The following is a 115,343-nucleotide window of genomic DNA, read 5'->3' as shown; positions in this document are numbered from 1 at the left end:
GGGAGTGGAAAAATGAAAACGTATGAATTGTATTTAATTCAAGAGGATATTGCGAAAGCTTATTTTGGTCGTGAATATTTGTTTTTTGATTTATTTGCTCGATTTTCAGAATCTGGGTCCCTTTCGGAGAAAAAAGTGTTATATAAGCAAATGATGTATATAACGATGCCATTGCAAGTAATGAAAATTCATCATAAATTAGAACAAGCTTTGCGCGTTCTTGGTAAATATGATAGAACACATCATACACATACACTTTATACGGGAGCGGAGTACGGCGAAATAATGGTGAAACCGCACTATATTCGTATGAATACCTCTGGAAATGTCTCTATGGAAACGACATTCTTTGAGGTGTTAAGAAAGTGTGAATTAACATTTTTAGCTATGGATTATGAAAATACAAAGTACGGATGGCTGAATCCTCTAAAACAAGTACGAACATATGTGTAAAAAATGTCGAATTGTATCTTGTCTTATTGAAAAGGTTTTAGTACACTGTAAGGTAGACAACATGAAGGAGGAAAATATATGCCAATTTGGTTAGGTATTCTAGTGGGCGTAGTAGCACTAGTAGCAGGCGTGGCGTTAGGATTTTTCATTGCCCGCAAATATATGATGAATTACTTACAAAAAAATCCACCAATTAACGAACAAATGTTAAAAATGATGATGATGCAAATGGGACAAAAACCTTCCCAAAAGAAAATCAATCAAATGATGAGCGCAATGAACAAGCAACAAATGAAATAAGCGCTAAAAGACACTCGCTAAGAGTGTCTTTCTTTTTGTTAGTTATAGTTTTTAAAACTTTTAAAAATTCTGTATTTTTGGTAAACTGAAAACATCGCTCATTTTAAGGGAGGAGGAAAAAAATGAAAGTGTTTATGAATTTAGCGTGGTTTTTTAAACAAGAAAAACGAGCGTACATAACTGGAATTATTTTATTGTTTGGCGTTGCACTTTTAGAACTTGTAGCACCAAAAGTAATTGGAATCGTTGTAGATGAAATTAATGATGGAACATTGACGACCGATAAGTTACTAAAATGGGTTGTACTATTAGTAATTGTAGGTATTACGATGTACATATTACGTTACATATGGCGTATTATGATTTTCGGGTCTTCATTAAAATTAGCTCGCCAATTACGAAAAAATTTATATGAACATTTTACAAAGATGAGTCCATCTTTCTATCAGTCAAATCGAACAGGTGATTTAATGGCACATGCGACCAATGATATTCAAGCGATCCAGCAAACTGCTGGAGCAGGTGTTTTGACGCTTGTTGACTCATTAGCTGTCGGAGGATGTGTACTCGTAGCGATGGGTTTTACAATTAGTTGGAAGTTAACATTATTAAGTTTAATTCCAATGCCGATTGTAGCTATTTCGACAAATTATTATGGAACTTTATTACATAAAAGGTTTCATAAAGCACAGCAATCGTTTTCGGAAATCAATGATAAAGTGCAAGAGAGTATGAGTGGAATGAAAGTGATTCGCTCGCTTGGACAAGAGAAAGAAGATTTGCAGGCGTTTCGAAGAAAATCAGAAGATGTTGTACATAAAAATGTGTTAGTTGCACGTATTGATTCGTTATTTGATCCGACAATCTCTCTTATCGTTGGATTTTCTTTTTTAATCGCAGTATGTTATGGATCGGTATTAGTTGTAAGAGGTGAATTAACAGTAGGTGATCTCGTTACATTTACGACATATTTAGGTACCCTTGTTTGGCCAATGTTAGCGTTTGGATGGTTATTCAATATTATGGAGCGTGGGCGTGCTTCATATGACCGTGTAGAAAAAATTCTTTCACAAAAATCAGATGTAGTAAATAGCGAAAATGCTGTACATACAATAGCGAGCGGTAATGTTTCGTTTGCCGTTGATTCATTTTCGTATAAGAAAAATGAATTGTTACATTTAAACGATATTCACTTTGATTTGAAGAAGGGTGAAACGCTAGGAGTTGTAGGACGTACAGGCGCAGGGAAAACGACTTTATTAAAATGTTTAATCCGTGAGTATGATCATTTTAATGGTGAATTAAAAATTGGGGAGCGAGATATTCGAGATATAACACTTCATGGTGTCCGTTCTGCCATTTCATACGTGCCGCAAGATCATTTTTTATTTTCAGCAAGTATTGGTGAGAATATTGCCTTTGGAAAGGCGGATGCTACATATAATGAAATTACCCAAGCTGCAGAGATTGCTTGTATTCATAATGACATCCTCCAATTTTCAGAAGGATATGAAACAGTAGTAGGGGAAAGAGGTGTTTCGTTATCTGGTGGTCAAAAACAGCGAATCTCTATTGCTCGTGCTTTATTAACAAATGCTGAAATATTAATTTTGGATGATTGTTTATCAGCAGTAGATGCAAAAACAGAAGAGACGATTTTAAGTGCCTTAAAGAGGGAAAGAGCAGGGAAAACGACGATTATTACTGCACACCGATTAAGTGCAATTCAGCATGCCAATCTTATTCTTGTTGTTGATGAAGGTAGAATTGTACAAAGAGGTACACATGAGGAATTAATGAAGGAAAACGGCTGGTATAAGGAAATGTATGAAAGCCAGCAATTAGAAGCTTTAGTCGAGAAAGGAGGCGTATGATGGTAGAGAAGAAGCGAAGTGATTTAAGTAGATTGCTTTCTTATATGAAGCCATATAAAGGGTTGCTATCTTTAGCATTTATCTTTTTAGTTGGTGCGACAGTAACGGAAATGATGGGGCCTTTTTTAATTAAACAATTCCTCGATGAACACCTAGTACCGCGGGATTTTGAACGATCAGCGCTCGTTACTTTATTTGTAATTTACATAGTTGCTCATTTATTAAAAGTATTATTTACGTATTTAAATCTATTGTACTTTCAGAACATTGCTTTTAAGATTGTTCAAGATATGCGAGTCGAAGTATATGAACATGTTCAAAAGCTGTCATTAAGTTTCTTTGATCGTACGCCAATTGGTACGCTCGTATCTCGTATAACGAATGATACGGAAGCGATTAAAGATTTTTATGTTAGTGTATTATCAACATTTGTGAAAAATGTAGTCTTTTTAGTAGGTATTTTAATAGCGATGTTTTTATTAGATGTAAAATTAGCGCTATTTTCTCTCGTATTAATTCCGATCATGTTTGCGATTATGGTATTATATCGCCGGAAAAGTGCAGCTTTTTATTTAGAAGTACGTAATCAATTAAGCGTGTTAAATGCAAAATTGAACGAGTCCATACAAGGAATGAATATTGTTCAAGTGTTCAGACAAGAAAAACGTATGAGAAAAGAGTTTGAAGAAGTGAATAATAAACATTATAGTGCAGGGCGACGTACTTTGAAGTTAGACGCATTACTTTTACGACCGGCTACGGATTTAGTGCATATTGTAGCTATTGCGTTAGTACTAGGTTTATTTGGGATTGATGCTTTAAAGAGCCCTGTTGAAGTAGGAGTTTTATATGCTTTTGTTAACTATATACATCGTTTTTTCCAACCTGTAAATGAGATGATGATGAAATTGTCCTTTTTCCAACAGGCACTTGTTTCGTCATCACGTGTATTTCATTTAATGGACGAGAAAGATTTAGCACCGGTTCAAAAAGGCAATGAGAATCCTCAAGTTGTGGATGGGGATATTGAATTTAAAAATGTTACTTTTTCATATGATGGAAAGCGTGACGTTTTAAAAAATGTATCATTTCACGTGAAACAAGGGCAAACGGTTGCTTTTGTTGGGCATACTGGTAGCGGAAAAAGTACGATTATGAATTTGTTAATGCGATTTTATAATATTAAGTCAGGAAATATTGTAATAGACGGTGTAGATTTAGAAAAATTTGAAGAACGAGAAATTAGAAAGAAAATAGGACTCGTATTGCAAGATGCATTTTTATTTGCTGGAAATGTAAAGCAAAATATTCGTATGTATAATGAAGAAATTACGGATGAAGAAGTAAAAGAAGCTGCTCGATTTGTGCAAGCGAATACGTTTATTGAAAAGTTACCAAAACAGTATGAAACAGAAGTAGTAGAAAGAGGTGCAGCATTTTCAAGCGGTCAACGACAATTAATTGCTTTTGCTAGAACGATAGCAACGAATCCGAAAGTATTAGTATTAGATGAAGCAACAGCTAATATCGATACAGAAACAGAAGAGGCTATTCAAACAGCGTTGCAACAAATGCGAAAAGGTAGAACGACGATAGCCATTGCGCATAGGTTATCTACAATTCAAGATGCAGATCAAATTTTTGTGATGCATGATGGAGAGATAGTAGAAAGAGGAACACATCAAGAATTACTAAGTGAGCAAGGTTTGTATTATAATATGTACTTGCTACAAAATAAAGTGAGTTTGCAAAAGGCCTTGTAATACAAGGTCTTTTTTATTTTGTATACAAAATATGTTTACTCTTTGTTTCTATAGCATAAATGTTGTGTCCTCTTATGAAACTTGTACATATTGTATGTATACGAAGTAAAAAAATTGATAGGAGATTTTATATGCAAAACAGATCAGGTTCAAATGTTACGTTTATTGATGTGTCTCATTGGGAAGGGAATATTGATTGGAATGCAGTGAAGGCATCTGGAATTCCAGCAGCGTATGCAAAAGCGACAGAAGGTGTAAACTACATTGATCCTACTTTTACTAAGAATGTACAAGCAGCACGAAATGCGAATGTATTAATTGGTGCATACCATTTTGCACGCCCAGAACAAAATGATGCAATTTCAGAGGCGAAATATTTTGTGAGTATATTACAAAATAACCAGACAGACTTAATGCCAGTTCTGGATTTAGAATCACCAACAGATCCGAGCAACAGTAATTTAACTGGTAACGCTATATCGAATTGGGCAAGAAGCTTCATAAATTATGTGAAACAGGCTACTGGAAAAGATGTAATGTTATATACAGGAGTTTGGTATATTAATGAGTTCGGAATTAGCGGATTAAGTGATATACCGCTTTGGATTGCTAAATACTCGAGTACACCGCCTGCTGATGCGGGTGGATGGACAGCGTGGACAGCGTGGCAGTACACAGATTCTGGACAAATTTCAGGCGTAGGAAATTGTGATGTATCAGCTGCAGTTTCATTAGAAGCTTTAAAAGGGAATGGAGCAAGTGGTGGAGGTAATGTTTCCCCGCCTAATAATGCAACTCCAGTGTACGGGGTTGCTATAATTAATGGAGATAATGTGAATTTGAGAAGTGGACCATCTTTGCAGTCTAGTGTAATTCGCCAATTGAATCGTGGCGAAACATATGAAGTTTGGGGAGAACAAGATGGATGGCTTTGTTTAGGGACAAATCAGTGGGTATATAATGATCCGAGTTATATTCAGTATAAACATTATGTGGCGACTATTACTGGTGATAATGTAAATTTGCGTGATGCTCCATCATTAAATGGAAATGTTATAAGACAGTTACATCATGGTGAATCGTATCGAGTATGGAGTAAGCAAGATGGATGGCTTTGCTTAGGGACAAATCAATGGATATACTACGATCCGAGTTATATTCAGTATGGTGTACAATAGAGTGAAAATAAAAGGTGCCCCGTCAGAGGTGCCTTTTATTAAAAATATACAACTTTTACAAAGTCTATATCGAAACCATAGTATACTATAGTAGATATATTTATAAAAAATAATCGAAAATGAAATAAAGGGGTAAAAATATGAATTATGTGCTAATAGGTGCGGTTTTAATATTATTAGCTGTAGTATTTGTGCTGTTTTATAAAAATAAACAGTTAGAATCAGAGAGTCAGCAAGTAGAATTTGAAAAGAAACAAGCGATTGAAACGTATAAAAATGAAATTGCAGCTACGGTGATAGAGCATAAAGAACAACAAAATAATTTAAAAAATATGGAACAGAAAAAATACAATGATTTACAAGTAAGTGCAAATAGAGAAATTGAAAATATGCGTATGATGAAAAATCAATTAGCTGTGCAGCATAGTAAAGAACGTAGTGAAATGCAAAATAAACATAATAACGAAATACATATGTTTCAAAAATTAATTGCAAATTTACGAGAATATACTAAAAACGGTGCTGAAATGAATACGTACGAAACATTACATTATATGAAGCGAGGATTCATAGAGCAAGGCATCATATTAGATGCTGAATTTCAAGTCATGCCGAATGTTTTTATTAAAAATAATAGTGAAATAAACGATAATCGAATCCATCATCTTATCTTGTGCAAAACTGGTATTTATCTACTGGAGACGAAAGAATGGAACGAGAAATTAATTCATGGTTTAACGAAAGAAAATGCTGGTATATATTCATTTATGATTGATGAAATGGGTAAGTATCAACAAGAAGTTGATAAAGAAGAAACATTTGAATATATAGTAGGTAAAGATTCATCAACTATACAAGTGAAAAATGAAGGGAATCCAGTATATAAGGCGAAGAAACTATCTCAAATTTTATACAATTGTTTGAATGAAATGCAGGCTAATAGTATAAAAGAAAAGGTAAAACCAGTTGTATATTTTTATAATAAAAATGGAAAAGCAATAGTAGACCTTTCTAGTGAGGAAACACCTAGATTAAAAGATCGGGAGCAAATTGTAATGTTCTTTAGAAATGAAATCTTAACAGGGAAAGTAGTATATACAGAGCAAGAATTAGAACAGATTCGAGAAATGATTAGCCTGATGAATTATATTGTGAGTTAAAAGGGGAGATCTTTCTGAACGCTATGCTACGTGGCATTTTATATGTCTATTTTTGTTTGTATATAGTAATGTACATTGTATTTATATTCGTCATTGATAGGGTCCATATACCCTTAAGTGTAAGGAGCATTTTTGTAGTATTCATACCATTTGTTTTATTAGTTATGATTCAAAGGGTTATTTTATATGTTTCTAAAAATCGTAATGAAGAAAAGAAGCAAATGTTGGGGGTTTTAATAGTAGCACTCATACCATTAATAGTGTGCACTGTACAACTAAGTGTAAATGAATATACATCAAAGTTTAATCAAAATAGATGGTTAAATCATGCAGATAAGCGGGTACATATGGTAGATGATCTATTACAAAAATATAAATTAATAGGGAAATCAAATGAAGAAATTACACAATTGTTAGGAGCCCCAACGGAAACGAGAAGTGGGGAAGAAGGAGTTATCACTTTGTATTATCTTGGGACTGAACGTGGCTTTATTCCAATAGATAGCGAACAGCTTATTTTACAATTTGATAGAGATGGTAAAGTCATGGAATATACGGTGCATAAAGATTAAAGAAACGTAGAGGGAAGCTATATGTTATAGCTTCTTTTTTATTTTTCAATATGTCACGGAAGGGGGAGAAGGTTTTTGAGTGGAATAAGGAATGAAAGCGGAGGTGATGCATATATATAGATGCATTGGGTGATTATTCGCCCGATTGGTGAGCGTTAATAATCAATAAGTACGGACAAAAACCCAATGATGAAAGTTTCACTTTATCATATTGTATAAATGAAAAGGAGGTAAGACGGTGAAAGCAATCCCGACTGATGTCCTGAGTAAAGAATTGATGGAAAGAGAAGGAGTTATATCTATTACAGTAAAGGAATTTGAAAAAATAGAAGTAGCTGGAGTAGTAGTAGCTGGTCCAGCGGTTATTTTGATTAATCAAGATTAAGTACATATTTTTGAAATGAAAAGCATCCGTCTAGGATGCTTTTTATTTGTATGTAAGGATAAATATGATGGATAATTGTGTTACTGGAGGGAAAGTCTGTGGCAATTATTATAACAATGTTAGTAATGGGTATTTTATTAGGATTTGTTGGAGCTGGAGGAGCTGGGTTTATTATCGCGATACTCACTTTAGTATTTCATATTCCTATTCATGTTGCTCTTGCAACATCTTTAACTGCAATGGCATTTACGACATTATCAGGTGTTGTCAGTCATTACCGTGAAGGCAATGTTGCATTTATTATAGGCGGGATTGTTGGGGGATTTGGCGCAATTGGCTCTTATATTGGTTCTAAATTTGGTTCACTTATACCAGCACATCTTCTTCATTGGTTTACAGCTGGGATGTTATTTTTATCGGCAATTTTTATGTTTATTAAATTAATTATGTTCCAAAACAAAGAACAGTCATCTTTATATAAGCATAAAGAGTTTTCCATGAACTACTTGTTGAAATGTATATGCCTTGGATTAGTTACTGGAATGATGGCTGGTTCATTTGGGATTGGTTCTGCACCGTTTATTCAGCTTGGATTAATGGTTCTATTTGGACTAACGATTCAGCAATCTGTAGGGACAACAATGCTTGTTATATTACCGATTGCAATTGGAGGAGGGCTAGGATATAGTTCGGAAGGATATTTAGATTATATATTGTTATTGCAAGTATTAATTGGGACCATGTTAGGGGCATACATTGGCGCGAAGTTTACAAATTATGCACCGCGAATGCTTTTGAGGTTTTCGATGATTATGACACCGGTTTTAGCTGGATGTATGCTATTGATGGAATAAAGTGAAATTATAATAAGTAGGGGGTTACTGCTTACAAATAGCAGGATAAAATTAATATAGCAAACTATTAATATATTTTACGAATGAATTATGTAGGTAATTCATATTTCCCATATAAAAGGATTTGTTTTAATATTATGAGTGTAAAGTTCGAGTATTCGAAGTACTACTTGAATTATATCCCTATCCCTTTTCTAAAAATGCGAACAAGTTTTGCCCTATTCTATTCAATAGTTAATTGTATAGAAATATATTGTTCGATGACCATTATGGAACGTACATAATGGGAAAATCCCGATCCTTAAAGAGGATGCCCCTAATCTTCATGTGAAAATATGATCGGATATGAAAGCTGACCAATTTATGGTCAGCTTTCTTTTTGTTCGAAAATTATTTCTTCTTTAATTTCTGTTTGCAATAATACAGTTTTTCCGAAGCGACGTTTGCATTCCGCGCGCACTTTTTCAAGGGCTAGTAGCTGAGTAGTCGCGGGAACTGTGACAATAGCTTGGCGAGGCTTTCGATTTTCTTCACAAAAGACACATTCCACAACATAATTAGAAATCATATTTTCATCCTTCCAGTTTTAATTTCTAAGAAGGGATTGCCTATGAAGTTGATGTAATCTTTCGTCATTGTTTTATTTTTTTCCTCTTTTTTTCAAGGGGAAAATAAAAAAGAGGGCGAATTTTAGTAGGGGAGGGATGTTTATGGAGAGATGGATAGGTAGTGCAGCGGTATGTGTAAATGAAAGAAAGGAAGTTTTAATGGTACTGCAGGGCAAAGAGGGAGAAGAAAAAAGGTGGTCTGTCCCAAGTGGAGGACTTGAAAAGGGAGAGACACTAGAAGAATGTTGTATCAGGGAAGTTTGGGAAGAAACAGGTTACAATGTGGAAGTTGTAAATAAAATATATGAAAAAGAGGGTATTACATACGGTGTTCCAGTGTATGTCCATTATTATTTTGTTAAACAAATAGGCGGTAATATGAAAATCCAAGATCCTGATGAGTTAATACATGAAATTGCTTGGAAAGGGATACATGAAGTTGAACAATTGTGTTTAGCTTTTCCAGAGGATTATGAATTGCTGTGCCGATATATAGATAAAGAAGCAAGTATGTAAATACTTGCTTCTTTAATGTATCCAAGACAAGAAAAGCGGAACGATAACTAAACTAGCGCCTGCTGTTAAAAGCATGGATAAACTTGCGATTGTTCCTTCCACAGGACCGATTTCGAATGCTTTTGATGTACCGGTTCCATTTGCGCTCGTTCCTAACATAATACCTTTTGCGATTGCTGTTTTAATACGGCAAATACGTATGAGAGAAGGACCGAGCAATGCTCCTGTTAAGGCAGTTAAAACGACAAATACAGCAGTTAATTGTGACATACCACCAATCATTTCTGAAATAGCCATTGCGATTGGTGTTGTTACGATATGTGGCGCTAAACTATGTTCTAGTGATGAATCAATTTGAAAATAATTTGCTAGTAGTGCTGAAGTAATGACTGATAAAAACGAACCGACAATGACATTAAGTAAGATAGCCATTCCATGTTTCTTTAATAAATCAAAGTATTTATAGATTGGCCATGCAAAAGCAACTGTTGCGGGTTTTAATAATTCAGTTAACCAATGACCACCAGATTCATATGTTTCATAAGGTGTATCTAATCCGAGCAATAAAGCAATTAAAATAATGGGACAGACGAGAAGAGGAGAAAGTAGACTCCAATTCCAGCGTTGATACATTTTTTTTGATAGCCAATATGTGAATAGTGTTAATAGTAAACAAAGAAATCCGATCATTGCGTTGATCCTTTCCGCTTTAGTAGCAATTCTGTTAAAAGTCCTGTAACTAAGGTAACGCAAAGAGTGCTAATCATAATAATTAAAATGAGATCGATTCCATATTGTGTTAGTGTATCTCTGTAACGTATGACAGCGACTGCAGAAGGGATGAAAAATAAAATAAGTTCTTTTAATAAAAAATCTGCTCCGTCCTGTATCCATTCTTTTTTAACTAGGTTAAATTTTAATGAAATTAATAATAAGAAAATACCGATTATACTTCCTGGAACTGGGAGGTGTGCCTGTTTTGCAATCCATTCACCTGTCCAAGCGAAACAAAATAGTAATAAAATTTGTCCGCTTAACTTCCACCATTTCATACAGTAACCACCTCTTTCTTTTGTTACATAAAAATTGTAAAAAAGAATTAACAATTTCTACTATACGTTCATTCAAAATATTTGTCTAATATATAAATTATATGTTATTAATATATAAGACATATTAATCGAAAGTGAAAAGGGTGTCCAAAAATGGAATTACGGCATTTGCAATATTTTGTTGTTGTGGCAGAAGAGTTACACTTTGGACGGGCGGCTGCTCGTTTACAAATGACACAACCACCACTTAGTCAACAAATACAGCAATTAGAAAAAGAAATGGGAGTTACATTATTTTCAAGAACGAAAAGAAAGGTTGAACTAACAGAAGCAGGAGAAATGTTTTTAAAAGAAGTAAAAAAGGCGTTTGAACAAATTGAAAAAGCAGTAGAAGTTGCACAAAGTGCGCAAAGGGGAGAAGTAGGATCACTTTCAATTGGTTTTGTAGGTGCGGCGATATATGATATTTTACCATCAATTGTTAGGGAATATAGAAAGAAATTTCCGAGAGTGTCTGTTGCATTACATGAATTGTCAACACCAGATCAAGTTCATGCACTTCATGATAACCGTATCGATATTGGCTTTTTACGTCCACCAATTCCAACGCAATTATTAGAATTAGAGCCAATTCAAAGGTTATCTTGCACCTTATGTTTACCAAAGGCACATCCACTTGCAGAGAAAGATGAAATACATATAGAAGATTTACGAGATGAGCCGTTTGTATTTATTACGAGACCAGTATGGCCAGCTTTGTATGATACAATTTTATCTCTTTGCAGAGAAGTTGGATTTAGTCCGCGTATTGTACAAGAAGCAACAGAGTATCAAACAGTTATGGGGCTTGTAGCAGCAGGGATTGGAATTACAGTAATACCCGTGTCGGCAAATAAGTTATATAAAACAGAAGTTGTATATAAAGAGTTATATGATTCTAATTTTGTTGCAGAAATGTCAGTGGCTTATAAAAAAATGAATAGTAATCCAGAGTTGCTAGAGTTTTTAAAAATTGCAAGAGAGAAGAAAAGAATAGAAGTAGAAGATGAATAATAGTAGTAGCAGAAAATGGATTTAATTCAAATCCATAAAAGTACACCTTATTAAACAATAAAGCGGAAATGCAACTTAAGTTGCATTTCCGCTTTATTGTTCTTTTTTTAGCTCGATACTAAATAGATAAACGTGTTCATTTTCTTTTAAGAGTAGATCAATACCTGTTTCTTCATCAATGGTAGGAACGCTTACAGTTTCTTTACTTGTTTGGATTACAGCAGCTAAAGTTGTTTTTTGATTGTATTTTAAATTTTTTATAGATGGGATTGTAGTAGTTGCGGAGCTATTTACGCTTGGTGGTGCTTCTTCATGAACAAGCGTTGAACCACCATCAATATTCATATACCACTGCCTTTTTTCTTGTATATCTTTATCGAATTGGAAATGTGGTGGTAAAAAAGAAAGCTTTACTTTCTTTTTTGAAAAATGTGATGTAGCTATATTAGCAATTTCTTTTGTTTTTTTACCATTGTTATAATAATCAATCGTAGCATTTATTTCATCTTTCCCATTTTTTAGCGTAACGTTATAAAATATGCTATTTCCTTCTTGAAAAGGAGTCATTTGTAAAATAGAAGCCTGCTCTGTTGTTAATTTGTATGGCTCAACAATGGCAACTTCATTGTTTTTTAGTTGGCTACAACTTGTGAATAATAATAAAGACAAGATTAATAGTAATTTTATACGCATGCAATCTCCTCCTTTTTACAATTATATTCTAAATGTGATTTTTATCATTTCGTTTTCTAGGACTAAAGACTTAGAAGAAATTCCGATTGTAGTGCGATGTTTAAAATGTCATATTTTTATACACTAGTAGTATAGAATGCGTATGTAATAAGGTAGGGGAAGAATTTTATGTCTTTATGTCGGTTAGCGAGAAAAAATATTAGAACATTTGCTACCAAAAGGATGAAGCAATTTATGTGGATTGCTATGAGTACTATGATTTTGTTTTTTATGATATCGTTACAATTTAATGAAGGAGCTATTTTGAAAGTAGGGGATGCATTTGTATTTCAAATGTATTTTTACACACTTTTTATTGTACTAATTTTCATATGTATTTTTACTACATATAAAATGATGTACTCCCTTTTGCATGTGAGGAGGGAGGAGTTTATATCTTATGTAGCAGAAAATATGAAAAGAAAAGAGGTACTATGTGTATTATGTCAGGAGCAATTATTCATTTATGGAGCAGCATTTGTTTTTGGATTAATTAATGGGATGCTATTTTTGAAATTATTCACGGTTATCTTTATGAAAGTCGCAGGGATACAAGGAATAAATAGTGCGCCAATTACAATATATGCAGTTGTAATTATTAGTATAATTATGATGACTGTCGTTTTAATATCGATGATGCAATGTTATCGATTTGTTCGAAGTTTAAAAGATGAAAATTCGTTGCGGTTTAAAGAAAGGGCATGAGAAATCATGCTTTTTTCTATTTTACACATAAAAATAATCATGTTACAGTGAAAAGACCTGACAAAGAATGGGAAGGAAAGGTTGTATAGAATGACAAATGAACAATCAATTGTAAAAGTCGATCGGTTAACGAAGCGAATCGGATCAAAGACACTTGTACAAAATATTAGTTTTGAAGTGAAAAAAGGCGAGGTTGTCGGTTTACTCGGACCAAACGGTGCTGGAAAAACGACTTTAATGAGAATGATGGTTGGTATGATCCGTATGACCGAAGGTGAAGTATGGATTGATGGTCAATCTGTGAAACAGCAATTCGAAAAAACCGCTGCGAAAATTGGAGCGGTAATTGAGACACCTGAATTTTATCCTTTTTTAAGCGGCTATGAAAATTTAACATATTTCGGACGAATGAATGGTAATGTGACCGAAGAACGTATCGATGAAGTAGTGAAATTGTTAGGGATGGGACAAGTAATTGATCGTAAAGTAAAAGCATATTCACTCGGCATGAGACAACGTTTAGGAATCGCTCAGGCGCTTATTCACGATCCAGATGTGCTGATACTAGATGAACCGACAAATGGATTAGACCCTAGTGGAATACATGAAATGAGAATGTACATAAAAAAAATTGCACATGAACAAGGAAAAGCTGTACTTGTATCAAGTCACTTACTTTCAGAAGTTGAATTAATGTGTGACAGAGTTATCATTATTCAGCACGGGCAATATGTGGCTACGCAAAATATTCAGCATAGCCAAAGCGAAGAGATGGAGACGATCCGTATACGTGTAGATGATGCGAATAAAGCAGCAGAAATATTAGGGCATGATGTTTTAGTAAAAGATAATGAATTACTTATTAATGTAAAAGATGAAGAAATCCCAAATGTTATTCGTACATTGCTTGAGAAAAATATTCAAGTGTATCGTGTATATGAAGAAAGAAAAACGTTAGAAGAGCAATTTTTAGAATTAACAGGGGGAAAAGATATTGTTTAATTTAGTATATAACGAACTGTATAAAATATTTAAGCGGAAGCGAACGATTATTCCATTTGCAGTTATTGCAGTATTAATAATCGGATTAGGATGGGTTACGGTAAAGTATTTTGAACCGGAAACAAAAGGATGGAAAGTAGATTATACAGAACGAACTGTAGAAATTGAGAAAAAGCTTGGCATGAAAAAAGAAGCTATTTTAGCAGAAAAATCAGGGGATGAGCTTGTAAAAGAATACCAGCTTAAGATGAAGCATTTAGATACGGATACAGCACCGGCAAGCAGTTCTCCACTTTCTTTCATGAGAGATACAGGTTTTATCGTATTTCCAATTTTGCTCCCATTTATCCTCGTGTATGCAAGTACAATTTTTGCGAATGAATATAGCTGGGGAACATATAAATTTTTAACGATACGACCAGCGAGTCGCTTTAAAATTTTAACAGCAAAATTTTTAGCAATCGTTATATTTGCAGCTTTATTATTTATATTTAATATGATCTTCTCCGCTTTATGTGGACTTGTTATTTATAAATTCCAACAGCCTGCATGGAGTGAGTTTATTTTCCAAGATGGAAATATAATAAAACAAAACATTTTTGTAGAAGCAAGTAAATATTATGTTTTATCGTGGTTACCAACGGTTGTGTACGCATCGTTTGCATTTATGATTTCTGTGTTAACGAGATCTAGTGGAGGTGCAATTGGTATTTCACTATTCCTTGCTTTATCAGGCAATATTGCGCTATTAGCAGCCACTAGATATAACTGGGCGAAATATTTATTGCCAGCAAACACAGATTTATATAGTATTTCAAAGAATGGAAGTTTTATTGATGGAGTAACATTCCCGTTTGCATCATGTATGTTGTTACTTTATTTGTTCGTATTTTTATGTATTTCATATACTGTGTTTTTAAAACGTGATTTAACTTAATAAGAAAAGCCGTTCAGGGTGCTGAGATGCACTTTGAACGGCTTTTTTTATGAGAATTGTTTAAGTGCTCTTTCGGCTAGTAAAGCAAAGTATTCTGCACTTATAGGCAGTGCCTCTTCATTAATTGTAAAAGCAGGATGATGCCATTCATGTGTACCACTCGTTCCCATAAAGACGAATGAACCTGGTATTTCCTGTTGGTAAAATGAGAAATCTTCTCCAGCCATTGACGGACTAGGCGAGATGATATTAAGATTCATCTTTGTGGCAACTTGAGTAGATAAGTCTGTAAGAGCTTTATCGTTGTGAACAGCAGGAGGACCTGAATAAAAACGGAATTTCGTTTTTACACCTAATGCATCAGATACACCTTTAATAATACGCTCCATGAGTGCTGGAATCTTTTCACGTGTTTCAGCTTGGAATGTGCGAATCGTTCCTTCTAACGTAGCTTTTTCAGGAATCACGTTCCACGTATTTCCTGCATGAATATTTGTAACACTAACAACTACATTTTGAGATGAACTTATATTTCGGCTTACAATTGTTTGCAGTGCCATCACAATTTGAGAGGATGCGACAATAGGATCTACTCCAGCATCTGGTACAGCCGCGTGTGTACCAACTCCGTGAATTTCAATTTCAAATCGATCAACTCCGGCCATCAGTGGACCATCTTTAATGCCAATTGTACCTACTGGTAAATCAGGTTTATTATGCATGCCGAAAATCGCTTGCACATTACGTAAATGTCCAGCATCAATAACTTTGCAAGCGCCATTACTACTTTCTTCAGCTGGTTGGAATATGAAGCGAACCGTTCCATTTAGGGAAGATTCTCTTTCTTTTAATAAGAAAGCAGTACCTAAAATAGCAGCTGTATGAAAATCGTGTCCACAAGCATGCATTTTCCCTCGTACTTTAGATGCATAGGACAAATGTGTTTCTTCTTGAATAGGAAGGGCATCAATATCAGCACGAACTGCTACAATTGGTCCGTTTTTATTACCAGACACTTCAGCGATAATTCCTGTTTCTAAATTGGAATCAATGATAGTAATGTTTTTTTCTTCTAACCAATTTTTTATTGCTTTTGTTGTTTCGAACTCTTCATATGATAGTTCTGGATACTCATGTAAATGTCGACGGATGGAAATAAGTTTTTCTTTTAGTTGATTTGAAATAGATACCATGTAGTATGCCTTCTTTCTTCAGCAAAATATTTATCATAAGTATACAACAATAAAAGAGAGGATTCTCAAATGAAAATCCTCTCTCGTTTATCCTGTATTAATGGGCAGTCCGATTGGTTCAACTAATTAAAGTTTCACTTTATGCTGCGACTTTTTTATGCGTATGATGTTTACGATAACGTCCACGCATTGCGTATGCAATTTGCGGGATTGCAATCCCAATTAAAATAAGTGATACACCGAACCATTGTGAAGATAGTACAGCCTCTTTTAAAACGAATACTGACATAATTGTTGTAACTGGTAGTTCCGCTGCACCAAGAATAGTCGCTAAGCCAGAACCGATTTTTGGAATCCCGATTGTAAAGGCAATAGATGGAATAACGATACTAAATGTTCCTAATCCTAAACCGTATTTCCAAAGACCTTGAGAAATGGCACCATTAAAAATAAATGTTGGTGGGAATACAATCATGACTAAAGTTAAAGCACCAGTCATTAAGAGAACACCGCGCGGTAATGAAGGTACTTCAACAGCAACTTTTCCACTTACGAAAATGTATGTTGCGAATGTAACAGCAGATAATAAACCTAAAATGACCCCAGTCGTATCGAAAGCACCTACTGATTGTTCAAGTAAACCACTTGATAAAAATGTCCCTACAAGTAAGAAAATAACAGAAATAACTTTTTCTCTTGAAGGTAATGTTTTTGTTGCGACTGCTTCAATGATAATTCCGACCCAAACGAATTGGAATAAAAGAATAATTGCAATAGAAGCTGGTACAGTTTTTAATGAAGCATAATAAAAAATTCCGGTAAAACTTGCAGATGTTCCTGCAACGAATAAAAGTAATGCTTGCTTTAAAGGAACGCGATGTCTAGAAAATAGAAGTGTAATAGCAAGCAAAATAATCCAACCGAACAAATATTGGCTGCCAATTACCTCTCCAAGTGAAAATCCTTCTGCATATGCAAGCTTAACAAAAATAGCTAAAATTCCATAACTACACGCTCCTAATAAAACTAAAAGAGAATAACGAAGCATGAAAAATTCCTCCCATCTATATGAAGTTATTCCGTATCGAAAATATATAACTAGAGGGAAGTATACAAAATTAGAAATAAAGGGTCAAATGAAAGAAAAGTATGACATTTTATAGAATAATAATAAAAGTATGATATTTATGCATAATCTTGAAATTTTTAATAGTAGAAGTATTATAAAATAAACTTTGCATTGTATAGAGATAGCATTTGAAAAAAATATTTTTTAAACCAATATGTATATAGACGTACTAGTAACGTGCTAATTATTTGAGAAACTATGTTACCTTTGTTATGGTAATAACAATTAAAGGAGTTTTATAATCCATTTGGTTTTTTTCTATATAATAGAAGGAAATGAAAACGTTTTATTAGAAACTGTGAGGAAGTGCGGTTTTTCTTATTGCCACGTTGTAAAAGTGATTTCACGAATTGTTCATAGTATTTTTATGTGTTTTTGTTACAATATTTAGGGAGAGGAGTGGAATGATGCAAGATATTAGTATTTTTTTAGCGTTTGGCGCCGGGTTCTTATCATTTATTTCCCCATGTTGCTTACCGCTTTACCCGGCATTTTTATCGTACATAACAGGTATGTCGGTTTCTGAATTGAAAGAAGAAAATGCAATGCTTCGCAAAAGAAGTATGATACATACAGCGTTTTTCTTACTTGGATTTTCAATTATATTTATTGCAATTGGATTTGGTACAAGTTTTATTGGAGGAATCTTTACTGACTATAAAGATTTAATCAGACAGTTAGGTGGTATATTTATCATCGTGTTCGGCTTAATTATTGTCGGGGTGTTTAAGCCGAAATTTTTAATGCAAGACCGTAAATTTACATTTAAAAATCGTCCAAGTGGCTATTTTGGATCAGTACTAATAGGATTAGCTTTTGCAGCAGGATGGACGCCATGTACCGGACCAATTCTAGTGTCTGTAATTGGATTAGCAGCAACAAATCCAGAATCAGCAATGATATATATGATTGCTTACATACTTGGATTTGCAATCCCGTTTTTCGTACTGTCATTCTTTATTACGAAAATGTCTTGGATTAAAAGAAATAGTATGGCCTTCATGAAAGTCGGAGGATATATTATGATTGTTATGGGTGTCTTCCTATACTTTAACTGGATGACGAAAATTATCGTATATTTCTCAAGTTTATTTGGTGGTTTTACTGGTTTTTAGTATTATTCTGCGAAAATGTTGGAAATACTAACGGAAAAGCATATAATGAAAGTATATTTTGCATATAGCCACAAAAAAGGATGAGAAAATATGAACATAGTTCTTTTATCAAGTATCGTTGCTGTTTGTATGGCTGTCGGTGCGATGTTTATTCGTTTAAAAGCAGCTAAGAAACCTGCAACATTGAAAAAAATTATACTTCCACCATTTTTTATGAGTACGGGTGCATTGATGTATGTTTTTCCTGAATTTCGATTAACTCCAGCAGAAATGTTAGAAGCAATTGGTGTCGGTTTGATTTTCTCTATTTTTCTTATTAAAACATCTAAATTTGAAATTAGAGGACAAGAGATTTATTTGAAGCGTTCAAAAGCCTTTGTTTTCATATTAATTGGATTACTTGTAGTGCGGATTGTATTTAAAACCTACTTAAGTCAATCTCTTGATTTAGGACAACTTAGTGGCATGTTCTTCTTACTTGCGTTTGCGATGATTGTGTCATGGAGAATTGCAATGTATCGTTCCTTTACGAAATTACAGAAGGAAATGGAAAAAGAAGATGGTTTTTATAATGAAAAAGATATGAAGCTAACTTAAAAACTGTATATGTACCAAATAAAAAGACAGCGTTTTTGACGCTGTCTTTTTATTTATAGTGCTAACACTCACTGTCCCAGCCTCGGCGTATAAACCGTGTGCCATCAAAAAAACAATTTAAATTTGGTGATACGAATGGACCGATAAACGTAATGATGTTTGGGTCTGAAGTTTCGTCAACGGAAATTGGTGGTTTAGTAGGGTCAGGTCGTAGTGTATAGCGAATGCGAGCGGTATTGCGAATGAGACCGTCTCGTGGCTCTGCTGTTACTTGAACGATAAACCGAACAACAACGGATTCACCTGGATTAACAGTTCCAATAATAATACCGATAGTTGGGTTAGTTCCAGGACGTATTACTCCGTTTACTGTTACTGAATTCGGATAGAAAGTAACTTCGGGAGGCAGTGAATCAGTAATGAGTACATTATTTGCATGAGTAGCGCCATTGTTAGTAAAGGTAAGTGTATATGTGATGAAGTCACCGAGTTCTACACGATTTACATTTGCGGTCTTAATAAATGTGTTTGGCTCATTAGGGTTTACTTCTATCGTAATTGGTGGTGTTGTTGTCGTTGTTGTGATAGGTGGTCTAGTAGGATCAGGTTGAGAAGTATACGTAATGGACGCGATATTTGTAATTATTCTATTAGCTGGAAGTGTAACAACCTGTGCTTGGAATGAAATAGTTACGGATTCTGTTGGATTAAGAGTTCCGACTAAAATGCCTGTGGATGGATTTGCGTTTGGAACGGGAATGTTATTAATTGTGACACTATTTGGAATGAATGATGTGCCGACAGGAAGTGAGTCTGTAACAGAAATGTCAGTGACAGGAATCGTACCTTCATTTTGGAATGTGATAGTAAATGTAATCGTATCACCTACTGAAACGATGGATTTATCAGCGGTTTTTATCGGATTGATAGTCCCAACGTTTACAGGGGTAATTGTAGTAGGAGTAGGTGTAGTAACGGATACAGGTGGCTTAGTAGGATCAGGTTGATACTGGAAGGAAACGTTACCTTGGTTTTGAATTTCTCCGCTTGGTGGAATTGAAGTAACTAGGACACGGAAAGAAATCGTTGCGGATTCAGAAGGAGCAAGTGTTGAAATAGGAATGCCTGTGGATGGATTTGCGGTTGGTTGCGGCACATTGTTAATAGTAACACTATCTTCAATGAACGAAGTACCGACAGGAATTGTATCAGTTACAACAATATTATTAGCAGGAATGGTACCTGTATTTTGGAGTGAAATCGTATACGTAATAATATCACCTAGTGTAACTGTTTCCGGCGTAGCTCTTTTTTGTGGATTTAATATAGCTGTATTTACATTCGTTGTGTTAATTGGAGTAGGGTCTGTAATGGTAATAGGAGGTTCACCAGGAACTGGTTCATATGTGAAAGTAACAGTTGCTTGATTTCGAATGATACCACCAGGTGGTACACTTGTTACTCTTGCTTGGAATTGAACCGTAATTGTATCGTTCGGATTGACTGTACCTACAGGTATACCCGCTACAGGATTTGCTCCAAGATCCAGAATACCATTTATTATAACGGTACCTGGAACAAATGTTAGCCCATTTACTAATGGATCGGTAATTATAACGGAAGTTGCAGGGACTGATCCACGATTTTGGAAGGTTACGGTATACGTTATGATTTCATTTATATCTACAATTTGTTTGTCTGCTAGTTTATTTGGGTTAGGTGTAGGTGTAATAACGGATACTTCAACAGTTGGAGTAGGATCTGTAATGGTAATAGGGGGTTCGCTAGGGTTTGGCTGGAATGTGTAAGTGACAGTTGCAGTGTTTTTAATAATACCGTCTGGCGGGAGTGTAGTTACAGTAACCTGATAAGTTAATGTAACAATTTGCCCTGGAGTTACAGTACCGATATTTACACCACTATTTGGATTTGCTCCAGGTGAAGAAATACCATTTATCGTAACGCTGTTGGGAATAAAAGTAGTACCACTTGGAGTAGGGTCTGTAATAATCACATCTGTCGCATTTATATTTCCGACATTTTGGAACGTAACTGTATAAGTGACAGTATCACCAAGATTAATAACTTGAGGGGATGCTTGTTTGTTAGGGTTAGTAGTCACTTCACTTACTTGGGTCTTTGTAGTAGGTGTAGGCGTAGTAATAGATATAGGTGGTCTAGTAGGATCTGGCTGGTATTGGAATGAAACTGTCCCTTGATTTTCAATAAAACCTGTCGGCGGTATCGATGTTACTTGTACTTGGAAAGTTACGACGGCCGAGGTGTTAGGTTCTAATGTACCGATAAGAATTCCAGAACTAGGGACGGTACCTGGTTGTGGCACGTCATTAATCATTACACTATTTGGAATGAAAGTAGTACCAGCTGGAATAGGATCGGTTACAAGTACATTCGTGGCAGGGACAGTTCCTGTATTTTGTAAGGAGATTGTATAAGTGATTGTGTCACCTAATAAAGCAAATACTTTATCAGCGGATTTTGTAGGATTCGTTGTTGCTGTGTTGACATTTGTAGTAGTAGGAGGCGTTGGAGTAGTTACTGTTACTGGTGGTTCTCCAGGATTAGGTTGGAATGTGTAGGTGATAGTAGCTTCATTTACAATAATTCCGTTAGGTGGTATGGAAACAACGCGAACTTGGAATGTTAAAACAACTGATTGACTAGGGTTTAATGTGCCCAGAGGGATGCCAAGAGCTGGGTCAAGATTACTAGTTGGTACACCATTAATTGTAACGCTATTTGGAATGAAAGTAGTTCCTGTTGGGATGGGGTCTGTAAAAACGATGTCTGTCAGTTGTACAGTTTGTAAGTTTTGGAAGGTAACGGTGTACGTAATAATATCACCTATATCAACGTTGTTTCGATCAGCTGTTTTCGATGGATTAATAATACTATTAATGATTTCAGTATTAACTGGTGGTGTTGTCTCTGTTTCTGTAATAGGAGGTTCATTTGGATTAGGCTGAGATGTAAAGTTGACTGAACCAACATTTGTAACAACCCCGTTAGGCGGTATATTTGTAATCGTTACTTGGAATGTGATGGTTACTATTTGATTCGGTTGTATTGTACCGATAGATATTCCAATACTTGGATCAATACCTGGTTGTGAAATACCATTTACTGTAACGGAATCCACAATAAATTGTGTACCTACTGGTGGTGGATCAATGACAGATACATTTGTCATAGGAATATTTCCGATGTTTTCAAGAGTGATTGTATACGTGAGTGCATCTCCAATGTTAGCAACTGATAAATCTACTGTTTTAGTTGACTCTAACTCTGCATTTTGTACAATTGTTTCTGCAATTGGAGTAGGTGTGGTTGTTGTAATAGGCGGAAGAGTAGGGTCTGGTTGAGATGTGTAAGTGACATTTGCTTCATTTGAGATAATACCATTTGGTGGTAGAGCAGTTACTTGTACTTCTAAAGTAACAGCTACTATTTGTCTAGGGTTTAGTGTGCCAACTGGAATTCCTGTTTCAGGGGTCAAGTCAGGTTGTGAAATACTGTTAATCGTAATGCTTCCAGGAATAAATGTAGTTCCAGTAGGGATAGAATCTGTAATAATGACATCAGTTGCAGGTATATTACCAGAATTTTGAAGGGTGATTGTGTAAGTGAGTGTATCACCAATACTTGCAAACTCACGGTCTACTGTTTTTTGCGGATTCGGGTTAGCGGTATGAACCGGTAAAGTAACAGTAGGAGTTGTTTCCGTCGTTGTAATAGGTGGTTCACTAGGATTAGGTTGAGAAATATAGGTTACAACTGCCGTATTTTCTATTTTCCCGTTAGGTGGAATAGCATTTATTTGTACTTGGAACGTAACTGTGACGGTTTCCCCAGGGTTAACAGTACCGACAGAAATGCCTGTAAGGGGGCTTACACCAGGTTGAGGGATAGTATTTACTGTAACACTATCAGTAATAAAAGTTGTACCAGGTGGCAAAGAGTCTGTAACTGTTACACCTGTAGCAGGTATAGTTCCTTGGTTTGTAAAAGTGACAGTATAAGTTACGATATCACCAATTTCTGCAAACGTAAGATTTGCGGTTTTAGTAGGGCTTATGACTACAGTTTGAATAGGAGTCGTTGTTTCGGGAGTCGTTTCTGTTTTTGTGACTGGAGGTAAGTTTGGATCTGGTTGATAATTAAATGTTGCACTTCCTTGATTGCGTATTTCTCCACTAGCAGGGATGTTTACTACTCGTACTTGGAAAGTAATGGTCGCTCGTTCGGATGGTGCTAAAGTTCCAAGTGAAATTCCAGATGCTGGATTCGATCCTGGTTGAGGAATACCATTAATCGTAACACTGTCTGGAACTAATATAGTACCAGTAGGGATAGAATCCACTACTGTTATATTCGTAGCAGGGACAGTACCGGTGTTTTGAAATGAGAGCGTATAGGTAATGATATCATTTAATGCAACAAAGGAAAGATCTGCTGTTTTTTGTGGATTTAGTGTTGCAGTATTAACTGCCGTTTCTGTTTCAGAAGTTGTAATAGTTGTCGTAACAGGAGGTTCATTCGGATTTGGCTCATATGTGAATGTTATATTTGCTTGATTTCTAATGATTCCCCCGGGCGGGATGCTATTTACTACACCTTGGAACGTAATTGTAATACTTTGACCAGGATTTACAGTGCCAACTGGTATACCAATTTCGGAATTTTCTCCAAGTTCTGATGTTCCATTCACAACAACGCTACCTGGAACGAATGAAACACCAGATGGAAGTGTATCTTTTACGATAACGTTTGTAGCGGGTACAGTTCCTCTATTTTGGAATGTTACAGTAAAAGTAATCGTATCTCCTATATCGGCAATTTGTCGATTGGCAGATTTTGTAGTCGTCGGATTTGGATTGTTAATTGGGATGTTCACACTTGGAGTCGTAGTAGTTGTTGTAACGGGAGGCTCACTCGGATTCGGTTGATATTGATAAGTGAAGGATGCTTGGTTTCTAATTATCCCGTCAGGTGGTAAATTTGTAACGACAACTTGGTAGGTGATTGTTTTTGTTTCCCCGACAGAAATAGTACCAAGTTGTATTCCGAGTTCTGGATCGGAGCCAGGATTTGAAACGCCATCAATCGTAACGCTATTTGGAACGAAAATAGTCCCGTTAGGTGTAGGGTCTGTAACGACTACATTTGTAGCTGGAACTGTCCCATTATTTGTAAAAGTTACCGTATAGGTAATTGTATCTCCTATATCAGCAACTTGTTTGTCTGCAGATTTTGTAGGCGTAGTAACAACAGTGCCAACTTGAGTTTCTGTTTTAGGAGTTGGGGTCGTTTTTGTAACAGGAGGTTCATTTGGATTAACAATATGATTAAATGATACAATACCCTGATTTTCTATAAGGCCATTTGGTGGCACACTTGTAACTTGAACTTGGAATGTAATTGTTTTTGCCTGATTTGGAATTAAAGTGCCGATTGATATACCGTTTTCAGGATTACTGTTAGGTTGTGAGACACCATCAATCGTGACGCTATTTGGAATAAATGTTGTACCGTTTGGAATAGGATCGGTTAGTACAATATTCGTTGAGGAAACAGTGCCGTTATTTTGTAAACTAATTGTATACGTAATAATATCACCAATGTCAACAAAAGTACGATTAGCAGATTTTGTAGGATTAACCGTAGCGGTATTAACAGTGACTGTAGTAGGTGCTGTCGGTTCAGTTGTTGTAACAGGAGGCCTTGTTGGATCTGGCTGATACGTATATGTCGTTGAAGCTTCGTTTGTAATAACACCGCCAGCAGGTACTTGTGTAACAAGAACTTGGAACGAGAGTGTTTTCGTTTCACCAGGATTAATTGTTCCAACTGGAATTCCTAGTGCTGGATTTGAATTTGGAACGGGAGCATTATTTAAGACTACGCTATTTGGAATGAATGTTGTCCCAGCAGGAATTGTATCATTAAAAACTACATTCGTAGCAGGGATTGTACCATCATTAGTAAATGTAATCGTATACGTAATAATATCACCGATATCAACAGCAGTTTTATCCACCGTTTTAACAGGATTTGTAATAGCGGTATTAACAGGAGTAGTAGTAGGTGGTGTAGGGGTTGTTGTTGTAATAGGTGGTTTTGTTGGATCGGGTTGATACGTAAATGTTGTGGTTCCGATATTTCGGATTAAGCCATTCTCTGGGAGAGAGGTAACTTGAACTTGGAATGTAACTATAGCATTTGCACCAGCAGCGATTGTTCCGATTTGTATACCGCCAGCAGGATTTACACCTGGTTGTGAAGTGCCGTTAATTGTGACGCTATTCGGAATAAATGTAGTGCCATTTGGAATTGGATCAGTTACAATAACGTTCGTCGCAGCGATGTTTCCTGTATTCGGTACAGTAATTGTATACGTAATAATATCACCAATATCAGCAATTTGTGGACTAGCAGTTTTTGTTGGATTTACAATTGCAGTTTGTACAGAAGTAGTTGTTGGAGGTGGTGTTGTCGTAGTTGTCGTTGGGGGTTCAGACGGGTTTGGTTGCGATGTAAATGTTATATTTGCTTCGTTAGTAATCGTTCCGTTAGCCGGAAGAGAAGTGACTTGAACTTGAAATGTGACAGTTGTAGTTTGACCAGCAGGAATCGTACCTAGCGGAATATTTGTTGGTGTTACACCAGATTGTGTCGCTCCATTAACTGTAACACTGTTTGGAATAAAAGTGGTGCCAGTAGGGATAGGATCGGTGATAGAAACATTTGTTGCTGAAATATTACCGTTATTTGGGACAGTAATCGTATACGTAATGATGTCACCGATATTCACAATTTGTTGGTTTGCACTTTTAGCCGGATTAATGATAGGAGCATTAATTTGTGTTTCGACTATATTACTTGTAGAGTTTCTGTTAATTGGTGGTTGGTTTGGTGGATTATATTGAAAGCTTGAAGTTGCACTATTTGGAATAGGGTTTGGTGTAGGGAGAGTATTAACTCGAACTTGAAACGTAATTGTAGCATTCCCGTTTGCAGCAATCGTTCCTACATTTATTCCAGTAGCAGGATTATCCGTAGTAGGAGTACCATTCACTGTAACGCTACCCGGTACGAACGATGTGCCGGCAGGAGGTGTGTCTGTAATGATAACATTATTAGCGGCTAATGGAGCCTCATTTGTAGCAGTAATTGTATACGTAATCGTATCACCGATCGTAGCAATTGTTTTATCTACTGCTTTTGTTAATGCGACATTAGCTGTGAAAATATCTGTATCAACTATATTGCTTGTTGTTGTACGTGTGATAGTGGGTGCGTTAGGTGCAGGTTGAAATTCGTATCCAAATGATGCTACGTTACTGGCGACAGGTGGGGTAGGAATACTTGTTACATCTACTTGAAAAGTAATTGTAACAGAACCACCAGCAGGAATATTATTAATAGGAATTCCAGTTGAAGGATCGCCGGCTGTTGGAGTACCATTAACAGTTACACTGTTTGGAACAAAAGTGGTGCCAGCAGGTATAGGGTCTGTAAATGTAACGTTTTGGGCAGGAAGTGTTCCGGTATTTTGGACAACGATTGTATAGGTTAAACGACTTCCTATTGTTGCTATTGCCATTCGATTCGTCCTTTCTGTATAAATTTCAATCCGGTCAAGGAATAGAATATTTACAAACAGTATTATTTTAATCATCCAGAAACAATACTATGTGAAAATATTAGTATAAAATAAATTCGTCATTGCATCCTATTCAAATTTATATGGATAGGAATAGGCAAAGGCTTTTTTTTTGCCTAAATTATTCTTTGCGTTACGTATACAAATGTAACTTTTTTTCCTTGTTCGCATTAAATGAAATAGCGAATAAATATTTATTTTATATGGAAGGGAAGTGGAATTATTGGCTTTTGTACAAACATATACGAAAACGGACTCTTTATTTATGGCACACACAGGGAATACAGTTGGTATGCGTGGTATTACAACAGCGACGGCTTATCAGTACAATGCATTAATAACAAGAGATACAAGTTTAAGTTTTGCAGGAGTTCCTTCTTCGGCAGATCCATTAACTTTTGCAGGAACGACAAATGATTGGACATTAAATGGTTCTTGGGCAAGGCTTAATCCTTCATTAACAGATGTACCAGCAACAGCAACTGTAGACTTTGCAATGCTAGTATGGCAAGGAACATTGAGTGCAACTGTGACAGAGACAGTGGTAAATAATAATATGCCTACTCTTCAAACGCCAGATGGAGTTATCCATACAATTACGAGTGTTCCAACATGGGGAGAGACTAGATCGAGCGGCACATTTCAAGGTACCATTTATACACGTGCTGCAAATGTAACAAGTATTTTACAGGGACTTTCGAACCGAGCAACAGGAGATTATTTTGTAGAGAGAATACCAACGGCAAATCCACCAGCGCAAGGGACAGGAGTAGGATGGGCATTAGTTGTTGTGTATCGTGATAATTTATATCCTGTCAGGAATGTTAGTTTATATACTGGTTTACTTATTTCTACATTGGGTGAGACAGCGACGATTTCAAATTTCATCACTCCAGCTGTATCGCCGGTTACTGCTCGTGTATTTACAATGGCAATTAATGGTGATACAGATGCGACAGGTGATAGATTTAACTTAAATGGTACTGGACTTTCAGGACCTAATAATTTAATAAACAACTTTTTTGCTTCACAGGTAAATAATTATTTAGGAAATTTAGATACAGTTGGAAGTTTTGGGGATAGAAATATGCCAATTGGTACTTCTGCGACTAACCGTCGTGCGGAATTTGATGTGACAAATGTACCTGCAAATGGCGTATTAACAGCTGCATCCACTTCTACTACGGTTAATATCCCAAATACATTCGATTATATTTACGCTGGTGCTGTTGGTTTGCAAATAGATTTAGCAGAGGCACGTTTAACAGCTACAAAATCAGTAACTGTAAGTTGAAATAATAGGAAAAGTTAATGAAAATTTTTATCCTAATAGGAGTGAGTTCTATTGGCTTTTGTTCAAGCTTACGGTAAAAATGATAACTTATTTATGATGCACACAGGCAATACGATAGGAATGCGTGGTACTGCAAATACAAATTTTGCTTACAATGCACTTATTACATTAAATACTGACTTAACTTTTGGAGGAGTACCCTCATCAACTGATCCAAATACATTTGGAGGTACGACAAATGATTGGACATTAGATGGATCATGGGCTGAATTAAATCCGTCAACTACTATTGTTCCAGCTACGGCGGTTGTGGATTTTGCATTACTTGTTTGGTCAGGTGGATTGGATACGGCTGTTACAACTGCTGTTGTTGATGCGAATCCTCCAAATCCTCCAAATCTAGTTACGCCTGATGGAACGAGTACACAAGTGACAATTAATTCGGCATGGTCATCAGAAGGGACGAATTTACCTTTTATAGCCAATGTATATAACAGAGCGGCAGACGTTACATCTTTACTACAAGGGTTACCTAATCGAGCAGCAGGTAGATATAGCGTAACAAGATTACCTACGCGTCAGCCATTTGGTTATGGTGCAGGATGGTCGTTGATTGTTGTATATCGTGATTCCTCATACCCGATGAGAAATGTGAGTTTATTCCCAGGTTTTTTATTATCAGGTACACCACAAATACTTTCTGGATTTTTCACACCGGCTACAGGGACGGTGACAGCAAGAGCTTTTGTAATGGCGGTGAATGGTGATCCAAATTTTACAGGTGATAACTTTCAATTGAACTCTGTGACATTAACGGGACCGAATAATCCATCGGGGAACTTTTTTAGAGGGCAAGTGAATGATATTAACGGGAATTTAAATACAATTGGTAGTTTTGCAGATCGGAATTTTTCGGGGACAACTACAAATGCAAATGCGAGAGCTGAATTTGATATTACAAATGTAAATGCAACAGGATCAATTGCACCAAATACGACATCTACACAAGTCAACATTACAGGTACAGGCGATACGATTTATACGAGTGCGGTCGGTTTGCAAATAGATTTAGCAGAAGCTAGATTAACAGCCGTAAAATCTGTAACTGTAAGTTAAAAAAGATTGCTATAAGTTAGCAATCTTTTTTTCATGAGGGGTATTTTGTTAGTAAAGATTGATAGTTAGAATAATCAATCTTTTTTTCTTGTAGTTTTTTTATTAAAAATTTATGATCACGCTTTGGTGTGGCAATGATATATCCCTTAATAATTAAGTCTTGTGTAATTTGAGAGGCATTTTCTTGTAATGCAAGTTCCCCGATTTTTCCAGCAATCTTTGATTTTGCAACATCACGAAATAGTTCTGGAACAGGACTTACAAGCTCTTCTAACAATTGTTTTTGTTCATCAGCCCATAAATGTCTCGTTTTATTTATGTAGTGTTCTTCCCAATCCAAAATGGACATGCCGTCTTCTTTTGGTAATCGTTTCAGGAATTTTCTGAACATAAAGTATCCACCGATAGACATAAGCCCTAACAAAATAACCGTCCATAATACAATGAACCAACTGAACCATCCTTCGAGCAAGCATATCCCCCCTTAATGATAGCGGTTTTCTTTTATTCATATTATATACAGTGAGATTCATAGAAAGCAAGAACGCTTGGTCATTTTGACCAAGCGTTATAGTTTAAACGAAGTATAGTTGTTCAACACATAAATTATTATTATCGTCTTCAACATACTCAATAATAAGTGTGCCAACTTTACGATCTTTATCTTCAGTTGTGAAAATAGAGTAAGAAGTAAAACGTGTTTTTGATAGGCCGCTTATATGTGTAGGTAAAGAAATGTAGTCGTTATCGCGGAAGAATTCCATCAGTTCAATATCCTCAAATTCTTTTCGGTCAACTTGTTTGTGTGTATAGCGGCGTTGAAGTTGTTTTAAAGATTCATTCCAAGAAATTGCTTTTGTGTCGTATACCATTGTTCTATCTCCTTACTGTATGTAATTATTAAGAACATACGTTCTAATCTAGTATACTCTTTTTATTAGAAAAGAGAAAGCAAAAAATAATGTAAGCTTGGATTTCCAAGCTTACATTATTGATGCGTCCGTCATAATCTCTATTTTTCATTATAAGTTAGATATGAATAAGAAACAAGATGATATATATAATGTTGAGAGTTTTCAAGATTCTGTATATTATAGGTGTACTAAAGTGTAAGGGAATGAGAGGTGTGGCATACGTAATTTCACTGCAAGGGCCGATGGCTAGCGGAAAAACAACATTAGCAAAAAGGTTAGAAAAGAGAGGGTTTCGAGTTATATATGAAAATCCATATCCAATTGTAGAGAAGCGAAAAAAATTGAATTTAGATATGAATTCAAAAGTAGGGTTTATTATGAATCAAAAAATGTTTATGGAAGCAAAAATAAAGGAGTTTCAAAATGTGAAAGATTCAGTCGTAATTTTTGATCGCGGACCAGAAGACATTGAGTTTTTTACACTCTTTTATCCAACGATTATAGGAGAAGAGTGGGATATAGAAACTGAATTGAAAGATGAATTATATAAATTAAGAGCATGCCGTTCGGATGTGATTTTTTACTTAGATGTTACGAAAAAGAATGTATATGATAGAAAAAATAATGATAGAACAAGAAACAGAAGTACGTTTGCGGAGCAATTTAAATTAGTAGAAACTGAAAAAGACTGGTATAAACAATTTCCTGTAACTTATGTGGACACGAATAGATTAACAGTGGACGATTTAGAGGTATATTTTATGGACTGGTTAAAGGAGAGAGAGCTATGAAAAAAATACTTTTATTTGTATACCCAACATTTGCAGAGTTTGAAATAACAGTAGCAACGGCATTGCTGAAAAATAAATATGAAATCATTACAGCGGGCTTAACTAAAGAATTGGTTATAAGTGAAACTGGATTGCAAGTGCAGCCGCATATAGAAGTAAGTGAAGCACGTGTAGATGAGTATGAGGGGATACTTATTCCAGGTGGAGAAGAAGGACAGTTGGAAGATGCAAAACCTCTTTTTTCAATCATTCGTCAATTTCATGAACAAGAAAAATTAGTGGCGGCAATTTGTGCTGGACCGTATGCACTAGCAAAAGCAGGGTTATTTAAAGGGATTTCTTATACTGCGACTATAGATTATCAAAAATTTGATTGTTTTCCAGTAGAAAATTTCGTGTATGAAGAAGTTGTGCAACACTCAAATATCATTACAGCACAAGGGCATGCATTTGTACCATTTGGAATAGCAATTGCCTCTTATTTTGGAGTGGCAGACGAACATAATACAGATTTTTATTGTGGTAAAGGTAATGTAGTAATGGAGAAACTTTTACGAGAAAACGTGTAAAAGCTAGCAAATGCTAGCTTTTTTCTTTTTGACATCGATAAATGGCTAACGTTTTTGGGTCACGCCATATACCGTTATGAAGTGATAATTCATTTTCTACTTCTTCTTTTAGCCATACCTTCATTTCCGCGTGAAGGTATGTATTATCAGGTATATTTAGCGACGGAAACATGCTAGAAATATAGTTTACAATCGGAGTAGCATGATGAAAAACGAGAGCATTATGAATAACTGTTTCTTCAACAGTTGGAAAAACAGATTGTAATATCTCTTTACCGTTTTCTAAACAAAATGGAGTGACTGATGATGTTGTTTTCGGTAAATCAAATGCGTCTAACATACGGTTACACATTTCAACTATACGAGGTAGTGTAACGCTAGAATTTGTTGTAGCTAAAAGTGTTCCGCTAGGACGAATTACTTTATGGAATCCTTGAATTGTTTTTTCAACATCTTTCACATGGTATAACATATGTCTTGCAATTATTAGGTCATAACAATTTGTTTCGAAAGGAAGTTTACTAGCATCCCCTTGTTTCCATTCTATTAAGTTATTTGTTTTAGCAGCTTCAGCAAGCATAGCTTCGGATTGATCAAACCCGGTTAATGTGCCTTTATGACCATTTGTTTGTAAAAGGGAAAGGAATTTTCCACTAGCGCACCCAACCTCTAATATATTTTCTTCCCCTTGAAGTTGTAAATGTTCAATGACGATCTTATCTAAATCTACGTGTTTTTCTTCGTAATGTGTATGTGTGTCGATGCGTGTTTGTAAATGGTTGCTAACGTTATACTGACGTTTTACATCATTCATTTTGTCACATTCCACCTTTGTGCAAAATTGTTGGATTGCATGTGTTAATACGTCGGTTTTCTTTAAACCTTCGTAATGGAGTGCTGATTCAAACCTTTTAAGTAATTTCTCTTCAATTCGAAAATGAATATCTTTTCGTTTTGTCACTGAAATTTCGCCCCTTTGCATCTGTTAGTGAGACTATAGCATGCTTGGAAATTTTGTGTAAATCATTTGTGTACACAAAAATAGGGGGATGAAAAAAATGTTTGAATATGATTTTAAACTATTGACGATTTAAACGTTTTCATATATTCTTAAATTAAGTAATATTCAAATAATTCAAAAGAAATGAGAGAGTCACATGCTTCTTCAAGGAACACATCGAATTGGTCGTATGGCCATGCTGTTGGCACTTGCGGATGAGAATGAAAGTCCTGTATTATCCATTCCAAAAGGTTGGAAGTATTGTACGGGGAAAGTGGGTTCGATGAATTCGCAAAAGGTTGTCGCAGCAATGGAAACAGCGGCTAAAAGCAACCAAGTTATTGAAACAGACGTTTACAGAGAAACACATGCACTTTATCATGCAATTATGGAAGCTTTGTACGGAGTGACGAGAGGTCAAATTCAGTTAGCAGACGTTCTTCGTACAGTAGGACTTCGTTTTGCGATTGTGCGCGGTACACCATACGACGGAAAAAAAGAAGGCGAATGGGTTGCTGTTGCATTATATGGAACGATTGGTGCACCTGTAAAAGGATCTGAGCATGAGGCGATTGGTTTAGGAATTAATCACATATGATTTGCCCATAGTCTATTAGTTAGAAGGGGGCCTTACTTTTTTAGGACAGAAGTCTGTCTTAAAAAGATAAGGTCCCCTTTTGCCTTTTTAAGGAGGAAAAATGATGATTACGTTAACAGGACATACATTGACAGTTGAAGAAATGAAGAAGTTATTAATGGAAGGAGAAGGTGTAACAGCTTGTCCAACTAGTATGCAAAAGGTAGCGGAGTGCCGCGAAGTAGTTGAGAAAATTGTAGAGGACGGAAAAGTCGTTTACGGTATTACAACTGGATTTGGAAAGTTTAGTGATGTGCTTATCCAAAAAGATGATGTAAAGGCACTTCAACATAATTTAATTCAGTCACATGCATGCGGGATTGGTGATCCATTCCCGGAAGAAGTATCACGCGGAATGTTAATTTTACGAGCGAACACGATGCTTAAAGGAGTATCAGGCGTAAGGCCGCTCGTTGTAAATATGCTTCTTGAGTTTGTAAACCGTAAAATTCATCCAGTCGTTCCGCAACAAGGCTCACTTGGTGCGAGTGGAGATTTAGCACCTTTATCTCATCTTGCGCTCGTATTATTAGGCGAAGGTGAAGTGTTCTATAAAGGGAAACGCGTTCATGCAATGGTTGCTCTTACAGAAGAAGGGCTTGAGCCAATTGAACTTGAAGCGAAAGAAGGTCTTGCGTTAATTAATGGTACGCAGGCGATGACAGCACAAGGAGTTCTTTCTTATATAGAAGCAGAAGCAACGGCGTATCAAGCTGAACTAATTGCTTCGATGACAATTGAAGGGTTACAAGGCATTATTGATGCATTTGATGAAAATGTTCATAAAGCACGTGGTTATAAAGAGCAAGTGGAAGTAGCGAGCAGAATTCGTGACATCCTTCACGATAGTAAATTAACAACAAAACAAGGAGAATTACGAGTGCAGGATGCCTATTCACTTCGTTGTATCCCGCAAGTACACGGTGCTTCTTGGCAAGTTTTAAATTATGTAAAAGAAAAATTAGAAATTGAAATGAATGCAGCAACAGATAATCCGCTAATTTTTGATGGCGGAGAAAAAGTAATTTCAGGTGGTAACTTCCATGGTCAACCGATTGCGTTTGCGATGGACTTCTTAAAAGTAGGAATGGCGGAACTTGCAAATATTTCGGAGCGCCGTATTGAGCGTTTAGTAAACCCGCAATTAAATGATTTACCACCATTTTTAAGTCCAGAACCAGGACTACAGTCAGGTGCAATGATTATGCAATATGCTGCAGCGTCGCTTGTTTCTGAAAATAAAACGTTAGCACATCCGGCGAGTGTAGATTCAATTCCGTCTTCTGCTAACCAAGAAGATCATGTAAGTATGGGAACAATTGCTTCACGCCATGCACATCAAATTATTCAAAATGCAAGACGTGTTCTTTCTATTGAGATGATTTGTGCAATGCAAGCAGCAGAATATCGCGGGATTGAAAACATGAGTACAGTGACGAAGAGCTTCTACCACCAAGGTCGTCAGCAGGTGCCATCTATTAAAAATGACCGTATATTCTCAACAGATATTGAAAATATTGCGCATTGGTTAAAAACGAATTATTCGATAAAAGAAAGATTAGATGTAAACGCAGCACTATAAAATGAGAAAAGGGAGAGATTGAAATGGAAAAAGTACAACAAACAATTCGCGCGCCAAGAGGTACAGAGTTACAAACGAAAGGATGGGTGCAAGAAGCTGCACTTCGTATGTTAATGAACAATTTAGATCCTGAAGTTGCTGAAAAACCAGAAGAATTAGTTGTATATGGCGGAATTGGCCGTGCAGCTCGTAACTGGGAAAGCTATCAGGCGATTGTAGATTCATTAAAAACGTTAGAAAGTGATGAAACGTTACTTGTTCAATCAGGAAAACCAGTTGCCATTTTTAAATCACATGAAGATGCACCTCGCGTTCTGTTAGCGAACTCAAACTTAGTACCGAAATGGGCAAACTGGGATCACTTCCGAGAACTAGAGAAAAAAGGTCTTATGATGTACGGACAAATGACAGCTGGTAGCTGGATTTACATTGGAACGCAAGGGATTCTACAAGGAACATATGAAACATTTGGTGAAGCGGCTCGTCAACATTTCGATGGTTCATTAAAAGGTACATTAACACTTACTGCTGGCTTAGGTGGTATGGGTGGTGCACAACCTCTTGCTGTAACGATGAATGGCGGTGTTGTCATTGCTATTGATGTAGATAAGCGTAGTATCGATCGTCGTATTGAAAAGAGATATTGTGACATGTACACAGAATCATTAGAAGAAGCATTAACTGTTGCGAACGAGTATAAAGAGAAGAAAGAACCAATTTCAATTGGCTTGTTAGGAAATGCGGCAGAGATTTTACCAGAACTAGTGAAGCGTAATATTACGCCAGATTTAGTTACGGATCAAACATCTGCTCATGATCCATTAAACGGTTATATTCCAGTAGGTTACACGTTAGAAGAAGCAGCGAAACTTCGTGAAGAAAATCCAGAACGTTACGTACAATTATCAAAAGAAAGTATGACAAAACATGTGGAAGCAATGCTTGCGATGCAAGAAAAAGGCGCAATTACATTTGATTATGGAAATAATATTCGCCAAGTTGCTTTCGATGAAGGTTTGAAAAATGCTTTCGATTTCCCAGGATTCGTTCCTGCATTTATTCGTCCATTATTCTGTGAAGGAAAAGGACCATTCCGCTGGGTGGCACTTTCTGGTGATCCAGAAGATATTTATAAAACAGACGAAGTAATTTTACGTGAGTTCGCTGATAATGAACATTTATGTAACTGGATTCGTATGGCTCGTGAGCAAGTTGAGTTCCAAGGACTTCCATCACGTATTTGTTGGTTAGGTTACGGTGAGCGTGCGAAATTTGGTCGCATCATTAATGAAATGGTTGCAAATGGTGAATTATCAGCACCAATCGTTATCGGTCGTGACCATTTAGATTGTGGATCAGTAGCATCTCCAAACCGTGAAACAGAAGCGATGAAAGACGGTAGTGATGCAGTAGCAGATTGGCCAATTTTAAATGCATTAATTAATAGTGTAAACGGTGCAAGCTGGGTGTCTGTTCACCACGGTGGCGGCGTTGGTATGGGATATTCACTTCACGCTGGAATGGTTATCGTTGCAGATGGAACAGAAGCAGCAGCAAAACGTATTGAGCGTGTATTAACTTCTGACCCTGGTATGGGTGTTGTTCGTCACGTGGATGCAGGATATGACTTGGCAGTGGAAACTGCGAAAGAAAAAGGCGTTAACATTCCAATGATGAAATAAGGAGGAGAAAACATGCTGGACACTTTACTAATAAATATCGGTCAATTACTAACAATGGATCAAGAAGATGGCTTGTTAAGACGGGAAGCGATGAACACGCTTCCTGTTATCGAAAACGGTGCGGTTGGAATTGAAAATGGTGTAATCACTTTCGTTGGAACAGTGGAAGAAGCGAAAGGACTTCAGGCGAAAGAAGTTATTGATTGCGGCGGGAAAATGGTTTCTCCTGGTCTTGTTGATCCGCATACTCATCTTGTATTTGGTGGATCTCGTGAAAATGAAATCGCACTAAAATTACAAGGAGTTCCGTACTTAGAAATTTTGGAAAAAGGCGGCGGTATTCTTTCAACTGTAAATGCAACGAAACAGGCGTCGAAAGAAGAACTTGTTCAAAAAGCGAAATTCCATTTAGACCGTATGCTATCTTTCGGAGTTACTACTGTAGAAGCGAAGAGTGGTTACGGATTAGATGATGAGACGGAATGGAAACAATTAGAGGCAACAGCACAATTACAAAAAGAGCATCCGATCGATTTAGTTTCAACATTTTTAGGTGCTCATGCAGTTCCGAAAGAGTATAAAGGTAAATCGAAAGAATTTTTACAATGGATGTTAGACCTACTACCAGAAATGAAAGAGAAGCAATTAGCGGAGTTCGTTGATATTTTCTGTGAAACAGGTGTGTTCTCTGTCGAAGAGTCAAAAGAGTTTTTATTAAAAGCGAAAGAGCTTGGCTTTGATGTGAAAATTCATGCAGATGAAATCGACCCTCTTGGTGGTGCGGAAGCAGCGGCAGAAATCGGTGCAGCATCAGCAGACCATTTAGTTGGCGCTTCTGATAAAGGAATTGAAATGCTTGCAAACTCGAGTACAGTAGCCACTTTATTACCAGGAACAACTTTCTATTTAAATAAAGAAAGTTTTGCTCGCGGTCGTAAAATGATTGATGAAGGTGTTGCAGTTGCGTTAGCTACAGACTTTAACCCAGGTAGCTGTCCAACTGAAAATATTCAGCTTATTATGAGCATTGCGATGCTAAAACTGAAAATGACACCAGAAGAAGTTTGGAATGCCGTAACAGTTAACTCATCATATGCCATTAACCGCGATGATGTAGCTGGGAAAATTAGAGTTGGTCGTAAGGCAGATTTAGTTTTATGGGATGCTTACAATTATGCTTACGTACCGTATCATTACGGCGTAAGTCATGTGAATACAGTATGGAAGAATGGTAATATTGCATATACAAGAGGTGAACAATCGTGGAGCACGGCCACTATTTAAAGAAAAATGCAAAGTTTATTGATCGTGAAGTGACAAAATGGAGTGAGATGATTAAAGATTGGGAGGAAGGCGTAGAAATATTCGGTGCTGCCTTAATTGGAGCACCCCTTTCTAAACCATCTATTAGTCATTCAGGAGCAAGTTTTGCTCCAAAGACAATTCGTGCGATGTTAGATGCATATAGCACATATGCAATTACAGAAGAACACGATATGAAAGAAAGTGTCTTATATGATTGCGGCGATATTACGATGCATGTGACGGATATAAAAGAAAGTCATAAACGAATTGCGAAAACAGTTGGGCATGTAACGAAAGTAAACCCGAACATGATACCAATCGTTCTTGGCGGTGACCACTCGATTAGTTTTCCGAGTATAACAGGTTTTGCAAACAGTAAAGGAAAGGTCGGAATTATTCAATTTGATGCTCATCATGATTTACGTAATTTAGATGATGGAGGCCCGTCAAATGGTACACCATTCCGTAGTTTACTAGAAAATGATGTCATTGCAGGGAAACAACTTGTTCAAATTGGAATTCGTAATTTTTCTAATGCACGTGCGTACCATGAATATGCAATAGAGCATGGTGTAACAGTGTATACAATGAAAGACGTACGAGAGCGAGAAATAAAAGATATTATCACGGAAAGTATTGAAGTATTAAGAAATCAAGGTGTGACTTCTATTTATATTTCTCTTGATATGGATGTGCTAGACCAAGCGTTTGCACCAGGTTGTCCAGCAATTGGGCCTGGTGGAATGGATAGTACGACTTTACTAGATGCGATTGAATTCCTTGGTAAAGAACCGCTCGTTCAAGGGATGGATATAGTAGAGATTGATCCAACTCTTGATTTCAGAGATATGACGAGTAGAGTAGCAGCGCAAGTGATTATGAGTTTTCTTTTAGCGAGGGAAACGGTTAGTAAGCAGGTTAGTATATAGACGGAAAAGTAGATATTTATTTATGCCTTATCAAAAACACATTACTACTGAAATGTAGTGATGTGTTTTTGTGTTAAAGGAGAATGAATGTGTGTGGAACCGTTAATGGAATTGCGATTTTTATAGTGTATTGTGTAAATTTAATTTCTTGCTTCTGAAGTGTTGACGCGTAAAATGATTTTATGATAAAATAAAAATTTTGCCAAAAAACTAAAAGTGTGTTAAACTTGATAAGGTTACCATATATGGAGGTGGATTATTTGTTTCAAATTGGCGATAACATTGTTTATCCAATGCAGGGAGCAGGTATAATTAAAGCCATAGAAGAGAAGGAAATCTCAGGAGAAAAACAACAGTATTATGTTATAAAAATGTCGGCTAGTAATATGGAACTAATGATTCCAACAGGGAGAATATTGAATTCGAATATACGACCAGTTACGGATATAACCGCATTAGCACACATAATGGATATTTTTCAACATGGGGAATCAGATAGATTACTTACGTGGAAACAAAGGTATAAATTGAACACTGATAAAATAAAGACGGGTAAAATGCAAGAAGGTGCTGAAGTTGTGCGTGATTTAATGCGTATACAGAAAGAAAAAGCACTTAATGCAAGCGAAAAGAAGATGTTAGATAACGCATATGAATTTTTGATTAGTGAACTGGGATTAATTGAAGGTATCACAGAAAATCAGATAAAAAGCTTTTGTTAAGGTTCATTACAAATAATGTATTATATCCCAAAAAAGATCTTGAATTTTTTGGGAACATAATTATAGAAAATTTATCATTTCAAAGACATTCAACTCTTTCAAACCACTTTTAGAGCATTACCTCTATTGTTATTACTACAATCAAATCCATTTTTATTTTTTAATTTCATTTATGAATGTTCGAAGTTTAATTGAATACTTCGATAAAATAGTTACTTGATTTTTGCAATCCTGATTCACACTGGCACGGACGAGGAGCCGTAAGGATGAAAGAGAGGTAGGGCTTTCATTGTTTTAGGTATATAAGTTATTATTTTTAGAAGAATACTGAACCATTTTCACTTCTATTGATAAGGTGTTTTTTACTAAAGAGATAAACGAATTGACAGCCATATATGGTCAACAAAAAAAGGTTTCCTCCTAAGGAAACCTTTTTAATATTATTTACAGCATTTTATTTTTTGGATATTCGAATTTTTTATTGTAAATTCGTAAAAATTGACGTTACTATCTAAAAGTAAGTATGATGCGATTATAGTAAGATTTTTTAGGGGGGAAGAAAAATGACAAGTTCAAGTAATAAAGCAGCGAGTATTTATGAAGGAACAAATGTAAATGCTGGGGGATTTTTTGAAAACGTTGAAGAAACAAAGTTGTTTGATCCAATTCAAGTTGGAGCTTGGTCTCTTCGTAATCGTATAGTGATGGCGCCGATGACAAGATGCTTTGCAGATAATGAGACTGGAGTAGTTGGTGCTGATGTAGTGGAGTACTACAGAAAACGTGCTGCGGATGGAATTGGACTAATTATTACAGAAGGAATTGTCATTAGTCCGAGAGCAAAAGGAAACCCAGGAGTACCAGGTATTTATACACAAGAACAAATCGATTCTTGGAAACCTGTTACAGAGGCAGTACATAAAGAAGGCGGGACGATTATTGCTCAAATATGGCATGTTGGGCGTATGAGTCATCATGAAATAATTGGTGGTCAAATGCCACAAGCACCATCGGCTATCGCTGCAGAGGGAAATGTTCCACGCTTTCGTAAACCGTTTGATACGCCAGCAGCAATGACGTTAGAAGAAATACAAGAAGTGATCGGTCAATACGCACAAGCTGCGAAAAATGCGATCGAAGCTGGATTTGATGGAGTAGAAATTCACGGTGCACACGGATATTTAATCGATCAATTTACGTATGAGTTTGCGAATAAGCGAACAGATAAATATGGCGGTGATTTAAAACAAAGGTTAACGTTTATGAAAGAAGTAACGGCGGCTGTAATAGAAGCTGTTGGAGCTAATAAAACACTTCTTCGTTTCTCTGCTTTCAAAGGTGATAATCCTACTTATATGTGGGAAGATCCTGAGTTTGCAATTGAAACGTTCATAAATATGTTTAAAGAGGTTGGGTTAACGATGATCCATCCTTCAACGATGAATTATACGCAAGAGATTGCTGATGGAAAGAATTTTCATCAACTAGTAAGAAAATATTGGGATGGTACGATTGTTGGGGTTGGTAATTTAAATCCGAAAGAGGCCGAAGAAGCGTTGCAAGAAGGAACGATTGATGTAGCGGCATTCGGAAGACCGTTAATTGCTAATCCAGACTTTGTTCATCGAATTAAACACGCTGAAAGTTTAGTTGAATATGACGTGAAAGAGCATCTTGCTACGTTAGTATGAATAAAGATAAAAGGAGAGCACATCGAGTGTTCTCCTTTTATTATGGAATTTCATAGGGGGAAGCGGGATGAGTGAAACGCTACTCGTTATTATTAGTATATTACTATTTTTAATGTTGCTTTTAATCGTCTTTTTTATCATTACATTTTTTATAAAAAAACGAACACACCATTCTATTTTAAAATTACATCCATACTTAGGAAGAATGCGCTACTTACTGGAAAAGATAGGGCCTGAATTTCGACAATATTGGTTTGATCATGATACGGATGGAAAGCCTTTCTCACGTTATGATTTTCAAAGTGTTATGTTTTTAGCGAAATATCGCTCTGAAATACTTGGTTTTGGATCAAAACGAGATTTTGAAGCTTCTGGATATTATATTGCTAATACATTATTTCCGATATTAACTGAGGAATTAAGTGTGAATCTCACGCAAGAGCGGGAAGGTAAAAAGTACGTGATTCATAAAGAAGGGTTATTTTCAAGAAGAGAAAAATTAACAGCGGATACAACGAATCTTTGGCTGTACGAAGAAGATGATGCAATTATAGTCGGTGAGAACCGTAAATATCCGTGGAAGCTACATGGCATGTTTGGTGCATCTGCGACTTCTTACGGTGCGATTGGAGAAAATTATATTTTAGCGAGTGGTTTTGGAGCAAAAATGGCAGGCGGATCGTGGATTAATACGGGTGAAGGTGGCGTTATTCCAGAACATTTACATACAGGAGCGAATATCGTTGCGCAAATTGGTCCAGGGTTATTTGGATACCGTGATGAAGACGGTAATTTTTCAATGGGAAAATTCATGGAGAAAGCGAAAGAAAGTAATATTAGAGCATTCGAATTGAAATTTGGGCAAGGTGCGAAAATACGTGGTGGTCATCTAGAAGGACAAAAAGTAAATGCAAAGATTGCTTTTGTCCGGAATGTACGAGAAGGCAAGACAATTAATTCACCGAATCGATTTTCATTTTTAAATAATGCAGCAGATACACTTTATTTTATTCAGCGTTTGCAAGAAAACGGCGGTAAACCAGTCGGTATGAAAATTGTAATAGGACAGCAAAAGCCGCTAGAAGACTTATTCAAAACGATGCAAGAGTTAAACATCTATCCAGATTTCATTACAATTGATGGTTCAGAAGGTGGATCAGGAGCAACGTATAAATCGATGGCAGATAGTATGGGGATGCCGCTTATTCCAGCGTTACTAACTTGTATTGATACAGCGAATCATTATGGTGTTCGGGACAAATTCAAAGTGTTTGCCTCAGGGAAATTAATTACACCAGATAAGGTGGCGATTGCTTTAGCAATTGGAGCAGATGCCGTAAATTCAGCACGCGGATTTATGATGGCAAGTGGCTGTATTATGGCGCTTCAATGTAATTCGGGGCAATGTCCATCTGGAGTTGCGACGACAAATCCGCATTATCAAAAAGCGCTAGATCCGTATGAGAAGAAATGGCGCGTAATGAATTATGTTGTTAGTATGAGGTACAGTTTATTCTCACTTGCAGCAGCAGCGGGGGTAAAGAGTCCGCGCCATTTCACGAGAGAGCATATTGTGTTTAAAGATGAGGTGGGACGGATCGTTCCTCTTTCACAATTGTTTCCTACTAGTAAATAGAAAATAAGCTATGTTTAATAGATTAAAAGTCATACATTCGTATGGCTTTTTTCTTTAAAAAATTTTTCTGATAAAAGAATGAAAACAAGGTATGAAAAAATGACGTTTTATTTCCTGAATATTTTTACTTTAATTTATTTTAAAACCCGGGTAATCCACTGGGATAAAGGCGTTTATAGAGGTTTTCACATGTAGTGAAAAGGGCTTGTTCACTTGAAAGAACAAAAAATGTTTGGTAAGGTAGGGAACCATAAGCGAAAACAAGAAAATAGAAAAAGTCATTTTTCGAAATTTTGAATGGCTTATGTAACTAAGGGAGAGATTCGGTGAAGATTGAGATTATGGTTTCGCTTGCTATTTATATGGCAGGTATGTTGTATATCGGTTATTGGTCTTATAAGAAGACATCCGATTTATCAGATTATATGTTAGGCGGGAGGGGACTCGGTCCAGCAGTTACAGCTTTATCAGCTGGTGCTTCTGACATGAGTGGTTGGATGTTAATGGGATTACCTGGTGCGATGTATGCAACAGGATTATCAAGTGTATGGATTGCGATAGGTTTATTAATAGGTGCGTATGCAAACTATTTAATCATTGCCCCGCGTTTACGAACGTATACAGAAGTGGCAAATGATTCAATTACGATTCCAGACTTTTTAGAGAATCGGTTTAAAGATCGTACGAAAATACTTCGTTTTGTCTCCGCTGTCGTCATTTTAGTATTTTTCACATTTTATGCGTCGGCTGGTTTAGTTTCGGGTGGACGTTTGTTTGAAAATTCTTTTAACCTTGATTATAAAATTGGTTTATTTGTAACTGTCGGTGTCGTTGTTGCGTATACACTATTTGGTGGCTTTCTAGCCGTAAGTTGGACGGACTTTGTGCAAGGTTGTATTATGTTTATTGCGCTTGTACTAGTGCCAATTGTTTCCTTTACGGATGTCGGTGGTATAACAGAAACATTTAATACCATTAAGCAAGTCGATGCATCGCATTTAGATATGTTTAAAGGAACCACAATACTTGGTATTATTTCATTTTTAGCATGGGGCCTTGGATATTTTGGTCAACCACATATTATTGTCCGCTTTATGGCAATTACCTCTATTAAAGATTTAAAAACTTCTCGTAGAATCGGTATCGGTTGGATGACGATTTCAATTATAGGTGCAATGCTTACTGGTCTAATTGGTATCGCCTATTATGCTAAAAATAATACGACATTACAAGACCCAGAAATGGTCTTTGTAACATTCTCAAATATTTTATTCCATCCGTATATTACAGGATTTTTATTATCAGCTATTTTGGCTTCGATTATGAGTAGTATTTCCTCACAATTACTTGTTATTTCAAGTGCAGTAACGGAAGACTTTTATAAAACATTTTTCCGTCGTAACGCAAGTGACAAAGAACTTGTATTTATCGGTAGATTATCAGTATTAGTAGTAGCTATGATCGCAGTTGTTTTAGCGTATCATCCAAGTGATACAATTTTAACACTTGTCGGTTATGCTTGGGCTGGATTTGGTTCAGCATTCGGACCAGCCATTTTATTAAGTTTATATTGGAAAAGGACAAACAAATGGGGTGTTCTTGCAGGGATGATTGTTGGTGCAGTAGTTGTTATAGCATGGGTACAAATTCCAAGTTTAAAAGCAATTATGTATGAAATGGTGCCTGGATTCTTCTGTAGTTTATTAACTGTTATCGTTGTAAGTTTATTAACGAAAGAACCCGTTAAGGCAGTTCATCGTGAATTTAATGAGATGGAAGCAGTACTGGAAGAAGAAAAGAAATGATTTGCAAAAAGAGTAAACGGTGAATAGCGTTTACTCTTTTTACATGTAAAATGAAAGTAAGGACTTATTGACAATGAAAAATAAGTAACTTATAATAAATCTTAAGTTCGAGATAAAGAATGTTCATAATAAAAATTTATTATGGTTATAAATCGAACAAATATTTTTTACGAATTATCTTGAATTCAAGATAATTCAATAGATTAGACACCGATACGTAATTTTGTAATTAATATCTCGAATTCGAGATAAAATTATAATGACGGATTTTACTTTGTAGCATGGACAAAATTAATAATGAATTTAAATGTAAAAGAATTTTTATAATGAAATAAAAAAGGAGTGGAAGAAATGGAAAAGAAAACAATGGGAATCCATCATATTACAGCGATTGTAGGGCATCCACAAGAAAATGTAGATTTTTATGCTGGTGTATTGGGGTTACGTTTAGTGAAACAAACAGTGAATTTTGATGATCCAGGTACGTACCATCTTTATTTTGGAAATGAAGGAGGAAAGCCTGGAACAATTATTACGTTTTTCCCATGGGCAGGTGCTCGTCAAGGTATTATTGGAGATGGTCAAGTAGGAATTACGTCTTACGTTGTACCAAAAGGTGCAATGGAGTTTTGGGAAAATAGATTAGAAAAGTTCGATGTTTCGTATACAAAAATGACTCGTTTTGGAGAGCAGTATTTAGAATTTGATGATCCGCATGGTTTGCATATAGAATTAGTTGAAAGAGAAAAAGGCGAATTAAATAATTGGAGTTTTGGAGAAGTTACACCAGAAGTAGCAATTAAAGGGTTTGGAGGTGCTGTTCTTTTATCTACACAGCCTCAAAAAACAGCTGAATTGTTAGAACATATTATGGGTCTTGAGAAAATTGGAGAAGAGGGTGAATTTGTTCGATTCCGTTCTTCTGCTGACATTGGAAATATTATTGATTTGAAATTATCAACAATCGGTCGTGGCCAAATGGGCGTTGGCACAGTTCATCATATTGCCTGGAGAGCGAGTGACGATGCTGATCAGCTAGACTGGAAAGAGCATGTGTCGCGTTTTGGATATCACGTAACTCCTGTACAAGATCGAAATTATTTTAACGCGATTTATTTTAGAGAACATGGTGAAATCTTATTTGAAATTGCAACAGATCCTCCTGGTTTCGCTCATGATGAATCGTTAGAGACGATGGGTGAGGAATTAAAGTTACCGGAACAATATGAACAACATAGAAAACAGATTGAACAAACGCTTTTACCATTTGAAGTGAGAAATTTAGATTAAAGTGATTGAAGGGGGAACAGGATTATGATGAAACATGTTTTTCAAAAAGGAAAAGATACGTCAAAACCAGTGTTGTTATTACTTCATGGTACAGGTGGTAATGAATTAGATTTACTACCACTTGCAGAAATAGTTGATCCGGAAGCGTCGGTATTAAGCGTTAGGGGAAATGTGTTAGAGAATGGGATGCCGCGTTTCTTCCGCCGATTAGCAGAGGGCATTTTTGATGAAGAGGATTTAATTTTCCGTACGAAGGAATTAAATGAATTTTTAGATGAAGCGGCTAAAGAATATAAATTCGATAGAAATAACATTGTAGCTATCGGTTATTCGAATGGGGCAAATATCGCAGCAAGCTTATTATTCCATTACGAAAATGCATTGAAAGGTGCTGTACTTCATCACCCAATGGTACCAAGAAGAGGAATGCAATTAGCAAATTTAGCAGGTAAATTTGTGTTTATTGCTGCTGGGACAAATGATCCAATTTGTTCATCAGCAGAGTCAGAGGAATTGAAGATACTATTAGAAAATGCAAACGCGAATGTAACAATGCATTGGGAAAATCGAGGGCATCAATTAACGATGGGTGAAGTAGAAAAAGCAAAAGAGTGGTATGACAAAGTATTTTAAAAAAGAAGCATCTGCTAACGATTAGCAGATGCTTCTTTTTTATTTAAGACTGGATTGCAAGATGGGATGAAGAAAGTGGTAGCTCAATATCAACAATTGTACCTTTATTTAATTCGCTTGAAATGTGTAATTTACCATGATGTTCTTCAATTATTTTGTAACACATCATTAATCCTAGTCCTGTGCCTTTTTCTTTTAAACTATAAAAAGGTTCGCCTAGACGGGAGATACGATCTTCTGGAATGCCACAACCTTCATCGATAATTCGTATTAAGATGAAATTATCCTCTAATGGTTTTGTTTGGATGAAAATATTTCCGCCATTTGGCATCGCTTCTATCGCATTTTTTAATATGTTTATAAAAACTTGTTTTAATTGGTTGCCGTCACATTGAATATCATATACGTAATCAAAATGATCCATGATGATATGAACGCTATGCATAATTGCAGTCGGTAAAATAAATGTAACTACCTCTTCAATTAAAGTTTGTATGTTACAAGTTTGGATAGATAATACTTGTGGCTTAGACATCGCCATAAATTGACTCGTGATGGATTCCATTTGTGAAATCTCACTTAACATAACATCGATATACCATTTTTGCTCCTCATTTATTTCAGGGAGGAGCAATGTTAGAAAACCCTTTAGGGAAGTGAGTGGATTTCGAATTTCATGGGCAATTCCAGCTGTCAGTTGTCCAACTACTGCGAGTTTCTCAGATTTTCGTAGTAACTTTTCAGTTTCTTTTAGCTCAGTAACATCTCTCCCCATCACGATAAGACCTTTGCGAGAACCATCAGGATGATAAAGCGGAACTTTTGATATACTTAAGATTAGATCGAAATCATCTCTATGTATAATAAATTCCTCGCCATGAAGAATTTGTCTTTGTTGCCATGCTAGTTCATCGATTTCTTCACAATGTAAAAAAGCTTCTCGGTATGCTTCATTATATTGAATGAGTTCGCTATCTTTTTTCCCGTGGTAAGGTACATGATGGAAGTTGAAGCAAGAAAGTGCGTAGTCATTTGCCTCAAGCCAGCGCCCTTCATGATCTTTAAATATAACAAACGCAGGCATGGAGTTTACTAATGTACGTAATCTCTTCTCACTTTCTTTTAGCATATTCTCAATTCTTTCTGATTTTTCAAGTGGCTTCATAATAGCGTATACACCAGTAAGACGATTTTGAACAAAAATAGGAACTAGTTTTGTCACAACATCTAATAAGAATCCATTTTTATGATAAATAGATAAGATATACTCTTGTTGATTATCCGCTTCAGTATTCTTTATATTTTGTAATACTTGCTCAGAAATATGGGCTCCTAAAATAGAGGTAATATTTTTCTGTTCTAATTCTAAAGAAGTGTAACCTAATATTCTTTCGGCAGAAGGATTTATATGTAGAATAACTCCTTCTAAATTTAATGAAATAATACTATCAGGATTATGTTCGAACAGAGATGCGTACATTTCTGTTAATGAACGATCTTGTATATGGTTTCGCAAACGTCTAGAAATGTTCGGATGACGTTTTTTTTGAGTTGGTGAATATTTTTTACGACTCATAATAGTTCCTCCGTACAAATAGCATCTAAAAAGATTTGTCTATTCATAACTATAATATAGATGTGATGTGTATTTCTATAAAAAATGGAAGTTATAGAATAAATTTTGTTTTTTTATTTTTTTTGCAAAGTGAATGCAGGATGGTAATAAGGGGAGCTTATATTGTTTTATAACCCTTTTGTAAGTTACAGACGGCTGTTTTCCGTATAACATTAGGGTAGAGGAGGGGAAGAGAAAATGAAAAATTATATTCAAGGGATTGATCACGTGCAAGTAGCTGCACCTGTAGGGTGTGAAGAAGAGGCGCGTGATTTTTATGGGAATAAGGTTGGTATGGTAGAAATTCCAAAGCCAGAAGAGTTGAAAAAACGAGGTGGATGTTGGTTTAAATGTGGAAATCAAGAAATCCATATTGGTGTCGAGCGGAACTTTACACCAGCTAAAAAGGCTCATCCAGCTTTTTATGTGAATGAAATTAATGAATTTAAGCAAACACTTATAGAGCAAGGTGTAAAAGTGATTGATGATTATGCACGACCAGATGTAATTCGATTTTACGTATCAGATCCGTTTGGAAACAGAATTGAATTTATGCAAAATAAAGACTAGGTGTATTCCCACCTAGTCTTTAACTTCTTCTGAAAAGTCCTAACACTTCTACAGTTTCTGTAATATTAACGAATGCATTCGGGTCAATTTCAGAAATTGTAAGTTTCATACTTGCTAATTCTTCACGAGAAACGACCGTCATAAGTACACGCTTTTTCTCGCTTGAATAAGCGCCTTCGCCATCAAGTAACGTTATTCCACGTACAACAGTTGAAAGAAGCTGTTTTTTCATTTTTTCTGCTTCATTTGTTACAATCATAAGTGTAACTTTACGATGTTTTGTATGAACAGCATCAATTACTTTACCAGTTACATAAATTGAAAGTAAGCTTGTAAGTGCAACATCCCAAGTGAAGAAGAATCCTGCGATTATTACAACGACTGCATTTAAAACAATAAGGAATCCGCCAAGTTTAATGTCTCGCTTGCGGGATAAAAGCATACCGATAATATCAAATCCACCAGTGGATCCATTACAGTTAAAAACAAGACCAATACCAGCTCCGGCGATGACACCTCCGAAGATAGAAGATAACAATGGATCTGTTGCTACGACTTTTACTGGAACGTAGTATAATGCAACAGATAATACAACTACAGAGACAACTGTGTTAAAAATTACTTTTTTTCCAAGGCCTATGTACCCTAAAATAAGGATAGGTAAGTTTAATACAAAGTTAATAATACCTGTGTTTACAGGGGTTACAATCCCTAAAATAATAGCAATTCCGCCAATTCCACTACTTAAAATTTTGTGGGGGATAAGGAAAAGATTAAAGGCAACCGCAATAATAATAGAACCGATAATAACACCAAGGAATCTGACCATTTCTTTCCCGTCCTTCACTGAAAAATTCATATTATTTCAAGATTATATATGATATTGAAAGTTTTGGGTAAAAACAGTTTATTTTGGTAAATTAGATTAATCAAAAGAATTTGAGTATTTTATCATTTGAAAGGGGATACAGTTGTGAAGATAAAAACCTATCAACAGAAAAGCCCGTTGAAGCAAGAATGTGAGGATTCTTATTTTTGTAATAAAGAAAAAAAGATTTATGGTGTATGTGACGGTGCAACACCACTTGTCCCGTTTCGTGATGAAAAGGGACATAATGGAGCATACATCGCTTCGCATTTATTTGCAAGTTATTTTACTGCATTACGAGAGAATCATAGTTTACAATTTGCAGTTGCCAAAGCAAATGAAGCATTGCAAAGCAAAATGTTAGAATATGAAGTAGACACGGGAAAAAAAGAGCATTTGTGGTGCACATGTATCGCGGCAGTTCAAATAGTTGGTGAGAAAATTGAATATGCACAATTAGGGGACTGTATGATTGTCGCAACTTTTCAAAATGGAACGATGCAAGTATTAACGAAAGACACAGTTGAAGGAATTAGTAAACGAGCAAAAAGGAAGAGGGAAGAAGATCGTAAAAAAGGGTTATCTGTACCAGAAGAATATGTTTTTCAAGATGTGCGAGAACAGTTAAAATACAATCGTTATCTTGCAAATATGCCAAATGGTTATTCAGTTGCAAATGGAATGAAAGAAGCGATACATTATTTACAACATGGTGAATTACATATAGATGAAGTGAGTGGAATTTTTATTTGTTCAGACGGGTTATTCCACCCAGATTGGTCATTAGAACAAACTGTTGCATATATAAGAAAGAATAGTATAAACGAATATGTAGCAATCATTGAAGAGCTAGAAGCGGAAAAGAGAATAAGGCCAGATGATAAAACGATTATTATGATTGATTTTTAAGAGGAGGCAGTTCAAATGGAAATTAAATGTGTCAATCTAACATTTCAAGATGAATTAGTTCCTTTAGAAAAAGTAAATCAACTGATTATTCACCATACAGCTGAAGATGGATGGGACGTGTATAAAACGCATGAATTTCATCAAAAAGTACGGGGGTGGAGCGGGATTGGTTACAATTATTTTATTGAAGAAGATGGAACTGTAGTGGAAGGACGAGGTTTACATATTGGAGCGCATGCGAAAGACCATAACCGTTATACAATTGGAATATGTATGACGGGAAATTTCGATAAATACGATCCAACTCCTGCACAAGTGAATGCATTATATTCTTTATGCAAAATGTTTATGAAGCAATTTGCTATAAAGGAAAAAAATATACTAGGTCATAGGGAGTTAGAAGGAGTTACAAAAAGCTGTCCTGGTAATCGTTTTTCTATGGTAGAGTTAAGGAAGATATTATCTTAAATATAGAGGAGTAACAACGATGATGAATATAAAAATACCAAATGATAAAAAAGAAGAGCTTGTAGCGCAAATTCAGCAATTTTTCATGGAAGAAGATCTAGATGAAATTGGACGTTTCCAAGCAGAGCGTTTAATAGAAGAAATGATTAAATTAGTTGGACCATTTGCATACAATCAAGCAATTGGAGATGCAAGAAAGCTTGTAAGTGAGAAATTAACGAATATCGAAGAAGATTTATACGTGTTAGAGAAGAATGAAGGGAAATAAAAAAAGAGCCGATGGGCTCTTTTTTATTTTTCTTTCTTATGTTCCTTATATTCATGTACTTTTTCTTTCACATTACCAACTGTATCTTTGGAGGTGCCTTTCACCTTATCCCATTTTCCTTCAGCTTGTAATTTCTTATTGTCAGTTACTTTCCCGACAACTTCTTTTACTTCACCTTTTACCTTATCAATGGCACCTTCTACTTTTTCTTTTAAACCATGATCATGTTTAGTCATACATTTCTCCTCCTTGTAGTTTGATTAGAATTCTCTTTTCATATTGCAAGTTGAATGATGTATCTAGTAATAGCGTAACAAATCTAGTTGGAATATTCAAATGATTAATAGGATAGAAAAGGAATTGTCATAAAATGTTTAAAAATGTAACGGAAGGAGAAAGAAAGTAAATTATAATATGTCTTTTGCGGTCCATATTGATTTTGTATAAGCAATTTTCATATGGGCCCGTTCCATGTTATTTTGACTGCGGCTACCAAAGCGGGCTTGGCCAACTATTAAATGACAATTTGTCGCTATAGCTTTTTCTATTCTTTTTTGAATTAATGCAGTATGACAGCCGTTACGTTGAAATTCTGGCAAAGTAGCAGAAGCAGCTAATGATGCGACACCCTTATTTATATACAGGACACCAATACCGGCAGGGATATTTTGAACTTCAGCTATGAAAAAATGCCATCCTGGTTCATTGTAAAGAATTTCATTATTTTGGCGCACACCATCTGTTGTAAAGGATGGCATATTAAATCCACGTACATAAATGTCTGCAAAAATATCAAAATCATTTTCTTTTAGTTTTCGTATTGTAATATTAGAAGGAAGAAGTGATGAACCCTCTCTCGGTATACTATACAAAGCAGTATGGAAGCTAGATTGATAAAACCCTTTTTGAGATAAGTATTGAAATAATTCAGTTGTACCTTGTGCTGGGGTAATTTCAAAACGACAAGTGATTTGTAGTGATTGATAATAAGAGATAATTTCATCTAACTCATCTGTATTTGTAAATGTAATACCTTTTACCGTATTAAAAGCAGGACCAGCAATTATTTTTGATGAAAAGGCAGTGGCACTACCGAATTTTTTCATTTGCACTTGCATTGGGTTTCCGCTCATTGTTTGTAGTCTCTCTAATTTAGAAGAGAGCATATCAATTTCTGCATTTTCAATTTCTGTTGCCATATCGAGTGTCATAACAGTAGTCATAAAATTCCTCCGTTAATAAATATATTTCATAGTACATATACGATTTTTGTTTTGAGATTCCTGTTGAAATGTGAGAGAATAAGAGGTTTTTTGGAAGGGAAATGGAAGTGAACTGTCGAAGGGAGTAGAAACAGATTAAAGGTGGTGCTCTCATGAAACAAAAAGCCGTGCAGACATGCTCTAATTGTGGTTCTCAAAATATAGGAGAAGGTGAGTTTGTCGGATATGCACAAATACGGAAAAAGGAAACGATGTTCACATCTTCGCCGGTGGATGCTTATATTTGTACAGATTGTGGGAATATCCTTTTATTAAAGGTAAGGAATTATGAAAGGTTTAAACAGAAACCGTTATGATTATTGAGAAGTGGTCATATCCAACTTTGTATACGAAACGACTTATGTTAAGGAAAATGAATATGAGTGATAGTTTACATATATATGAGTATGCTACAGATAAAGAGATGACAACTTTTACTGTATGGGATGCTCATCGATCGTTATGTGACACATATAACTATATAGAAGAAATTGTGGGTCAGTACAATGGAGGGCAAGTAGCACCTCTTGGAATTGTATTAAAAGAGGAAAAAAAACTTATAGGCACGTGTGGATTTATAAAATATGATTTGGTCACACATACAGCAGAAATTGCATACGCCTTATCTCGAAAATATTGGGGAAGAGGATTAGCTACGGAGGCTGTGTTAGCTTTTTTCTACTATGGTTTTCATGAATTGCATCTTAATAGTATTGAAGCGGGATGTGATTCAGAAAATGAAGCATCTGAAAAATTAATGAAACGTTTGAATATGGAGTACAAATATACAATTCAGAAGGATATGTTTATTAAAGGTAAGAATCGTGATACAAAAAGGTATTTTATATCTAGAGAAAGATATATGAATCAATGAAATATCTTACATTGAAAACTCCTTTAAATGAATTAAGGAGTTTTTTTATTTTGATAACAACAAATGGACTATTAGGAAGCGCTATTTTTATTAACGTTCTAAGTATAGAAAAAAAACGCTATATAACACAATCGCAACCGCAAGTTGACAAAGTGCAACCGCAGGAAGATAGAGATAAGGGCAATGTTTACATACAATTTAGGTAAGAAAACAAAGGGGGACACACATATGGGATTTGGTGAAAAGCTTTTTAGATTAAGAAAGGAAAAGGGCCTTTCTCAAGAAGCATTAGCTGAAAAATTAAATACCACAAGGCAAGCAGTTAGTAAATGGGAAAACGGTCAAGGTTTTCCTGAAACTGAAAAATTAATAATGATTGGAAATGTATTTGAAGTATCACTCGACTATTTATTAAAAGAAACTGCAGAGCAAAGTAACGAAAAGGAAAATGGTTACTATGTAAGTAAGGAAATGGCAGAAGGGTATGTAGTGTATGGACAAAAAATTTCTAAATATATTGCGTTAGGATTTAGTTTGCTTATTTTATCTACAATACCGTACTTATTATTTAAAGAAAATGCGACAATGTCTACGTTTCTTGTCATTATCATTGCAGTGCTTGGGATTGGAGCAATGATGGCATCTGTAACGATAGAAGAGAGTCGATACAATGTATTGAAAAAGGAAGAACTACTATTTGATCAAAACTTTCTAAAAGAATTGACCAAAAGATATGCGACTATTAAGAAGAAGTATACGGCAGTAGTGATCGTTGGATTTTGTTTTATTGCAGCAGGAGCGATACCGTTTTTATTTGAGAAAAAACGAATTACCTCAGGAGAACTCGTACAGTATTATCCTTATTGTGTTGTACTTATTGCTATCGGAGTTTATCTTTTTGTTCGTGTGTTAGGGGTGTTAGAGACGTATCGGATTTTAGTAGAAAATAAGGAATACAGTAATCGTTTTATTTTTAAATTGAAAAAGAAAGTAAGGAAAAAGGTAGATAGTTTATAAAAAATAAAAAACATGTTTCGAATCAATGTATTCAAAACATGTTTTTTATCGTTCTGAATTATTTCCAAAGAAATAATTCAGAAAATACAGAAAAATATCGTAATCATTTGTAGAAGTCTGTTATAATAAACGGAAAATGAAAACGTTTTAAAGGGGGACATAACCAATATGATGATGAATGTACCGCTAACAATTAGTTCTATGATGGAAAGAGCAGAGAAACTGTTTTCGAAGAAAGAAATTGTTTCACGGACGCATGATACAGTTACAACGTTAACGTATAAGCAATTAGGGGAAAGGACGAGAAGACTTTCCAGTGCGTTGAAAAGGCTTGGAATTAAAGTAGGTGAACGTGTAGGAACATTAGCGTGGAACCATCATCGGCATGTGGAAGCGTATTTTGCTATTCCAGGTATTGCTTCTGTTTTGCACACAATTAACATTCGTTTATCTCCTCAACATATTTCATACATTATTCAGCACGCAGAAGACCGAATTCTACTTATAGATGAAGATCTCGTACCGCTTGTTGAAAATATTCAATCACAATTATCAACTGTACAAGCTTACATTATTATGACTGATAAAGATGAACTCCCAAATACTACGCTGAAGCCTGTATATCATTATGAAAAGCTATTAGAAGAAGGCGATCCAAATTTCCAATTTGTAAAAGATATTGATGAAAATACACCAGCTGGTATGTGTTATACGTCAGCGACTACAGGAAATCCGAAAGGTGTTGTATATACGCATCGTAGTACTGTATTACACTGTATGGCACTCGGTTTAGCTGATACAGCTGCTTTATCGGAAAGTGATGCAGCAATGGCAATCGTCCCGATGTTTCATGTGAACGCTTGGGGACTTCCTTTTGCGGCTACTTGGTTTGGATCAAAACAAGTTCTTCCTGGACCGATGTTTACTCCGAAAATTTTATTAGAAATGATTCAATCAGAAAAAGTGACGTTAGCTGCGGGTGTGCCGACAATTTGGCTCGGCGTATTACAAGAGTTAGAAAATAATAGTTACGATTTATCTAGTATGACGAGAATACTATGCGGAGGTGCAGCGGCGCCGAAAAGTGTTATTAAAGCATTTGAACAGAAACATAATGTTCCGTTCATACATGCATATGGTATGACTGAAACGAGTCCACTCGTAACACTTGCACGTTTAAAAAGTTATGAAACGGAATTATCGTATGAAGAGCAACTAGAAATTCGCTCCAAACAAGGATATCTTGTACCTGGTGTCGAGATGAAAGTAGTCGGTACAAATGGTGAAGTGAAGTGGGATGGTACTGAGATGGGAGAATTATGTTTACGAGCACCTTGGATCGCTGAAAGCTATTATAACGATGATCGTACTGTTGAAGGTTTTCGCGATGGATGGTTATATACTGGTGATGTTGTCACAGTGGATGAGGAAGGTTGCGTGAAAATTGTTGACCGTACGAAGGATGTTATTAAAAGCGGGGGAGAATGGATTTCTTCGGTCGATCTTGAAAATGCTTTAATGGCACATGATGCTATATTTGAAGCGGCTGTCGTTGCAGTTCCTCACCCTCAGTGGCAAGAGCGACCAATTGCCTGCGTTGTTCAAAAGAAAAATAGTACGGTTACAAAAGAAGAAATATATGAGTTTTTAAAACCACAGTTTGCGAAGTGGTGGTTGCCAGACGATATTGTCTTTATGGAAGAAATACCGAAAACATCTGTTGGGAAGTTTTTAAAACAGGCGCTTCGGAAAGAACTGGAGCATTTGCATAGAGAGAAATAAGTGAACTCCTATTTGTAAACTATAATACGTTAACGGTTGACAAAAGAGGAGTGGAAAGATAATATAATTTTTATGATATGTTATCTAAAAACAATTTTAAGTTTACAAATAGGAGAAGCAAATATGAATACAAAAAATTTAGTTTTCGTCGCTTTATTTAGTTCTATTATGGGAGTGTTAGGGTTAATACCTCCGATTGCTCTTTCTATTACACCAGTTCCGATTACATTGCAATCACTCGGTGTTATGCTTGCGGGTGGGTTGTTAGGGTCACGCCTTGGTGCATTAAGTCAGCTTATTTTCTTACTTATTGTAGGAGTTGGAGCACCATTACTTGCTGGTGGCCGCGGTGGCCTTGGTGTATTTGTTGGGCCAAGTGCAGGATATTTACTTGGTTACATCATTGGAGCGTTTGTTATTGGTTATTTAATTGAGCGTTTACGTGAAGTTTCTATTATAAAAGTATTATGTATTAATATAATTGGTGGTATTTTCGTAGTTTATGTATTTGGTATTATTGTACAAGCGTTTTTAATGGATGTTTCTGTATGGGAGACAATGAAAGTGAGTGCTGTGTTTTTACCAGGGGATTGTATAAAAGCAATTATTGCGGCAGTTCTCGTAACAAAATTACATCGTTCATTGAAACATATTATTACACCCGCTTTAAAGAATGGAAAATATACAAATGCGGGATGATAAAGGGAAGAAACACGTACATTGCGTGTTTCTTTTTATTATTTTTGTAAAGAAAGGACGTCTCATATGGGTGTTACAAAAAAATACAAAAAGCAAGCCTCTTTACAACCAAATAAAATAGCGATAAAGGAAAATGATAGAGTTTTAACATATAAAGAGTGGTTCGAATCAGTTTGTAAAGTAGCCAACTGGTTGCATGCAACAGAATCAAAAAATAAAACAATAGCAATCCTATTAGAAAATCATATAGAGTTTTTACAACTATTTGCTGGTGCTGCTATGGCCGGGTGGGTTTGTGTTCCGTTAGATATAAAGTGGAAACAAGATGAGCTCAGAGAAAGAATTGAAATCAGTAATCCGGATATGATTGTGACAGAAAGATATAAGGTAAATGATTTACCGCATGAAGAAGGAAGAGTAATTGAAATTGATGAGTGGAAAAGAATGATGGAGAAATATCTTCCTACACATTCCACTGTAGAAAGTTTACGAAATGCTCCCTTTTATATGGGATTTACATCAGGATCAACTGGAAAAGCAAAAGCATTTTTACGCGCACAGCAATCGTGGGTTCATAGTTTTGATTGTAATGTACATGATTTTCATATGAAAATGGAGGATTCAATTTTAATAGCTGGGACGCTCGTTCATTCTCTTTTCTTATACGGGGCAATAAGTGCATTATATGTAGGACAAACGGTGCACATTATGAGAAAGTTCATTCCGAATCAAGTATTAGATAAGTTAGAAACTGAAAATATATCGGTTATGTATACAGTTCCGACAATGCTTGAATCTTTATATAAAGAAAATAGATTAATAGAAAATAAAATGAAAATTATTTCATCAGGAGCGAAATGGGAAGCTGAAGCGAAAGAAAAAATAAAGAATATATTTCCTTATGCGAAAAGATATGAATTTTATGGTGCATCAGAGTTAAGTTTTGTAACAGCACTAGTCGATGCAGAAAGCGAAAGAAGGCTAAATTCAGTAGGAAAACCTTGTCATAATGTGCAAGTTCGAATATGTAATGAAGCAGGCGAAGAAGTACAAAAAGGCGAGATAGGAACTGTTTATGTGAAAAGTGATCAGTTTTTTATGGGATACATAATAGATGGGGTTTTAACACAGGAGTTGAATGCAGAAGGCTGGATGACAGTGCGAGATGTAGGCTATGAAGATGAAGAAGGCTTTATATATATTGTTGGTAGAGAGAAGAATATGATTTTATTTGGAGGAATCAATATTTATCCAGAAGAAATAGAAAGTGTATTACATGAACACCCAGCTGTTGATGAAATAGTTGTAATTGGTGTGAAAGATAGTTACTGGGGTGAAAAGCCCGTCGCGATCGTAAAAGGAAGTGCTACGAAACAACAATTAAAGAGTTTTTGCTTACAACGATTATCCTCGTTTAAAATACCGAAAGAATGGCATTTTGTAGATAGAATACCTTATACAAATAGTGGGAAAATCGCTCGTATGGAAGCAAAAAGTATGATTGAAAACAGGGAGAAAATATATGAATAGAGCAGTTATTGTAGAGGCGAAAAGAACACCTATCGGTAAGAAGAATGGGATGTTAAAAGAGTATGAAGTTCAGCAATTAGCAACGCCGCTTCTTACGTTTTTAAGTAGAGGAATTGAGAGAGAGATAGACGATGTTATATTAGGTAATGTTGTTGGGCCAGGAGGGAATGTTGCGAGACTATCTGCTTTAGCGGCAGGACTTGGCTATCATATTCCTGGTGTAACGATTGATCGGCAATGTGGTGCTGGTTTAGAAGCAATTCGAACTGCGTGTCATCTCATTCAAGGAGGGGCAGGTAAGTGCTATATCGCCGGAGGAGTAGAGAGTACAAGTACGTCACCTTTTCAAAAAAGAGCACGATTTTCACCTGAAACAATTGGTGATCCTGACATGGGAGTAGCGGCTGAATATGTTGCGGAGCGTTATAACATAACGAGAGAAATGCAAGACGAGTACGCTTGTCTTAGTTATAAGCGGACACTGCAAGCGTTAGAAAAAGGCTATATACATGATGAAATATTTTCTTTTAATGGATTATTAGATGAATCTATAAAGCTAGAAATGAATTATGAACGAATCATTAAAAGAACAAAACCCGCATTTTTACAAAATGGAACAGTGACGGCAGGTAATTCATGTGGTGTAAATGATGGGGCATGTGCTGTTCTTGTAATGGAAGAGGGACAAGCCCTAAAGTTAGGTTATAAACCTGTCCTTCGTTTCGTTCGTAGTGCTGTAGTGGGAGTGAATCCAAATCTTCCAGGAACTGGTCCGATATTTGCGGTGAACAAATTATTAAATGAAATGAATGTAAAAATAGAGGACATCGATTATTTTGAAATAAATGAAGCATTCGCCTCAAAAGTTGTTGCTTGCGCAAAAGAGTTACAAATTCCGTATGAAAAATTAAATGTAAATGGTGGGGCAATTGCGCTCGGTCATCCGTACGGTGCATCTGGGGCTATGCTTGTAACACGTTTGTTTTATCAGGCACAAAGAGAGTCTATGAAATATGGAATTGCTACATTAGGAATTGGAGGCGGGATAGGGATTGCGCTATTATTTGAGAAAGTAGAAAATTAGAATGTTTGAAGTGTAGGGCAGGCGTATTCATTTATATCTATCTTATTTTAATTCTCATTGAAAGCCTCTTATCAAATATAGAGAATAATAGGAGGTTTGGATGTTTTATTGTCTACAATTGATATGAAACTGTGATGCAAAATTCACCTTGATGTAGACCAGATCCAGTTGTTATTTGGATACTAGTAAAATTTTTTATTGTAAAATTACTAGTACTTCCAGGTTGAATTATGATTGAGTTTAAGACATTTGTATCTTGAAAGAAAGTAACACCTATTTCTTGAACACCTGTCTCGTATTTGATATATCCAGTTGAAGAAATATGATTTAACAAATTGTTAGTATATATAGTCTGTATTCCCATCTCTCCACCTGTGATAGACCAAGGAATGCAAATTTTATCTTTTATTATTGCTGATGGAGTGCAACAAATAACTTTATTCATGGTATATCCCAGCCTTTCATATAAAGGTATATTTAAATATATGTTGTTGTTTATGAGTATGCTTGTATGTTTTTGCTATATAGGATTATGTCCTTAATTTTAGAAGCTGTATTTGCTAATAAGGAGCATACAAATGGAGAATAAATACTTCTCTTCGTCATTGGAGGAGAAAAAGTTTGGAGAAGATAAAGGACTTAAGGTATTAGAGAAGATATGTGATGAGAAAATGAAGAAAGGGAAGGATAGTGCACCGGATAAATCGATTTGTATGATTAGTTATATTGTATATTCACTCCTAAAACATATATATAATGTCCTAGGAGTAAATTTAAAATTTGTTTTAGAATTTGATTTTTAATGAATTCACTCTAGTTTTCTACTTTTTGAGGAACATAAGCATTGCTACCAGGTTTTGTTTTTATTTCATTCCAAGCAGCAATCGCATCAGCTTTTGCTTTTCCTTTATTATTTGGATCTTCGAAAAAGTCCCGAGTAAAGCGATTGTATTCAAATTGCGCGCTGATCGTTGTTTTATAAGTAGGATCTTTTTTTCGTTCGTTTTCTTCATACCAAAATGTTATCGCATCTTCATATGTTTTTCCAACATTCTCTTTAAAAAACTTTTGAAGAGCTACTGTAAAGCGGAAGTTTGTTCCGATTTTTTCTTTGAAAAAAGCACGAACACCTTCGCTACAGCGGTGATTTTTAGTAATAATCGTTTGAAGAGAAAGGTCTTTATAAGAGAGGGGAGCTTTGCTCACTTTTTGCACAGAGCTGTTTTTTAAGACTTTCCCCGTAGTTAAATAATGTGAGATACGCTCGGTTATTTCGGTCTTAGAGCCACTAGCTGGCAAACCATGCTCGCGACAAAATGTTTGCAGTTCTGCTTTTAACCAATAATAGTTTTGAAAATCTTCAAGTGATATAGATTTTGTTAAAGGTGGACGCATGAATATAACAACTTCTTTCTTCCATAATTTTCTTTAATTATAAAACGTATGTTCTCTTTGTGGAAGGATTAATTTGTAAATATAACAGGAAGAGGAGATTACATATGGAAAATGTAATGCAAGTTCGTGTTACGGGAATTTTAATTGAAGATGAAAAAGTATTGCTAGTAAAGCAAAAAGTGGCTAATCGCGATTGGTCTTTACCTGGAGGAAGGGTAGAGAATGGTGAAACGTTAGAAGAAGCGATGATTCGAGAAATGAGAGAAGAAACGGGATTAGAAGTTAAAATTAAGAAGCTACTCTATGTTTGTGATAAACCAGATGCTAGTCCATCTTTGTTACATATTACGTTTCTGCTTGAAAGGATTGAAGGTGAAATTACACTACCTTCTAACGAGTTCGATCATAATCCGATTCATGATGTGCAAATGGTACCGATTAACGAATTAAGTTATTATGGTTTTTCGGAAACTTTTATCAATCTTATAAGTGGCGGTTTTGCAAATGCAGGAAGTTATCAAGGGTTGAAACAACATATAGGCCTGTAAATATAGTTGAAGGATAGCCGTTAGCTATCCTTCATAAACATGTTTTACACTGCTGACTGTAAAGAAGAGACAAGCTGATTTAAAAACTCGTCCCCGTTCATCACCGCTTTTCCGCCGCCGCGTGCACTCTTTTTATTTCCGCCACCTTTTCCTTCAATTGCAGGAAGAGCATCTTTTAAAAGAGCATTCATATCGAGCGTTACTGTTTTTCCGCAAGCGAGAATACATTGTAGTTTGTCATCATTTTCGATGACGAAATACGTAATTGCATGCTCTTGTTGTTCTGTAATGATAGCTGATAGTTTTGCAATTTCTTGCATAGAACGATCTGTAAATGCTTTAGAAATAAGTAACCCAGCATGTATTTCGGTGGGCTGTTGCAGTAATTCATTTGCCTCTGCAAATAATAATTTTTCATTCATTGTTTGTATTGTTTTTTCGTTTTCCTTTTGAGAGGTAAGAAGCTGTGCTACTTTTGCTGGGATATCAGTTTCGCTACTGTTTAATTGTTTGGAAACATCTTTCATAATTTGTTGCTGTTGCCCCATTAATTTAAGTGTACGCCAACCAGCGATAAAGGTTAAGCGTATACCACCTTTATTGCGCTCCCATCCTAGTACTTGAATAGGACCAACTTCACCAGTGCATTTCGGATGGGTTCCACCACAGCCATTGTAGTCGTAATTTTCGATAATAACAACACGTATATTCTCTGTCATAGTTGGTTCTTTACGAAGAGGTAATGTTTTTGCTTCTTCTAAGTTCATCCACTCTATACGGATTGGGTGGTTTTCAAAAACGATTTTATTGGCAATTTGTACTGCCTTTTCAACCGTTTCTGCATGCAGATTTTCTGTTTCTAAATCAATTGTTATCGTTTCTTTTCCAAGATGGAATCCAATCGTAGGTATGTTGAAATAGTCCCAAAAAGCAGCAGATAAAATGTGCTGAGCTGCATGTTGCTGCATATGATCAAACCGGCGCTCCCAATTGATTTTACCTTCTACGTCTTCTGTGTGTAATTGTTCTGCAATGAAGTGGCGGATTTCTTCGTCGACTTCTTCAACATCAAGTACAGCAATACCATTTAAAGTTCCAGTGTCATGTGGTTGTCCGCCACCAGTCGGATAAAATGCGGTTTCGTTTAAAACAACGTATAAGTTACCGTCTTTATCATAATCTTGCTTTATAATTTTAGTAGTAAATTCTTGCTTATAAGCGTCAGTGTAATATAATTTGTGCTCCAATTTTCTTTCTCCTCTCGCATTAACTAGTTTCATTGTAAAGCAATTGAAATTAGTTTCCTAATATTTCAGAAGAAAGAAACTATTTTTAGAATTTTCTTGCTATAATAAGAAGAAAATGCGGGGGTGGAATAAATATGTTATATGAAAATGGCGTAGATAAACTGCTTAGTTTAAGCAAAAATATTTCTGAATTGTATCGAGAATTAAATGAAATGACCCGGATTTTAACGGATTGTAATCGAGAAAGTGTGAAGTTTGATCGGTTATATGTAAAAGAGTTACTTTGGAAGAAAGAAGATGTAATAGAGAAATATGACCAGCTACTTGTACAACTTTGTATTAACGAATGCTTTGATCTAAAAAGTGTCATTACAGGCGAATATAAGTATACATATGAAGAAGTGGAGAACATCGTTTTACAATTTAATGAGAAATATAATGTTGCAATATTAATTAAAGATGTTTGTAAAGAATTACAGTTTACATATGGCATAGATATGGATATAACGAGAACAGCGCGGGTATCAACAGCGCAAGTATAAAAAGGGAAAAGAAAGCAGATCCTTTGCTTTCTTTTTTTATGTAAGAACAGGGAGAGTAGGTTTTTAAGATGAAGGGGAAGTTGCAAAATATTCATCCGTTAGGAATGACAATTATAATAGGGACTTTATTTGCGAGGTTCGCCACGTCAATGAGTATTCCTTTTTTAGCAATTTATTTAACGACTGTGAAAGGTGTATCAGCTGGAATGACAGGTGCTATTATCGGAACGAGTGCACTTGTTGGAGTGTTTGCTAGTTTTATCGGAGGGAATTTATCAGATCGATTCGGTCGAAATATGATTATAATATGGTCCATGATCGTTTGGGTCTTTGTATTCATTGGTTTTTCACTTGCAGATCATGTTTTAAGTTTCTTTTTATTAAATGCTTTGAATGGATTATGTAGGTCATTTTTTGAGCCAACATCAAGAGCGTTATTATCAGATTTAACGAAACCTGAGTATCGTTTACTCGTATATAATTTGCGTTACGGTGCAATCAATGTTGGAGTAGCGATTGGCCCACTTGTCGGGTTACAGATTGGAAGCGCAAAATCAACAATTCCATTTTTAGTAGCAGCTGGAGTATACATTTTATATACAGCTATATTAGCGTTCCAATTTAAGAAGTATCCGATTGAAAAAAAGAAAGTAAATACAGAAAAGCCTGTCACAATGTTAAAGGCAATTCGTATTTTGCGAAAGGATGTCGTATTTTTAGTTGCACTAGTTGGTATTATTTTGAGTAATTGTGGTTTTTCTCATTTAACGACAACAGTATCTCAATATTTTGCAAATGCACATATATTTCAGGATGGAGTGAAATTATTTTCATATATGCTAGCTTTAAATGCGATTGTTGTAGTCGTAATTCAATACCCTGTTATTCAAATTTGTAAAAAGTATACACCGTTAGTATCCATTATGGTGGGAACTTTATTTGTGAGCGGAGGATTATTTGGATTTGGAGTAGTAGAATCTCTGCTAGGTGCTGCCGTTTGTACAATTATTTTTACAATTGGAGAAGTCTTAATGTTTTCAATGACGGATGTATTTATTGATGATATTGCTGTTGCGCATCTAAAAGGAACATACTTCGGTGCGATGGGTTTTTCGGGAATTGGAGCAGTAATAGGTCCGTGGTTTGGAGGAGTACTTCTCGATTACTACGGGTACCAAAATGGGTTTGCAGTATTTTCAGCACTAGCTATATTTTCAACTGTGGCATTTCCTGTGCTTTTAGTTACAAAAGGTTTATCGAAAAAAAGATATGATAGAAATTCTAATATAGAGATGCATGCGAAATAACATAAGCCCCAGTAACCAACTGGGGCTTATGTTTGTATTATATTAACTCTTAATTTGAAAAAAGAACTTTCTTTTCATGTTTATCAGCAACTTCATTTTTGGAAATATGAATGGCCAAAAAACCATTCTCTAAGCAGGCTAGCATCTTCTTATAAATAACATTAGCGGGTAAAGGAATAGTTCGCTGCAAAGAAATGTTTTTATGAAGTATGCAAATGTTTAGGCCTGTCTCCATCTTTTTAATGACTACATTTTGTTCATTGGCATTTGGTACATCTGTTTCCAAAATGTATTCTTGTTCAGTTTCGCAAAGGTCAATATGAATTTGATTTGGGAAACTAAAGTTACTACAAGAGTCAGAACAAAACTGATCCATCCATTCTTCGAAACCATCAACATGAAAAAGACAATCCTTCTTTTTCTTGCCCATGTAAGACACCCTCCGTAAAATCTCAATTCATACTATGTTATGCATGAATGAAGTAGGGGTGAAGAATAAATGGAAAAATATAAACATTGTATGTGGTAAAGGCAGCTATTGTGAACCTTTTGTTTTACATATCATGATGTGCATGATGTTTTTGGCGTGAATGGTTACGGTTTTTTACTTTATGAGATCCGCTTAATGGTTCAGGTTGTCCCTTTTTTTCTTTTGCTTCACGATTGTTTTTGCTCATTGTATGTGACACCTCCTCTTTCTCTTTAGAATGAGAGAAGTTTGCAAATTTATACGAGAATGTTTTTAGAAAAAAAGGTAAAGATAATTGGGACTAACTATTATGGAAAGGGGATTATATAATGCCATATCATAAAGATAAACAGCAAGCTTTTCAAGCAGCGCAGCAAGGAGTTACACAAGCAGAACATGCATATAACAACATTGTGAAAAATGATCCAAACTACGGTCATGATTTAAAAGAGTTACGCCAAGAGGTTCAGGAGGCGTATGAACAGATTCAAAATGCGTTAGAAGTAGCTTCTGAAACACAACGCCCACAACTTGAGCAATACGAAAATAATCTCCAAAATATTATGCAACATGTAGATCAATTAGAAAAGTAAATGAGGTTGTTGTGTATTTGACAACCTCTTACTTTAATGAACATTATGCGAAAACAGAAAATTTTTCTATTCGTTTTTTCTTTATTATGCGCAGTACATATATTTCAAGTTGAAAAAGTGGAAGCGAAAATGTTGCTCAGAAAAGAGCTAGAACCAACTGGCTATGTAACGTGGGAAGTACCTAATAATGAAAAGATTATTGCCATTACATTTGATGATGGCCCAGATCCAACTTATACACCGCAAGTTTTACATTTATTACGTCAATATAAAGCAGAAGCAACATTTTTTATGATTGGATTTCGAGTGCAGCGCAATCCATATTTAGTGAAACAGGTGTTAAAAGAGGGACATGAAATTGGAAATCATACGATGAATCATTTGTATGCGAGTAATTCATCAGATGAAAAATTAGAAAATGATATTTTAGATGGAAAGAAATTTTTCGAAAAATGGGTGAAAGAACCTTTGCTATTCCGTCCTCCTGGCGGATATATTAACGATGCTGTATTTAAAACAGCGAAAGAAGCTGGTTATCAAACCGTTCTATGGTCGTGGCATCAAGACCCGCGTGATTGGGCAAATCCAGGGGTTGAATCTATCGTAAATCATGTAGTAAAAAATGCTAAAAGTGGCGATATCGTATTGTTACATGATGGAGGAAATGATCGTAGTCAAACAGTAGCAGCGCTAGCAAAAATTTTACCTGAGCTAAAAAAACAAGGATATCGATTTGTAACGGTTTCGGAATTACTACGTTATAAACATTAGAAAAAATCCCAAAAGGAAAATGAACCTTTTGGGATTTTTCGTTACTGATTCTTTTTGCGTTTCTTATTATTTTGTCGTTCTGCAGCAGTTAAGTTTTCATTTGCAAACTCTTCGTTATAACCAGCGCCTTGTCCTTGTGCAGATGCCGCATTCATTCCTGAAATAGTATGATTTGCTTTTCTTTTACCCATTTTATTTCACCTCTATAACTTTTTTTTATAAGTTGCATGATGAGCAGTTCATAGTATGTATGAACTGTAAAGAAAGCGCTAATAGAGCACTTTACTTTATGGTAATAGTATTCATAAGGAACATGAACACTATTCAAATTTAGAAACATAAAGAAAACTTATGATAATCTATAAGTTTCTTATTATTTACTTATTTAGAAAGTTGTAATAAGATATTATCGTAAGGTATTGAAAAGTTTGTCTACATTTTATATTCAGACAACTTAGTCACGTTTAACAGGGGGGAAACATAATGGTCAAACATAATCCATTTCAATCACGCGCAACTTTTGAAGTAGATGGAAAAACGTATCATTATTATGATTTGAAAGCGCTTGAAAACGCAGGGGTTGGCAACGTATCTCAATTACCATATTCCGTGAAAGTTTTACTTGAATCAGTACTTCGTCAAGTAGACGGACGTGTAATCACAGAAGAGCATGTTACAAATTTAGCGAAATGGGGAACGAAAGATGTGCAAGATATCGATGTTCCATTTAAACCATCTCGTGTAATTTTACAAGATTTCACTGGTGTTCCAGCTGTTGTTGATTTGGCTTCGCTTCGTAAAGCAATGGCAGACATGGGTGGGGATCCTGATAAAATTAATCCGGAAATTACTGTAGATCTTGTAATTGATCACTCTGTACAGGTTGATAGAGCGGGTACGGCAGACGCGCTTGCATTCAACATGGACTTAGAGTTTAAACGTAATGAAGAACGTTATAAATTTTTAAGCTGGGCACAAAAATCATTTGATAACTATCGTGCAGTTCCACCAGCTACAGGTATTGTACACCAAGTAAACCTTGAATATTTAGCACCAGTTGTTCATGCTGTGAAAAATGCTGAAGGTGACTTAGTTGCATACCCAGATTCATTAGTTGGAACAGACTCACATACAACAATGATTAATGGTATCGGTGTTCTTGGATGGGGCGTTGGTGGTATTGAAGCAGAAGCAGGGATGCTTGGACAGCCTTCATACTTCCCAGTACCTGAAGTAATCGGTGTGAAATTAACCGGTACACTTCCAAGTGGTACTACAGCAACTGACGTTGCATTAAAAGTAACGCAAGTATTACGTCAAAAAGGTGTAGTTGGTAAATTCGTTGAGTTCTTCGGTAACGGACTAAAGAGTATGCCTTTAGCTGACCGTGCAACAATTTCAAACATGGCACCAGAATACGGCGCAACTTGTGGATTCTTCCCAATCGACGATATTTCATTAGAATACTTACGTTTAACAGGTAGAGATGAAGAGCAAATTCGCGTTGTTGAAGAATACTGTAAAGCGAACGGTTTATTCTATACAGCAGACAGCAAAGATCCAATTTACACTGATCTTGTTGAAATTGATTTAAATACAATTGAATCTAACCTTTCTGGACCGAAACGCCCACAAGATTTAATTCCACTTTCAGATATGAAAGATGCGTTCCACAAAGCTGTTGTAGCACCAGTTGGAACACAAGGACTTGGATTTAATGAGCAAGAGTTCGATAAAGAAGTGAAGGTTACATTAGAAGATAAAGAAGTAACGATGAAAACAGGTGCAATTGCAATTGCTGCAATTACAAGTTGTACAAATACATCAAACCCATACGTATTAATTGGGGCAGGTTTAGTTGCGAAGAAAGCAATTGAAAAAGGACTTAAAGTACCTGAGTACGTAAAAACATCATTAGCACCAGGATCTAAAGTTGTTACTGAGTACTTAGATAAATCAGGCTTAACAACATATTTAGATCAATTAGGTTTCCAAACAGTTGGTTACGGCTGTACGACTTGTATCGGTAACTCTGGCCCATTAGCGCCAGAATTAGAAGAAGCAATCGCAGCAAACGATTTACTAGTAACATCTGTTTTATCTGGTAACCGTAACTTTGAAGGTCGTATTCACCCGCTTGTAAAAGCGAACTACTTAGCATCACCACCACTTGTTGTGGCATATGCACTTGCAGGTACTGTTGATATTGACCTGAAAAATGATGAAATTGGTAAAGATGCAAATGGCAATGCTGTTTACTTCAACGATATTTGGCCATCAGCTAAAGAAATTGAAGATGTAGTTCAAAGCGTTGTTACATCTGAACTGTTCAAGAAAGAATATGCACAAGTATTTAATAGCAATGAGCGTTGGAATGAAATCCAAACTTCAAATGAAGCTTTATATACTTGGGATAATGATTCAACATACATTCAAAACCCACCATTCTTTGAAGGATTATCTAAAGAGCCAGGTGAAGTTGAAACGTTATCAGGCTTACGCGTAGTTGGTAAATTTGGTGACTCTGTAACGACAGACCACATTTCACCAGCAGGTTCAATCGGTAAGCACACACCAGCTGGACGCTACTTATTAGAAAACGGCGTACAACCAGTTGACTTCAACTCTTACGGTTCTCGTCGTGGTAACCATGAAGTTATGATGCGTGGTACATTCGCGAACATCCGTATTAAAAACCAAATCGCACCAGGAACAGAAGGCGGATATACAACATATTGGCCAACTGGTGAAGTAACATCTATCTATGATGCTGCTATGAAATATAAAGAAGATGGCACAGGCCTTTTAGTTGTTGCTGGTAAAGATTACGGTATGGGAAGTTCTCGTGACTGGGCTGCAAAAGGTACAAATTTATTAGGTATTAAAGCAGTAATCGCAGAAAGCTTCGAGCGTATTCACCGCAGTAACTTAGTGTTAATGGGTGTGTTACCACTTCAATTTAAAGATGGCGAAAGCGCTGAAACGTTAGGTCTTGTTGGTAACGAGTCATTTGAAATTCAAATTGACAAAACAGTTAGACCACGCGATCTTGTAAAAGTAGTTGCAACTGATCTAGATGGCAACGAAAAACAATTTGAAGTAGTAGCTCGTTTCGATAGTGAAGTTGAAATTGACTACTACCGTCACGGTGGTATTCTGCAAATGGTTCTTCGTGAGAAAATTGAAGAGTCTAAAGTGTCGAACTAAATAATTGAAATGAATGATAAGGAAGCTAACAATTGTTAGCTTCCTTATTTTATGGAAAGGGATGAAACCATTTGGTTTCATCCCTTTCTTTTTACTATAAACAATGGAGGAAACGTCATGAAAGAATATAAAAGAATTTTGTTACCGTTACAGAAAGAAAAAATATTAGTAATAGCAGCTGTATGCAGTGGGCTTTTTGCAGCTATTTTAAATCTCTCCCGTCCACTATTCATGGGACTAATTGTAGATAACCTGATTCAACGAGAGCTGAAAGGAGCGTATCTTTACATTACTTTGTTTACAGCTAGCCGTTTGTTGATGTGGGTGAACAATCTTTCATTTGATTATGTAAGCTCAAAAGCGAGTCAGCGAATATTACGAGAGAAGCGTATAGATGTATTGCGCCAATTTTTCCTATTACCGTTTGAAGAGAGTGAGAAAATCAAACAAGGAGAGTTAGAAACTTTGGTCGTGTCTGATATTCCGAACTGGGTCAGATTATATGGCTCTATATTAATAGAATATATACACGCTATTGCCCAATTTATTGGAGCTTTCATAGCACTACAACATATAGATATACAGTTTATATTGTGGGTAACTCCGTTTTTATTTTTAAGTACAATTGTTCCAATACTGATGGGAGAAAAGGTAAGAGATATTGCAAGCGTTTCTCAAAAAAATCACTCAAGTGTTGTAGAGATGGTGTCACAGTTTGTAAAGGGGATACAAGATTTGCGGAGTTTACAAAAAGAAAAATGGGCAATTCGCTTATTTAAAAGAGTAACGGCACAATCGTATAAATCAGAAGTAAAGAAGACGATGATGCAACATTGCATTGGAGTAGTTGGAACGGTGATTGAAACAGGAGCATATATTGTTGTTCTCATTATAGGTGCACAAAAAATAATGAGGGGAGAAATAGAAGTTGGTTCACTCATTGCAGTGTTAGCGACAATTGAGATGCTCTTTTTCCCTGTCCGTTATGTGGGCGATTTATTAATAATGACACAAGTTGCAGTCGCTTCGGCAAATAGAGCTTTTTGCTTTTTAAATAAACGAGCAGTAGATAGCAATGTAGAAAGAGCGATGGGGATCAGGATAACAAATGTTTCATTTCAGGAGAATGACGAAGAGAAATGCAGAATTCATAATATTAATTTGCAAATTCGTCCTGGTGAACTCGTTATGATTGTGGGAGAAAGCGGTGCAGGAAAAACAACGCTTTTAAAGTTAATAACGGGCTTGTATAAACCATCTAACGGTAGCATTGCTTATTATGGTAATGAAGCTCGTATGACTACAGTGTGGCAAGAACCACGTTTTTTCCGAACGACGGTAACAGAGAATATGTATTTCGGGGAAGAGGGTTTAGAAAATCAGTTAGAAAAAAATAGTGAACTTATAAATGTAACGCCGATTATTAGAGGGTTACCTGAAGGGAGTCAAACTGTGCTACATAAAAGCGGTGAAGAGTTTTCGGGAGGCGAAAGAAAACGTCTTGCATTATTGCGCGCGATTGTATCAAATCCAACTCTTATTATTTTAGATGAACCGACGGCTGGGTTAGATCCGGGCAATCAAGAACTGGTTTGGAATATGATTGAAGGGATAGGAAGAGATGTAACGAGAATTGTGGCAACACATGATGTAGAGAGGGTGGTACTAGCAGATCGTATTGTCATAATGAAAGAAGGAAATATTGTTGCATGTGAGGGTCCAGAAAAATTAATACATAGTCATTCATTTTTTAAGAGATGTGAATAAAGATAAGAGCAATGCTCTAATCTTTATTCAGTGTCATTTAGTTGATACTCGATAGATTCGGAGTGATTTAGATCAACGTTAAAAGTAGCAGTCATAAGGAAAGTGGCAATTCCAAGAATTAAGAAAAGGACGAATGAGACTAGAGAGACGTAGAGACAAATACGTCCTATTTTCTTTTTTTCAAGATCTTTACTAAAGAGTGAAATGATCCATGTAATAATACCGACTGGGTATAAAAGAAAACTAAGAATATATAATGTTGTTTTTTCGAATGAATTCATAAACAATCCCCTTTTGTTGTAGGTTTATAACTATGAGAGGAAAAAGGTGAATGGGTCCATAATTAGATAAGCAACACTTCATCTGCTTTTCTAATTATATGATAAAATTGCACTTTTAATAAGAATATTCTAATTATTTCGATTGTGAATATTTCCAAGCTTGTCCGTATAAGCTAAAATAAGGTATATAGTATTTTGATGAATGTGTTAAAAGAAGATAATACGTTAGGGTGATATAAAATGTGGCGGAAGCTTACGATTATTGTAGTGTTACTTTGTTTAGCGGGATATGCAGCTTATGAACAGTTTGGTCATAAAGAGCAGGCGGTAAAAGTGAAGCAAGAAAAAAGTGAAGCTGCTATGAAAGAGATGATTGCAAGTAATGGTATTGAAATAGGGAAGAGTGCACCAGACTTTACATTAACGAATTTAGATGGAACGAATGTAAAGTTATCAGATTTAAAAGGAAAGAAAGTGATTGTAAACTTTTGGGCAACGTGGTGTGGACCATGTCAGCAAGAAATGCCGGATATGGAAGCTTTCTATAAAGAACATAAAGAGAACGTAGAAATTTTAGCAATAAATTATACGCCTTCAGAAAAAGGTGGGGGAGTAGAAAAGGTAAGCAATTTTGCTAAAGAAAAAGGAATTACTTTTCCTATTTTATTGGACAAGAACATTGATGTGACAACAGCGTATAAAGTAATTACGATTCCAACTTCGTATTTTATAGATACAAAAGGTGTCATTCAAGATAAGTTTATTGGGCCGATGACGCAAAAAGAGATGGAGAAAAGAGTTGCTAAATTAAAATAATGGTGAAAAGGTAGAGGTGGAGAGTTCCCATTTCTGCCTTTTCTTTTTCAAGTAGTAATAACTTCATGATATGATGTAAGAAATATAAACGTTTAGAGATAAAGGAGTGTATGGAGTGGGGAATGTATCCTTACCGTTAGATTATGTTGTAATTGATTTTGAAACAACAGGATTTAACCCTTATAATGATAAAATTATTCAAGTTGCAGCAGTGAAATATCGTAATCATGAATTAGTAGATCAATTTGTTTCATACGTGAATCCAGAGCGGCCAATTCCGGACCGAATAACGAGTTTAACAGGTATTACTAATTATCGCGTTTCAGATGCACCGACGATTGAAGAAGTGTTACCTTTATTTTTAGCATTTTTACATACAAATGTTATTGTGGCCCATAATGCTTCTTTTGATATGCGCTTTTTGAAAAGTAATGTAAATATGCTTGGGTTGCCTGAACCTAAAAATAAAGTAATTGATACTGTATTTTTAGCAAAGAAATACATGAAGCATGCGCCTAATCATAAACTTGAAACGTTAAAACGAATGCTGGGAATTCGTTTAAGCTCTCATAATGCATTTGACGATTGCATTACGTGTGCTGCTGTTTATCAAAAGTGTGCAGCTATTGAAGAAGAAGGGAAACGAAAAGTAAATAAGGCTATGCTTGATGAAACTGCGGTATATGAAGCGGTCAAAGAAATACTTGCATGTAATAAACGTAATGTAGAATGGCTACGTTGTATGAACGTAGGAAGTTATTTAGATATAAAAGCTTTTTATCCAGTTATGAGATTAAAGGTAAAAGGGCGAAAGAAATATGTATTAACAGAGATATTAGAAGAAGATGTGAAAGAAATATGTACAAGTTTAAAATGTGAACCGGCGTTAAAAAGTGAAGTTGGTAATACGAGAATTATGCTTAATAGCTTAGAGGATGTTATGAAATTAGAAAGTTATATTTTAGAGCAGTATGATTTTGTATTACAGGCGCTTCATGATTATAAAGAAAATGAAATGAATGCAGATGAAAAGTTGAAAGAGTATTTAAATATTATGGTATAAAAAACTCCGTGTGCAATATATTGTACACGGAGTTTTTTTAGGAGTACTAAAACATAAAATTTTCTTGCAAATCTGATTAAAGAGTTTTTTGTTTGCTCATACTATGTAATAAGAAAGCGAAGGAGAGAGGGTGAACAACATGAGAAGAAGTCGCCGTAAATCGTTTGAAGAACTTGTAAATGAAAATAAACAACAATTATTAAGCGATCGTGAGGCAATTGATCGCATTGAAGAGCGCATTGAAAAACGTTATGAAATGAAACTTTTTAAGCAAGCTGAATAATTCTTAACACTAGTACGATACTAGTGTTAAGGAGGCGATAGTAATGGGTAATCCGAAAAAAAATTCAAAAGACTTTGCACCGAATCATATTGGAACACAATCAAAAAAAGCTGGTGGAAATAAAGGAAAGCAAATGCAAGATCAAACAGGTAAACAACCGATTGTTGATAATGGTTAAAGAAAAGGAGAATATTACATTCTCCTTTTTTATGTATAAATTTGAGGAAAGATAGGTAATTTAAGATGGTGTGTATATACAATATTAGGAGGGAAGTACATGCCAAATCCAGATAATCGAAGTGACAACGCTGAAAAGTTACAAGAAATGGTGCAAAATACAGTTGATAACTTTAATGAAGCAAAAGAAACAGCGGAACTTTCTAATGAAAAAGATCGTGCTGCTATTGAAGCAAAAAATCAAAGACGTTTAGAAAGTATTGACTCATTAAAAAGTGAAATCAAAGATGAATCTTAACAAAATGTACAAAAAGGGCTGACTTTTGTCAGCCCTTTTTCGTAATCGTAAAGTTTTCAACAAGTAAACGCCAATTTTGTGGAAATGGCAAGCCAATCTTCCAATAACTAATACCGCCAATGCCCTGCTCTTTCATTAAATTGAATTTACTTTGAATAGACCTCGCATCTTCAAACCAAACTTCATGTTGTACGCCATTTTCGTCAAAGTAATTAAAATGTGGAGCTTGAGCTGTGAAATCATAGCGGATAGGAACATTATATTTACGAGCAAGTGCAACAGCTGCGACAGAGCTAACTGCTTTTGCTGGTGGATTCCCTTGTTTGAACGGAAGTTTCCAATCGAATCCGTATAAGTTTTGCCCCATCATAATTTTTTGGGGAGGCATTTGAGATTTTGCGTATTGAAGTACTTCTTTTACAGGACCGATAGGAGAGATTGCCATTGGTGGCCCGCCCTGCCAACCCCAGTCATATGTCATAATGACGACGAAATCAACAATTTGCCCTTGCGCTTTATAATCATGGGCTTCGAAAAACTTTCCCTTTTGATTTGAACTTGTTTTCGGTACGAGAGTTGTGCTTAATGTGTACCCGCTAGGTAAGCGAATTTTTACATTTCGTAAAAAGCGATTATACGCCTCGCGGTCTTCGGGTGCTACACTCTCGAAATCGAAATGAATGTCTCGCATGCCATATTTTTCAGCTGTTTGCAAAATGTTAGTAATAAATTTGTTTTGAATCGTTGCGTCGCGTAAAATAACCGATGTTAGATCGGCACTGAAATTACCATTTTCAATATTTGTAATAACGAGCATAGGGATTGTTTGCCCTTGCGTTGCAATATTAGCAATTTTAGCTGTTTCAGTAGGTTCTTTTAATGTGCCATCTCTTTTTGCCTCAAAACTAAAATAAGCTAAATATGTTAAAAATGGATTGATGGCACGTGTAGCATTAACTAAACTTTCTTTAATCGGTATAGTGGAAGGTTGTAAATAAGCGATGGATTCTACAGATCGTTTTGTGCCTTTTGGTACATATAATTGTTGTCCGACATGGAGAATAGATTTTAAAGATAAATTATTAACTTTAGCTAAACTAGCGAGGGGGACATTATATGTTTGAGAAATCCGATAGAGGCTGTCACCAGGCTGTACATAATAATTATTTCCTTTCGTATTAACGATAAGTGCCTGACCAACAACGAGCGTTTCAGCGGGATTTAGTCCATTGTCTTTTACTATTTCGTCAGGTGTTGATCCATATTTTGATGCCAAGCTATATACGCTATCACCGCTACGAACCGTTACAATTTGAATCATATGCTTGCTCCTTTCGGGAAAAGATTCACTATTTTTATTTTATTTTTGATGTCACTGTATTATGATTAAATGTATGCAAGGTAGCAGAAGTGAAAGAAGGCGAATATACATATGTTTGTAGCAGAACATGAAGTTGAAATCCGTTATGCGGAAACAGATCAAATGGGTGTTGTTTACCATTCAAACTACTTAGTGTGGCTTGAGTTAGGTCGCACGAAACTTATACAAGATTTAGGTTTTTCATATGTTGAAATGGAGAAAGAAGGAATTATTTCTCCTGTGTTAGATTTACAAATTTCATACCGTAAAGCGATGCGTTACGGAGAAAAAGCAATCGTAAAAACATGGGTAGATACTGTGAGCCCACTTCGCGTTGTATATGGATATGAAATATATAATGGTGATGGTGAACTTTGTATTACTGCAAGTACGACGAATATTTGTGCGAAAAAAGAAGGGTTCCGCCCTGTATCATTTAAAAAGTTATATCCTGAGTGGTATACGAAATATGAGGAAATTAAGAAAAAATAAAAAAGCGTGGCAGAAGCCACGTTTTTTTATTTTTCATAATTAAATTGTGGGAAGTCGTCACCTTCGTTAAGTGTAACAGATAAATTATGTCCATCGAAGAACCATTCATCATCGCCTTCAATAAAGAAGTTAATACCTTCTTCTTGAATTTGAACAGCAGGATGTGCAGGATCATCTTTACGAATCCCTAAAGAAAGTCCTTTTTGCACAGTACTGCAACCACCGTATTGTACGAAAAAGCGTAGTGTTTCATTTGATTGTAAGTTTAATTCATTTTTATACCATTGTGCTGCTTCTTTTGTTACGGAAAGATTCATGTATAGTTCCTCCAAATTATGTTGCTTTTTCTTTAGTATAAAAAATAACGCAAAAAGACGCTATTAATATGCTTCACGTTTTCTTTTTGCGTTATTTGGGTTACGATCTTATTTTTGCTTTTTTGAAAAGTTTGCTTTTGGTTCAGTTTTATTTATAATTCGTCCGATATTTGCACGGTGTTTATAAATAACCATACCTGCTAATAAACACATCGCAATAATGAAGATTTTATCCCCGCTAACAATGGATGCAATAACAGCAACAACTGCTGTTACCATAGAAGAAAGTGATACGTATCTTGTTGTAAATAAAAGGGTGAAAAATACAACAGCCAATATTGCAAAAACAACTGGTGAATAGCATAATAGCACCCCAGCAGAAGTTGCAACTGCTTTACCACCGCGGAATTTCGCGAAGATTGGATAGACATGTCCAAGAACAGCCGCTAACCCGAACCATAGTGGATGAATATCTAATCCGAAAATCATTGGTAGACTTGTTGCTAATGTCCCTTTTAAAATGTCAGCAATTGTAACGGTAAAACCTGCTTTTTTCCCTAATGTGCGGAATGTGTTTGTTCCGCCTAGATTACCGCTCCCGTGCTCACGAATATCGATTCCGTAGCCGATTTTTCCAACAACTAGTGCAAATGGAATCGAGCCAAGTAAGTAGGCAACGATAAATAAAAGATATGTAGTAACCATAAGTTCAGTCTCCTTTATTCAAATGTGTTGATAAAGGGTAAAAAGAGTTTTTCCCGTATATTGTACCATACATTTGTAAAGAGCACATTTCTTTTTTGTAAATGAAAAATTCATTATTTCGTGAAAAAAATTTCACAGTAATGTTACATTTCTCACAGAAACAGTAAGACTATATGTAGTAACATTTTAATCAAAAGATAACAACATATTGGTGGAGGGTTATAAATGTTACAAAATAATACACGTGGAGAAGAAGAATTAATGAAAGTGTTCGAGACAATAGTCCACGGCAATGAACAAGATTTAATGCAAGAAAATGCAAATGTAGACGGCCGCTCTCCAATGGGCGTAATGGGAACATTTGCATCTGAGAGTGCAAAATATTATGCTGTTGAGAATTTATTGTCAGATCAAGTGAAAAAAGCGATAAATGAAAATATATTATATCCACATGATTTAGATTTTTATGCGACAGGAACGACGACTTGTTCACAAATTCCGTTAGCGCAAATGCTTGCTAACGGTTTTCATACTGGACATGGACATATGAGACAACCGCAAGACATTAAAAGTGCATTGGCTCTTTCGTCTATTATTTTTCAAGCGAATCAAAATATGCAGCATGGTGGTCAATCGTTTGCACTCTTTGATATTGATTTAGCACCTTATGTACGAAAAACAATTGAGAGACATAAAAAACGATTACAATCATATCCGCTTACGAAAGAACAAATAGAAGAATTCGCATGGAAAGAAACGGAAAATGATACGTATCAAGCGTGTGAGGCTTTCGTTCATAATTCGAATAGTATGCATAGTAGGGGCGGAGGACAAGTACCGTTTATTTCTATTAATTATGGAACAGATACATCAAAAGAAGGAAGAATGTTAATTAAACAACTTTTAAAAGCGACACAAGCTGGACTTGGTAAAGGAGAGACACCGATTTTTCCGATTCAAATTTTCAAGATGAAAAAAGGTGTGAATTTTGAAGAAAGTGATCCGAACTACGATTTATTTGAATTAGCATTAGAGACAACGGCTGAACGATTGTTCCCTAACTTTTCATTTTTAGATGCTCCGTTTAATGCAGTGCATTATGATGGAAGACCGGAAAGTGAAGTATGTTACATGGGATGTCGTACCCGTGTTATGTCTAATATACATGGAGAAGAAACAGCGATTGGTAGAGGGAATTTATCATTTACGTCTATTAATTTAGTGAAATTAGCGTTAATTAGTGGTTCAAAAGAAGCGTTTTTTGAAGCGCTAAACTATTATTTAGATTTAGGAATTAAGCAGCTATTAGAAAGATATGCGTATCAATGTACGAAGCGAGCAAGAGATTTTCAGTTTTTATATTCACAAGGTGTATGGCGTGGTGGAGAAACGTTGCAGCCTGAAGACTTCGTAGCCTCGATTTTAAAACAAGGGACGTTAAGTATTGGTTTTATCGGTCTTGCGGAATGTTTAGTAGCTTTAACAGGAAAGCATCATGGGGAAGATGGAGAATCATGGAAACTTGGGTATGAAATTATTTCCTTTATGAGAGATAGAATGGATAAAGCGACAGAAGAACATCAACTGAATTTCTCAGTAATTGCAACTCCAGCAGAAGGATTATCAGGAAAGTTTGTGAAAAAAGATAGAGAAGAATTTGGTGGAATTAACGGTATAACGAACCATAATTACTATACGAATTCATTCCATATTCCAGTTTATTATAACATTCAAGCGATAAATAAAATCCGTTTAGAAGGCCCGTTCCATGCTCTCTGTAATGGAGGACACATTACTTATATTGAACTAGATGGAGCAGCAATGCATAACAAAAAGGCATTAAAACAAATTGTACAAGCCATGGCAGAACATGGCGTTGGATACGGTTCAATTAATCATCCTGTTGACCGTTGTAAGTGCTGTAGTTATCACGGGGTTATTGGGAATGAATGTCCAAGTTGCGGGAATAAAGATGAGGCTAATATAGAAAGAATTCGCCGTATAACAGGCTATCTTGTAGGAGATATGTCGAAGTGGAATAGTGCGAAACGTAGTGAAGAGATAGATCGGGTGAAACATAAATGAAAGTGATGAATATTATTCATGATAGTGTAGTAGATGGAGAAGGATTGCGGACAGTCGTGTTTTTTGCGGGCTGTCCGCATCGTTGCGTTGGTTGCCATAATCCGAAATCGTGGAATATTTGCAATGGAACGGAAATGACAGTAGAAGAAATTGTGAAAGAGATTGCAAGTAATCCATTAACTGATGTAACATTTTCAGGTGGAGATCCATTTTTTCAAGCTGCTGAAGTGAAAAAGGTAGCAAAAATCGTGAAAGATTTGAAAAAAAACCTATGGATGTATACAGGTTATACGTTAGAAGAGATACAGAGTTCTCAAAATAATGATATGATAGAGTTGTTACATTATGGGGATGTTTTAGTCGATGGAAGGTTTGAAATTGAGAAAAAAGATTTAACACTTCCATTTCGCGGAAGCTCCAATCAACGTATTATTCGATTGAAAGAGTAAAAAGGCGGGATAGATTATATGAATAAAACAGTATTGCTTGTTGAAGATGAAAGAAGATTACGTGAAATTGTTAGTGATTATTTTCGTAATGAAGGCTTTGAAGTAATCGAAGCAGAAGATGGAAAAAAAGCGTTAGAGTTATTTGCAGAGCATGAAATTGATTTAATTATGTTAGATATTATGTTACCGGAAATAGATGGATGGTCTGTTTGTAGAAGAATTAGAAAAGAATCAGCAGTACCAATTATTATGTTGACAGCACGTTCGGATGAGGATGATACATTGCTAGGTTTCGAATTAGGTGCAGACGAGTATGTAACGAAACCATTTAGCCCGAAAGTATTAGTAGCTCGCGCAAAGACGTTATTGAAACGTGCGGATGGTGCGGTAGGAGTAGCGGAAGAAAATGCTATGTCTTTAGCTGGAATAGAAGTAAATCGTCTATCTAGAACTGTTTTAGTAGATGGAGAAGAAATTATATTGACACATAAAGAATTTGAACTTCTTGTGTATTTAATGGAGAACAAAGGAATCGTGTTATCACGTCAACATTTATTAGATCAGTTATGGGGATATGACTATTACGGTGATGACAGAACGGTTGATACCCATATTAAAAAACTTCGAAATAAGCTAGGAGATAAAGCAAAGCATATCGGTACTGTTATTCGAGTTGGTTATAAATTTGAAGAATAATCTAGAACGATTTGTGTAATTTAGCCTAGGGAAATGGCGATTTTATACTCTCTTTTGAAGGTAGAATGTACAAAAAATACTTTTTTTGTCTACAATGTTAGATAGGAGTATTTTTTTAATTAGATTTCACGATGAGTTCACAAGAAGGACACAAAACGTGACTATACTGAAAATACGAATTCACCAGAGAGGGGAAATAAAACATGGGATATTACGACGGACCAAATTTAAATGAAGAGCATAGTGAAACGAGAGAAGTGAGAAAATCAGGTAGTAAAAAAGGCTATTTCTTCACAGGTTTAGTGGGGGCTGTAGTCGGAGCGGTTTCGATTAGTTTTGCAGCACCATATATGCCATGGGCTCAAAATAATGGAGCGCCAGTATCATCATTTAGTTCGGATTCAAAAGTAGAAGGTACTGTAGTTCCTGTTGTAAATAAAGCGAAAAATGAAACTGATTTACCTGGTATGATTGAAGGGGCGAAAGATGTTGTTGTAGGTGTTATTAATATGCAACAAAGTGTTGATCCATTTGCAATGCAACCGACAGGTCAAGAACAACAAGCTGGTTCAGGATCAGGTGTTATTTATAAAAAAGCAGGGAATAAAGCATATATCGTAACAAACAACCACGTAGTAGATGGTGCAAATAAACTTGCTGTAAAACTAAGTGATGGTAAAAAGGTAGATGCAAAGTTAGTAGGGAAAGATCCTTGGTTAGACTTAGCTGTTGTTGAAATTGACGGGGCTAATGTGAATAAAGTTGCAACTTTAGGTGACTCAAGTAAAATCCGCGCGGGTGAAAAAGCAATTGCAATCGGTAACCCACTAGGTTTTGATGGAAGTGTAACGGAAGGTATAATCAGTAGTAAAGAACGTGAAATTCCAGTTGATATTGATGGCGATAAACGACCAGATTGGCAAGCACAAGTTATTCAAACAGATGCAGCGATTAACCCTGGTAACAGTGGTGGTGCATTATTTAACCAAAATGGTGAAATAATTGGGATTAACTCAAGTAAAATTGCACAACAAGAAGTTGAAGGAATTGGATTTGCTATTCCAATTAATATCGCAAAGCCAGTTATTGAATCACTTGAAAAAGACGGAGTAGTGAAACGTCCAGCGCTTGGAGTAGGTGTCGTTTCATTAGAAGATGTGCAAGCTTATGCAGTCAATCAATTGAAAGTACCGAAAGAAGTAACTAATGGTGTTGTATTAGGTAAAATTTACCCAATATCACCGGCTGAAAAAGCTGGTTTAGAGCAATATGATATCGTAGTAGCATTAGATAATCAAAAAGTAGAGAATGCGCTTCAATTCCGTAAATATTTATATGAAAAGAAAAAAGTAGGCGAGAAAGTAGAAGTTACATTCTACCGTAACGGTCAAAAAATGACGAAATCGGCTACTTTAGCAGATAATTCAGCTACAAAGAATCAATAATTGAAATAAAAGAAAGTCTCTTTCATATTGAAAGAGACTTTCTTTATCGGCTATACTAAAGGAATAGGAGGGATTAATTATGACAATTGAAAACCCAACTCGTACGGAAATTGGTGAAGTGTTAAAGAAAAGCAAAACAATTGCGGTTGTTGGATTATCAGATAAGCCAGAACGTACATCGTATATGGTTTCAAAAGCAATGCAAGATGCTGGATACCGCATTATTCCAGTTAATCCAACAGTAGATGAGGTGCTTGGAGAAAAGGCAGTTTCTTCACTAAAGGATATTAAGGAACACGTTGACATAGTAAATGTATTTCGTCGCTCAGAGTTTTTAATGGATGTTGCAAAAGAATTCGTAGAGATTGATGCAGATGTTTTTTGGGCACAATTAGGAGTACAAGATGAGGATACATATAAATTTTTAAAAGAAAAAGACTATACTGTAATAATGGATCGTTGTATTAAAGTAGAACATGCGATGACAAAATAGTATAGATTTAAAGGTAGAAAGATTGATTCAGCCCTCATTATAGATAAGTAGGGCCGATGAACGAGGTGTTCATCATGAGATTTTTTAAAGGCTGTTTTTGGGGGTTGTTATTTGTAATCCCATTTTGGATCTTGATCATTTGGATCATAATAAAGGTTTGGAATGTGTAATCTTGGAATACATATCCATTTCTCGTTGACAAACGATTATTTTTCTGAAATAGTAGCCTAGAGGAATCCTTGTGAGAAAACAAGGATTTTTCTATTGAAAATGGTATATAAAAGAGATAAGATAACTTGCCAAAACTATAGTCGAGGCGTTATTCTATAATAGAAACATATGTTCTGATTTTGGATTAGGAAAGGGGCAAGGAGTTTGGCGAAGCATCAGTTCCAATATAATGAAGATGCGATTCAAGTGTTAGAAGGACTTGAAGCCGTTCGAAAACGCCCGGGTATGTATATCGGGAGCACGGACAGCCGTGGATTGCATCATTTAGTATATGAAATAGTAGATAACTCCGTTGACGAAGCGTTAGCGGGATTTGGCGACGAAATTTCAGTCGTAATACATAAAGATAATAGTATTAGCGTTATAGATAAAGGGCGAGGAATGCCTACGGGAATGCATAAACTTGGGAAACCTACACCTGAAGTTATTTTAACTGTACTTCATGCCGGTGGTAAGTTTGGTCAAGGTGGTTACAAAACGAGTGGTGGTTTGCACGGTGTTGGGGCATCGGTTGTAAATGCCTTATCAGAATGGTTAGTCGTAACGATTAAGCGTGACGGAAATATTTACGAACAACGCTTTGAAAATGGCGGTGTTCCTGTAACGACGCTTGAGAAAATCGGGAAGACGAAAGAGTCTGGTACTACGATGCATTTCAAACCAGATACAACGATTTTCAGCACAACAAATTATAATTATGAAACATTATGTGAGAGATTACGTGAATCTGCATTCTTATTAAAAGGAATGAAAATCTCGATAAAAGATGAGCGAAATGATTTAGAGGATGTATTTCATTATGAAACGGGAATTGAAGCTTTCGTTTCATATTTAAACGAAGAAAAAGATTCCATTCATCCAGTTGTATATTTCACTGGTGAACAAAATGGAATTGAAGCAGAACTAGCATTTCAATTTAACGATGGCTACTCAGAAAACATTTTATCGTTTGTAAATAACGTACGTACAAAAGATGGTGGAACACACGAAGCTGGATTTAAAACAGCGATGACGCGTGTGTTTAACGAGTATGCTCGTAAAGTAGCACTATTAAAAGAAAAAGATAAAAACTTAGAAGGCACAGATATTCGTGAAGGTGTAGCGGCTATCGTTTCGGTACGTGTACCAGAAGAAGTGCTTCAGTTTGAAGGGCAAACGAAAGGGAAACTAGGTACAAGTGAAGCGCGTTCTTCAATTGATGCCATTGTATCTGAGCATTTAGCATACTTTTTAGAAGAAAATCCTGATGTAGCTACACTTCTTGTGAGAAAAGCAATTAAAGCAGCACAAGCCCGTGAAGCAGCCCGTAAAGCAAGAGAAGAAGCGCGTAGTGGTAAGAAAAAGAAAAAATCAGAAGGTACGTTAAGCGGGAAATTAACACCTGCACAATCACGTAACCCGCAAAAAAATGAACTGTACCTAGTAGAGGGTGACTCTGCCGGTGGTTCTGCGAAACAAGGACGAGACCGACGTTTCCAGGCCGTATTACCGTTACGTGGTAAAGTAATTAATACAGAAAAAGCAAAGCTTGCTGATATCTTTAAAAATGAAGAGATTAATACAATCATTTATGCGATTGGCGGCGGTGTAGGAAATGAATTTGATGTTGAAGATATTAACTACGATAAAGTTGTAATTATGACCGATGCCGATACGGATGGGGCTCATATTCAAGTATTGTTATTAACGTTCTTCTACAGATATATGAAGCCACTTATCGAAGCTGGTAAAGTGTTTATCGCACTTCCTCCTTTATACAAAGTAAGTAAAGGAAAAGGTAAGAGTGAGGTAATTGAATACGCTTGGTCAGATGAGGAATTAGACGGTGTAACGAAAAAAGTTGGAAAAGGCTATATGTTACAACGTTATAAAGGACTTGGTGAAATGAATGCGGATCAATTATGGGAAACAACAATGAATCCTGAAACGCGTACATTAATTCGCGTGAAAATTGATGATGCAGCAAGAGCAGAGCGTCGCGTTACAACATTAATGGGCGATAAAGTAGAACCGCGCCGTAAATGGATTGAACGTAATGTACAGTTTGGTATGCAAGAAGAAGGAAATATTTTAGAAAATGAAATGATTATGGAGACGGAGGTGGAATAACATGCAAGCAGAGAAGTTTCATGACCTCCCGCTTGAAGACGTGTTAGGTGATCGCTTTGCACGTTATAGTAAATATATTATTCAAGATCGTGCACTTCCAGATGCACGTGATGGCTTAAAGCCAGTACAAAGACGTATTTTATATTCTATGTATGTAGAAGGTAATGTACATGATAAAGCGTTTCGTAAATCAGCTAAAACAGTAGGTAATGTTATCGGTAATTATCATCCACATGGAGATTCCTCTGTATATGAAGCAATGGTACGCTTAAGCCAAACTTGGAAAGTACGTAATGTTTTAGTTGAAATGCATGGTAATAACGGTAGTGTTGATGGGGACCCAGCGGCAGCGATGCGTTATACGGAAGCTCGTTTATCACCAATCGCATCTGAATTATTACGTGATCTTGATAAAGAAACAGTTGAATTCGTGTCAAACTTTGATGATACGAGTGAAGAACCGGTTGTATTACCAGCAGCGTTCCCGAATTTATTAGTGAACGGATCTACAGGGATTTCCGCTGGTTATGCAACAGAAATTCCTCCGCATCATCTTGGAGAAGTTATTGATGCTACAATGATGCGTATTGATAAGCCAAATAGTACTGTTGATGATTTATTAACAGTTATGAAAGGACCAGATTTCCCAACAGGCGGTATTATTCAGGGGATTGATGGTATTAAAAAGGCGTATGAAACAGGTAAAGGTAAAATTATTATTCGCGGAAAAGCAGAAGTTGAAACAGTGCGCGGTGGGAAACAACAAATTGTAATCACTGAAATTCCTTACGAAGTGAATAAGGCAAATCTTGTAAAGAAAATGGATGAATTACGTCTAGATAAAAAGTTAGATGGTATTGCTGAAGTGCGTGATGAGACAGATCGTACTGGTTTACGAATTGTTGTTGAATTAAAGAAAGAAGCAAACGCCGAAGGTATTTTAAATTATTTATATAAAAATACAGATTTGCAAATTCCATATAACTTTAATATGGTAGCGATCAATAATCGTCGTCCAACACTTATGACATTACCGAAAATTTTAGATGCTTATATTGGACATCAAAAAGAGGTTATTACGAGACGTTCGCAATATGAATTAAGAAAAGCAGAAAATCGTCAACATATTGTAGAAGGTTTAAAGAAAGCATTATCGATTTTAGACCAAGTAATTGAAACAATTCGAGCTTCAAAAGATAAACGTAACGCGAAAGATAATTTAAGTGCAAAATTTGGCTTTACAGAAGCACAGGCAGAAGCAATTGTTTCCTTGCAATTATATCGCTTAACGAATACAGACATTACGGCGTTACAAGAAGAAGCAGATGAGCTTAATAAGAAAATTATTGAGCTACAGGCAATTTTACAAAGTGAAAAAAGATTACTTCAAGTAATTAAAACAGATTTAAAGAGAGTTAAGAAAACATATAGTGATGATCGACGCGCGATTATTGAAGATCAAATCGAGGAAATTAAAATCGATGTAGAAGTTATGATCCCACAAGAAGATGTCATCGTTACTGTAACGAAAGAAGGATATGTGAAACGTACTGGATGGCGCTCACACAATGCCTCAAACGGCAAAGACTTCGGTATGAAAGAGGGTGACATCTTACTTGAACGATTCGATACGAATACGACAGAGACAGTCCTCTTATTTACGAATAAAGGAAACTATATATATCTGCCAGTATACGAAATGCCAGATATTCGTTGGAAAGATTTAGGTCAGCACGTTGCTAATATCGTTTCACTCGACCGGGATGAAACAATCATTTGGGCAACGGTTGTACAGAACTTTGAGGAAGAAAAACGATTTATCGTATTTGTAACAAGAAATGGTATGATAAAGAAAACAGAATTAAATCAATATAAAGTTCAGCGTTATTCAAGGGCATTCGTTGCTGTAAACTTGAAAAAAGATGATGAAGTTGTCGATATATTTGCGACAGATGGAACGAGTGATATCGTTCTTGCTACACACGGTGCATATGCACTTATTTTCCATGAAGATGAAGTAAGTCCAGTCGGTGTAAGAGCTGCTGGCGTGAAAGCAATTAATTTAAAAGAAGATGACTATGTCGCTTCTGGTAAACCGTTAAATGGTGACAAAGATCAACTTATTCTCGTAACACAGCGCGGTGCTGTAAAACGTCTAAAAGCATCAGAAATTGAAAAATCAACGAGGGCGAAACGAGGTCTTGTTATTTTCAAAGAATTAAAACGTAATCCGTACCGCATTGTCGGTATTGAAATTGTTCGGGACGATGAATTAGTTTACATGAAGACAGAGAAAAACATTGTAGAAGAGATTGATCCGAAAGCGTATCGAAATAAAGACCGGTATAGTAATGGTAGCCTAGTGCTAGATGTTAATGATACTGGTGAAGTAGTAGAAACGTGGACGAAGAAAAGACCAGAATAAAGGGGGCATCTTGCTATGAATAATAGCAAGATGCTTTTTTCTAGGCAATTTATTATGTAAATAATAATAATCTTGTTATAATAACTCAATGAAATCGTTCTCATAAAGTGAAACTTTAATCAATGGGGATTTTCTTTATCCACACTGATTATTAGTTGAAGCAATCGGGCTTTAACAAGCAGTTGATTTCTCACCTAATTCCTTAGCTTTCGCTGAATTTTTGGTTAGGAATCTTACTGCCTGTTAAAGCGGGACAAATGGAGGGGCAACATGAAAAAAATAGGTGTAGGGATTGTAGGATTTGGTTTTTCTAGTACGACATTTCATATCCCACTATTACAAACGATAGAAGAATATGATATTCGTGCTGTATTATCCTCAAAAGAAGAGGTAGTAAAAGAAACATTACCAAATGCTAATGTTGTTAGTACAATTGATGAATTGGTGAAGCGAGCTGATGTTGACTTAGTTGTTATTACATCACCTAATACAACTCATTTTCCATATGTAAAAGAAGCAATTTTAAACGGTAAGCATGTTGTTGTAGAAAAACCATTTGTTGTCTCAATTGAAGAAGGGGAAAAGCTTATTTCATTAGCAGAGCAGCATAATGTAATGTTAAGCGTATATCATAATCGTCGTTTTGATAATGATTTCTTAACAATTAAGAAATTGTTAGGAGAAAACAGAGTAGGGAATATATACGCATATGAATCGAATTTTGATCGTTTCCGTCCACATGTACGTGATCGATGGAGAGAAAAAAATCTACCAGGCTCCGGTATATTATACGATTTAGGATCGCATTTAATTGACCAAGCGTTATCAATATTCGGGAAACCAGATGCGATAAGTGCAGATGTAATAAAACAACGACCAGGTGCAGAGGTGGATGATTATTTCCACATAGTACTTCATTACGGAGTTAAACGTGTCATTTTACGTAGTAGCAGTTATGTGAAAAAAGCTGGACCGCATTTTATAGTGCATGGAGAGAAAGGTTCTATCGTGAAGTACGGTATGGATTCGCAGGAAGAGCAATTAAAAAATGGAATGAAGCCAGGTGATAACGGTTATGGAGTAGACGATGAAGAGAATTTTGCTACTTTAGAAACAGAAGAAAACTTAGAGCGTATTCCAACAGAAGTCGGTTGTTATGACAATTATTATAAAGGTGTGCGAGATAGTATATTAAATGGTGAGAAACTACCTGTAACAGCAAAAGAAGGTTTAGATGTTATTAAACTGATTCAATTAGCGATTGAAAGCAGTGAAAAAGGTAGAGTCATTTCTATAAAATAAAAAGACACGAAATTCGTGTCTTTTTTATTTTTGTGGAACAGAAAGACCATAGAAGAACATAGTGACTATATCTTGTATATGTTTTTCGCGATTTCCTTCAAGAAGTTGTGCCCCAAAATCATCACCTAATTTAGTAAACATTTGAATGTAAAGTAACATCATTTCTTTAGTAAGGTGTGGATTAATTTCGTTTTTGCGCTGAGCTCGTTCTAATATTTCTAAATACCAGGGCAAGATTTTTTCATTTTGATAACTATAAATAAACTTTCGGAGTTCTTCGTCCCTTTGCATCATTTGCAGTAACATATCAGGTTGAAATAACCCGCCAGTATTCATTTTTCTTACAATCATTTTTTGCATCATATCATGAAAAGGTAATTTTTCTTCTGCAAGATCTTTATAATATTGAAATTCAGATATGATAAATTCTTGTATAAGCTCCCTAAATAACGCATCTTTACTTCCGAAATGATTATAAATTGTAACTTGAGAAACGTTGGCTTCTTTTGCGATATGTTCTATTTTCACTTCATTAAATCCACGGTCTGAAAATAATACGAATGCTGCTTCTTTAATGGCACGTTTTTTCTTTTCTTTTACTCTTTCAAAGCCGTTCAATGCAATCACCTCACTTAAAATATACAAGAAAAAATAATGGAAAACAATAATTTTGAAATATGAACTAATAAATATTTCAAAAAGTTGTTGCGAATATGGAAGATGAGGAGTACAATAATTTTGAAATATCACATATTAAATATTTCAAAAAATGAGGTGGAATTATGATTTCAGTTCAAGATGTCACAAAACAGTTTTCGAATGGAAAAGGTTTGTTTCATATTACATTTGATGTAAAAAAGGGAGAAGTATTTGGTTATTTAGGCCCAAATGGTGCTGGAAAATCAACGACGATTCGTAATTTAATGGGATTTATAAAACCGACAGCTGGTAAAGCGACAATTTTTGGATTAGATTGTTGGAATGAAGCAGCGAAAATTCAAAGGGAAGTTGGTTATCTACCGGGTGAAATTTCTTTTATTGAAGGAATGAACGGATTAGAGTTTTTAAAATTAATGCAAGGAATGCGTGGATTAAAGGATACAAAAAGACGAGATGAACTAATAGAGCGTCTGCAATTTGATGTGAAAACACAGATTCGCAAAATGTCTAAAGGAATGAAGCAAAAAGTAGGGATAGTCGCTGCATTTATGCACGATCCAGAGGTGTTAATTTTAGATGAGCCAACATCTGGACTTGATCCACTTATGCAGCAAGTGTTTATAGATTTAATATTAGAGGAAAAGCAAAGAGGAAAAACAATTCTTATGTCTTCGCATATTTTCACTGAAATTGAGAGAACTTGTGACAGAGTAGCTATTATTAAAGATGGTCGACTCGTAACGGTTGAAAATATTCACGATTTACAAAGTATGAGAAGACAGGTGATAGATGTAACAGTATCATCACAAGAAGAGATTGAGTCTCTTACAAAGTGTAATTTGCAATTTGAAGCGGTAAAAGGCAGAGAGGCATCTATCATTGTACAAGGAAACTATCAAACTGTTTTACAAACACTTTCAAACTACAATGTAACGGCACTTCAAACGAGAGCGATGGATTTAGAACATTTATTTATGCATTATTACGATAAGAAAGAAGGGATAACGCATGAATAAGCAATTATTTTTAGCTAGTTTGAAAGAAACACAAAAAAGTATTTTGAGTTATGCGTCTGGTGCAGCTTTATATCTGTGGTTATTAATTTGGATATTCCCGTCAATGGTATCAGCAAAAGGGCTAAATGAATTAATAGGTGCCATGCCTGATAGTGTGAAAAAAATCGTTGGTATGGAAAGTCCGATTCAAAACGTAATGGATTTTCTAGCGGGCGAATACTATAGTCTATTGTTTATTATCATTTTAACAATTTTTTGCGTAACAGTTGCGACACATTTAATTGCTCGTCATGTAGATAAAGGAGCAATGGCATACTTGCTAGCAACGCCTGTATCTAGAGTACGAATCGCAATTACGCAAGCGGCTATTCTTATATTAGGACTACTGATTATTGTAGCGGTTACGTATGTAGCGGGTATAGTAGGTGCTGAATGGTTTTTAGAGGATAATAACTTAAATAAAGAATTATTTTTGAAGATAAATGTAGTCGGAGGACTCATATTTTTAGTCGTTAGTGCCTATTCATTTTTCTTTTCTTGTATATGTAATGACGAAAGAAAAGCACTAAGTTATTCAGCGAGTTTAACTATCTTATTTTTCGTATTAGATATGGTAGGGAAGTTAAGTGATAAGTTAGAATGGATGAAAAACCTATCATTATTCACGCTGTTTCGTCCGAAAGAAATTGCTGAAGGATCATATAATATATGGCCGGTAAGTATAAGTTTAACTGCTGTAGCGCTTTGTATTTTTATCGTAGCGATTGTAGTATTTAGGAAGAGGGATTTACCGTTATAGAGTAGAAAGTCCACTGAGAAAGTGGGCTTTTTTTATTTGTAAATTTAAACTAGTATGTTTATTGCATACTTATAAAGGATATTTATCTTTTTAATTACAAAAATATTCAAAAAAGTGAACCTTTTTCTAGGTTCATACGTCTAATACATGTAAAGTTAAATTGGAAGTGATGAAGTGAGGATGAAACAGGAGGAGCGATTGTGAAAGTAATCCCTTTATATAAAATGATTATAAAAGAAGAAACGGATGTTTCTTTAGCGAAAAAAGGTGATCATGAAGCCTTTGTAGCGCTTATACATACAGAAAAAGTGAAGATGTATCGAATAGCAAAGGCGATGTTACGTGATGAGACAAATATAGAGGATGCGATACAGACAACAATTTTAAAAGCCTATGAAAATATAAAAAAATTAAAGAAAGAAGAATTTTTTCAAACTTGGTTAATTCGAATACTAATAAATGAGTGTAACAATATTATTAGAGCGTATAAAAATGTAATTGTGACAGAAGAGAATGATTACAATATGAGTGCGTGTGATCAGTATGAAGATATAGATTTGTGTAATGCGATTCAGTCGTTACATGAAGAATTAAGAGCTGTTACGGTGCTTTATTACTATGAAGACATGAATCAAGTGAGTATAGCAAAGCTGTTAGAAATACCGAAAGGAACAGTGAAATCAAGATTGTCACGCGCGAGGGAACAACTACAAAAACGATTAAAGATGGAATAGGGGGTGTAAAGGATGGATAATGAAAAATTATTTGATGAGAAATTAAAAAAGAGAATAAAAGATGAAAATGTTATAGTACCTCCAGAGTTAAATGAAAAGATTAATGGTACGCTACATAATCTTAAGGTAAAAAAGAAGAGTTACAAAATTCATATGATGATAATTAGTGCAGCGGTTTGTATACTTTCAGTGGTATCTATGTCTGAGTTTTCTATACAAAGTTTTGCGCAAAATGGTGGAGTATTTGAATATGTAAAGAAAAAAGCGTTTTCTGATTTTGAAAATGAAGAAGAAATAAAATCGAATGTACATTATCCAGATAAAGAAAAGATTCATCAAAAAATGCTAGATTCTATTGATTATTTTAAAAATATTTCAGGACAATTTGAGGAATATTCTAGCTCATCAAGAATTGCTACAACATATAAGTATGCGATTGATACGGAGAAACAAAGAGGTATCTCTTCGAAAGAAGATAAACTAGCGAAAAAACGAACAATTATATATAACGAGGGCAAGAAAAAAGAGTTTGATGATGAGAAGTATACCTATAAAGAGACAAAATGGAACCCAAAAGAAAGAAACAATGAACTATTAAAATTAAATCCTACGGAAAGGTTAGTGAGAAAATCAGATGAGAAAAAGAGATATGATGATGAATATGTAGGGCTAGCTAAATATAGTATTCAATCAGAATTCGCAGATTTGTTAATTCGATATAAAGATTGGAATTATAAAGAAACGAAATATCTTGGATTAGATTGTTACAAAATTGAAGGAGTTATCAACATAGAGATGCCTGTTAGCACCTCTGAAGATTTAAGAGGGAAATTCGAAATGGTTGTGGAGAAAAATACAGGGATTATGTTGAAATTTCTTAGTTTTCAAGAAGGCTTGATTCAATATTCAGTTACGACTGAATGGATACAAATAGATAAGGGATTGAAAGAAAGTATGTTTCAAAAGGATAGCGCTAAATATGAAAAAATGAAAAACATATTGGGTGAATAGAAACAGGAGGAGAGTAAATGGGGAATCATTCATCTTTAAGAGAAGAGAAAAATAAGCAAAAATATAAAAAGAAAAAGATAATAAGTTTACTACTGGCGGTATTACTATTTGGTGGAATTGGCTATGGAGCCTATGTATATATGAAAACTTCTAGTCTCGTACAAAAATCTAATTTGAATTTAGCACGAGGCGAAAAATCCAATTTACGTGAGAAATCTGTAAAGCCAATTGCAAATCATGTTTCACTTTTAATTATGGGAATTGATGAAAATCAAGAACGACAAAAGGAATATAATGGTGCATTTCATACAGACGCATTATTGTTAGCGACTTTTAAGAAAGATGATAAAACAGTGAAATTAACGAGTATACCGCGTGATACATATACATATGTTCCAGTTGAAAAGAAAAAAGATAAAATAACCCATGCATATGGAAGTGGTTTCGTTAAAAATGGTAAAGATGGAGGACCGCAAGCTTCTGTGGAAGCGGTAGAAAAATTGTTACAGGTGCCTGTTGATTATTTTGTGAAATTTAATTTTGGTTCCTTTACTAAAATTGTTGATGGGTTAGATGGTATTGAAGTGGATGTCCCAGTTGAATTTACGGAGCAAAATAGTAAAGATGAACCTGAAGCGATTCATTTGAAAAAAGGATTACAAAAATTAAATGGGGAAGAAGCACTTGCACTAGCAAGAACGCGCCATATTGATAGTGATGCAATGAGAGGACAACGCCAACAACTTGTTATTGAAGCGATTTTAAGTAAATTAAAAAGTGTAGGATCGATTGCGAAGTTAGAAAAAATAGTTGAGGCGGTTGATGGTGATTTTAAAACAAATTTAGTAATGGATGATATTTTATCTTTTTATAAATACGGTTTAAACGGTTCAGTTGAAAAAATACAATTAGCTGGTGATGATTTATACTTACCTAATGGCCCAAACGGGCAACGTGTATATTATTATAATCCTAATAAAAAAGATCTACAGAGTTTGAGTAATACTCTTAGAACACATCTAGGATTAAGTGAAAAGCAAATTGAGGAGAATTAAAGCAGACGAAATGTCTGCTTTTTTATTTTTGTCTAATGGTATGACATTTAGTTTTTAATGTTATATACTATTTTAAAATTTTAGTTAATAGTGTAACATAATAGTAGGGTTCAAGTTAAGTAGCAAGGGGGCTACCATATAGAATAAATGTTATTGCTTAAAATAGTTTGGGAGAAATGAAAATACAGGGGAGTAGCAAAAATGAGAATTGCAAAGAATTTAACATTCCAAGTTATTGTGGCCATTATTTGTGGTATTGCAGTAGGGGCAATTTGGCCGAGTGTTGGACAACAAATGAAGCCAATTGGTGAAACATTCATCAATATGATTAAAATGGTTATTGCACCGATTATCTTTTTAACAATTGTACTCGGTATTGCAAGTATGGGAAGTATGAAAAAGGTAGGCCGTGTTGGTGGGAAGGCACTACTATATTTTGAAATTGTTACAACAGCTGCTTTAATTATTGGTATCATCGTAGCAAATGTTGTGCGTCCCGGAGATGGATTAGATCCCTCAAAACTAAAAGGCGGAGATGTTTCACAATATGTACAAAGCGGGCAAGAAATGAAATGGATGGATTTCTTTTTACATATTGTGCCGTCTAACATGTTTGAAGCATTTGCAAAAGGTGATATTTTACAAGTGTTATTCTTCTCCATTTTATTCGGCGCAGGATTAACGATGTTAGGGAAAAATGGACAACCGGTTATTGATTTTTTTGAAAGATTATCGAAAGTATTTTTTAACATTTTATCAATTGTAATGAAATTAGCACCGGTTGGAGCATTCGGTGGGATGGCATTTACAATTGGGAAGTATGGTTTAAGCACGCTCATACCACTTGGCAAATTAATGATTTGTGTATATGCGACAATGGCATTATTTGTTTTTATTGTTTTAAATTTTATTTGTAAACTGTATAAATTTAGTTTGTGGAAATATTTAGCGCATATTAAAGAAGAATTACTTATTGTTCTCGGGACATCATCGTCAGAATCAGTACTGCCGCGAATGATGACAAAGATGGAAGACTTCGGGTGTTCGAAACCGGTAGTAGGTTTAGTCATTCCAACAGGCTATTCTTTTAACTTAGATGGAACAACAATTTATTTATCGATGGCTACTATATTTTTAGCACAAGTTTTCCACGTCGATCTTTCACTAGGTCAACAATTAACAATAATAGCTATTTTATTAGTTACATCTAAAGGAGCAGCAGCAGTAACCGGCGGGGGATTCATTGTACTAGCATCTACTCTATCTGCAATGAATGTTATCCCATTAGAAGGTTTAGCGTTATTACTTGGTGTAGATCGTTTCATGTCAGAAGCACGTGCTATCGTTAATTTAATTGGTAACGGTATTGCAACTGTAGTTGTTGCAAAAAGTGAAAATGAATTTGATGATGAGAAGTATACGAGAGTAGTAGAGGAAATGAAACGAGAAAAAATGGCCAGGTAAAAAGTCAGCTTTGCTGACTTTTTTATTTTTGTAGAAAAGATGTTTTTAGATATATGCATTATTTATTAGCAATAATTAACAAGTATTCAAGTGGTAAATGAGATGAAAGTGATTAAAACAACAAATGTGTATGAATGCGAAATAAGGTTTGAACAAAATATGGCATTTTTATGAATATTACTGTAAAAAAATAATTTTTTAAAAATTTTCAATAATAATACTTTACAAAAATTAAAAAATTAGTAGAATAAGAATTAGTAAGAATCGTCTGATAAATATATAGAGAAAAACAGAATTATCAGAAAATTCTTTAATAGCTATCGTTTAGAATTAGGGAGGGTACAGAAAATGAAAAAGAAAAAAATGAAAAAACTAACAGCAGTTGTAGTACCGGTTTTAGCAATGAGCATGGCACTAACAGCATGTTCTACATCAGGCGGAGATAAAAAGACAAGCACAAACTCAAGTGGAGATAGCAAGTCAGAGGGAAAATTAGCGGCAAAACAAGTGTTGAATCGAACAGTAAACCAAGAGATTCCAACGATGGATTCTTCTAAATCAACAGATACAGTATCTTCACAAATGCTAGGGAATACGATGGAAGGATTATATCGTCTTGATAAAGATAATAAGCCTATTCCAGCTGCAGCAGAATCTAGCACGAAAAGTGAAGATGGTAAAAAATATACATTTAAACTACGTAAAGATGCAAAATGGTCAAATGGAGATCCAGTAACGGCGAAAGATTTCGTATACGCTTGGCAACGTCTATTAGATCCAAAAACAGCTGCTGAGTATGCATTTATCGCATTCCCGATTAAAAATGCAGAAGTAGTAAATAAAGGAGAAAAACCTGTAACTGAATTAGGAGTAAAAGCAGTAGATGATCTTACGCTTGAAGTTGAATTAGAGCAAGCGGTACCGTACTTCTTAAACTTAGTAGCATTCCCATCGTACTACCCATTAAATGAAAAATTCGTAAAAGAAAAAGGGGAGAAGTTCGGTATAGAGTCTGATACAACAGTTTATAATGGACCGTTCATTCTTAAAGATTGGAAGCATGAACAAGGATGGCAATTAAAGAAAAATGATCAATATTGGGATAAAAAGACTGTAAAACTTGAAGAAGTTAACTTCAGTGTTGTTAAAGAACCAGCAACTCTTATCAATTTATATGATAGCGGTCAAGTTGACTTTGCTTTATTAACTGGAGAGTTCGTAGATAAATACAGAAATAAGAAAGATGAATTCGGAACATATTCACAAGTGAGTACGTATTTCATTCGTATGAACCAAAAACGTGATGGACAAGATACACCATTAAAGAGTAAAAAGTTACGTGAAGCAATTGCACTATCAGTTGATAAAAAGAATTTAGCAAACGTAATTTTAAATGATGGATCAAAAGAAGCTGACTTCTTAGTACCAAAAGGTTTAGCAACTGGACCAGACGGTAAAGACTTCCAAGAAACGTTTAAAAATGGTTTAAAACCAAATGCTAAAAAAGCTGCTGCAGCTTGGGAAGAAGCGAAAAAAGAGCTAGGTAAAGACCAAGTTACAATTGAATTCTTAAACTATGATACTGGTAATGCGAAAAAAGTTGGAGAATATATTAAGGACCAAATTGAGAAGAACTTAAAAGGTGTAACAGTTAATATTAAACTTCAACCATTTAAGCAAAAACTAAAATTAGAAACTGAACAACAATATGATATTTCGTATGGCGGATGGAATCCGGATTATGCAGATCCAATGACGTTCTTAGATATGTTTGAGACTGGACATTCTCATAACCAAATGAGCTTCTCTGATCCTAAATATGACGGCATGGTGAAAAAAGCTGGAACGGAATTAATGAGCGATGCGAAAAAACGTTGGGAAGAGTTAGGAAAAGCTGAAAAAACATTACTTGAAGAAGATGTAGCGATTGTACCTTTATATCAACGAGGAGATTCTTATGTTTTACAACCAAATGTAAAGGGAGTAGTAAAACATAATATCAGTCCAGAATTTAGCTTTAAGTGGGCATATGTGACTGAAAAATAATAGAGTTGAAAAAGCATTTAAAAGTGGCTTAGCTACTTTTAAATGCTTTTTTTGTGAGCTTAAAATACTAATTTTTAGTGTGGTTAAATAGAGGCGAATAAGGTGTATAGTATGTACATATAGTAGATGGGGGATAAATCCTACTAAATTAAAAAAATCAGAATATTTAAAATAAAACTATTTACAAATGCGAAAAAAAGAGTAGAATATCATTAGTTGTAATTTTCTGAAAAATAAATCTTTAGTAAGGGGTCTCTCAAGGATTGGTAATGTACATATAATTAGGGAGGGTACAAAAATGAAGAGAAAAAAGATGAAAAAGTTAACGGCAGTTGTAGTACCAGTTTTAGCGATGAGTGTTGCATTGACAGCATGTTCTGGGTCAGGTGGGGAAAAGAAATCGACTACTACATCAAATAGTGGGGAAGAAAAAAAATCTGATATTAAATATGCAGCGAAACAAGTATTAAATCGTACGGAAAACCAAGAAATTCCGACGATGGATACTTCTAAATCTACTGATACATTAGGTTCGCAAATTTTAGGGAACACGATGGAAGGCCTATATCGCCTTGATAAAGATAATAAGCCAATTCCTGCTGCGGCAGAGTCTAGTACGAAAAGTGAAGATGGTAAAAAGTATACGTTTAAACTGCGAAAAGATGCAAAATGGTCAAATGGTGATCCTGTAACAGCGAAAGATTTCGTTTTTGCATGGAAGCGCTTACTCGATAAGAATACTGCGGCAGAATATGCATTTATTGCTTACTATATTAAAAATGCAGAAGCGATTAATAAAGGAGAAAAACCTGTAACTGAATTAGGAGCGAAGGCGGTAGATGATTACACGCTAGAAGTAGAATTAGAAAAACCGGTACCGTATTTCTTAAATTTATTAGCATTCCCATCATACTATCCATTAAATGAAAAATTCGTAAAAGAAAAAGGGGATAAGTACGGTTTAGAAGCAGATACAACTGTGTATAATGGTCCATTCGTTATGTCTTCATGGAAACATGAACAAGGTTGGCAGCTGAAGAAAAATGATAAGTACTGGGATAAAAAGACTGTGAAATTAGAAGAAATTAACTATAGTGTAGTAAAAGAGGTTGCAACGAAAGTAAACTTATATGATACAGGATCAATTGATTTTACATTACTATCAGGAGAGTTTGTAGATAAATATAAATCGAACAAAGAAGAATATGGTGAGTATGCGGAATCAAGTACATTCTTCTTACGTTTAAATCAAAAACGTAACGGACAAGATACGCCTTTAAAGAGCAAAAAACTTCGTGAAGCAATTGCATTATCAGTTGATAAAAAAGGATTGGCAAATGTAATTTTAAATAATGGTTCAAAAGCAACAGATCAATTGGTTCCAAAAGGACTTGCGACAGGGCCAGATGGTAAAGATTATCAAGATACATTTAAAAATGGTCTGAAATATAATCCGAAAAAAGGAGCAGCAGCGTGGGAAGAAGCGAAAAAAGAACTTGGAAAAGATCAAGTTACAATTGAATTGCTAAGCTATGATGATGGAACTGCGAAAAAGATTGCTGACTATGTAAAAGATCAAATTGAGAAAAATTTAAAAGGTGTAACGATTAATACGAAAATTCAGCCGTTCAAACAAAAATTAAAATTAGAAACTGCGCAAGATTATGAAATTTCTTATGCAGGTTGGAGTCCAGACTATGCGGATCCAATGACATTTATTGATATGTTTGAATCGAAGAGCCCGTACAACCAAATGAGTTATTCAAATCCAAAATACGATGAAATGGTAGGAAAAGCAGGTAATGAATTAATGAGTGATGCGAAAAAACGCTGGGAAACGTTAGGGAAAGCTGAAAAATTATTCCTTGAAGAAGATGCAGGGTTAGTTCCTTTATATCAAACAGGAAGATCGTATGTAATGAAACCGAATGTAAAAGGAATTGTGAAACATAACATCAGTCCAGAATATAGCTTTAAGTGGGCGTATGTAACTGAGGATGGCGGAAAAAAATAAAGTGAAAGCATTTCAAAAGTGGCTGAGCTACTTTTGAAATGCTTTTTAGTATGTATAAGGGAATAAATCTCGTTAGCCTATTGAGAATCGGGTAGGTAATTAGGAAGGTTCTATCGGAGGGATTTAGAGAGGTCAGTAAGTAGTAAGACAGATGATAGTAAGAGACCTCATGCTAATAAGAAAAATATAGAACGTAGTAATAGAGTGGAATAAGGGGAGGGATGTTTACATATAGTAGACGGGGATAATTCATATAGTAGTTAAAACAACAAGTTACTATAATAAAAAAATAAATATTTAGAAAATTTACAAAAATACTTTACAAAATTTTAAAAAATAGTAGAATATTAATTAATAAGAATTTTCTGATAACGAAAGTTAGTAGAGAAATTCTAAATGTTAATATCGTACATATAATTGGGGAGGGTACAAAAAATGAAGAGAAAAAAGATGAAAAAATTGACAGCGGTCGTAGCACCAGTTTTAGTAATGAGTATGGCATTAACAGCTTGCTCTGGATCAGGAGATAAAGAGAAGGCAAGCACAACACCGAAAAGTGGTGAAAAAGAAGGCGGAAAGCTAGCGGCGAAGCAAGTGCTTAATTTAACAGAGTCTCAAGAGATTCCATCTATGGACTCTGCTAAAGCGACAGACCAAGTATCGTTTCTAGCTTTAAACAACGTAATGGAAGGTTTATATCGACTTGATAAAGATAATAAAGCAACACCAGGAGTTGCTGAATCATATAAAAAGAGTGATGATGGTAAAAAGTATACATTTACATTAAATAAAAATGCAAAATGGTCAAATGGAGAGCCTGTAACAGCGAAAGATTTCGTGTTTGCTTGGAAACGTGCGGTAGATAAAAATACAGCAGCAGAATATGCATACATTATGTTTGATTTGAAAAATGCACAAGCGATTAATGAAGGAAAAGCTGAACTAGATACGTTAGGAGTAAAAGCTGTAGATGACTATACGTTAGAAGTAGAATTAGAAAATCCAGTTCCTTACTTTGTAGAATTAACTTCATTTGGAACATTTTATCCATTAAACGAGAAATTTGTAAAAGAAAAAGGTGAAAAGTACGGTTTAGAATCAGATACGACGTTATACAACGGACCGTTTACATTGACAGACTGGAAACATGAAGAAGGTTGGAAGTTAAAGAAAAATGCACAATATTGGGATAATAAAACAGTGAAGTTAGATGAAATCAACTTTAACGTAGTAAAAGATAGTGGTACACGTGTTAACTTATATGAAAGTGGACAAATCGATCGTTCAGGACTTACATCTGAATTTGTTGACAAATATAAATCAAACCCCGACTTCTTTACACAAAAAACACCGTCAACGTACTTCTTACGCTTAAACCAAAAACGTGGTGGGCAAGATACAGTGTTAAAGAGCAAAGATCTACGTTTAGCGATTGCAAAAGCGTATGATAAAAAAGGCTTAACGAACGTTATTTTAAATGACGGATCTACACCGGCAGATTACTTAGTACCAAAAGAATTTGCTAAGAGCCCAGATGGAAAAGACTTCCGTAAAGAAAATGGAGATATTTTAAAAACAGATGTGAAAAAAGCAAAAGAGCATTGGGAAAAAGCGAAAAAAGAACTTGGAAAAGATGCAATTACAGTAGAACTATTAAACTATGATGGTGATGGTGCGAAAAAAGTAGGAGAATTCTTAAAAGGAGAACTTGAGAAAAACTTACCAGGTTTAACAGTGAATTTGAAAAACCAGCCATTTAAACAAAAGTTAAAATTAGAATCAGATCTAGATTATGATTTATCTTACGCTGGTTGGGGCCCTGACTACTTAGATCCAATGACATTCATTGATATGTTCGTTACAAATGGCCCTCATAACCAAACAGGATATTCAAATCCTAAATATGATGAAATTGTACAAAAAGGTAAAGGTGAGCTATTAACGAAAACGAAAGAGCGTTGGGATAGCTTACTGAAAGCGGAGAAAATGTTATTGGAAGATGCAGCAATTGCACCATTATATCAACGTGGTGATGCTATCGTTCAAAGACAGAAAGTAAAAGGTATTGTTCACCATCCAGTTGGTGGAGACTACAGCTATAAATGGGCATATATTACAGAGGATAAGTAAGATGGGGGGCGTACAATACGCCCTTTTTTCTATGCACTTTTCTTCCGTGCTCGAATATATAAAATAAAAAAGGGAGAATCCCATGAAGCGAAACACATACATCGATTTCCTAGCTTATTACGGAATAGGAAGTGCTCATCCTGGTGGTTTTACGTTAACAAAACAATTGTTAGCACAACTGCCTTTTAAATATGGAGCGAATGTCCTTGAAATAGGTTGCGGTACGGGAAAAACAGCGGCATATATGACAAGGGAATTTGGTTATAAAGTAACAACTGTTGAAAAGAATGAAATTATGATTCAAAAGGCAAAAGATAGATGGTTGTTTGAAGGGTTAGATATACAATTAATTGAAGGAAGTGTAGAGCATTTACCGTGTTTGAATAACTCATTTGAGTTCGTACTTGGAGAATCAATCATCGCTTTTACAGACAAAGAAAGGGTTATCTCGGAGTGTTATCGTGTATTACAGCAGGACGGTAAGCTTGTTGTCATTGAAATGATTATTGATAGGCACATTGATAAGGGTGAGGAAGAAAAAATCGTCCAATTATATGGCATGAAAGAACTATTAACTGAGAAGGAGTGGGTACAATTATTTCAGAAAGCAAATTTTAAAAGAATTACAATTGCTGGTGGTGGCACGATTGCAGAAACAATCTCTGGCTATGTAGAAGAGCCAGAATGGAATGTATCCTCACATATTCCGAATGAGTTATATGAGGCGTGGATACAGCATGAAAATGTACGGCTTATGTACCAACACATTTTAGGGCATCGTATTTTTATATGTGAAAAATAAAGAAAAAGAGTTGGCTAAAGGTAGCCAACTCTTTACTATGTTAAATGAAAAATAATGCAGCTAATGTAATTCCGAAGATGAAACCAAATCCGAGTTCAACACCCCAGCCACAACCGCCGCCTCCCCAGCCGCCGCAACCACAACTACTACAACCACGACCACCACATCCGCAGCTGCTGAATCCACCACCGCATCCGAATCCACAACTATCACACCTGCTAAGGCCTCCACAAAGGTCACAACCACCGTTTGCATAAGCGTCGTAGTATCCGAACCCTGAATCAAAAGATGAGCGCTGTTGCACCGGTTCGATCCATACAGAGTTTTGTGTCACATCGATTATTTTACCTAAATGTATACGGCCATCACGGTCTTCAATCCGAACAACTTTTCCGAAATAACGTTGGCATGTATCATAACATTTTTGTCTATGCATATTCTTTTCTCCTTCCGCATTACAGTAATACGATATGTAAGGGGGACAAGTGCGGCTTGTACGAATGCCCTATCTATCATAATTGTTATAGGAAAGGGGAAATATAAGAAGAGGATATATAAGGAGGAAAAGGCATGAAATCTACAGATCAGTTTCAGACATACGAAGTACCGTGGGAAGATTTTATTGAAGCGTTACGAGAGGAAATGAAGAAGCAAGTAGGGGCAGATATTATTGATACAGTAGTTTGCAACTTAGAAGATGGTTTTGAAGTGTATACATATGTGCAGGGGGATTTAGATTTTGAATATAAGGAAGCGCTTGAGAGAAAATACGGAAGTGATGCGAAGACACCTAATGTGTTAACGATAATGTTATTAGCTAGTATTTATAATACAAGTGAAGAGAATATACGCTTGCATGCGGATAATAAAGAGAATCCGATTGTTGAAGTGTATGTAAAGCAATGAAACACGCTGTGGAAGGCGTGTTTTTTATTTGTATGATAAAATGTTAGAAAATTGAGAAAGAAGGTGAAGGATTGGGAATTAAACATCTTAATTTAACAGTTACAGATGTAACAGCAGCTAGAGAGTTTTTAGAGAAGTATTTTGGTCTAATTTGTAGTGGAACAAGGGGAAATGGCTTTGCAGTTATGCGTGATAATGATGGATTTATACTAACTTTAATGAAAGGAAAAGAAGTTCAGTATCCAAGAACATTTCACGTAGGATTTCCACAAGAAAGTGAAGAACAAGTAGATAAGATAAATCAAAGATTGAAGGAAGATGGATTTTTGGTCGAGCCTCCTAAGCATGTCCATGCGTATACGTTTTACGTTGAAGCACCTGGTGGATTTACAATAGAAGTGATGTGTTAAGTCAAAAATCAAACTTTTTGTTATGTGTTTTTAAAATAAAAAGTAGGAAAAGTCTGTTTTAAGTGTGGAGCTTAAACAGGCTTTTTTACTTATAGTATCGGATAGAAAACGCTAGAAGGAATAATATTCAGTTCTTATAACTGTTTACATAATAAAATTATGCTGGGTTCGTTGTCCTAAAATACAAGTCATATATCTTGTTTCCTCTCATAAATTTAAACATAGGAATTTGTCTACAAAGGTGGCGAAGCCTCATCATGAAAATCCGAATTTGTGCCACGTTCATGTTGTTTCTATTTATATGTTTACCTTTATCAGCTTTTGCAAAAGGAGAGGAGGCAAAGGAAAGGGTCGTTTCACTTGTATATGACGATTCGGGCAGCATGAGAAATAACGATCGCTGGAAATATGCCAATTATGCTTTGCAAAGTTTAGTTGCGCTATTGGATGAAAAAGATAAATTTTCTTACGTTCCAATGAGTAAGCCGAATGATCCATTAAACATTTCGTTAACGAAGGATAAAAGGCAAACAGAAATTGAGGGAATTGGAGCATGGAAAACGTATTTAAATACTCCATTTAGCGCGGTAGAAACGGCGATGCAATCTATAAAAAAGGAAGCAGATATAGATGGAAAACGTGAATTTTGGCTTATTGTATTAACTGACGGGGCATTTAATGATTTAGAGAAAGATAAGGTTGGCGGAAAAGAACAAATTTTGCAGAAATTAGCCCAGTTTAAGAAAGAAATGGATGCAAAAAAGATATCGTTACATCCAGTCTTAATTACGATGGAAGAAGATTTAGGACAACAAGAAAAAGAACAACTAAATACGTTCAAGGAAATATGGAAGAAAGAGATAAATGGTGTTACGATGCCGTCAAGCGGAGAAGATGGCATTGTAAAAAGTGTAAATCAAGTGGCAGCATTAGTTGCAAATCGTGATCCATTCTCCTCTGTTGAATCGATTGTAAAAACGAAAGTAGTGGGGAAAAGAGTAGAGATTACAACACCGTTTCCATTAAAGCGTATGACGCTTGTACGACAATCGCCTTCTCTGCCCGATTATCAGGTCACACAAATTTCTAAACCATTACAATTGCAATCTTCTTTTTCCATACATGCACCAGGAGAAGCAAAATTGTTCGGAAATATAGTTCATATAAGTACGGAAAATGAGGAAGTTATTAAACCAGGAACTTATACGATAGAAGTGGACCAGGACATTGAGAAAGAAGGACTACAAGTACTAGTTGAACCAGCGCTTAATTATACGGTTTCTACTTATGACAAAGATGATAGTAGTCAAAAAAATGTAGAGAAAATGTACGAAGGTGTTACTGCTGTTATTGAAGCAAAGCCTACGGAGTTGCCAGTTCAGTCTTCTTACTTTCAGGCAGAAGTAGAAATAGACGGAAAACAATATGCAATGAAGTGGGATGATAAGAGGCATGTGTTTTATTACGAAACGAAGCTTGGTAAAGGGTTAGTACGCGGGAAAGTTCATATGAATATAAAGGGGTTTTATAGACAGACGAAAGAATTTAAAATTGAAACAGCTGAGAAACCGAAATTATCACTTCAAACTGTTACAAAAGATTATGAAGAAAAAGTGACAAATTTAGAGAATAGTAAACCATTTGTTTTACAACCACAGTTAGATGGCAAGTCAATGACAGAAGAAGCTGTAAAAAAACTATTAAAATCTACTGGTGTCACATCTAAACAATCAATCAATTATGAAATAAAGCAACATGGAAATCAAATCTATGTTTATCCTCGTCCCTATTACTCCGACACATTTAATTTTACAGATACCGGCACCGTAGAAGCTACCATCGTAATGCAGGATTCAAAATTACAAGAAGTAAAGAAAAACATAACATTCCATATTCAAGATGCTCCGTTTTATGAAAAATATGCGCTTATTTTTAAGTTTGTTATTCCTATCACTTTATTACTACTAGTAGTAGGAATCATTGTTTTAGGATGGATTGTTCGGCCAAGATTTCACCGGAAAGCACTACTGTATTATGAATGGGATCAAGAGGTAGCGAAAGATTGGCTATATCAATCTGAACCAGAATTACTTCGAAATAAATGGTGGAACCATTATTTTGGTATCCCATTTAGAGCAGAAAGAAAAACAGTGCAATCCGTTACGTTTATAGCGAAGAAAGGTTCGAAATCTGTCTTTGTAGCGAAAGAATCACAAGTAGTTGGAATGATTATTGATGGAATGTTTATAACAGAGGATGAAGTAGGAATGGAACATAAGACACTATATCCAAATGAACTTTTACTAATTGATAGAGGATATGGTAAAGAGATTTACAAGTACGAATGTGAATAGTAGGTAGGGATAAGAAGGGGATGGAGTATGGATTCTCTTTCCCTTTTTTCAAACAAGCAAGAATAGGAAGGTGGTTCACATGACATTACAAGTTCCAACAATATTAATTGGTTTAGGTGGAATCGGTAGTACTGTGACGCATCAAATATATGAAAAATTACCTGAAGAGCGCCGGAAAAAGGTAGCAATGCACGTATTTGATACAGATGTGAATACATTGAGTAAATTTGATCATATTCGAAAGTTTAAGACACAAACGAGTTCTAGTAAAACGCCCAGGGAGTATATTGCAGGAGATCCAACAATCCCAGAGTGGTTTCCGATGGATCCGACTATACTTGATAAACCATTAACAGAAGGAGCAGGACAGTTACGCGTCATTTCACGTTTAGCGTTACGTGCTGCGATGAAAGAAGATAAATTAACGTCCTTTTGGCAAGAAATTGAGAAAATTTTTCCGGTTACAAGTGATCAAACAGAATATGGTGTGCGTGTCATTATAGTAACATCACTAGCAGGCGGAACAGGTTCGGGGATGTTTCTGCAAATTGCATTATATTTACGTGAAATGCTTCGGAAAAAATTGCAGCATCATAACATTTTAATACGCGGTGCGTTTTTAATGCCGGATGTTTTAGTAAAGACGAGAACAGTTAGTGCGAAAGAGTTTGAAACGGTGCAAGCGAACGGCTATGCATCGTTAAAAGAATTACATGCTATTACGCTCGGTTCTACTGGAGAATTATCAAAACGCGGCGGTGTAACAATTGAATTAGAGTATCGCCCTGATCAAGTAGATGAAGACGGAAGAACGAATCATACAATTAAACAACATCATTTACCGTACAATTATTGTTTCTTATACGATTATGAAAACCTACATGGACACCATTTACACAATTTATCAGATTATATGGAACAGATGGCAAATACAATTTATTTACAGTTATTTAGCCCGATGTCCACAAGTCATTTTGCACAGGAAGACAATCAAATTCAGCAATTAGCAGAATCAAGCGGAAAAGGGCGATATTGCGGGGCAGGAACGGCAAAACTCATTTATCCATATGAACATGTGTTAAAATATTGTGCTTTAAAATGGGCGGTGCAAGGTTTAGATGAATCGTGGCTTCATTTAGATCAACTGTTTCAAGAGAAGAAGCAAAGATACGATCAAGATGTAAAACGTGGGATGCAACGTGAAAAGCCGGAGAGAGGTAAAAGTTATTTAGAGGACTTGGAGCATCTTGCTACCCGTCCAGAGCAAGCTCATATTTTCTATAGACAAATGTACAATGAAACACGTGAAGGAGCAGAGGGTGGTAAGATCGGAGTTGCGAAATCAAAACTGTTTTTAGAAGCTGTAGAAAGTTATGTACAACGAACGGTGCAAAAAGATGAGGAATTAAATCGTCTGCAACATGAGTGTAAAATTTCAGCTGCGAAACTGAAAATGATGGAACAAATGAAAGGTGAAGTGGCAAGAGTGGATCATGCGGTTCGTTTATATGCGTATGCAATTCCGAGCCGTGTACATGAACATGTAACGACACTTTTATATGACATGATTGAATCAGACCGCTTTTCACCAAGTGGTTCTGAAGGGCAGTCCTATCAATTAAATACATGGTTTTTAAAGAAAACAGATCCAGTTCACCCAGTAGCAGCACGTTTTATGTTATATGAAATTCGAAAGCAGTTAGTGGAAAAAATGAATCGACTACATGAAAATAATGAACAAAAGCGTAATGTAATTCAAAACTACGATAAAAAATTTAATGTGGGTAATATCGATGGAACGGTAACAGCTGTACGCCGAGTAGAAATTGCTCAACAACAAGGCTGGTTTGGAAAAATGATTAATAATCAGCAACGTTTATTCAAAAGAGAATTTGAAGACATCATAACGCAATATGTACACAAATTAAATGAATATCGAAAAGAAATGCTATTAGAACTTGTATATCAATCGCTATATCAAGCAGTTAATAAAATGATTCAATATTGGGAAAGATTTTTTGATAATTTACATGAAACACGTGAAAATTTACTGTTTGAAATCCAAAAGCGCAGTAAGGAATTTGAAGGGAAAACAAACCCGACGAATGTATATGTATTAGCTGAGGAACAGCTGCAAGAAAAGATATGGCAAGATATGCAGCAACATTTAAATTTAGGTGTACTACCGAAAGATATATCAGCGGAAATTTATATGAGTTTGTACGGTGAATATTGTCGTGATGCGAAAACAGAAGAGATTCAGTCGAAAAAGGTAGAGGATTTCTACCGAGAACATATACTGAGCTATTGTTATGACGAACTGCAAGTACGCTATCGTGATAAATTAGAACTGAATATCATTGAAGCGTTGCGAAAAGAAGCAGATTATAAGAAACGTGATCGCGATGAATACGTTCGTGAAAAAATTGAAGACCTGTTCCATTTAGCGAGTCCATTCGTTCCGAAAGTTGCTCATCATAGGGAATTACAATATTGGGGTATACATCCTTCTTTAAAGAAAGAGCTGCAAGAGGAATTAATTCAAGAAATGTTTAAAGAAAAAGATACAGTACATGAAGCCTTTTCGCCATTTGAAGTAATCTGTTATCGAGCGCATTACGGCTTATCGCTGCAAGATTTTCCTAAATTATCATCAGGACATATTTCAAACGGATTTATGAATGATAAAGGTGACTATTTCCAATCGTATTATCGCCGTGTAAATAAATTAAATAGTAAAAAATCTAGTTTAACGCCGCATTTAGATAAGTATTGGCACTTACCAGCCTTTATGCCAGATTTAAACGCGACTCAAACAAAATTAGATTATGATAAATGTAATCGTGCATTACTATACGCATATATGTATCGCTGGATTAGTTTAGTTGCTGTTGATGGACAATTTGTGTATCAATATAACGGTGTAGGACGTAGCTTTTTAATTCAGTCGATGGGGAAAAATATTTCAAGCGAAAGTTATAAATTACACAGAGCATTGCTTCATAATCCGTTTATTTATGAAAACATCTTGTCACGATTTGAAGAAGAGCAAGAAAAGGCGATGATACAAGGTGGACATTTATATACACATCCGTTCGTATTAGGAGCCCAAGATGTAAGATGGCTTAGAAAAGAACATGTCCACAATCTTTTAGATATGATTTTAATGTATGACCGTGAAGCGAAGTATGATCCGACATTAGAAGAAACATCAGATGAATTATTAAGACTATTCCTCGATGAAATCGAGTTGTATTTCCAGAACTATTACGGTACAGGTGCCGATATGGTGGCAAAGAAAGAGAAAGAAATGTTTATTAAACAATTGTGGGATCGCTCGCATGCAAAAGGATATGTAGATCCAAATAGCGCTCCGTATAAAAAATGGCAAAATTTATTAAGTGTTCAAGATGAAGAAGAAACGCCAAAAACGAATGTATAATGAATGAAAAGGGAATCCTTAAAAGTGGCAATACAACTTTAGAAAAGAGGGATTCTGATGCCGTTTTTAGGAAGTGTATATCAAATATTTGGATTGTATCCAGAAATTTATTATGGAATGATTTCAGCTGAACTTGCAGAGCAGCAAGGATTGGAACAAGCGGAAAACGAAGAACCAGAAACAGAAGTATAACTGTATAGGAAGCTTCAAAATAAAAATGATAATACGCTACTTGCTCTTTAGACGTATGAGAGCAAGTAGCGTGTTTTTTCTATTTAATAATCCCATTTTCTAAAATTTTAATAGTTGGTGCCACTTTCACATTAGCTTTTGAAAAGGCACTTGGCCAATCATCTTCAACTTCTTTCCATTCTTTATAGCGAAATGCTCTCGCATAATCACCAAATCCGAATGGATCGAGTTGCTGTTTCTGAATTTTGTGGATTAATTCGTTTAAATCTTTGTTTAGTTGTTTTGTAATAAGAGAAGTTAATTTTTTTCTATCACTATCTATATCCATGTTGAATGTAAGTTCAGATACGGCAATTTTTAAATCCATTTTAATATTAAATTTGAATCGGTTATCGCTATAGTCTGTACCGATATCATGATTCATACTAAGAACGTTTATTGTTATAAAATCGTTGCCCTTTGTATCTTTTAGATGGCTATTACTTTCAACTAAATTAGAGGGGATTTTCATTGTAAGTGAAACGGGTATATTAGCTTTCTTTTGCACCATAAGAAGAAGGGCACTTTCATAGCGAGTTAAAGACATCTTATAAGCTCCACGAGAGGTTAATAGTGCCGAACCAGTAACAATAACATCTTTCTTCCCTTTTTTTATTTCTGAAATAGCAGGAGTTACCCCTTTATTAAAAGTTTGTCTATGAAATTCATGGAATGTCGTAAACACGGTCCGATTGTATAGTTTGTTCGTATTAATTAAATCTGTTAAATATTCAGGAAGAGCAGGCTTATCTTTGAAATTATTATATATAACAGAAGAAACGGGGCCATCTACTGCAACCATGCGCATATTTCCTGTATTTTTAGGATCGCGATACCAAACATCCAGATAAGGCATAGCTCCTTCTTGTTTTAAAAAATTCGTGCTAAACAATATGAGCTGTAACTTTTCTGTGGACACTAAACCGCTGCTTGAACTGTTAAACGTATCTTTTGCTTCTCGGGGTGTATGTACTTTCGCTTCATGAATTTCGTACTTTTTCTCTACATCTTCATTAAAAATAGGATTTACGTGATACACAATTAATTTTCCTTTTGCTTTTGCGTCAAAACCGTAAATTAATGAGATGGATTGTTTTTCTAAATCAAGCCGATCTTCACAACCTGCTAAAAAATTATGAGAAAACAAAATATAATAAAACGAATAAAGCGTCTCATTTAAACTTTTCTCCTTTTCCAATGCTGATAAAGTGTCATGTATAAGAGAAATACAATCGGGAATAGAAAAACAATAAAATAACTAGCAGTTCCCCAAAATTCCCGCAACGCACTTATCTGATAAGAAGAAGGGATATAAAAGAATAAGATGAAAATACACCCGAATAATAAAAAATAAATAGGTAATGAACTCCCTTTTTTGTTAAGTAATTGATTAATTCCATCTGAAGCAGTGAAAATATAAGGAATACAGGAATCAAAAATAATAAAGAGATAAAATGATAAAAAGATAACTTCAAATCGCTCAAGAAATGAGAAGTGAAACGGTGTAACAAGAGAAAGAGTCGGCCATAAAAACTTTGTTATACCATCTGGACTAAAATAAATAAAAGAAACGAACGTGATTTGAAGATAAATAAATAACGTAATAAAATTCGCAATAATAATTCCTTTTTTTGCAGATGCTTTGTTAGTTAAATAAGGATAAAGGACAAATGCAAACTCGAATCCGAGAAACGCAATGATAGTTGATTTCACGGTGTTTAGAATTGGTAGCCATCCTTCCTTGATGAGAGGAAGAAGATATATAAAATGCCCATCTTTAAGAGGAATAAATAATAATAATGGCATCCAAAGTGTAAAGATGACAGTAAAAACAGCAAAGCGACTAATAATAAGTGCCCCTTTACATGCAAGCATAAGCATTGGAATGGATAACAAAATCATAATTAAAGACATAGGAGATCTAGGTAAAATCCAAATATGAATAACGTATAAGAGGGAAAAAATTAAGGAAACAGCTGCGAGTACAGCATATAAAATCCAAAAAATCATTACTACTCTTCCTAGCCATTTTCCAAGATAACGTATCAGCACATCAAGTAAAGTATATCCTGGATGTTTTTCCATGATTTTTACAATACATAGACTGACTAAAGTGGTAATGACACATCCGATAATAATAGACATCCAGCCATCTGTATTCGCTCCTTGTGCAACTTCACGCGGAAGTGTAAGTACGCCGAACCCGACTTGAACACCACTAATAGTTAAAATGTATTGAAATAAAGTGATCTCCCTCTTTGCACGTTTTGTCACTTATTCTCCTCCTTTTCCTCAACATCTCTTTGCCGGTTATCTTGTTTTAATTGTAGAGATAGTGGCCGTTTCTTCATAATTTTCCATGGGAAACGTACAAGGGTATCTTTTAAATCCGAAGCATATGACGGAGAAAAAGGACTACCATATGGCACACCAAGTGATTCCATAGAAAGAATATGGATGATAATAATTGCCATTCCAACCATAATTCCAATGACGCCAAATAAAGAGGCGGCTATCATCATTGGGAATCGAAGAAGCCGAATTCCTGCTGACATTTCTAAGTTGGGAATAATGAAAGAGGCAACCGCAGTAATTGATACGACGATAACCATAACGTTACTAACAATCCCAGCTTGAACCGCAGCTTGTCCAATTACAATTCCTCCTACGACGCCGATTGTTTGTCCAACAGGTCCAGGGAGCCGAATCGCTGCTTCTCGGAGCATTTCGAGAACTAATTCCATTAATAAAGCTTCTAATATGGGGGGGAAAGGAATTTTGGCTCGAGATTCTCCAATCGTTAACAACAATTTGAGCGGAATCACTTCATAATGGAAGGAAATCATAGCAATATAAAGAGCAGGAGCAAATATTGCAATAAATAGCCCAGTGAAACGAAGGAGTCGTATAAAAGATGGAATCATAGGTCTGAAGCTGTAATCATCTATCGTCTGGAAAAAGGATGAAAAGGTCATAGGTCCTATTAATACGCCTGGTGAGCGATCTACAATAACGGCAATTCGCCCATCTAGAATATGATGTGCTGTTGTGTCAGGACGTTCAGTTATTGATAATTGCGGAAAGAGAGTAAAGGAATTATCTTCAACAAACCCCTCTAATTCACCAGTAGTAAGAATCGCATCAACTTTTACTGACTCGATACGGGATGCCATTTCTTTTACGACATTTTCGTTCGCAACATCTGCTAGATAAAGCAAAAAAACCTTTGAAGTAGCTCGTTCACCAACAGTGAATTCCTTCACTTTCAATTCGCGATTTGGAATATATCGACGAATAAGTGCAAGGCTGTCGCTCGCTACGTCATTAAATCCTTCGTGTGAGCTTTTTATGGAGCTCTCTGTTGTAGGTTCTTCAATACTCCTTTTTGGTGCCGCTTGCGTATCAAGCTCTAAAGCGGATAGTTGCCCGTTTATAAATAAAATACTTTTGCCGTGTAAAAGAGATTGTTCAATGTCTGTCCACTGTTGAACTTTTTTTATATTTCCGATAGAAACAGAAGCTTCCCAAAAATCGTCTTCATTCCACTCTTTAAATAAGAGAGGACGAAGAATGTTTACGTTAATAACAGTTTTGTCTACAAGTCCTTCCATATATATAAGTGCAGCTTCCTGTCCGTTTTTTAATGGAAAAGTGCGTGTTATTAATTCTGGAATACCGCTAAACAGTTTGAACAAGTGCTTTAAATTAAGGGAAAGGGAAGAAGAGATAGATTTATTTAATGCGTAATCAGCTTGCTCTTGGGTAGAAAAAGATTTTTCACCACGAATCCATTTATTAAAAGACCCCATTTGTTCGCTTACTCCTTGTTATGTTTTATATGGGTTATTATGGATAGTTACAAGCTGACATATGCGTAGTTTAAATTTTATATTGTATATTTTTAACTTTAACGCTATAATTATAGTGTTAAAGATGGAATCGTGATATGACCTGTTATGACTCTATCGTTTTATTTATGAATAAATGGATTGGTATTTTAGCAAGATGTGCTAATAAACTACTCCACCATGATAATAACGTGCCGAAATGTGGTGCGTATATTTTCGTGGTGGAGTTTTTTTATTCTCAAAAAGGGGGAAAGACCATGAATAACAACATGGTTCATATTACAATTGACGGAAAAAAGTATACAGCGGAGCCCGGTTCAACGATATTAGGTGTTATTAATGAGAACGGGATTGAACATCCGCAAATTTGTTATGTGCCAGAGGTAGATCCTATTCAAACATGTGACACTTGTATTGTAGAAGTTGACGGAAAGTTAATGCGTTCTTGTTCGACGATAGCAACGAAAGGTATGAGCATTGAACGTGCTTCTGTTCGCGCAAAAGAAGCACAAACAGAGGCGATAGATCGGTTACTAGAAAATCATTTATTATACTGTACAGTATGTGACAACAACAATGGGAACTGTAAACTGCATAATACAGCAGAATTAATGGAAATTGAACATCAAAAATATCCGTATGAACCGAAAGTAGATGTAAGTGAAGTTGATATGACGCATCCGTTTTATCGCTATGATCCTAATCAATGTATTGCATGCGGTCAATGCGTTGAGGTGTGTCAAAACTTACAAGTAAATGAAACGTTATCGATAGACTGGGAAGCGGAACGCCCACGAGTTATTTGGGATGAAGGAGTAAATATTAATGATTCTTCATGCGTTAGCTGTGGTCAATGTGTAACGATTTGTCCTTGTAACGCTTTAATGGAGAAAACGATGCTCGGTGAAGCTGGATTTATGACGGGATTGAAACCAGATATTCTTGAACCGATGGTAGATTTAATTAAAGAAGTTGAGCCTGGATATAGCGGTATTTTTGCGGTATCAGAAGTGGAAGCGGCCATGCGTGATACTCGTACGAAGAAAACGAAAACAGTATGTACATTTTGTGGTGTAGGTTGTTCGTTTGAAGTGTGGACGAAGGGGCGTAAAATCCTTAAAGTACAGCCATCTTCAGATGCACCAGTTAACGCAATTTCCACTTGTGTAAAAGGGAAATTTGGTTGGGATTTCGTAAATTCTAAAGAACGAATAACAAAACCTTTAATTCGTAAAAATGGAACGTTTGTTGAATCTACATGGGAAGAAGCACTGAATGTAGTTGCAAATAAATTAGGTGCTATTAAAGAAGAGTACGGTAAAGGTTCTATCGGATTTATTTCTTCCTCTAAAATTACAAATGAAGACAATTATGTAATTCAAAAATTAGCTCGACAAGTATTTGGAACGAATAATATTGATAACTGCTCACGTTATTGCCAATCACCAGCAACGGATGGTTTGTTCCGTACAATTGGTATGGGCGGTGATGCCGGAACGATTAAAGATATTGCGCAATCTGGTCTTGTTATTATTGTAGGATGTAATCCGACAGAAGGGCATCCTGTTCTAGCTACACGTATTAAACGTGCACATAAATTACACGGACAAAAGTTAATTGTAGCTGATCTTCGTAAAACCGAAATGGCAGAGCGATCAGATGTCTTTATTAGTCCAAAACAAGGAACAGATCAAGTTTGGTTAATGGCTGTTACGAAATATATGATCGATCAAGGTTGGCATGATCAGGAATTTATTAATGAGAATGTAAACTTCTTTGAAGATTTCAAAGAAAGCCTAGAAGAATATACACTTGAATATGCAGAAGAAGTAACAGGTATTTCAAAAGAAACACTTATTCAAATGGCTGAAATGATTCGTGATGCAGATGGTACATGTATCCTTTGGGGTATGGGGGTAACGCAAAATACAGGTGGTTCTGATACTTCCGCTGCAATTTCAAACTTACTTCTTGCAACAGGGAACTATCGTCGTCCAGGAGCAGGTGCATACCCACTTCGAGGTCACAATAACGTACAAGGTGCTTGTGATATGGGGACTTTACCAGGATGGCTTCCAGGATATCAGCACGTTACTAACGAAATGGAACGTGCGAAATTTGAAACTGCTTACGGAGTGAAAATT

109 protein-coding genes and 1 pseudogene (1 of these 110 cut by a window edge) are annotated in these 115,343 nt (G+C 35.6%); 81 read left to right on the top strand and 29 right to left on the bottom strand.

Annotated elements, in window-relative coordinates; translation table 11 throughout:
• Positions 1–12 precede the first annotated feature (12 nt).
• The 9 genes from sirA to EBQ15_RS22000 all read left to right on the top strand — a co-directional run bounded on the left by sirA (position 13) and on the right by EBQ15_RS22000 (position 8,539).
• Positions 13–453, top strand: a complete 441-nt coding sequence (gene sirA, locus EBQ15_RS22040; protein ID WP_000860645.1) for a sporulation inhibitor of replication protein SirA — start codon at positions 13–15, stop codon at positions 451–453.
• A 78-nt stretch (positions 454–531) separates the two neighbouring features.
• Complete coding sequence (locus EBQ15_RS22035) at positions 532–753, top strand: YneF family protein (protein ID WP_001123317.1); 222 nt, start codon at positions 532–534, stop codon at positions 751–753.
• A gap of 122 nt (positions 754–875) precedes the next feature.
• Positions 876–2,627: an ABC transporter ATP-binding protein gene (locus tag EBQ15_RS22030; RefSeq protein WP_000862455.1), complete on the top strand. Its 1,752-nt coding sequence runs from the start codon at positions 876–878 to the stop codon at positions 2,625–2,627.
• Positions 2,627–4,390 carry an ABC transporter ATP-binding protein gene (locus EBQ15_RS22025; protein WP_000229517.1) on the top strand — a complete coding sequence of 588 codons (1,764 nt, stop codon included), beginning with the start codon at positions 2,627–2,629 and terminating at the stop codon, positions 4,388–4,390. The genes EBQ15_RS22030 and EBQ15_RS22025 overlap by 1 nt, the downstream gene beginning before the upstream one ends.
• A gap of 131 nt (positions 4,391–4,521) precedes the next feature.
• Entirely contained in the window at positions 4,522–5,568 is a 1,047-nt protein-coding gene (locus tag EBQ15_RS22020) for a GH25 family lysozyme (protein ID WP_001181384.1), read from the top strand.
• Positions 5,569–5,708: 140 nt separating this feature from the next.
• Positions 5,709–6,728, top strand: coding sequence for an NERD domain-containing protein (locus tag EBQ15_RS22015; RefSeq protein ID WP_001110277.1), 1,020 nt, complete (start codon positions 5,709–5,711; stop codon positions 6,726–6,728).
• 23 nt (positions 6,729–6,751) lie between these two features.
• Positions 6,752–7,300: a hypothetical protein gene (locus EBQ15_RS22010; RefSeq protein WP_000943758.1), complete on the top strand. Its 549-nt coding sequence runs from the start codon at positions 6,752–6,754 to the stop codon at positions 7,298–7,300.
• A 238-nt stretch (positions 7,301–7,538) separates the two neighbouring features.
• The gene (locus tag EBQ15_RS22005; RefSeq protein ID WP_000644411.1) at positions 7,539–7,685 is read left to right on the top strand and encodes a BC1881 family protein; all 147 of its coding nucleotides are present in this window, start codon (positions 7,539–7,541) and stop codon (positions 7,683–7,685) included.
• Positions 7,686–7,783: 98 nt separating this feature from the next.
• Positions 7,784–8,539 (top strand): sulfite exporter TauE/SafE family protein, encoded by a 756-nt coding sequence (locus tag EBQ15_RS22000; RefSeq protein WP_000974652.1) that lies wholly within the window; start codon positions 7,784–7,786, stop codon positions 8,537–8,539.
• A gap of 367 nt (positions 8,540–8,906) precedes the next feature.
• Here the strand turns inward: EBQ15_RS22000 and EBQ15_RS21995 are convergent, their stop codons facing one another.
• Positions 8,907–9,107: a DUF3903 domain-containing protein gene (locus tag EBQ15_RS21995; RefSeq protein ID WP_000625226.1), complete on the bottom strand. Its 201-nt coding sequence runs from the start codon at positions 9,105–9,107 to the stop codon at positions 8,907–8,909.
• 142 nt (positions 9,108–9,249) lie between these two features.
• On the opposite strand from EBQ15_RS21995, the gene EBQ15_RS21990 reads away from it, so the two are divergent.
• Positions 9,250–9,663, top strand: coding sequence for an NUDIX hydrolase (locus tag EBQ15_RS21990; RefSeq protein ID WP_000442979.1), 414 nt, complete (start codon positions 9,250–9,252; stop codon positions 9,661–9,663).
• Positions 9,664–9,675: 12 nt separating this feature from the next.
• Here EBQ15_RS21990 and EBQ15_RS21985 read toward each other — a convergent pair whose 3' ends face one another.
• Both EBQ15_RS21985 and EBQ15_RS21980 read right to left on the bottom strand, forming a co-directional pair.
• Positions 9,676–10,353 carry an LrgB family protein gene (locus tag EBQ15_RS21985; protein ID WP_000578965.1) on the bottom strand — a complete coding sequence of 226 codons (678 nt, stop codon included), beginning with the start codon at positions 10,351–10,353 and terminating at the stop codon, positions 9,676–9,678.
• Positions 10,350–10,715 carry a CidA/LrgA family holin-like protein gene (locus EBQ15_RS21980; RefSeq protein WP_000872365.1) on the bottom strand — a complete coding sequence of 122 codons (366 nt, stop codon included), beginning with the start codon at positions 10,713–10,715 and terminating at the stop codon, positions 10,350–10,352. Before EBQ15_RS21980 ends, EBQ15_RS21985 begins: the two co-directional genes overlap by 4 nt.
• A 153-nt stretch (positions 10,716–10,868) precedes the next feature.
• Here EBQ15_RS21980 and alsR point away from each other — a divergent pair, with 153 nt between their 5' ends.
• Complete coding sequence (gene alsR / locus EBQ15_RS21975; RefSeq protein WP_000423234.1) at positions 10,869–11,768, top strand: acetoin biosynthesis transcriptional regulator AlsR; 900 nt, start codon at positions 10,869–10,871, stop codon at positions 11,766–11,768.
• Positions 11,769–11,861: 93 nt separating this feature from the next.
• Here alsR and EBQ15_RS21970 read toward each other — a convergent pair whose 3' ends face one another.
• The gene (locus EBQ15_RS21970) at positions 11,862–12,461 is read right to left on the bottom strand and encodes a hypothetical protein (RefSeq protein ID WP_001220596.1); all 600 of its coding nucleotides are present in this window, start codon (positions 12,459–12,461) and stop codon (positions 11,862–11,864) included.
• 168 nt (positions 12,462–12,629) lie between these two features.
• Between EBQ15_RS21970 and EBQ15_RS21965 the strand changes: the two genes are divergently transcribed.
• From EBQ15_RS21965 to EBQ15_RS21955, 3 genes are all read left to right on the top strand, one after another.
• Positions 12,630–13,205, top strand: a complete 576-nt coding sequence (locus tag EBQ15_RS21965) for an FtsX-like permease family protein (RefSeq protein WP_000050624.1) — start codon at positions 12,630–12,632, stop codon at positions 13,203–13,205.
• Between the two features lie 90 nt (positions 13,206–13,295).
• Complete coding sequence (locus EBQ15_RS21960) at positions 13,296–14,207, top strand: ABC transporter ATP-binding protein (RefSeq protein ID WP_000180623.1); 912 nt, start codon at positions 13,296–13,298, stop codon at positions 14,205–14,207.
• Positions 14,200–15,144, top strand: a complete 945-nt coding sequence (locus EBQ15_RS21955) for an ABC transporter permease (protein ID WP_000482759.1) — start codon at positions 14,200–14,202, stop codon at positions 15,142–15,144. The genes EBQ15_RS21960 and EBQ15_RS21955 overlap by 8 nt, the downstream gene beginning before the upstream one ends.
• 47 nt (positions 15,145–15,191) lie before the next feature.
• Here the strand turns inward: EBQ15_RS21955 and EBQ15_RS21950 are convergent, their stop codons facing one another.
• Both EBQ15_RS21950 and EBQ15_RS21945 read right to left on the bottom strand, forming a co-directional pair.
• Positions 15,192–16,337: a M20 peptidase aminoacylase family protein gene (locus EBQ15_RS21950; protein WP_000253679.1), complete on the bottom strand. Its 1,146-nt coding sequence runs from the start codon at positions 16,335–16,337 to the stop codon at positions 15,192–15,194.
• 139 nt (positions 16,338–16,476) lie between these two features.
• Positions 16,477–17,385 carry an EamA family transporter gene (locus EBQ15_RS21945; protein WP_000947046.1) on the bottom strand — a complete coding sequence of 303 codons (909 nt, stop codon included), beginning with the start codon at positions 17,383–17,385 and terminating at the stop codon, positions 16,477–16,479.
• A 322-nt stretch (positions 17,386–17,707) separates the two neighbouring features.
• Here EBQ15_RS21945 and EBQ15_RS31910 point away from each other — a divergent pair, with 322 nt between their 5' ends.
• From EBQ15_RS31910 to EBQ15_RS21930, 3 genes are all read left to right on the top strand, one after another.
• Positions 17,708–17,857 (top strand): peptidase T, encoded by a 150-nt coding sequence (locus tag EBQ15_RS31910; protein WP_080008939.1) that lies wholly within the window; start codon positions 17,708–17,710, stop codon positions 17,855–17,857.
• 16 nt (positions 17,858–17,873) lie between these two features.
• Positions 17,874–18,581 carry a cytochrome c-type biogenesis protein CcdA gene (ccdA, locus tag EBQ15_RS21935; RefSeq protein WP_001152676.1) on the top strand — a complete coding sequence of 236 codons (708 nt, stop codon included), beginning with the start codon at positions 17,874–17,876 and terminating at the stop codon, positions 18,579–18,581.
• Positions 18,582–18,671: 90 nt separating this feature from the next.
• Entirely contained in the window at positions 18,672–19,178 is a 507-nt protein-coding gene (locus tag EBQ15_RS21930) for a CcdC family protein (RefSeq protein ID WP_001028440.1), read from the top strand.
• A gap of 61 nt (positions 19,179–19,239) precedes the next feature.
• On the opposite strand, the gene EBQ15_RS21925 is transcribed toward EBQ15_RS21930, so the two are convergent.
• A complete protein-coding gene (locus tag EBQ15_RS21925) occupies positions 19,240–26,802 on the bottom strand; it encodes a DUF7619 domain-containing protein (protein WP_000952008.1) in 7,563 nt (2,520 codons plus the stop codon).
• Positions 26,803–27,085: 283 nt separating this feature from the next.
• Here EBQ15_RS21925 and EBQ15_RS21920 point away from each other — a divergent pair, with 283 nt between their 5' ends.
• Entirely contained in the window at positions 27,086–28,156 is a 1,071-nt protein-coding gene (locus EBQ15_RS21920; protein ID WP_000896239.1) for a hypothetical protein, read from the top strand.
• A 51-nt stretch (positions 28,157–28,207) separates the two neighbouring features.
• A complete protein-coding gene (locus tag EBQ15_RS21915; protein WP_000896223.1) occupies positions 28,208–29,272 on the top strand; it encodes a hypothetical protein in 1,065 nt (354 codons plus the stop codon).
• A 31-nt stretch (positions 29,273–29,303) separates the two neighbouring features.
• On the opposite strand, the gene EBQ15_RS21910 is transcribed toward EBQ15_RS21915, so the two are convergent.
• Both EBQ15_RS21910 and EBQ15_RS21905 read right to left on the bottom strand, forming a co-directional pair.
• The gene (locus EBQ15_RS21910) at positions 29,304–29,744 is read right to left on the bottom strand and encodes a DUF2621 domain-containing protein (protein WP_000889372.1); all 441 of its coding nucleotides are present in this window, start codon (positions 29,742–29,744) and stop codon (positions 29,304–29,306) included.
• A 103-nt stretch (positions 29,745–29,847) separates the two neighbouring features.
• The gene (locus tag EBQ15_RS21905) at positions 29,848–30,144 is read right to left on the bottom strand and encodes a hypothetical protein (RefSeq protein WP_000262397.1); all 297 of its coding nucleotides are present in this window, start codon (positions 30,142–30,144) and stop codon (positions 29,848–29,850) included.
• Positions 30,145–30,389: 245 nt separating this feature from the next.
• On the opposite strand from EBQ15_RS21905, the gene EBQ15_RS21895 reads away from it, so the two are divergent.
• Together EBQ15_RS21895 and EBQ15_RS21890 are read left to right on the top strand one after the other, a co-directional pair.
• The gene (locus EBQ15_RS21895) at positions 30,390–30,977 is read left to right on the top strand and encodes an AAA family ATPase (RefSeq protein ID WP_002000475.1); all 588 of its coding nucleotides are present in this window, start codon (positions 30,390–30,392) and stop codon (positions 30,975–30,977) included.
• Entirely contained in the window at positions 30,974–31,546 is a 573-nt protein-coding gene (locus EBQ15_RS21890) for a DJ-1/PfpI family protein (RefSeq protein WP_000722207.1), read from the top strand. Before EBQ15_RS21895 ends, EBQ15_RS21890 begins: the two co-directional genes overlap by 4 nt.
• A gap of 13 nt (positions 31,547–31,559) precedes the next feature.
• Here the strand turns inward: EBQ15_RS21890 and EBQ15_RS21885 are convergent, their stop codons facing one another.
• Entirely contained in the window at positions 31,560–32,507 is a 948-nt protein-coding gene (locus tag EBQ15_RS21885; protein WP_000166780.1) for a class I SAM-dependent methyltransferase, read from the bottom strand.
• Between the two features lie 196 nt (positions 32,508–32,703).
• On the opposite strand from EBQ15_RS21885, the gene hutP reads away from it, so the two are divergent.
• The 11 genes from hutP to EBQ15_RS21830 all read left to right on the top strand — a co-directional run bounded on the left by hutP (position 32,704) and on the right by EBQ15_RS21830 (position 46,458).
• Positions 32,704–33,144, top strand: coding sequence for a hut operon transcriptional regulator HutP (gene hutP / locus EBQ15_RS21880; RefSeq protein WP_000926516.1), 441 nt, complete (start codon positions 32,704–32,706; stop codon positions 33,142–33,144).
• Positions 33,145–33,247: 103 nt separating this feature from the next.
• The gene (hutH, locus tag EBQ15_RS21875; RefSeq protein ID WP_000631860.1) at positions 33,248–34,765 is read left to right on the top strand and encodes a histidine ammonia-lyase; all 1,518 of its coding nucleotides are present in this window, start codon (positions 33,248–33,250) and stop codon (positions 34,763–34,765) included.
• A 23-nt stretch (positions 34,766–34,788) separates the two neighbouring features.
• Positions 34,789–36,447 carry a urocanate hydratase gene (gene hutU / locus EBQ15_RS21870; RefSeq protein WP_000416947.1) on the top strand — a complete coding sequence of 553 codons (1,659 nt, stop codon included), beginning with the start codon at positions 34,789–34,791 and terminating at the stop codon, positions 36,445–36,447.
• Between the two features lie 12 nt (positions 36,448–36,459).
• Positions 36,460–37,731, top strand: a complete 1,272-nt coding sequence (gene hutI, locus EBQ15_RS21865) for an imidazolonepropionase (RefSeq protein ID WP_000887542.1) — start codon at positions 36,460–36,462, stop codon at positions 37,729–37,731.
• Positions 37,710–38,681 (top strand): formimidoylglutamase, encoded by a 972-nt coding sequence (gene hutG / locus EBQ15_RS21860; RefSeq protein ID WP_000399826.1) that lies wholly within the window; start codon positions 37,710–37,712, stop codon positions 38,679–38,681. The genes hutI and hutG overlap by 22 nt, the downstream gene beginning before the upstream one ends.
• 260 nt (positions 38,682–38,941) lie before the next feature.
• Entirely contained in the window at positions 38,942–39,403 is a 462-nt protein-coding gene (locus tag EBQ15_RS21855) for a CarD family transcriptional regulator (protein WP_000486328.1), read from the top strand.
• 563 nt (positions 39,404–39,966) lie between these two features.
• Positions 39,967–41,094: an alkene reductase gene (locus tag EBQ15_RS21850; protein WP_000204587.1), complete on the top strand. Its 1,128-nt coding sequence runs from the start codon at positions 39,967–39,969 to the stop codon at positions 41,092–41,094.
• Between the two features lie 67 nt (positions 41,095–41,161).
• Positions 41,162–42,730, top strand: a complete 1,569-nt coding sequence (locus EBQ15_RS21845; protein ID WP_000005160.1) for an FMN-binding glutamate synthase family protein — start codon at positions 41,162–41,164, stop codon at positions 42,728–42,730.
• A 326-nt stretch (positions 42,731–43,056) separates the two neighbouring features.
• Positions 43,057–44,535, top strand: coding sequence for a sodium/proline symporter PutP (gene putP, locus EBQ15_RS21840; RefSeq protein ID WP_000687598.1), 1,479 nt, complete (start codon positions 43,057–43,059; stop codon positions 44,533–44,535).
• Positions 44,536–44,886: 351 nt separating this feature from the next.
• The gene (locus tag EBQ15_RS21835; RefSeq protein ID WP_000412731.1) at positions 44,887–45,825 is read left to right on the top strand and encodes a ring-cleaving dioxygenase; all 939 of its coding nucleotides are present in this window, start codon (positions 44,887–44,889) and stop codon (positions 45,823–45,825) included.
• Between the two features lie 24 nt (positions 45,826–45,849).
• Positions 45,850–46,458: an alpha/beta hydrolase gene (locus EBQ15_RS21830; protein WP_000975483.1), complete on the top strand. Its 609-nt coding sequence runs from the start codon at positions 45,850–45,852 to the stop codon at positions 46,456–46,458.
• A gap of 43 nt (positions 46,459–46,501) precedes the next feature.
• Here EBQ15_RS21830 and EBQ15_RS21825 read toward each other — a convergent pair whose 3' ends face one another.
• Positions 46,502–48,034 (bottom strand): BA3702 family sensor histidine kinase, encoded by a 1,533-nt coding sequence (locus tag EBQ15_RS21825; protein ID WP_000087656.1) that lies wholly within the window; start codon positions 48,032–48,034, stop codon positions 46,502–46,504.
• 237 nt (positions 48,035–48,271) lie between these two features.
• Between EBQ15_RS21825 and EBQ15_RS21815 the strand changes: the two genes are divergently transcribed.
• The gene (locus EBQ15_RS21815; protein WP_000800770.1) at positions 48,272–48,643 is read left to right on the top strand and encodes a VOC family protein; all 372 of its coding nucleotides are present in this window, start codon (positions 48,272–48,274) and stop codon (positions 48,641–48,643) included.
• Between the two features lie 19 nt (positions 48,644–48,662).
• Here EBQ15_RS21815 and EBQ15_RS21810 read toward each other — a convergent pair whose 3' ends face one another.
• Complete coding sequence (locus tag EBQ15_RS21810) at positions 48,663–49,472, bottom strand: YitT family protein (RefSeq protein WP_000251347.1); 810 nt, start codon at positions 49,470–49,472, stop codon at positions 48,663–48,665.
• A gap of 126 nt (positions 49,473–49,598) precedes the next feature.
• Here EBQ15_RS21810 and EBQ15_RS21805 point away from each other — a divergent pair, with 126 nt between their 5' ends.
• Genes EBQ15_RS21805 through EBQ15_RS21795 form a run of 3 tightly spaced genes read left to right on the top strand, consistent with a single transcriptional unit; the run spans position 49,599 to position 51,156 of the window.
• On the top strand, positions 49,599–50,420 hold the full coding sequence (locus tag EBQ15_RS21805) for a protein phosphatase 2C domain-containing protein (RefSeq protein ID WP_002000458.1): 822 nt from the start codon (positions 49,599–49,601) through the stop codon (positions 50,418–50,420).
• Between the two features lie 15 nt (positions 50,421–50,435).
• Complete coding sequence (locus EBQ15_RS21800) at positions 50,436–50,888, top strand: peptidoglycan recognition protein family protein (RefSeq protein WP_000402976.1); 453 nt, start codon at positions 50,436–50,438, stop codon at positions 50,886–50,888.
• A 19-nt stretch (positions 50,889–50,907) separates the two neighbouring features.
• A complete protein-coding gene (locus EBQ15_RS21795; RefSeq protein ID WP_000981064.1) occupies positions 50,908–51,156 on the top strand; it encodes a DUF2164 domain-containing protein in 249 nt (82 codons plus the stop codon).
• A 23-nt stretch (positions 51,157–51,179) separates the two neighbouring features.
• On the opposite strand, the gene EBQ15_RS21790 is transcribed toward EBQ15_RS21795, so the two are convergent.
• Together EBQ15_RS21790 and EBQ15_RS21785 are read right to left on the bottom strand one after the other, a co-directional pair.
• Positions 51,180–51,392 (bottom strand): CsbD family protein, encoded by a 213-nt coding sequence (locus tag EBQ15_RS21790; protein WP_000160416.1) that lies wholly within the window; start codon positions 51,390–51,392, stop codon positions 51,180–51,182.
• Positions 51,393–51,563: 171 nt separating this feature from the next.
• Positions 51,564–52,379, bottom strand: coding sequence for a GNAT family N-acetyltransferase (locus tag EBQ15_RS21785; RefSeq protein WP_000214347.1), 816 nt, complete (start codon positions 52,377–52,379; stop codon positions 51,564–51,566).
• A 152-nt stretch (positions 52,380–52,531) separates the two neighbouring features.
• Here EBQ15_RS21785 and EBQ15_RS21780 point away from each other — a divergent pair, with 152 nt between their 5' ends.
• The 7 genes from EBQ15_RS21780 to EBQ15_RS21745 all read left to right on the top strand — a co-directional run bounded on the left by EBQ15_RS21780 (position 52,532) and on the right by EBQ15_RS21745 (position 59,404).
• Positions 52,532–52,735 carry a hypothetical protein gene (locus EBQ15_RS21780; protein WP_000810193.1) on the top strand — a complete coding sequence of 68 codons (204 nt, stop codon included), beginning with the start codon at positions 52,532–52,534 and terminating at the stop codon, positions 52,733–52,735.
• Positions 52,732–53,292, top strand: coding sequence for a GNAT family N-acetyltransferase (locus EBQ15_RS21775; protein WP_000582841.1), 561 nt, complete (start codon positions 52,732–52,734; stop codon positions 53,290–53,292). The genes EBQ15_RS21780 and EBQ15_RS21775 overlap by 4 nt, the downstream gene beginning before the upstream one ends.
• 228 nt (positions 53,293–53,520) lie before the next feature.
• On the top strand, positions 53,521–54,309 hold the full coding sequence (locus EBQ15_RS21765; protein WP_000505637.1) for a helix-turn-helix domain-containing protein: 789 nt from the start codon (positions 53,521–53,523) through the stop codon (positions 54,307–54,309).
• 168 nt (positions 54,310–54,477) lie between these two features.
• Positions 54,478–56,091: a long-chain fatty acid--CoA ligase gene (locus tag EBQ15_RS21760; RefSeq protein ID WP_000980211.1), complete on the top strand. Its 1,614-nt coding sequence runs from the start codon at positions 54,478–54,480 to the stop codon at positions 56,089–56,091.
• Positions 56,092–56,214: 123 nt separating this feature from the next.
• Positions 56,215–56,790, top strand: a complete 576-nt coding sequence (locus tag EBQ15_RS21755; protein ID WP_001093332.1) for a biotin transporter BioY — start codon at positions 56,215–56,217, stop codon at positions 56,788–56,790.
• A gap of 66 nt (positions 56,791–56,856) precedes the next feature.
• The gene (locus EBQ15_RS21750) at positions 56,857–58,320 is read left to right on the top strand and encodes an acyl-CoA synthetase (RefSeq protein WP_000539233.1); all 1,464 of its coding nucleotides are present in this window, start codon (positions 56,857–56,859) and stop codon (positions 58,318–58,320) included.
• Positions 58,313–59,404: an acetyl-CoA C-acyltransferase gene (locus EBQ15_RS21745; RefSeq protein WP_001078002.1), complete on the top strand. Its 1,092-nt coding sequence runs from the start codon at positions 58,313–58,315 to the stop codon at positions 59,402–59,404. The genes EBQ15_RS21750 and EBQ15_RS21745 overlap by 8 nt, the downstream gene beginning before the upstream one ends.
• Positions 59,405–59,516: 112 nt before the next feature.
• Here the strand turns inward: EBQ15_RS21745 and EBQ15_RS21740 are convergent, their stop codons facing one another.
• Positions 59,517–59,849 carry a DUF3992 domain-containing protein gene (locus EBQ15_RS21740; RefSeq protein WP_080451558.1) on the bottom strand — a complete coding sequence of 111 codons (333 nt, stop codon included), beginning with the start codon at positions 59,847–59,849 and terminating at the stop codon, positions 59,517–59,519.
• A 133-nt stretch (positions 59,850–59,982) separates the two neighbouring features.
• Between EBQ15_RS21740 and EBQ15_RS21735 the strand changes: the two genes are divergently transcribed.
• On the top strand, positions 59,983–60,207 hold the full coding sequence (locus EBQ15_RS21735) for a hypothetical protein (protein ID WP_000428982.1): 225 nt from the start codon (positions 59,983–59,985) through the stop codon (positions 60,205–60,207).
• Between the two features lie 10 nt (positions 60,208–60,217).
• Here EBQ15_RS21735 and EBQ15_RS21730 read toward each other — a convergent pair whose 3' ends face one another.
• Positions 60,218–60,799, bottom strand: a complete 582-nt coding sequence (locus EBQ15_RS21730; protein WP_001247745.1) for a DUF6434 domain-containing protein — start codon at positions 60,797–60,799, stop codon at positions 60,218–60,220.
• A gap of 104 nt (positions 60,800–60,903) precedes the next feature.
• On the opposite strand from EBQ15_RS21730, the gene EBQ15_RS21725 reads away from it, so the two are divergent.
• Positions 60,904–61,347, top strand: a complete 444-nt coding sequence (locus EBQ15_RS21725) for an NUDIX hydrolase (RefSeq protein WP_000432562.1) — start codon at positions 60,904–60,906, stop codon at positions 61,345–61,347.
• A 44-nt stretch (positions 61,348–61,391) separates the two neighbouring features.
• Here the strand turns inward: EBQ15_RS21725 and EBQ15_RS21720 are convergent, their stop codons facing one another.
• Positions 61,392–62,594 (bottom strand): serine-tRNA(Ala) deacylase AlaX, encoded by a 1,203-nt coding sequence (locus EBQ15_RS21720; protein ID WP_000400387.1) that lies wholly within the window; start codon positions 62,592–62,594, stop codon positions 61,392–61,394.
• Positions 62,595–62,728: 134 nt separating this feature from the next.
• Here EBQ15_RS21720 and EBQ15_RS21715 point away from each other — a divergent pair, with 134 nt between their 5' ends.
• Positions 62,729–63,136, top strand: coding sequence for a hypothetical protein (locus EBQ15_RS21715; protein ID WP_000965133.1), 408 nt, complete (start codon positions 62,729–62,731; stop codon positions 63,134–63,136).
• 68 nt (positions 63,137–63,204) lie between these two features.
• Entirely contained in the window at positions 63,205–64,443 is a 1,239-nt protein-coding gene (locus tag EBQ15_RS21710; protein WP_000676829.1) for an MDR family MFS transporter, read from the top strand.
• A gap of 49 nt (positions 64,444–64,492) precedes the next feature.
• Here the strand turns inward: EBQ15_RS21710 and EBQ15_RS21705 are convergent, their stop codons facing one another.
• Together EBQ15_RS21705 and EBQ15_RS21700 are read right to left on the bottom strand one after the other, a co-directional pair.
• Entirely contained in the window at positions 64,493–64,873 is a 381-nt protein-coding gene (locus EBQ15_RS21705; protein ID WP_000516730.1) for an Hsp20/alpha crystallin family protein, read from the bottom strand.
• 124 nt (positions 64,874–64,997) lie between these two features.
• Entirely contained in the window at positions 64,998–65,120 is a 123-nt protein-coding gene (locus EBQ15_RS21700) for a small acid-soluble spore protein P (protein WP_000042141.1), read from the bottom strand.
• 121 nt (positions 65,121–65,241) lie between these two features.
• Between EBQ15_RS21700 and EBQ15_RS21695 the strand changes: the two genes are divergently transcribed.
• Both EBQ15_RS21695 and pdaB read left to right on the top strand, forming a co-directional pair.
• On the top strand, positions 65,242–65,505 hold the full coding sequence (locus EBQ15_RS21695) for a hypothetical protein (protein ID WP_001146293.1): 264 nt from the start codon (positions 65,242–65,244) through the stop codon (positions 65,503–65,505).
• A 45-nt stretch (positions 65,506–65,550) separates the two neighbouring features.
• Complete coding sequence (gene pdaB, locus EBQ15_RS21690) at positions 65,551–66,276, top strand: polysaccharide deacetylase family sporulation protein PdaB (RefSeq protein WP_030027157.1); 726 nt, start codon at positions 65,551–65,553, stop codon at positions 66,274–66,276.
• Positions 66,277–66,317: 41 nt separating this feature from the next.
• Here pdaB and sspO read toward each other — a convergent pair whose 3' ends face one another.
• Positions 66,318–66,467, bottom strand: a complete 150-nt coding sequence (sspO, locus tag EBQ15_RS21685; protein WP_000518051.1) for an acid-soluble spore protein SspO — start codon at positions 66,465–66,467, stop codon at positions 66,318–66,320.
• Positions 66,468–66,759: 292 nt separating this feature from the next.
• Between sspO and acnA the strand changes: the two genes are divergently transcribed.
• The gene (acnA, locus tag EBQ15_RS21680; protein WP_000238561.1) at positions 66,760–69,483 is read left to right on the top strand and encodes an aconitate hydratase AcnA; all 2,724 of its coding nucleotides are present in this window, start codon (positions 66,760–66,762) and stop codon (positions 69,481–69,483) included.
• 117 nt (positions 69,484–69,600) lie between these two features.
• On the top strand, positions 69,601–71,250 hold the full coding sequence (locus EBQ15_RS21675; RefSeq protein ID WP_000666369.1) for an ABC transporter ATP-binding protein: 1,650 nt from the start codon (positions 69,601–69,603) through the stop codon (positions 71,248–71,250).
• 23 nt (positions 71,251–71,273) lie between these two features.
• Here the strand turns inward: EBQ15_RS21675 and EBQ15_RS21670 are convergent, their stop codons facing one another.
• Positions 71,274–71,531, bottom strand: coding sequence for a hypothetical protein (locus EBQ15_RS21670; protein ID WP_001083887.1), 258 nt, complete (start codon positions 71,529–71,531; stop codon positions 71,274–71,276).
• A 240-nt stretch (positions 71,532–71,771) separates the two neighbouring features.
• Between EBQ15_RS21670 and EBQ15_RS21665 the strand changes: the two genes are divergently transcribed.
• The 5 genes from EBQ15_RS21665 (at position 71,772) to tlp (ending at position 74,168) form a co-directional block, all read left to right on the top strand.
• Entirely contained in the window at positions 71,772–72,347 is a 576-nt protein-coding gene (locus EBQ15_RS21665; RefSeq protein ID WP_000269055.1) for a peroxiredoxin family protein, read from the top strand.
• A 115-nt stretch (positions 72,348–72,462) separates the two neighbouring features.
• Entirely contained in the window at positions 72,463–73,410 is a 948-nt protein-coding gene (locus tag EBQ15_RS21660) for a 3'-5' exonuclease (RefSeq protein WP_000528755.1), read from the top strand.
• 139 nt (positions 73,411–73,549) lie between these two features.
• Entirely contained in the window at positions 73,550–73,693 is a 144-nt protein-coding gene (locus EBQ15_RS21655) for an FbpB family small basic protein (RefSeq protein ID WP_001254703.1), read from the top strand.
• Between the two features lie 43 nt (positions 73,694–73,736).
• Complete coding sequence (gene sspN / locus EBQ15_RS21650; protein ID WP_000527987.1) at positions 73,737–73,871, top strand: acid-soluble spore protein SspN; 135 nt, start codon at positions 73,737–73,739, stop codon at positions 73,869–73,871.
• 99 nt (positions 73,872–73,970) lie between these two features.
• On the top strand, positions 73,971–74,168 hold the full coding sequence (tlp, locus tag EBQ15_RS21645; protein WP_001133511.1) for a small acid-soluble spore protein Tlp: 198 nt from the start codon (positions 73,971–73,973) through the stop codon (positions 74,166–74,168).
• A 28-nt stretch (positions 74,169–74,196) separates the two neighbouring features.
• On the opposite strand, the gene EBQ15_RS21640 is transcribed toward tlp, so the two are convergent.
• Positions 74,197–75,489: a glycoside hydrolase family 18 protein gene (locus EBQ15_RS21640; RefSeq protein ID WP_000614865.1), complete on the bottom strand. Its 1,293-nt coding sequence runs from the start codon at positions 75,487–75,489 to the stop codon at positions 74,197–74,199.
• Between the two features lie 111 nt (positions 75,490–75,600).
• On the opposite strand from EBQ15_RS21640, the gene EBQ15_RS21635 reads away from it, so the two are divergent.
• Positions 75,601–76,020 carry an acyl-CoA thioesterase gene (locus EBQ15_RS21635; RefSeq protein WP_000495813.1) on the top strand — a complete coding sequence of 140 codons (420 nt, stop codon included), beginning with the start codon at positions 75,601–75,603 and terminating at the stop codon, positions 76,018–76,020.
• A 26-nt stretch (positions 76,021–76,046) separates the two neighbouring features.
• On the opposite strand, the gene EBQ15_RS21630 is transcribed toward EBQ15_RS21635, so the two are convergent.
• The gene (locus EBQ15_RS21630) at positions 76,047–76,337 is read right to left on the bottom strand and encodes a HesB/YadR/YfhF family protein (RefSeq protein WP_001054453.1); all 291 of its coding nucleotides are present in this window, start codon (positions 76,335–76,337) and stop codon (positions 76,047–76,049) included.
• Positions 76,338–76,445: 108 nt separating this feature from the next.
• A complete protein-coding gene (gene plsY / locus EBQ15_RS21625) occupies positions 76,446–77,042 on the bottom strand; it encodes a glycerol-3-phosphate 1-O-acyltransferase PlsY (RefSeq protein WP_000258974.1) in 597 nt (198 codons plus the stop codon).
• Positions 77,043–77,267: 225 nt separating this feature from the next.
• Here plsY and EBQ15_RS21620 point away from each other — a divergent pair, with 225 nt between their 5' ends.
• The 8 genes from EBQ15_RS21620 (at position 77,268) to EBQ15_RS21585 (ending at position 88,277) form a co-directional block, all read left to right on the top strand.
• Positions 77,268–79,127, top strand: coding sequence for an anaerobic ribonucleoside triphosphate reductase (locus tag EBQ15_RS21620; RefSeq protein ID WP_000940067.1), 1,860 nt, complete (start codon positions 77,268–77,270; stop codon positions 79,125–79,127).
• Positions 79,124–79,576, top strand: a complete 453-nt coding sequence (nrdG, locus tag EBQ15_RS21615; RefSeq protein ID WP_000867078.1) for an anaerobic ribonucleoside-triphosphate reductase activating protein — start codon at positions 79,124–79,126, stop codon at positions 79,574–79,576. The genes EBQ15_RS21620 and nrdG overlap by 4 nt, the downstream gene beginning before the upstream one ends.
• Before the next feature lie 18 nt (positions 79,577–79,594).
• On the top strand, positions 79,595–80,272 hold the full coding sequence (locus EBQ15_RS21610) for a response regulator transcription factor (protein ID WP_001044679.1): 678 nt from the start codon (positions 79,595–79,597) through the stop codon (positions 80,270–80,272).
• 203 nt (positions 80,273–80,475) lie between these two features.
• The gene (locus tag EBQ15_RS21605) at positions 80,476–81,717 is read left to right on the top strand and encodes a S1C family serine protease (protein ID WP_000542641.1); all 1,242 of its coding nucleotides are present in this window, start codon (positions 80,476–80,478) and stop codon (positions 81,715–81,717) included.
• Between the two features lie 79 nt (positions 81,718–81,796).
• Entirely contained in the window at positions 81,797–82,210 is a 414-nt protein-coding gene (locus EBQ15_RS21600) for a CoA-binding protein (RefSeq protein ID WP_000151387.1), read from the top strand.
• A gap of 375 nt (positions 82,211–82,585) precedes the next feature.
• Positions 82,586–84,550, top strand: a complete 1,965-nt coding sequence (gene parE / locus EBQ15_RS21595; RefSeq protein WP_001062202.1) for a DNA topoisomerase IV subunit B — start codon at positions 82,586–82,588, stop codon at positions 84,548–84,550.
• A 1-nt stretch (position 84,551) separates the two neighbouring features.
• Positions 84,552–86,975 carry a DNA topoisomerase IV subunit A gene (gene parC, locus EBQ15_RS21590; protein WP_001147465.1) on the top strand — a complete coding sequence of 808 codons (2,424 nt, stop codon included), beginning with the start codon at positions 84,552–84,554 and terminating at the stop codon, positions 86,973–86,975.
• A 270-nt stretch (positions 86,976–87,245) separates the two neighbouring features.
• Positions 87,246–88,277, top strand: coding sequence for an oxidoreductase (locus EBQ15_RS21585; RefSeq protein WP_000719772.1), 1,032 nt, complete (start codon positions 87,246–87,248; stop codon positions 88,275–88,277).
• Positions 88,278–88,301: 24 nt separating this feature from the next.
• Here EBQ15_RS21585 and EBQ15_RS21580 read toward each other — a convergent pair whose 3' ends face one another.
• On the bottom strand, positions 88,302–88,904 hold the full coding sequence (locus EBQ15_RS21580; protein WP_002000413.1) for a TetR/AcrR family transcriptional regulator: 603 nt from the start codon (positions 88,902–88,904) through the stop codon (positions 88,302–88,304).
• A 155-nt stretch (positions 88,905–89,059) separates the two neighbouring features.
• On the opposite strand from EBQ15_RS21580, the gene EBQ15_RS21575 reads away from it, so the two are divergent.
• From EBQ15_RS21575 to EBQ15_RS21530, 10 genes are all read left to right on the top strand, one after another.
• Complete coding sequence (locus EBQ15_RS21575; RefSeq protein WP_000626582.1) at positions 89,060–89,953, top strand: ABC transporter ATP-binding protein; 894 nt, start codon at positions 89,060–89,062, stop codon at positions 89,951–89,953.
• Positions 89,946–90,752, top strand: coding sequence for an ABC transporter permease subunit (locus EBQ15_RS21570; RefSeq protein ID WP_001041436.1), 807 nt, complete (start codon positions 89,946–89,948; stop codon positions 90,750–90,752). The genes EBQ15_RS21575 and EBQ15_RS21570 overlap by 8 nt, the downstream gene beginning before the upstream one ends.
• Before the next feature lie 200 nt (positions 90,753–90,952).
• Positions 90,953–91,486, top strand: a complete 534-nt coding sequence (locus tag EBQ15_RS21565; protein WP_000864726.1) for a sigma-70 family RNA polymerase sigma factor — start codon at positions 90,953–90,955, stop codon at positions 91,484–91,486.
• A gap of 12 nt (positions 91,487–91,498) precedes the next feature.
• Entirely contained in the window at positions 91,499–92,497 is a 999-nt protein-coding gene (locus EBQ15_RS21560; RefSeq protein WP_000368240.1) for a hypothetical protein, read from the top strand.
• Positions 92,498–92,514: 17 nt separating this feature from the next.
• On the top strand, positions 92,515–93,552 hold the full coding sequence (locus EBQ15_RS21555) for an LCP family protein (RefSeq protein ID WP_000526722.1): 1,038 nt from the start codon (positions 92,515–92,517) through the stop codon (positions 93,550–93,552).
• A gap of 201 nt (positions 93,553–93,753) precedes the next feature.
• Positions 93,754–95,016: a dicarboxylate/amino acid:cation symporter gene (locus EBQ15_RS21550; RefSeq protein WP_001216971.1), complete on the top strand. Its 1,263-nt coding sequence runs from the start codon at positions 93,754–93,756 to the stop codon at positions 95,014–95,016.
• 348 nt (positions 95,017–95,364) lie between these two features.
• On the top strand, positions 95,365–97,062 hold the full coding sequence (locus EBQ15_RS21545) for a peptide ABC transporter substrate-binding protein (protein WP_000727531.1): 1,698 nt from the start codon (positions 95,365–95,367) through the stop codon (positions 97,060–97,062).
• A gap of 298 nt (positions 97,063–97,360) precedes the next feature.
• Positions 97,361–99,076: a peptide ABC transporter substrate-binding protein gene (locus EBQ15_RS21540; RefSeq protein WP_000823464.1), complete on the top strand. Its 1,716-nt coding sequence runs from the start codon at positions 97,361–97,363 to the stop codon at positions 99,074–99,076.
• Between the two features lie 435 nt (positions 99,077–99,511).
• A complete protein-coding gene (locus EBQ15_RS21535; RefSeq protein ID WP_000823447.1) occupies positions 99,512–101,206 on the top strand; it encodes a peptide ABC transporter substrate-binding protein in 1,695 nt (564 codons plus the stop codon).
• 82 nt (positions 101,207–101,288) lie between these two features.
• The gene (locus EBQ15_RS21530) at positions 101,289–102,008 is read left to right on the top strand and encodes a class I SAM-dependent methyltransferase (RefSeq protein ID WP_000828253.1); all 720 of its coding nucleotides are present in this window, start codon (positions 101,289–101,291) and stop codon (positions 102,006–102,008) included.
• 40 nt (positions 102,009–102,048) lie between these two features.
• Here the strand turns inward: EBQ15_RS21530 and EBQ15_RS21525 are convergent, their stop codons facing one another.
• Positions 102,049–102,444 (bottom strand): hypothetical protein, encoded by a 396-nt coding sequence (locus tag EBQ15_RS21525; RefSeq protein WP_000554977.1) that lies wholly within the window; start codon positions 102,442–102,444, stop codon positions 102,049–102,051.
• A 134-nt stretch (positions 102,445–102,578) separates the two neighbouring features.
• Between EBQ15_RS21525 and EBQ15_RS21520 the strand changes: the two genes are divergently transcribed.
• The 5 genes from EBQ15_RS21520 (at position 102,579) to EBQ15_RS21500 (ending at position 109,312) form a co-directional block, all read left to right on the top strand.
• Positions 102,579–102,914: a hypothetical protein gene (locus EBQ15_RS21520; protein ID WP_000842885.1), complete on the top strand. Its 336-nt coding sequence runs from the start codon at positions 102,579–102,581 to the stop codon at positions 102,912–102,914.
• Positions 102,915–102,985: 71 nt separating this feature from the next.
• Positions 102,986–103,324: a VOC family protein gene (locus EBQ15_RS21515; RefSeq protein WP_000511521.1), complete on the top strand. Its 339-nt coding sequence runs from the start codon at positions 102,986–102,988 to the stop codon at positions 103,322–103,324.
• A 257-nt stretch (positions 103,325–103,581) separates the two neighbouring features.
• Positions 103,582–105,678: a vWA domain-containing protein gene (locus EBQ15_RS21510; RefSeq protein ID WP_000702059.1), complete on the top strand. Its 2,097-nt coding sequence runs from the start codon at positions 103,582–103,584 to the stop codon at positions 105,676–105,678.
• Positions 105,679–105,757: 79 nt separating this feature from the next.
• On the top strand, positions 105,758–109,120 hold the full coding sequence (locus EBQ15_RS21505; RefSeq protein ID WP_000175105.1) for a tubulin-like doman-containing protein: 3,363 nt from the start codon (positions 105,758–105,760) through the stop codon (positions 109,118–109,120).
• Positions 109,121–109,177: 57 nt separating this feature from the next.
• Positions 109,178–109,312, top strand: a complete 135-nt coding sequence (locus EBQ15_RS21500; RefSeq protein WP_001116174.1) for a hypothetical protein — start codon at positions 109,178–109,180, stop codon at positions 109,310–109,312.
• A gap of 79 nt (positions 109,313–109,391) precedes the next feature.
• Here EBQ15_RS21500 and EBQ15_RS21495 read toward each other — a convergent pair.
• From EBQ15_RS21495 to EBQ15_RS21485, 3 genes and pseudogenes are all read right to left on the bottom strand, one after another.
• Positions 109,392–110,527, bottom strand: a pseudogene (locus tag EBQ15_RS21495) (Ger(x)C family spore germination protein).
• Positions 110,528–111,625, bottom strand: coding sequence for an endospore germination permease (locus EBQ15_RS21490; protein ID WP_000166528.1), 1,098 nt, complete (start codon positions 111,623–111,625; stop codon positions 110,528–110,530). It lies immediately after the preceding pseudogene.
• Complete coding sequence (locus tag EBQ15_RS21485) at positions 111,622–113,160, bottom strand: spore germination protein (RefSeq protein ID WP_000534513.1); 1,539 nt, start codon at positions 113,158–113,160, stop codon at positions 111,622–111,624. Before EBQ15_RS21485 ends, EBQ15_RS21490 begins: the two co-directional genes overlap by 4 nt.
• Positions 113,161–113,456: 296 nt before the next feature.
• Between EBQ15_RS21485 and fdhF the strand changes: the two genes are divergently transcribed.
• A protein-coding gene (fdhF, locus tag EBQ15_RS21480; protein WP_001063643.1) for a formate dehydrogenase subunit alpha crosses the window boundary here: on the top strand, positions 113,457–115,343 show its 5' portion. Its footprint extends 1,053 nt past the window's final position; 1,887 of the gene's 2,940 nt are visible here — the first part of the coding sequence; its start codon is at positions 113,457–113,459; its stop codon lies off the right edge, out of view.

It is taken from the genome of Bacillus sp. 2D03, assembly GCF_003946765.1.
GTDB classification, from domain to species: Bacteria; Bacillota; Bacilli; order Bacillales; family Bacillaceae_G; genus Bacillus_A; species Bacillus_A cereus.
The sequence above is the reverse complement of the archived record's forward strand: the minus strand, read 5'-3'. Positions and strand labels throughout refer to the sequence as shown.

Bases quoted from the DNA above. Each gene is read 5' to 3' on its own strand.
- pdaB (WP_030027157.1), top strand. From the start codon at position 65,551: ATGCGAAAACAGAAAATTTTTCTATTCGTTTTTTCTTTATTATGCGCA.
- EBQ15_RS21980 (WP_000872365.1), bottom strand. From the start codon at position 10,715: ATGAAATGGTGGAAGTTAAGCGGACAAATTTTATTACTATTTTGTTTC.
- EBQ15_RS21750 (WP_000539233.1), top strand. From the start codon at position 56,857: ATGGGTGTTACAAAAAAATACAAAAAGCAAGCCTCTTTACAACCAAAT.
- EBQ15_RS21610 (WP_001044679.1), top strand. From the start codon at position 79,595: ATGAATAAAACAGTATTGCTTGTTGAAGATGAAAGAAGATTACGTGAA.
- EBQ15_RS21995 (WP_000625226.1), bottom strand. From the start codon at position 9,107: ATGATTTCTAATTATGTTGTGGAATGTGTCTTTTGTGAAGAAAATCGA.
- EBQ15_RS21810 (WP_000251347.1), bottom strand. From the start codon at position 49,472: ATGGTCAGATTCCTTGGTGTTATTATCGGTTCTATTATTATTGCGGTT.
- EBQ15_RS21525 (WP_000554977.1), bottom strand. From the start codon at position 102,444: ATGCATAGACAAAAATGTTATGATACATGCCAACGTTATTTCGGAAAA.
- acnA (WP_000238561.1), top strand. From the start codon at position 66,760: ATGGTCAAACATAATCCATTTCAATCACGCGCAACTTTTGAAGTAGAT.
- EBQ15_RS21965 (WP_000050624.1), top strand. From the start codon at position 12,630: ATGTCTTTATGTCGGTTAGCGAGAAAAAATATTAGAACATTTGCTACC.
- EBQ15_RS21890 (WP_000722207.1), top strand. From the start codon at position 30,974: ATGAAAAAAATACTTTTATTTGTATACCCAACATTTGCAGAGTTTGAA.
- EBQ15_RS21985 (WP_000578965.1), bottom strand. From the start codon at position 10,353: ATGATCGGATTTCTTTGTTTACTATTAACACTATTCACATATTGGCTA.
- EBQ15_RS21960 (WP_000180623.1), top strand. From the start codon at position 13,296: ATGACAAATGAACAATCAATTGTAAAAGTCGATCGGTTAACGAAGCGA.
- sspO (WP_000518051.1), bottom strand. From the start codon at position 66,467: ATGGGTAAAAGAAAAGCAAATCATACTATTTCAGGAATGAATGCGGCA.
- EBQ15_RS21775 (WP_000582841.1), top strand. From the start codon at position 52,732: ATGATTATTGAGAAGTGGTCATATCCAACTTTGTATACGAAACGACTT.
- EBQ15_RS21970 (WP_001220596.1), bottom strand. From the start codon at position 12,461: ATGCGTATAAAATTACTATTAATCTTGTCTTTATTATTATTCACAAGT.
- plsY (WP_000258974.1), bottom strand. From the start codon at position 77,042: ATGGTTACTACATATCTTTTATTTATCGTTGCCTACTTACTTGGCTCG.
- EBQ15_RS21550 (WP_001216971.1), top strand. From the start codon at position 93,754: ATGAGAATTGCAAAGAATTTAACATTCCAAGTTATTGTGGCCATTATT.
- EBQ15_RS21765 (WP_000505637.1), top strand. From the start codon at position 53,521: ATGGGATTTGGTGAAAAGCTTTTTAGATTAAGAAAGGAAAAGGGCCTT.
- EBQ15_RS21780 (WP_000810193.1), top strand. From the start codon at position 52,532: ATGAAACAAAAAGCCGTGCAGACATGCTCTAATTGTGGTTCTCAAAAT.
- EBQ15_RS21700 (WP_000042141.1), bottom strand. From the start codon at position 65,120: ATGAGCAAAAACAATCGTGAAGCAAAAGAAAAAAAGGGACAACCTGAA.
- EBQ15_RS21740 (WP_080451558.1), bottom strand. From the start codon at position 59,849: ATGAATAAAGTTATTTGTTGCACTCCATCAGCAATAATAAAAGATAAA.
- parC (WP_001147465.1), top strand. From the start codon at position 84,552: ATGCAAGCAGAGAAGTTTCATGACCTCCCGCTTGAAGACGTGTTAGGT.
- EBQ15_RS21760 (WP_000980211.1), top strand. From the start codon at position 54,478: ATGATGATGAATGTACCGCTAACAATTAGTTCTATGATGGAAAGAGCA.
- EBQ15_RS21605 (WP_000542641.1), top strand. From the start codon at position 80,476: ATGGGATATTACGACGGACCAAATTTAAATGAAGAGCATAGTGAAACG.
- EBQ15_RS21715 (WP_000965133.1), top strand. From the start codon at position 62,729: ATGTTATATGAAAATGGCGTAGATAAACTGCTTAGTTTAAGCAAAAAT.
- tlp (WP_001133511.1), top strand. From the start codon at position 73,971: ATGCCAAATCCAGATAATCGAAGTGACAACGCTGAAAAGTTACAAGAA.
- EBQ15_RS22015 (WP_001110277.1), top strand. From the start codon at position 5,709: ATGAATTATGTGCTAATAGGTGCGGTTTTAATATTATTAGCTGTAGTA.
- EBQ15_RS21905 (WP_000262397.1), bottom strand. From the start codon at position 30,144: ATGGTATACGACACAAAAGCAATTTCTTGGAATGAATCTTTAAAACAA.
- EBQ15_RS21795 (WP_000981064.1), top strand. From the start codon at position 50,908: ATGATGAATATAAAAATACCAAATGATAAAAAAGAAGAGCTTGTAGCG.
- EBQ15_RS22035 (WP_001123317.1), top strand. From the start codon at position 532: ATGCCAATTTGGTTAGGTATTCTAGTGGGCGTAGTAGCACTAGTAGCA.
- EBQ15_RS21570 (WP_001041436.1), top strand. From the start codon at position 89,946: ATGAATAAGCAATTATTTTTAGCTAGTTTGAAAGAAACACAAAAAAGT.
- EBQ15_RS21785 (WP_000214347.1), bottom strand. From the start codon at position 52,379: ATGACTACTGTTATGACACTCGATATGGCAACAGAAATTGAAAATGCA.
- EBQ15_RS21790 (WP_000160416.1), bottom strand. From the start codon at position 51,392: ATGACTAAACATGATCATGGTTTAAAAGAAAAAGTAGAAGGTGCCATT.
- sspN (WP_000527987.1), top strand. From the start codon at position 73,737: ATGGGTAATCCGAAAAAAAATTCAAAAGACTTTGCACCGAATCATATT.
- EBQ15_RS21545 (WP_000727531.1), top strand. From the start codon at position 95,365: ATGAAAAAGAAAAAAATGAAAAAACTAACAGCAGTTGTAGTACCGGTT.
- EBQ15_RS21850 (WP_000204587.1), top strand. From the start codon at position 39,967: ATGACAAGTTCAAGTAATAAAGCAGCGAGTATTTATGAAGGAACAAAT.
- EBQ15_RS21560 (WP_000368240.1), top strand. From the start codon at position 91,499: ATGGATAATGAAAAATTATTTGATGAGAAATTAAAAAAGAGAATAAAA.
- EBQ15_RS21505 (WP_000175105.1), top strand. From the start codon at position 105,758: ATGACATTACAAGTTCCAACAATATTAATTGGTTTAGGTGGAATCGGT.
- EBQ15_RS21585 (WP_000719772.1), top strand. From the start codon at position 87,246: ATGAAAAAAATAGGTGTAGGGATTGTAGGATTTGGTTTTTCTAGTACG.
- EBQ15_RS21710 (WP_000676829.1), top strand. From the start codon at position 63,205: ATGAAGGGGAAGTTGCAAAATATTCATCCGTTAGGAATGACAATTATA.
- EBQ15_RS21670 (WP_001083887.1), bottom strand. From the start codon at position 71,531: ATGAATTCATTCGAAAAAACAACATTATATATTCTTAGTTTTCTTTTA.
- EBQ15_RS21655 (WP_001254703.1), top strand. From the start codon at position 73,550: ATGAGAAGAAGTCGCCGTAAATCGTTTGAAGAACTTGTAAATGAAAAT.
- hutI (WP_000887542.1), top strand. From the start codon at position 36,460: ATGCTGGACACTTTACTAATAAATATCGGTCAATTACTAACAATGGAT.
- EBQ15_RS21540 (WP_000823464.1), top strand. From the start codon at position 97,361: ATGAAGAGAAAAAAGATGAAAAAGTTAACGGCAGTTGTAGTACCAGTT.
- hutU (WP_000416947.1), top strand. From the start codon at position 34,789: ATGGAAAAAGTACAACAAACAATTCGCGCGCCAAGAGGTACAGAGTTA.
- EBQ15_RS21815 (WP_000800770.1), top strand. From the start codon at position 48,272: ATGAAAAATTATATTCAAGGGATTGATCACGTGCAAGTAGCTGCACCT.
- EBQ15_RS22010 (WP_000943758.1), top strand. From the start codon at position 6,752: ATGCTACGTGGCATTTTATATGTCTATTTTTGTTTGTATATAGTAATG.
- EBQ15_RS21630 (WP_001054453.1), bottom strand. From the start codon at position 76,337: ATGAATCTTTCCGTAACAAAAGAAGCAGCACAATGGTATAAAAATGAA.
- EBQ15_RS21950 (WP_000253679.1), bottom strand. From the start codon at position 16,337: ATGGTATCTATTTCAAATCAACTAAAAGAAAAACTTATTTCCATCCGT.
- EBQ15_RS21845 (WP_000005160.1), top strand. From the start codon at position 41,162: ATGAGTGAAACGCTACTCGTTATTATTAGTATATTACTATTTTTAATG.
- EBQ15_RS21800 (WP_000402976.1), top strand. From the start codon at position 50,436: ATGGAAATTAAATGTGTCAATCTAACATTTCAAGATGAATTAGTTCCT.
- hutH (WP_000631860.1), top strand. From the start codon at position 33,248: ATGATTACGTTAACAGGACATACATTGACAGTTGAAGAAATGAAGAAG.
- sirA (WP_000860645.1), top strand. From the start codon at position 13: ATGAAAACGTATGAATTGTATTTAATTCAAGAGGATATTGCGAAAGCT.
- hutP (WP_000926516.1), top strand. From the start codon at position 32,704: ATGCTTCTTCAAGGAACACATCGAATTGGTCGTATGGCCATGCTGTTG.
- EBQ15_RS21825 (WP_000087656.1), bottom strand. From the start codon at position 48,034: ATGAGTCGTAAAAAATATTCACCAACTCAAAAAAAACGTCATCCGAAC.
- EBQ15_RS22020 (WP_001181384.1), top strand. From the start codon at position 4,522: ATGCAAAACAGATCAGGTTCAAATGTTACGTTTATTGATGTGTCTCAT.
- EBQ15_RS21730 (WP_001247745.1), bottom strand. From the start codon at position 60,799: ATGCGTCCACCTTTAACAAAATCTATATCACTTGAAGATTTTCAAAAC.
- EBQ15_RS21945 (WP_000947046.1), bottom strand. From the start codon at position 17,385: ATGCTTCGTTATTCTCTTTTAGTTTTATTAGGAGCGTGTAGTTATGGA.
- EBQ15_RS22025 (WP_000229517.1), top strand. From the start codon at position 2,627: ATGGTAGAGAAGAAGCGAAGTGATTTAAGTAGATTGCTTTCTTATATG.
- EBQ15_RS21640 (WP_000614865.1), bottom strand. From the start codon at position 75,489: ATGATTCAAATTGTAACGGTTCGTAGCGGTGATAGCGTATATAGCTTG.
- EBQ15_RS21620 (WP_000940067.1), top strand. From the start codon at position 77,268: ATGTTACAAAATAATACACGTGGAGAAGAAGAATTAATGAAAGTGTTC.
- alsR (WP_000423234.1), top strand. From the start codon at position 10,869: ATGGAATTACGGCATTTGCAATATTTTGTTGTTGTGGCAGAAGAGTTA.
- EBQ15_RS22030 (WP_000862455.1), top strand. From the start codon at position 876: ATGAAAGTGTTTATGAATTTAGCGTGGTTTTTTAAACAAGAAAAACGA.
- EBQ15_RS21990 (WP_000442979.1), top strand. From the start codon at position 9,250: ATGGAGAGATGGATAGGTAGTGCAGCGGTATGTGTAAATGAAAGAAAG.
- EBQ15_RS21925 (WP_000952008.1), bottom strand. From the start codon at position 26,802: ATGGCAATAGCAACAATAGGAAGTCGTTTAACCTATACAATCGTTGTC.
- EBQ15_RS21635 (WP_000495813.1), top strand. From the start codon at position 75,601: ATGTTTGTAGCAGAACATGAAGTTGAAATCCGTTATGCGGAAACAGAT.
- ccdA (WP_001152676.1), top strand. From the start codon at position 17,874: ATGCAAGATATTAGTATTTTTTTAGCGTTTGGCGCCGGGTTCTTATCA.
- EBQ15_RS21725 (WP_000432562.1), top strand. From the start codon at position 60,904: ATGGAAAATGTAATGCAAGTTCGTGTTACGGGAATTTTAATTGAAGAT.
- EBQ15_RS21735 (WP_000428982.1), top strand. From the start codon at position 59,983: ATGGAGAATAAATACTTCTCTTCGTCATTGGAGGAGAAAAAGTTTGGA.
- EBQ15_RS21930 (WP_001028440.1), top strand. From the start codon at position 18,672: ATGAACATAGTTCTTTTATCAAGTATCGTTGCTGTTTGTATGGCTGTC.
- EBQ15_RS21695 (WP_001146293.1), top strand. From the start codon at position 65,242: ATGCCATATCATAAAGATAAACAGCAAGCTTTTCAAGCAGCGCAGCAA.
- nrdG (WP_000867078.1), top strand. From the start codon at position 79,124: ATGAAAGTGATGAATATTATTCATGATAGTGTAGTAGATGGAGAAGGA.
- EBQ15_RS21535 (WP_000823447.1), top strand. From the start codon at position 99,512: ATGAAGAGAAAAAAGATGAAAAAATTGACAGCGGTCGTAGCACCAGTT.
- EBQ15_RS21520 (WP_000842885.1), top strand. From the start codon at position 102,579: ATGAAATCTACAGATCAGTTTCAGACATACGAAGTACCGTGGGAAGAT.
- EBQ15_RS21830 (WP_000975483.1), top strand. From the start codon at position 45,850: ATGATGAAACATGTTTTTCAAAAAGGAAAAGATACGTCAAAACCAGTG.
- EBQ15_RS21705 (WP_000516730.1), bottom strand. From the start codon at position 64,873: ATGGGCAAGAAAAAGAAGGATTGTCTTTTTCATGTTGATGGTTTCGAA.
- EBQ15_RS21510 (WP_000702059.1), top strand. From the start codon at position 103,582: ATGAAAATCCGAATTTGTGCCACGTTCATGTTGTTTCTATTTATATGT.
- EBQ15_RS21500 (WP_001116174.1), top strand. From the start codon at position 109,178: ATGCCGTTTTTAGGAAGTGTATATCAAATATTTGGATTGTATCCAGAA.
- EBQ15_RS21755 (WP_001093332.1), top strand. From the start codon at position 56,215: ATGAATACAAAAAATTTAGTTTTCGTCGCTTTATTTAGTTCTATTATG.
- EBQ15_RS21485 (WP_000534513.1), bottom strand. From the start codon at position 113,160: ATGGGGTCTTTTAATAAATGGATTCGTGGTGAAAAATCTTTTTCTACC.
- EBQ15_RS21745 (WP_001078002.1), top strand. From the start codon at position 58,313: ATGAATAGAGCAGTTATTGTAGAGGCGAAAAGAACACCTATCGGTAAG.
- EBQ15_RS21895 (WP_002000475.1), top strand. From the start codon at position 30,390: ATGAGAGGTGTGGCATACGTAATTTCACTGCAAGGGCCGATGGCTAGC.
- EBQ15_RS21675 (WP_000666369.1), top strand. From the start codon at position 69,601: ATGAAAGAATATAAAAGAATTTTGTTACCGTTACAGAAAGAAAAAATA.
- EBQ15_RS21600 (WP_000151387.1), top strand. From the start codon at position 81,797: ATGACAATTGAAAACCCAACTCGTACGGAAATTGGTGAAGTGTTAAAG.
- EBQ15_RS21665 (WP_000269055.1), top strand. From the start codon at position 71,772: ATGTGGCGGAAGCTTACGATTATTGTAGTGTTACTTTGTTTAGCGGGA.
- EBQ15_RS21575 (WP_000626582.1), top strand. From the start codon at position 89,060: ATGATTTCAGTTCAAGATGTCACAAAACAGTTTTCGAATGGAAAAGGT.
- EBQ15_RS21835 (WP_000412731.1), top strand. From the start codon at position 44,887: ATGGAAAAGAAAACAATGGGAATCCATCATATTACAGCGATTGTAGGG.
- EBQ15_RS21530 (WP_000828253.1), top strand. From the start codon at position 101,289: ATGAAGCGAAACACATACATCGATTTCCTAGCTTATTACGGAATAGGA.
- EBQ15_RS21555 (WP_000526722.1), top strand. From the start codon at position 92,515: ATGGGGAATCATTCATCTTTAAGAGAAGAGAAAAATAAGCAAAAATAT.